Raw genomic sequence first — 108,554 nt, 5'->3', positions numbered from 1 at the left:
CCAACAGCGATGTGGGGCAAAAAGGAACGCGCTATACCGTCAACGACGGCAGCGTGAACAACTGGACCCTGCAGGTGGCTGCCAACTACGGCAAGCCCCTTGCGGCCGCCTCTGCGGGTGGCAAGAGCTATGCCGTAGGCAATGCCCGCGTGAAGATCAAGCCCGACGCGGCAGGCAACGCCAGCACCCCCACCATCACCGAGCAGATCGACACCTTTTTGGCCAGTGGCAGCTTTGGCGCCAGTGACGTGGTGTTTCTGAGCGGCGGCATCAGCGACGTGATTGCCGGCATGGCCGCCGTGCAGGCCGGCACCCAGACCGAGGCCGCCATGGTGGCCGCAGCCCGCCAGGCGGGTGAAGACATGGCCGCGCAGGTGCGACGCCTGGTCGCCGCAGGCGCCAAATATGTGGTCGTTACGGGAACCTACGACCTGAGCAAGACCCCCTGGGCCAAGACCATTGGCCGTGAAGCCCTGTTGGCCGATGCGAGCAGCCGCTTCAACGACGGCCTGCTCGTGGGCATCGTGGACCTGGGTGCCAACGCGCTGTATGTGGACCTGGCCTATTACGTGAACCTGTACACCGGCGTGCCCGCCAACTACGGTTTCAACAACGCCACCACGGCCGTGTGCACCTCGGTGGATGCCACCAACGGCATCGGCATCGGCGCAGGACAGGTCAACTCTGCCCTGTGCACCGCCTCCACGCTGCTGCCGGGCGCCAGCCAGACCTCCTACGTGTTTGCCGACCCGGTGTACCTCACGCCCTCGGCGCAACGCCAGTTCGGCACCTACGCCTACGACCGCCTGCGCGCCCGCTGGTAAGGGGCTGCTGACTCGCCCCAGCCGCCGCGGAGCCTGCTGCTGTGCTGGGGCAGCGGCCCACAAAAAAAGCCGACCCTTGGGTCGGCTTTTTGCTGTGCGGCTTGCCGTGGCAAGCCAGCTGGCTTACTTGACCATGTCGAACACAGCGCGCGCCTGGGCGTGGCAGAACGGGGGTTCGTAGGTGCCGTGGTAGGCGCCGTAGTAGGTGGCAAACGCGGCCGATGCGGGGTCGGTGGGGGCCTGGCCACCCGGGCCAAAGGTGGCCTGGATGGCGGCATCGACGTCGACCGAGGTCACGTTGGTCAGGCCCCGGCTGTCGAAGTCGGCCTTCATCACGCGCTGGTGAATGGCTGGCGGCACTGTGGGGTCACCCGCGCCGCCGCACAGCAGCACGCGGGCCTTGGGGCTCCAGCCCAGCAGGTCGTTCTTCTTGGCCGCCAGGTACAGCGGGTGGGTGGTGCTGGTCTGCGAGCCCGTGATGAAGGCGGACTGGAACAGCGCGTCGCGCGCCTGGTTGGGCGTGCCTGCGGGCAGGGTGCCCGAGGTGAGCAGCGTGGTGTAGGTCATCGTGGGGTTGGGCAGCAGGTTTTCGATGTAGCCCGAGTACGGTGCCTTGAAGACCTGCTTGACGTCCGTGTAAACGTCGCCATAGACCTTCTGCCAGGCCGTCACCAGATACGGCACGAAGAACTGCACCCCGGCAATCGCATCCGGAATGCGCAGCGAGCCCGACAGGTTGTACGGGCCCGCCAGGTGGGCACCAGCAACCACATTGAATTCGCTGCCGTAGTCGCGTTCCGCAGCGCGGTGCGCGGCCATCGACGAGTGCCCGCCCTGCGAGTAGCCCGTGAACATGACCTTGCCCGACAGATTGGCCCCCACGGTGCCAGCTGCGTTGCGTGCGGCACGCACCGAGTCGATGACCGTGGTGGCTTCCGAATCGGCATGCAGGTAGGGGTGGTAGCTGTAGCCCGACTTGGCAAAGCCCAGGTAGTCGGTGGCCACCACCGCATAACCCTGGGCGGCGTACATGGCGGCGAGCAGGAAGGTTTCGCTGTCCTGCGGGTTGGCCAGGGTGCGGGGCTTTTGCACATCGGTGCCCTTGGCGTAGGCAATCAGCGGTGCGGCCGTGCTGCAGCTGCCAGCGGGCACCAGCATCACGCCCGAGGCGTTGGTGTTCTCTCCGGCCTTGGCGCCGACGGTGGCGTAGTTGAGCGCCACCACCTTGACATCACACTTCGCCTTGCCCGTGATGGCCTGCAGGCCGCTGCTGGAGGTGCCTGCGTCGATCTGTGCGGCCGTCAGCGTGGTCATCACGGCAGGGGGGTCGATCAGCGAGCCACGGTCTGGATCGTCAGAGCCACCGCAGGCGACAAGCAGCACCGCAGCAGCGGCAACACAGGTAAGGCGGAAATACTTCATGGATGGATACCTCAGGTCAAGAAACAACGACGCATCGTGCGCGCACCTGCACTGCACCATCCATAGGGGATAACGCGGACCGAACCAGCGGGCAGACGCCTAGGTGACAGCAGCCCGCCAGCAGCGGCCGCTCAACGATGGCCGCGCGCCCCGTAGACCAGCTTCATCCCCAGGATCGTCCCCGCCAGTGCGAGCGTGATGGCGTTGGCCACCACGATGGGCCACGCCGCCAGGACGACGCCATACACCAGCCACAGCGCCACCCCCGCCGTGAACACGCTGTACATGCCCAGAGAGATGCCCCGGACATCGCGGGTGCGGAAGGTGTGCAGGGCCTGCGGAACGAAGCTGCAGGTGGTCAGGAAGGCGGCAACGTAGCCGATCAGCTCGGTGGTGGACATGAAGGGAGGCGGGTGACTGCGCGGCGGATGGCTGCGCGAGTGCGCATTATTCACTGGTCGCGCGCGGTCCAGTCGATCAGGCTGTCGAGCACGGGCCGTGCAGCGCCGGCATTGGCATGGTTGACCACGGCCACCAGCACATACCGCCGCCCGCTGGCCGCGTGCACGTAACCGGCCAAGGCCATCACATCGCGGAGGCTGCCCGTCTTGAGGTGGGCCGTGCCCGCACGGCTCTGGCTGCGGCGCAGCGTGCCGTCCACCCCAGAGATGGGCAGCGACGCCACCAGCTCCGGCATCACGGGCGATACCCAGGCCACCTGCAGCATGCGCGCCAGTGCCTGGGCGGTGATGCGCGCATCGCGGCTGAGCCCCGCGCCGTTGTCTGCCAACGGCAGCTCTGCGTCCCCCATGCGCGATCCCCACCACTGGCGCAGTGCCTCGCGGGCGCCGTCGAAGGTGGCCACGCCGTTTTTCTGCAATGCCAGCGTCAGGAACACCTGCTGCGCCATGACGTTGTTGCTGTACTTGTTCACGTCACGCACCACCTCGGACAGCGCGGGCGATGTGACGGTGAAGGCAGGCTTTAGGCCAGGCGGCACCTTGCCATCGCGCACGCTGCCCGTGAGCTTGCCGCCCAGTTCGCGCCACATGCCCTCCACGGCCTTCGCCGCAAAGCCGCGCGGGTCGGCGGCGGCCACGGGCCACACCCGCTCCCCGCAGGACGCGGGGTACACGCCCTGAAAGCCCACCTTGGCCGGGTCGGCCAGCTCCGCCCGCAAGGCACCACGCCAGTCGCCACACTCGGTGCCCGGCGCGCCCAGCGCTACGGTGGCCTGGCGCGCCACGCCCGCCAGGGGTGGGTCGTACTGAATGCGCGCCAGGCCTGCGGCGGCATCCGGCACAAAGGTCATCACCGACGATTTGTAGTTGAGCAGCAGCGCGTCGGGCGCGGCGTTGTAGGGGCGCAGGGGCTCGCCATCAAATCGCGCTGGATCGTGGTCGGGCACCTCAAAGGCGGTGCGGTCGAGCACGATGTCGCCCACGATGACCTGGATGCCCTGGCCCTGCAGGCGGCGCATCAGCAGCCACAGGCGCTCCATGACCAGCTTGGGGTCTCCCTGGCCCTGGATGTAGACGTTGCCCCGCAGGCTGCCGTCCTGCACCGTGCCCTGCAGATAGACCGGGGTGTTCCACACATAGGCGGGGCCCAGTTGCTCCAGCGCGGCGTAAGTAGTCACCAGCTTCATCACCGATGCCGGGTTCACCGGCAACTGCGCACGGTGCGCCAGGCGCGCAGGCGAAGTCTTGCCGCCCTGGGCATCCACCACCATCACCGACAGGGCCTCGCGCGGTAACCTGGCGCGGGCCAGGGCGGCTTCGATCTCGGGCGGCAGCGGGGTGGCGGGCGCCGCCGCCTGGGCCTGGGCCGTGTCAACAGCCCCCACCAGAGCCAACCAGGCCACAACAACACCCAGGGCGCCACGCAGCGCAGCGCGGCGCCAAAAAACAGGAAGCAAAAGCATGGAGCGAGTCTATCGCCCGGCAGGAAACCCACCTGGGCCGCGCCGGCCCCCAGACCCGCTGCAAGCGCCGCCGCCCCCACCCACCGATAATCCCCCGATGCGTTTTTCTCCTCGTGCCATCGGCCTGCTGGCAGCAGTCGTGACGGTCACCATCTGGACGGGTTTCATCGTCATTGCCCGCGCCTCGGCCCAGCGCACGCTCACCCCGTTCGACATTGCGCTGCTGCGCATCGTGGGCGCCAGCCTGGTCCTGCTGCCCTGGGGCTGGTGGATGGTGCGGCAGCGCACCACAGCACTGGGCTCTGCGGCCCCGCCCTCCAGCCTGGCAGGTATCTCGCCCCTGCCGCTGCGCACCACGGTGCTGCTGGGCAGCTTTGGCGGTCTGCTCTACGCCATGCTGGCCTATGCGGGGTTCTTCCACGCGCCCGCCACCCATGCGGCGGTGCTCATGCCGGGCAGCCTGCCGCTGTGGACGGCGCTGCTCGCCGCCGTGCTGCTGCGCGACCACATCACCCCGCTGCGCGCGGCGGGCCTGGCGCTGATCGTGGCAGGCGACCTGCTGGTGGGCGGGCGCAGCCTGCTGGCAGCGTTTTCGGGCGGTGATGTGTGGAAGGGCGACGTGCTGTTCATGCTGGCCGCCTCCTGCTGGGCCACCTACAGCGTGCTGGCCCGGCGCCACGCCGTGGACGCCGTGCAGGCCACCATCGCCATCACCGCGTTTGCCTGCCTGGTCTATGTTCCCAGCTATGCCCTGCTGATTGCGCTGGGAACCGTCACCAGCCATCTGGCCATTGCGCCGTGGAGCGAGATCGTCTTTCACATGGCGTTCCAAGGTGGCGGGTCGGTGGTGATCTCGGGCATTGGCTTCACCCGCATGATCCAGCACTATGGCCCTGTGCGCTCCACCATGATCACGGCCCTGGTGCCCGGCCTCTCGGCCATCGGCGCGGTGATTTTTCTGGACGAGCCGATGTACTGGAACCTCGTCGCCGGCCTGCTGCTGGTGACTGCCGGTATCCTGCTGGGCGTGCTGCGCAGGAGCCAGGCGCCTGCGGTCACCCCGCCCACGCCCGTGCCTGGCCCTACCGTCCCCTGACCTCCTTTGCCGCGCAACCCCACTGGCCCCATGAATCTGCTTGCTTTCGACACCAGCACCGACACCCTTTCCATTGCCGTCCAGCACGGGGATGCCGTGTGGCAGCACACGGGCCCCGGGGGCGCACAAGCGTCGGCCACCCTGATCCCGACGGTGCGCAACCTGATGGCGCAGGCCGGCCTGTCGTTCGACACGCTGGAGGCCATTGTGTTTGGCCGGGGCCCAGGCTCCTTCACCGGCCTGCGCACCGCCTGCGCCGTGGCCCAGGGGCTGGCGTTTGGCGCGCGCGGGGGCCAGGGTGTGCCGGTGCTGCCCGTGGACACCCTGCTGGCCGTGGCCGAGGAAGCGCGCCACGCGCACGGCTGCACGCAGGTGGTGGCGGTGCTGGACGCGCGCATGGACGAGGTCTACCACGCGCGCTGCGAATGGGTCGCTGCCGAGGGCCGCTGGCACACCGAGGCCGACTTTGGCCTCGGCGCACCGGAATCCGTGCTTGCCCCCGCAGGGTGGACGGTGGCGGGCAATGCGCGCACGCCCTATGGCGACCGGCTGGCGCCCATGGCCGCCCACGTGGCCGCGCTGCCCACAGCCACGGCGCTGCTGCGCCTGGCACCGGCCTTGCTGGCAGCGGGCGAAGGTGTGCCGGCCAGCGATGCGCTGCCGCGCTACATCCGCGATAAAGTGGCACAAACCACCGCCGAGCGGGCTGCGCTGCGCGCCGCCCAGGCGGTGCCCGCTCCTCTGTGAATCCTTTCTGCCAGACCCCATGAGCGCCCTGCCCACCCCGTCTGCCGGCGCGCCCGAGGCGCGCTTTGAAGCCCTCACGCTCGCGCGGCTGGATGCCGTGCTGGCGGTGGAACAGCGCGCCTATTCGCACCCATGGACACGCGGCAATTTCACCGATGCCATGGCCTCGGGCTACCAGGCACAGGTGCTGATGGCGGACGAACACCTGCTCGGCTACTTCGTGGCCATGATGGGGGTGGACGAGGTGCACCTGCTCAACATCACCGTCACCCCCGAGTTCCAGCGCCAGGGCTGGGCGCGGGTGCTGCTGGACGCGCTGGCCCTGTGGTCACGCGGGCGCGGCGCCCAGTGGCTGTGGCTGGAGGTGCGCGTGAGCAACCTGCGCGCCCAGCACATCTACCAGACACACGGGTTCCGACGCGTGGGCGAACGCAAGCGCTACTACCCCGCGGACCTAGGCCAGCGCGAAGATGCCGTGGTCATGAGCCTGGCACTGTGAGCAACACCTTCAACCGGCCCTTTTTTCCATGAGCCTTCACCTCGATGCGCGGCAGCGCGCCATGCTGCAAGAAATGGGCGTCACCGTGTGGGTGCAGCCGGAGGCACCCGTAGCCCGCACCACAGCCGGGGCCCCCGCCGTCGCCGTAGCGGCGCCCGCCCCTGCCGCCCGCATGGCGCCCCCCACCGCCCCGGCACCCGCAGTGGCCAGCCCTCCTGCTGCGCGAGCGCCCCAGCCAGCGGCCCCGCGAGCACCCGCACCGGCACCTGCGGTAGAGAACGCAGGCGCAGCACCGGCCATCCCCAGCTTGCGGCTGCATGCGCCCCAGGTGCTTTACCCCAGCGCCGACCCATCGCAGACCCCGGCCGGGCTGGGTGGAGGCTGGTTGATCGTGACCGAGAGCCTGACGCCGGGCGAGCCGCTGGGTGGCGACGCAGGCCGGCTGCTGGACAACATGCTGCGCGCCATGCAGCTGCACAAGCACCCCCGTGTTTTCCTTGCGGCGCTGGAGCGCACTGCAGCCGGCGCAGAGACCGGTGGCGACAGCAACATCCCCGCCGCGCTGGCCGACGCCGTGGCTGAGTTACAACCCGCCCTGGTCCTGGTGCTGGGCCATGTGGCGGCGCGGGCGGCGCTGGGGCGCACCGAGCCGCTGGGCCGCCTGCGCGCGGGCCCGCACCAGCTGGCGGAATGCCCAGCCGTGGTGACCTACGACCCCGCGTTTCTCTTGCGCTCGCAAGACGTCAAGGCCGCCGCCTGGGCCGACCTGTGCCGGGCGCTGGCCATCGTGCGCCAGGCTTCGCCCGGCTGACCGCTGAGGGCGCGGGCATTTGCAACGACTCCACTGCAGCCGCAGTGCCATAATCCGCCGCCTGTCCATTTTTTTACGGAGAAAGCTCCTTGGAAACCTACCCGAGTTGGTAGCTTTCAGCTCCCCGGCCTGCCGCTGTGGGGTTGAAAGCACCCGATCCCCCACACCGCAGATGCCATACAACAAGGGAGTGAGCCCATGCTCAACATCTTCACGCTCGCCAATGGCCGGCTGTTCCAGGAAGAAATTGAATCGCTGGAAGAGCTGACCAAGTTCCAGCCGATCTGGGTGGACCTGGAAGCCCCCACGCTCGAAGAAAAACGCTGGATCAAGCAGCACTACGGCCTGTCCATCCCCGAGGATGCGATGGACGAGGACATCGAGGAATCCGCCCGCTTCTACGAAGAAGACAACGGCGAGCTGCACATCCGCAGCGACTTCTTGATTGACGACGACGAAGACCCCCGCTCGGTGCGCGTGGCCTTCATCCTGAACCAGCACAACGCCAACCTCAAGAGCCGGGGCGTGCTGTTTTCCATCCACGACGAAGACGTGCCGGTGTTCCGCCTGCTGCGCATGCGCGCACGCCGCGCGCCGGGCCTCATCGAGGACGCCAAGGAAGTTCTGCTCAAGCTGTTCGATGCCGACGCCGAGTATTCGGCCGACACGCTCGAAAACATCTACGACGAGCTGGAGAAAGTCAGCAAGCAAGTGCTGGCCGGCGACGTGACCGACGCCCTTGCTGGCGAGGTGCTGGGCGCCATTGCCCGCCAGGAAGACTTGAACGGCCGCATCCGCCGCAACGTGATGGACACCCGCCGCGCGGTGAGCTTCATGATGCGCAGCAAGATGCTCAACTCCGAGCAGTTCGAGGAAGCCCGCCAGATCCTGCGCGACATCGAGTCGCTGGACAACCACACGGCGTTCCTGTTCGACAAGATCAACTTCTTGATGGACGCCACGGTCGGTTTCATCAACATCAACCAGAACAAGATCATCAAGATCTTCTCGGTGGCCAGCGTGGCGCTGCTGCCGCCCACGCTGATCGCCAGCGTGTACGGCATGAACTTCAAGTTCATGCCCGAGCTGGACTGGTCGCTGGGCTATCCCTATGCGCTTGCGCTGATGGTGGCCAGTGCGCTCGGGCCCATGTGGTATTTCCGCAAGCGCGGCTGGTTGAAATAGCCCCCCTGTGGCGCTGCGCGCCTTCCCCCCCGAGGGGGGACGCCTCCAGCGGCCCGGCAGAGCCGGTTCCGCGGTGGCGCTGGTATTTGGGGCGCGCCGGTTTCACGGCGCGGGGGCGAACTTTGTCGCCCCTGAAGCTCTTGCTGATTCTTTGAATCCACGCCCTGCCCGTTCGGGCTGAACCTGTCGAAACCGAAGCGAAGCTGGTGATCGGTTCGTCGTTTATCTCAACGCAAAATATGAGTCAAATTGACCTCTAGCGCTTATCCATCAAGCGCTAGTAGCTATTAATTTCATAGTTTCTGCATGAGGGCAAGCACCATGTGCTCGGCATAGCGGCTGGCCACGGTCTGCACGAAGAGGGGGAAGTCCACGTGCGCGGTGTCGTCGGCGCGGTCGGAGATGGTGCGCACAGCGGCGAAGGGGATGCCGTAGTCGTGACACACCTGGGCGACGGCGGCGCCTTCCATTTCTACGGCCAGCACATTGTGGCCAGCGTCGTGCAACGTGGTGCGCAGACGGTGGGCTTCATCGGCGGCAGAAACAAAGCGGTCCCCGCTGGCAACCAGGCCGTGGTGCGCGCGGTGCAGGGCATCTTCCGATGTACTCTGCGGCACATACTCCAAGCCAAATTGGCCTCTAGCGCTTGATACACAAGCGTGAGCAGCTTCCAAAAGCGTAGCAGACAATGCCGCATCACAGACCAGGCGGCTGCGTGCGTAGCCCGGCACTTCCCAGCGGGGGAACAGGGGAGAGGCGTCCATGTCGTGTTGGAGGTAGTCCTGCGCCACCACCACATCGCCCACATTCACGCCATCGCCCACACCGCCCGCAACCCCGGTGAAGACGATGCGCGCCACGCCGAACCGCTCAATGAGTGCCGTGGCCGTGGTGGCCGCGGCCACCTTGCCGATACCCGACAGCGCCAACACCACCGGACGGCCCTGCAGATCACCCAGCCAGAAAGCCCGGCCTGCGTGCATCACCCGCTGAGGGTGCAAGAGGTGATCAACCAGCGAGCTTTGCTCTTCGGGCAAGGCGCTGAGGATGGCGGTGGTCATGGGTTCTCCCTGAAAAACAAAGGCGGCCGAGGCCGCCTGGATTGTCAAGCGGGGCACGTGGCCCCACGGGTCACTTCTTGTCCCGAAGTTCGCGGCGCAGGATCTTGCCCACGGGGGTCTTGGGCAGCTCGGTGCGGAACTCGATGACCTTGGGCTGCTTGTAGCCCGTGAGTTCAGCGCGGCAGAACTCCTTGACCTGCGCTTCGGTGAGCGCGGGGTCTTTCTTGACGATCACGAGCTTGACGGCTTCGCCAGTCTTCTCGTCGGGCACGCCCACCACGGCGCATTCGAGCACGCCGGGGCAGTTGGCCACGACCTCTTCCACCTCATTGGGGTAGACGTTGAAGCCGCTGACCAGCACCATGTCCTTCTTGCGGTCCACGATCTTGAAGAAGCCGCGCTCGTCCATGACACCGATGTCGCCGGACTTGAAGAAGCCGTCGTCGGTCATGACCTTGGCGGTTTCATCGGGGCGCTGCCAGTACCCGGCCATCACCTGCGGGCCCTTGATCGCGATCTCGCCGGGCTGGCCGAGGGTGGTCACTTCCTTGCCGTCGTCGTCGATCAGCTTCATCAGGGTGCCAGGGAGCGGCACGCCAATGGTGCCCGTGAACTCCTTGGCGGTCACGGGGTTGCAGCTGACCGAGGGGCTGGTCTCCGACAGGCCGTAACCTTCGCAGATGGGGCAACCGGTCTTCTCCAGCCACAGTTTGGCCACGGCGCCCTGCACGGCCATGCCCCCGCCTACCGAGACCTTGAGGTTCTTCCAGTTGACGGTATTGAAATCGGGGTGGTTGGCCAGGCCGTTGAACAGCGTGTTCACGGCCGGGAAGCTGTGGAAGGTGTGCTTGGACAGTTCCTTGAGCACGGCAGGCAGGTCGCGCGGGTTGGGGATCAGGATGGTCTTGCCGCCCGTGCGCATGCTCAGCATCATGTTCACGGTGAACGCAAAGATGTGGTACAGCGGCAGCGCGCAGATGCTGGTCTGCTGCTCGCCTGCGGGCACCTTCTTCATCACGGGGTCGTTCCACGCCTCGGACTGCAGCACGTTGGCGATCACGTTGCGGTGCAGCAGCACGGCGCCCTTGCTCACACCCGTGGTGCCGCCGGTGTATTGCAGCAGCGCGATGTCGTCGGGCTTGATGTCGGGCTTCTTGAGCGTGCCGCGCGTGCCCTGGGCCACCGCGTCATTGAAGCGCACGGCACCCGGCAGGTTGTAGGCGGGCACCATCTTCTTGACGTTGCGCACCACATAGTTGACGAGCGCGCCCTTGAGCAGGCCCAACTGGTCGCCCATGGCGCACAGCACCACGTGCTTGACGGGCGTGTTCGCAATGCAGCTTTGCAGCGTGGTGGCGAAGTTTTCGATGATGACGATGGCCTTGGCACCCGAGTCCTTGAGCTGATGCTCCAGTTCGCGCGGCGTGTACAGCGGGTTCACATTGACCACCACAAAACCTGCGCGCAGGATGGCAGCCACCGTGACGGGATACTGCGGCACGTTGGGCATCATGATGGCCACACGGTCGCCCTTGACCAGGCCCAGGCCCTGCAGGTAGGCCGCAAACGCACTGCTCAGGGAGTCGGTCTGGGCATAGGTCACTTCCTTGCCCATGAAGCTGTAGGCCACGCGGCCAGCGTACTTGGTGAACGCCTCGTCCATGAGGGCCACGAGCGACGGATATTGCGTGGTGTCGATGTCTGCGGGGACGCCTTGCGGATAGGCTGTCAGCCAGGGGCGATGGGTCATTGTTGTCTCCTGATAAGTTTTATTGAGGTCGTGAAAACCGTGCTGCGCCTAACAGCACGGTCGTGCTTTTTTCGCGGTGGAATTATGCCCGTCACCCCTTGAGCGCGGAAAGAACTTCGTCGAGCATTTTCTTGGCGTCGCCAAACAGCATGCGATTGTTGTCCTTGTAGAACAGAGGGTTGTCCACCCCCGCATAGCCCGACGCCATGGAGCGCTTCATCACGATCGAGGTCTTGGCCTTCCACACTTCGAGCACCGGCATGCCGGCGATGGGGCTGGACGGATCGTCCAGCGCGCTCGGGTTCACGATGTCGTTGGCGCCGATGACCATGGCCACGTCGGCATTCGGGAAGTCCTCGTTGATCTCGTCCATCTCCATCACGATGTCGTAGGGCACCTTGGCCTCGGCCAGCAGCACGTTCATGTGGCCGGGCATGCGGCCTGCCACGGGGTGGATGGCAAAGCGCACCTCCACGCCCTTCTCGCGCAGGGTCTTGGTGATCTCGTACACCGTGTGCTGGGCCTGGGCCACAGCCATGCCGTAGCCGGGCACGATGATCACACTCTTGGCGTCGCGCAGCAGCTCGGCCGTCTCGGCGGAGCTGACGGGTACGGCCTCGCCCTGCGGCTCGGTTGCCTCGCCTTTTTTGGCGGGAGTTCCAGCGCCCGAGCCAAAGCCGCCCGCGATCACGCTGATGAAGTTGCGGTTCATCGCGTTGCACATGATGTAGGACAGGATGGCGCCCGAGGAGCCCACGAGCGCGCCCGTGACGATGAGCAGGTCGTTGGACAGCATGAAGCCCGTGGCCGCCGCCGCCCAACCCGAGTAGCTGTTGAGCATGGACACCACCACCGGCATGTCGGCGCCACCAATGGCCATCACCATGTGAATGCCGAACAGCAATGCGATCGCCGTCATCACCATCAGCGGCACCATGCCCTGCTCGATGGTTTCGGCGCGCAAAAACTCGCGGCCAAACCAGATCACGATCAGCAGCGCAGCCAGGTTCATCCAGTGGCGGCCGGGCAGCAACAGCGGCTTGCCACCGATCTTGCCGTTGAGCTTGCCAAAGGCGATCAGTGATCCGCTGAACGTGATGGCGCCGATCAGGATGCCGACATAGATCTCCACCTCGTGGATGATCTTCTCCGCGCCTTGCAGCTGGATCGAGGTATCCACATAGCTGGCAAACCCCACCAGGCAGGCCGCAAGACCCACCAGACTGTGCATGAGCGCGACCAGCTCCGGCATCTGCGTCATCTTGACGACCTTGGCCGCATACAGGCCAATACCGCCGCCAATGACCAGTGCACCGACGATCCAGGCCACCCCTGCGGGGCTGACGCGCGGGCCGAACACCGTGGCCAGCACGGCCAGCGCCATGCCGACCATGCCGAACAGGTTGCCCCGGCGCGAGGTTTCGGGGTTGGAGAGCCCGCCCAGGCTCAGGATGAACAAAATGGCCGCGCCCAGGTAGGCCACGGTAGCGAGACTTTGGGACATGTTCTGTGCTCCTCGTTGTTCTTGTCGTTATCGGATTACTTGCGGAACATGGCGAGCATGCGGCGCGTGACCGCAAAGCCACCGAACATGTTGACGGCCGTGAGCACCAGGGCGGCAAAGGCAAGCCACAGGATGAGCCCATCAGGGCGCCCATTGATGCCCGCATCGGGCGGCGCAATCTGCACCAGCGCGCCGATGGCGATGATGCTGGAGATGGCGTTGGTCACGCTCATCAGCGGCGTGTGCAGCGCGGGCGTGACGTTCCACACCACCATGTAGCCGATGAAACAGGCCAGCACGAACACCGTGAAGTGCCCCAGGAAGGCCACAGGCGCATAGGCACCAATGGCCCAGAACAACACGGCCAGCACGGCAAAAACAATGGTCAGCGTCTTGGCGGACATGGGGGCACCAGGGCCATGGCTGGATTTCTTGGCGGCCACGGGTGCCGCCGCAGCCTTGGGTGCCGGTGCAGGGGCCTGCTTGAGCGGTGGCGCAGGCCAGGTGATGGCACCATCCTTGACCACGGTAAGGCCCCGGATCGCGTCATCCTCCATATTGACCACGGCCACGCCGTCCTTGGCCTTGCACAGCTCTTCTGTCAAGCGCAGCAGGTTGGTGGAATACAGGGTGGACGACTGCTTGGCCAAACGCGAAGCCAGGTCGGTGTAGCCGACGATGGTCACACCATGGCGCACCACGGCCTGGCCGGGCACCGTCAGCTCACAGTTGCCGCCTTGCTCGGCAGCCATGTCCACGATCACGCTGCCGGGCTTCATGCTCTGCACCATCTCGGCCGTGATGAGCTTGGGCGCGGGCTTGCCGGGGATCAGCGCGGTGGTGATGATGATGTCGGCGTCTTTCGCCTGCTCCGCGTACATCTTGCGCTGCGCGGCCTGGAAGCCCTCACTCATGACCTTGGCGTACCCGCCGCCGCCCGAGCCTTCTTCCTCGTAGTCCACCTTGACGAACTCACCGCCCAGCGACTTGACCTGGTCGGCCACCTCGGCACGTGTGTCGTTGGCGCGCACGATGGCGCCCAGATTGGCCGCCGTGCCAATGGCCGCAAGACCCGCCACGCCAGCACCTGCAATGAACACCTTGGCGGGCGGCACCTTGCCCGCCGCCGTGATCTGGCCGTTGAAGAAGCGGCCAAAGGCGTTGGCCGCCTCGATGACGGCGCGGTAGCCGCTGACGCCTGCGGTGGAGGTGAGCGCGTCCATCTTCTGCGCGCGGGAGAGCGTACGTGGCAGGCAGTCGATGGCGAGCACCGTCGCCTTGCGGGCCGACAGCTGCTGCATCAGTTCGGGGTTCTGGGCGGGCCAGATGAAGTCGATGAGCGTCGTGCCCTCGCGCATCAGCGCCACTTCGTCGCTGCTGGGCGGGCGCACCTTGAAGACGATATCGGATGCAGCCCACAGCGCGGCAGCGTCGCCCACGATCTGAGCCCCGGCGGCGCGGTAGGCGTCATCGCTGAAATTGGCGCCATCCCCAGCCCCCGACTCCACCGTGACCGCGAAGCCCAGCTTGATCAGCTTTTCCACCACATCGGGCACGGTGGCCACGCGCTTTTCACCGGGGAAGGTCTCCCTGGGCACGCCGATACGCTGCGGCTGCGGGACGGGGGTTGTCTGCATTAGAGGTCTCCTCGAGTTTCGTAATCGTTATGCAAGGCCGCCAGGCAGGGAAAAACTGGCGAGCTAGGGCCTGGATGTGGGCGTGGAGAACGGGAAAGGCGGAATGGCCAGGTGGCCGTCCACCATGCCGGCGCTCAGGCGCACAGCCTGGGCCAGGTCATAGGCCCACTGCTGGAAGGGCAGACCTGCGACCAGGAACTCTTCGTTGTTGCGCGGCCGGACGCTGATCAGCCGCTGGTCCACCAGGGCATCCACCGCCACCCAGACACCCGCTTCGGTGACGTAGCGGTAGCTCACATGCGCATAGGGGGTGCTCAGCGCGATCTGGCGGCTGGCCATCCATTGGCCCAGATCGGGTCGGTTCTTTTCAAGCCACTTGGGGCTGCTCGCCCAAAGCTTGAAGCGCAGGCAGTCGGCGCGCACGGGGCTGCCATCCGCGGGATCTTTGACCACGACGTCCTGTTGCGGCGGGCAGTACCCCACCCCTTGCGGAGACCCGCGCAGATCGCCGGTGCGGTTGGTCTGCACGCGCACCGCAGCCAGCCATTCGCCTTGTGCACCCCGCAGCGCCACCGCACGCGTCTGGAGCGGGGTACGGCCTGCGGGGCTGGATGTGGCTTCTTCGGAGGTTCCCAGGTCCTGCCAAGCCCCCGGCGGCAACACCAGACGGGCGCGACCCACGGGATATTCGGACTTGGGAGGAACGGTCAGGGGCGCGCACGCCACCGTGAACACCGTCACAGCCAACACAGGCAAGAGAGGCAACAGCCGCCGGAACTTTGAAATTGTCAGAGTCATAGAGAAAGGTTCATACGAATTCGCCTTCAATCATCCCACGGCACCCGAGTCCGTCCATCGACGGCTTCTGCCATGCAACAACCAGCTCGGTGTAGCTGGTGAGAAATGTGTTGAAAGCGCCCTGGTATCGGACACTTCTTGCGGCGCTGCCGGTGGGCAAGCTGACCGCGAGCTTACATGAAGAAGATCTTGTCGCTGTCACCTTTGTCTGCTGTAGAGGGAACTCCCCAGTCTCTGCATGCAGACAGGCAAAAAAAAGCCTGGCAGCACAACGCAGCCAGGCTGGGCAGCGGCCCCTCAGGGCCTCATGCCAACGATCAGTTCACCACTTGGGCCAGCGTACCTGCAGCGTACTGGGCGGCCACAACCTGGAGGCTCAGGCCCTTGATCTTGCTGCCCTGGCCTTCGCAGCCGAACTCCAGGTAACGCTGCTTGCAGACCTGCTTGGCAGCTTCGCGGGCAGGCTTGAGCCATTCGCGGGCGTCGAACTTGTCGGGGTTCTCAGCCAGGAACTTGCGCACCGCGCCGGTCATGGCCAGGCGGATGTCGGTGTCGATGTTGATCTTGCGCACGCCGTGCTTGATGGCTTCCTGGATTTCCTCGACTGGCACGCCGTAGGTTTCCTTCATCTTGCCGCCGTACTGGTTGATGATGGCCAGCAACTCGGCGGGCACCGACGAGGAGCCATGCATTACCAGGTGGGTGTTGGGGATGCGCTGGTGGATTTCCTTGACGCGGCTGATGGCCAGGATGTCGCCCGTGGGCTTGCGGCTGAACTTGTAGGCGCCGTGGCTGGTGCCGATGGCAATGGCCAGGGCGTCCAGTTGCGTGGCCTTGACGAACACGGCGGCTTCTTCAGGGTCGGTCAGCATCTGGCTGTGGTCGAGCTTGCCTTCAGCGCCAATACCGTCTTCTTCACCGGCTTCGCCGGTTTCCAGGTTGCCCAGGCAGCCCAGTTCGCCTTCGACCGTGACGCCCACCTTGTGCGCCATGTCCACCACCTTGCGGGTCACTTCCACGTTGTACTCGAAGGAGGAAGGCGTCTTGCCGTCTTCCATCAGCGAGCCGTCCATCATCACCGAGCCAAAGCCCAGGTCGATGGCGCCCTGGCAGACCTTGGGCGAAGTGCCGTGGTCCTGGTGCATGACGAGCGGAATGTGCGGGAAGGCCTCGACCGCTGCCTGGATGAGGTGCTTGATGAAGGGCTCACCCGCATATTTGCGGGCACCGGCGCTGGCCTGCAGGATGACCGGGGCGCCCACTTCGTCGGCGGCGGCCATGACGGCCTGGACCTGCTCCAGGTTGTTGACGTTGAAGGCAGGGATGCCATAGCTGTTGGCAGCGGCATGGTCGAGCAGTTCGCGCATCGAAACGAGGGGCATGGTCGTAGGGTCCGTTGAGGGTTGGGGAAGGCGCTGTAAGCCGGGCTTGGCGGTGGTAACCGCTTGGTAACTCGCAATTTTAACCGGGGGGCGTGACCGCCGAAGGGGGCAAATCCAACCGAAAACAGGTGGTAAAGGGCGGGGCGGCAGGCGCTGGCCCGAAATAGCCACCATGAATGTCTGCGACCCGCCGCAGGATCTCGTGGCCCAGATGCAGGCTGTCCGAGGGGTTTCTCGGCCGCGGAGCGACAGACGCATCGCCCTGGCGCCGCGCGCCGTCGTCGCACACCTGCAGCCATGCACCCGCCCCGTCAGAAGCACCTACCTGCACGGCGATGTGCGTGCCGTCTGGTGTGTGTTTGAGCGCGTTCTCCACCAGATTGCGCGCCGCGATGTCCAGCAGCAGCGCATGCCCAGACACCCACAGCGCCGGTGGCGCCGACAGTGCGATGTCGTTGCCCCGCTGCCAGGCCGCCTGGGCATAGTCAGCACACACCTGGCGCGCCACCGCGCACAAATCCACCGGCGCCTTGGCCTCATGCAGTTCGGCCCGGCTCGCGCGCGCCAGGGCCAGCAGCTGGTTGAGCACATGCCCTGCACGCAGGGCATCCTGGCCAATGCGGGCGATGGCCTGCGCCCGGGCGGCCGCATCCAGCTCGCCGCCCAAAGCACTGGCCTGCAGCGCAATGGAGGACAGGGGCGTGCGCAATTCGTGCGCGACTTCATTGGCCAGCCGGCGCTCGCGCACCATCGCCGCCTGCTGGCGGTCCAGCAGGGTGTTGATCGATGCGACCACGGACTCGAACTCGTTCCAGGCATGGCGTGACGCCAGGCGCTGGGTGCTGGCGGGGTCGAGCGCCGCCACGTCGGCCGACAGGGCATACAGCGGGCGCAGACCGCGCCACAGCGCAAGCCCGAGGGCCAGGGACACCACGGGCAGCAACCACAGGCCAGGCTCGATCATCTGCTCGGCAATGTCCTGGGCCAGCTCGTCGCGCTCGCGCAGCTCCAGCAGCACCATGATCTTGTGCGTGCGTGCCGCGTCCCACTGGGAAAAACTGCGCCACACCACACCCTTCGCCCCCAGCGCCATGTTGGCGAACCCCTCGGCGGCGCTGAAAGCAGGAACGGGCGCCGTACCGCTGTGATGGAGCAGACGCCCCTGCGCATCCCACTGGACGACGCTGAGCGATTGCTGGTAGTCGTGCGACTTGAGCCAGGGTGTGGCGACCCTCTGGGTGACGTGGGGCCCCTCGGCAGCCTCGTTCGCACGCAGGTTCAGCAACAGGGCGGCCACGCTGGCCAGGTGCCCGTCGGTCAGCTCGTCCGCCTCGTGCACCCCCGTCTGGTAGCCCATGAACACAAAACTGCCCCACACCAGCACCAGCGCGCCCAGGGACCACAGCAGCAGCTGCCGGGTCAGCGACGGCCTGCGCGCAGTCCCCCGGGGCGTTGCGGCAGCAGCGCTCATGCGGCCGCCTCCTGGGGCATGAAGTAGCCCACACCGCGCATGGTCTGGATACATGCGCTGCCCAGCTTGCGCCGCAGGTGGTGGATGTGAACCTCCACCGCATTGCTCTCGATGGCCGCATCCCAGCTGTACAGGCGCTCTTCGATCTGCTGGCGCGAGAGCACCCGCCCCCGCGCCTCCAGCAGCACCAGCAGCACCGAAAACTCTCGGGGCGACATCTCCACCAGCTTGCCGCCTTGGTGCACGGTGCGCGCCGCAGGGTCCATCTCGATATCGCCATAGCGGATGGTGGGCGAGGCGCGCCCGGCGGCCCGGCGCAGCAGGGCGCGCAAGCGCGCATCCAGCTCGTCCATGTCAAAAGGCTTGGCCAGGTAGTCATCCGCCCCCTGGTCCAGCCCCGCAATGCGCTGGTGAACCTGGTCACGGGCGGTCACGATGAGCACAGGGGTGGAGGGATCGGGCAAAACCTGCGCAGAAGCCGCTCCCCCCGGCGCCGGGCTGAGGCGCAACCGCCGCAGCAGATCGCCGCCATCACCGTCGGCCAGCCCCAGATCGAGCAGCACGGCATCAAAGCGCTCCGCGCGCAACGCCCCCCAGGCACTGGCCACGCCATCACACACATCCACCGCATAGCCACGTTGCTGCAGGTTCGTGCGCAGGCCTGCGGCAATGCCGGCATCGTCTTCGACAACGAGTATTCGCATGCAGCGATTGTCGCCGGGCGCGGCCACCTGCGCAGGGTCATTAAGGCGGCGTTAAGTGGCGCGCCCTATGGTCGGTGGAATGCTGTCCACGCCTTCCTCGCCCCGCCGCTTCGACCACGACCACCGTACCTTGCTCCTGTGGACCCTGGGCATCCTGATCGCCATCGTGGCGTGGGACGCTGGCGGGCAAGACATCCCCCTGGCCCGCGCATTTGGCTCGGCCAACGGGTTCCCACTGCGAGAACAATGGTTCTTCGTGCAGGTACTCCACGAAGGCGCACGCCGCCTGGGATGGCTGCTGGTGCTGCTGCTGGCACTGGGCGTGTGGTGGCCCTGGGGGGTGCTGCGGCGCCTGGACATGGGGGAGCGCCTGCAGATGGCCATCAGTGCCTTGCTGGCGCTGGCGGCCGTGAGCGTGGGCAAGAACCTGAGCACCACCAGCTGCCCCTGGGACCTGGCGGAGTTCGGCGGTGTGGCGCGGTATGCCTCCCACTGGGCGCTGGGCGTGGTCGATGGCGGCGGTGGGCGGTGCTTTCCGGCGGGCCATGCCTCGGCGGGTTTTGCCTTCGTGGGGGGCTACTTCGCTCTGCGCCACAAGGCACCGGCTGCCGCGCGCTGGTGGCTGGCTGCGGCGGTGCTGGCGGGCTTGGTGCTGGGTGGAGCCCAACAGGTGCGGGGCGCGCACTTCATGAGCCACACGCTGTGGACGGGCTGGCTCTGCTGGACGGTGGGCTGGCTGTGCGACCTGGGAGCGTTGGCACTGCGCCCACGCCTGGCGGCGTTGTCTCTCGCCAACGACCCGCCACACGCGGCCAGCTAACGACTCAGAACCTGGCTATTCAGCTCGCCACGCAGATCTTCAGCATGTTGGTCCCGCCGGGCGCACCCATGGGTTCGCCGCAGGTGATGGCATAGACATCGCCCTTTTGCACGATGTTGCGGTTCTTGAGGTGGCGCTCGGCCTGCTCAAGGGCCGTATCGCGGTCAGCACTGGTGTCCATGAGCAGGGGGCGCACGTTGCGGTACATGGCCATCTTGCGCTGCGTGGTCACCTTGGGCGTGAGCGCATAGATGGGGATGCGGATGCTGTGGCGGCTCATCCACAGCGCCGTGGCACCGCTGTCGGTCATGGCCACGATGGCCTTGGCGCCCAGGTGGTGGGCGGTGAACAGTGCGCCCATGGCAATGGACTGGTCGATGCGGCCAAAGGTCTGGCCGGTGAAGTCCGCGTCCAAGTGATGGTCTTCCGCCGCCTCGGCCGCTGCGCAGATGGTGGCCATTTCTTCCACGGTTTCGAGCGGGTAGCGGCCTGCGGCCGTCTCGGCGCTCAGCATCACGGCGTCGGTGCCATCCAGCACCGCATTGGCCACGTCACTCACCTCGGCGCGCGTGGGCACGGGGTTGGTGATCATGCTTTCCATCATCTGCGTGGCGGTGATGACGACCTTGTCCAGCTCACGCGCCATGCGGATCATCTTCTTTTGCAGCGCGGGCACGGCCGCATTGCCCACTTCCACCGCCAAGTCGCCGCGCGCCACCATGATCCCGTCGCTCACGCGCAGGATGGCTTCGAGGTGCGGGATGGCCTCGGCCCGCTCGATCTTTGCGATCAGGCCCGGCTTGTGGCGGTACTCGGACGCGGCCACGTTGCACAGCTGGCGCGCCATTTCCATGTCGGTCGCGTTCTTGGGAAAGCTCACTGCCACATAGTCGGCCTGAAAGCTCATCGCCGTGCGGATGTCCTCCATGTCCTTGGCCGTGAGGGCCGGTGCCGTGAGGCCCCCGCCCTTCTTGTTGATGCCCTTGTTGTTGGACAGCTCGCCGCCCACCTTGACGGTGGTGTGCACTTCCTCGCCGCGCACCGCATCCACCGTGAGCACGATCAGCCCGTCATTGAGCAGCAGCAGGTCGCCCGCCTTCACGTCGCGTGGCAGCTCCTTGTAGTCGAGCCCCACACCTTCGATGTCGCCCAGTTCGGTGCGCGATGCATCCAGCACAAACTTGGCGCCCGACTCCAGCTGCACCTTGCCCTCGGCAAACTTGCCCACGCGGATCTTGGGGCCCTGCAGGTCGGCCATGATGGCCACCTCGCGGCCCGCGCGCTGGGCAGCGGCACGCACGGTGGCGGCGCGGTCGATATGGTCCTGCGCCTTGCCGTGGCTGAAGTTCAGCCGCACCACGTTCACCCCCGCTCGGATCATGGCCTCCAGCAGTGCCGGGTCGCTGGAGGCGGGGCCCAGGGTGGCAACAATCTTGGTGGCGCGGCGGGTAGGCATGGGTTTGTCTCTTTCTCTCGTTTGTCTGGTGGATGTAATCGAGTTTCAATTCTCACACGAAGCGGTTACAGGCGAGTTACCCCTTGCATCCGCTCTGCGGTCCAAAAGCCCCATCAGAGCAACGGGGATGACAACAGATGCGCCAGCACATGCGCCAGGATCGCCGCCTCCAACCCATGGCGCGCGTAGAGCCAGCCTGCCACCAGGCCAAAGGCCGTGTTGCCCACCAGCACAAACACCACGACGGGCACCGTCAATGCGCCCGCCAGCGCCTGCGCGGCAGGCAGATGCCCCAGCGCAAACAGCAGCGCACTGAGCAGCACCGCGCCAGCCACCAGCCCCTTGCCCGGCTGGCCCTGTCCGCGCTGCACCACGCGCCAGCCCAGCCACAGCAGCAGGGTCATCACGCCCCAGCGCACCAGCAGCTCTTCGGTAATGCCGCCATACAGCAGCTTGACCACCAGCGGCATGGCGCTGGCAGGGTCCGACAGCTGGAGCGCTGCGGGCGCCACCTGGGACAGCACCCACAACCACGCGGCACCCACCACACCGCCCACGATGCCAGGCAGGGACTGGACACGCAGCGCGGGGCCGATGGGCTGGCCGACCAGCCAGGAAGACACCACGGGCGCCCGCAGGCCCACGCGGGGCGCCAGCCACACGCCCACCGCCACAGCCAGCGCCAACAGCACGGCCGTCTGCAGCCCGCTGAGCAGCACCACCGCCCAGAGCGGCAACGGCAGCAGCGCCTCGTTGGCCTTCAACGGTGGCAGCAGCGCCCACACTACCGCCACCACGCCGGGCATGCCCAGCAACCACAGCGTGCCGCCCAGTCGCCACTTCGCGGGTTGCCCCGGGGCACCCGCCGATTCCGCCAACAGAGCGTTGTCCACTGCCATGGGTTTGCCCACGCTCAGGCGCGCATCAGCGCTTCGATCTCGTCGGCCTTCACGGGCACGCCACGCGTGATCAGCTCGCAGCCCGTGCCCGTGACGATGGCATCGTCTTCAATGCGGATGCCGATGTTGTGAAACTGCTCGGGCACGCCCTCGGCGGGGCGCACATAGATGCCGGGCTCGATGGTCAGAACCATGCCCGGGCGCAGCACACGGCTGGGGCGGTTGGTGATGGTCTCGCCCGAGAGCGGGTCCTTGCGCTCGCTCACCTGGCCGACTTCGCCGGGCTCCACGTAGCTGCCGCAGTCGTGCACATCCATGCCCAGCCAGTGGCTGGTGCGGTGCATGTAGAACTGGAAGTACGCGCGCTTGTCGATCACGTCCTGCGCCGACCCCACCTTGTTCTTGTCAAGCAAGCCCAGGTCCAGCATGCCCTGCGCCAGCACAGCCACCGTTGCGTCGTGCGGGTCGTTGAAGCGGGCACCCGCCTTGGTGGCAGCCACGGCCGCATCCTGGCTGGCCAGCACCAGGTCGTACAGCGCACGCTGGGGGCCCGTGAATTTTCCGTTGGCGGGGAAGGTCCGCGTGATGTCGCTGGCGTAGCTGTCCAGCTCGCAGCCCGCGTCGATCAGCACCAGCTCGCCATCGCGCACCGGGGCCGCATCGGCGCGGTAGTGCAGCACGCAGGCGTTCGCGCCCGCCGCGACGATGGAGCTGTAGGCCGGGTACTGCGAGCCTGCCTCGCGAAACGCGTGCAGCAGCTCGGCGTCGAGGTGGTATTCGCGCACATCCTCCCCGGCGCGCAGCATGCGGGCCGAGCGCTGCATGGCGCGGATGTGGGCCTGCGCGCTGATGCTGCTTGCGCGACGCATGATGTCCTGCTCATGCGCGTCCTTGAACAGGCGCATCTCGTCGAGCAGCGTGCACAGGTCGTTCTGTTCTGCGGGGCAGATGGCGCCATAGCGCACACGGCCGCGCACCACGTTGAGCCAGCCCTCCACCCGCGCCGCCAAGCCGCTGTGCGTGGCAAACGGGTACCAGACGCAGCCCGTGTTTTCGAGCAGGCGCGGCAGCTTGCTGTCCAGCTCAGCCATCGAATGTGCCGCGTCCACTCCCAACGCAGCGGGCGCGGCGGCCGGGCCCAGGCGGTAGCCATCCCAGATCTCGCGCTCCAGGTCCTTGGGCTGGCAAAACAGCGTGCTGCGGCCGTCGTGGGCCAGCACCAGGCACGCGCCGGGCTCGGTGAAGCCGGTCAGGTAGTAGAAGTAGCTGTCGTGGCGGAACAGAAAGTCGCTGTCCCGATTGCGCGGGCGCTCCAGCGCCGTAGGAATGATGGCGATACCCCCGGGGCCCAGCTGGGCAGCCAGGTGCGCGCGGCGCTGGGCGTAGACAGAGGCAGGCACGGTGGTGTTCATGGCGCGTTGGAAGAAAAGGAGTTGAGTTCGGCCAGCCGCTCGGGCGTGCCCACATCGGTCCAGCGGCCGGTGTAGAGCTGCGCACTGACGCGGCCATTGTCCATTGCACGGCGAAGCAGCGGCGCCAGCGGGGCTTTGATGCCGCTGGGGTTTCCGGGCGGAATGTCGCACCACGGCGCTGCAAACAGCTCGGCGCGCAACAGGGCGATGGTGCTGTAGGTGTAGCGTGGCGCGGGGTCGTCGGCGGGCAGGTTGAGCGCCAGCCCGTCTACCGACAAGCCAAAGTCGCCACGCGGGTTGTGCGCCGGATTGGGCACCAGCCACAGGTGGGCCATGTGGTGGCTCGCTTCAAAGGCCGCCACGGCGGCGCTGTCGAACACGAAGTCGGGGGCAAACACATCACCTGCCGCCAGCCAGAACACGGGCCCCAGCTGGGGCAGCGCGCGCGCGATGCCACCAGCGGTTTCCAGCGCACCGCCAAAGTCCACGCCTTCACGCGAGTATGAAATTGATAGCTGTTTGCGCTTATCCATCAAGCGCTGAAGGCCGAAAACACCTAGAAAATGGTCGCTGATCTGCGCCCCCAGCCACGCGGTGTTGATCACCACCCGCTCCACACCCGCCTCCTGCAGCGCCGCCAAGTGCCACTGCAGCAGTGGCTGGCCCTGCACCGGCAGCAGAGGCTTGGGGGTGGTGTCGGTCAACGGGCGCATGCGCTCGCCACGGCCGGCGGCCAGCAGCAACGCGGGTACCTGGTGATGGGAGGCGGCACTAGAACTCATGCCGCCACCTCGTTCACAGCACCCCGCTGCAGCGCGTGGCGCTCCACCGTGGTGGGGTCGAACAGGGCCAGCAGCGCGTCCATCAGCGCCCGCGCCTTGCCCGAATGGTCGGCGCCAAAGTTGCACACATACACATCCAGCGTCACCGCGCGCTGCTCGGGCCAGGTGTGCACGCACAGGTGGGATTCTGCTAGCAAAACAGTAGCGGTCACCCCTCCAGGGCCATGCGCCGTGGCCGGAAATTCATGAAATAACTGCCCCACGGGCTGCAGCCCGGCGGCGTGCACCGCATCGGTACAGGCGCGGCCCAGGGCGGCGGCGTCCAGCAGCCAGGCAGGGGCACAGCGGCAGCCATGGAGATCGGCGGTGAGGTGCAGTCCTTGCATGGCCCGCACTGTAGTGCATTGCCACCGGGCTTCCGGCTTGCAGCCTGCGAATTCAGGTGGGCGAAAGCCGCCCCGGTAAAATGCCGGGTTTCCCCCGAATCACCCACCCTGAACCCTCCCCCCATGGCCAACACCCAGCAATCCCAACAGATGGCAAATGCGATCCGCGCATTGGCCATGGACGCCGTTCAACAAGCCAACTCCGGCCACCCCGGCGCCCCCATGGGCATGGCCGACATGGCCGTGGCGCTGTGGAGCCGCCACCTCAAGCACAACCCTACCAACCCCCAGTGGTTTGACCGCGACCGGTTTGTGCTGTCCAACGGCCACGGCTCGATGCTGCTGTACGCGCTGCTGCACCTCACGGGCTACGACCTGCCGATTGGCGAGCTGAAGAACTTCCGCCAGCTGCACAGCAAGACGCCCGGCCACCCCGAAGTGGGCTACACCGCTGGCGTCGAGACCACCACCGGCCCCCTGGGCCAGGGCATCACCAATGCCGTGGGCTTTGCGCTGGCCGAAAAGCTGCTGGCCGCCGAGTTCAACCGCGAAGGCCATGCCGTGGTGGACCACCACACCTACGCCTTCCTGGGCGACGGCTGCCTGATGGAAGGTATCAGCCACGAAGCCGTGTCTCTGGCAGGCGCCTGGAAGCTCAACAAGCTGATCGCCCTGTACGACGACAACGGCATCAGCATCGATGGCCAGGTCGCTCCCTGGTTTGCCGACAACACCCCCCTGCGTTTTGTGGCCAGCGGCTGGAACGTGATCGGCCCCATCGACGGCCACGATGCTGACAAGGTGGCCGCAGCCATCGAAGAAGCCAAGAAGCAGACCGAGCGCCCCACCCTGATCGTGTGCAAGACGCACATCGGCAAGGGCAGCCCCAACCGCGCCAACACCGCCAAGGCCCACGGCGAACCGCTCGGCGCCGAAGAAATCGCGCTGACCCGCGAAGCCCTGGGCTGGGCCAGCGAACCCTTCGTGATCCCCGAAGACGTGTACGCCAGCTGGGACTGCAAGGCCAACGGCCAAGCTTTTGAGGCCGCCTGGAACGAGCGTTTTACCGCCTACACCGCCGCCTTCCCCGAGCTGGCTGCCGAGCTGACGCGCCGCATGAACGGCGACCTGCCCGCCAACTTTGCCCAGGTGGCCGTGGACACCGTGGTGGCCGCCCATACCAAGGGCGAAACCGTGGCCAGCCGCAAGGCCAGCCAGCTGGCGCTGGAAGCCTTCACCGCAGCCCTGCCCGAACTGCTGGGTGGCAGCGCCGACCTGACCGGCTCCAACCTCACCAACACCAAGAGCACGCCCAACCTGCGCTTTGACATGCAGGGCAACGTGGTCAAGACCGAAGCCGCGAATGGCGACAAGGTCGGTGGCCGCCACATCAACTACGGTGTGCGCGAATTCGGCATGGCCGCCATCATGAACGGCGTGGCGTTGCACGGTGGCTTCATCCCCTACGGCGGCACCTTCCTCACGTTCAGCGACTACAGCCGCAACGCCATCCGCATGGCCGCGCTGATGAAGCAGCGCGTGATCCACGTGTTCACGCACGACTCCATTGGTCTCGGTGAAGACGGCCCCACGCACCAGTCCATCGAGCACGTGGCCAGCCTGCGCCTGATTCCCAACCTCGACGTCTGGCGCCCCGGTGACACGGCCGAAACCGCCGTGGCCTGGAGCGTGGCCCTCTCCAACCGCAACAAGCCCACCGTGCTGGCCCTGTCGCGCCAGAACCTCCCCTACGCGCCCAAGCGCGACCTGGGCGACATCTCGCGCGGCGCCTATGTGCTGTCAGAACCCTCCGACGTGGGCATCAAGAAGAAGCCCGTGGCCGTGATCATTGCCACCGGGTCTGAAGTGCAGCTGGCCCTGAAGGCCCAGCGCCTGCTGGCCGACAAGAAGATCGGCGTGCGCGTGGTCTCCATGCCCAGCACCACCACCTTCGACCGCGAAGACGCCAAGTACAAGAGCAGCGTGCTGCCCGCCGGCGTGCCCCGCGTGGCCGTGGAAATGGGCGTGACCGACGGCTGGTGGAAATACGGCTGCGCCGCCGTGGTGGGCATCGACACCTACGGTGAATCGGCCCCCGCGCCTGTGCTGTTCAAGCACTTCGGTTTCACCGAAGAAAACGTGGCCGATGCGGTGCTGGTCGCCATCGGCGCGGCCCGCCTGAAGCCCGCCAAGAAGGCCCGCTAAAACTTCTCCTGCCCGCTGTGCCCCGCTGCCAGCGGGCGCGCGGCGGCAGATTCCCGATTTCGACTTTGCAACTTTGAAGAGGCTCCCTATGACGATCAAGATTGGTATCAACGGCTTCGGCCGCATCGGCCGCAACGTGCTGCGCTCGGCCATCCAGAACTTCAGCGACATCGAAGTCGTGGGCATCAACGACCTGCTGGAGCCCGAGTACCTCGCGTACATGCTGCAGTACGACTCGGTGCATGGCCGCTTCAAGGGCGAAGTCTCGGTCGAGGGCAACACCCTGGTCGTCAACGGCAAGAAGATCCGCCTGACGCAAGAGCGCGACCCCGCCAACCTGAAGTGGAACGAAGTCGGCGCCGACGTGGTGATCGAATCCACCGGCCTGTTCCTGGACAAGGTCACCGCGCAGAAGCACCTGGACGCTGGTGCCAAGAAGGTCATCCTGTCGGCCCCCTCCAAGGACGACACCCCCATGTTCGTGTTCGGCGTGAACCACGACACCTACGCGGGCCAAGCCATCATCTCCAACGCATCGTGCACCACCAACTGCCTGGCTCCCGTGGCCAAGGTGCTGAACGACAAGTGGGGCATCAAGCGCGGCCTGATGACCACCGTGCACGCCGCCACCGCCACGCAAAAGACCGTGGACGGCCCTTCGAACAAGGACTGGCGCGGCGGCCGTGGCATTCTGGAAAACATCATTCCCTCCAGCACTGGCGCTGCCAAGGCCGTGGGCGTGGTGATCCCTGCGCTGAACAAGAAGCTGACCGGCATGTCCTTCCGCGTACCCACCTCCGACGTGTCGGTGGTGGACCTGACGGTGGAACTGGACAAGGCTGCCACCTACGATGAAATCAAGGCCGAGATGAAGGCCCAGTCCGAAGGCGCCCTGAAGGGCGTTCTGGGCTACACCGAAGACAAGGTGGTGGCCACCGACTTCCGTGGCGACACCCGCACCTCGATCTTTGATGCCGACGCTGGCATTGCCCTGGACGGCACCTTCGTGAAGGTCGTGAGCTGGTACGACAACGAATGGGGCTACTCGAACAAGTGCCTGGAAATGGTGCGCGTGGTATCCAAGTAAGTACGACTTGCGCAAAAGGGGATCAGGCGCCATGCTTGTCCCCAGAACGCAACGGCGGACTCAGGCCTGTTTGCGCAGGTCTTGAAAAGTTTTCCCTTTGAAGATGAAGAAGCGCTAGTAGCAACTACCCTGTTCAAGCCGGTCGCCTGCCAAGGCCACCGGCTTTTTTTTTGCCCGCCCTCCGCGCATAGCAGGTACGGAGCACCTGGCATTCAACGGTCACCACCCCCAAGAGCTGCCGCTGCTGAGGCCGCCACAGCCAGCGGCGCAGGCCCCGGCACCTGCCCTGGAGCACTTGCGATGTGCACCGTGCGGGTGGGGAAAGCAAACTCCACGCCCATGGCCTTGAACTCGCGCAGCAGCCCGAGGTTGATGGACTGCTGCAGGTCCATGTACACGTTGAAGGCCGGGTCTTCGACGATATAGACCACCTCGTAGTCGAGCGAACTGGCGCCAAACGCCTTGAAATGCGCGCGGTCAAAACGCAGCTGCGGCTGGGCTTCGATGAGCTTGCGCACCACACCCGGAATGGCCTCAGCCTGCTCGGGGGTGGTGTCATAGGCCACGCCAAACGTGAACACGATGCGCCGCCGCTCCAGCATGCGAAAGTTGCTGATGGTCTGCTTGAGCAGGTCGGTGTTGGACATCACGATCTGCTCGCCCTGCAGGCTGCGGATGCGTGTGGTCTTGAGACCAATCACCTGCACCGTGCCCGACACATTGCCCACCACGATGAAGTCGCCCACCTCAAACGGCTTGTCCACCGCGATGGCGAGCGAGGCAAACAGGTCTCCCAAGATGTTTTGCACCGCCAGCGCCACCGCAATGCCGCCCACGCCCAGGCTGGCGATGAAGGCCGTGATGTTCACGCCCACATTCGACAAGATGGCCAGCAGCACCACGCTCCACAACAGCGTGCGCAGCCCCCAGGACATCAGCGTGGCCGAGGCACTGACCTGCGTCATGCCACTGGACGAGTGCCGCTCCACATAGCGGCGCACACCAATGCCAATGGCACGCATGCCCCACAGGCCCATCTGCAGCGCCACGGCCACAAACCACAGCTGGCTCAGGCGGCTCTCCCAGCGGCCGGGCAGGTCCAGCAGGCTCGCGCCCACGAGCAGAGCCACCACCAGCATCAGCGTGCGGCTGGTGCCTTCCAGCACATCCACCATGGTCTGCGCCATGCCGCTGTGCGACTGCGTGGCCCACACCTTGGCGCGGCGGGTCAGCAGGTGCAGCACCACAAGGATGGCTGCATAGGTGGCCGTGGTGGCTGCCAGGGCCACGCACAGGCTCCACAACGGCACGCCGGCAAAGGTGGTCTCCTGGACCCAGGTCATAAAGGTGGATGGCTGCATGCGGGGACTCTCCTCTTCGTGGTGCAGTGACGGGATGGGGCGCGCGGGGGCGGGGCTGATACACGGGGTCACCCGTGACCTCGGCCATGCAGGGCGCTTCAGCCCCGCAATGGAGCGCTGAGGTGCGCAACGTCCTTGATCGAGACCCCGTGGAAGTCAGAGTTCCGCAGTTGATCAGACAACGGCCAATGCGCCGCTGGTCTGCCCCGTTTGCAAGTGTTCGTAAGACATGCCCCACAGCAATACAGAGGCAGGGCCTACGCCCCGGTGCCGCGCGGGCCCCAACAATGCATCAACACCAGAACACCGCTGGCTGCCCGCCCGAAATCTCGGTGCGGCACATCCCACAACCTCCACAGGAGTCCACCACACCATGCATTCATCCGCACTGATCCGCACCGCCACAGCGGCACTCGCACTGGGCGCACTGGCCGCCTGTTCCTCCACCCCCGCACCCACCGAGCAAATGGCCGTGAGCCGCACCACCGTGAACCGCGTTGCGGCTGCCCCGGCTGTGGCCACCAGCGCCCCCGTGCAGTTGCAACAAGCGCGCGAGAAGCTCATGCAGGCCGAAAAAGCCATGGCTGAAAAGGACTATGTGGCCGCGCGCCGCCTGGCCGCTGAGGCCGAGGTAGATGCCCGCGTGGCCGAAACCCGCGCCGACGCCGCCAGCAATGCCGCCAACCTGACGCAAGTGCAAGACGGCATCCGAGCGCTGCAAGAAGAAATCAACCGCCGATCGCCGCGCTAGGCCAGCGCCAGACGTTGAAGCCCTAGCGCCCAACCTGGCTTCGACTCACGCCCAACACCGTTGAGGCCCCGCGATTGACCTCCCCCCATTTCAAGGAACACCTGACCATGCATCGCTTTTTTCACCGAACCACCGCCCTGTGCACCAGCCTGATTGCCGTAGGCCTTTTGGCCGCCTGCGCCAGCACCACCCCATCGCCCGCGCTGGAAGAGGCCCGTACCGCAGTGAGCACCGCTGCAGGAGACCCGGCCGTCAACCAGTACGCGCAGCTCGAACTGAAGCAAGCCACCGACGCACTCGCCAAGGCCGACCGCGTGTGGGCCGATGACCGCGACACGTCCGAGACCAACCACTTGGCATACATCGCCCGCCAACGCGCCGAGATCGCCACCAACGCGGCCCGCGCGCGCCAGCTCGATGCCAACATCCAGCAAGCGGGCAGCGAAGCCGACCGCATCCGCCTGCAGGCCCGCACCCAAGAGGCTGACGCAGCCCGCCTGCGCGCCCAGCAAGCCCAACAACAGGCGATGAGCGCCGAGCAACGTGCAGCCCAACAGCAGGCCCAGGCCACGGCCGCCATGGCCCAGGCCAACGCCGCACAAGACCGTGTGCGCGCCCTCGAAGCACAACTGCGCGACCTCGAGGCCCAGCAAACCGAACGCGGCCTGCTGGTCACTCTGGGCGATGTGCTGTTTGCCTTCAACAAGGCCGAGCTCTCCGCCCAGGCCGGCCCGCGCCTGGACAAGCTGGCAAACTTCCTCAAACAGTTCCCGGACCGCAAACTGCTGATCGAGGGCTACACCGACAGCGTGGGTAGCGACAGCTACAACCAGGACCTGTCAGACCGCCGCGCCCAAGCCGTGCGCGACGCGCTGGTGCAGCGCGGCGTGGACACCAGCCGCATCACCGCACGCGGCTACGGCAAGGCCCACCCCGTGGCCGACAACGCATCGCCCGAAGGCCGTGCGATGAATCGCCGCGTGGAGATCGTGATCGCCGATGACAAGGGCAACCTGCGCGGGAGATAGAGTACACCCCCCTGAGGCGCTGCGCGGCGGCCGCTGGCTTGAGCCACGCCGGTTTCTGCGGCCTATATCAATAAACGCTTCAAAGACCGCGCCGCTTACGCCGCGCGGTCTTCAAACGTTTCGGTATCCACTTCGCGCGCGCTCTGGGCGTTGTAGCGATTGCCCACCACCGTGCGCTCATTGATCAGCGCGCCCAGACGCTCCATGGTGGCAGCATCCAGTCGCACGTTCACGGCACCCAGGTCGTCGTGCAGATGCTCCACGTTCGTGGTTCCTGGGATGGGGATGATGTGCTCACCTTGGTGCAGCAGCCACGCCAGGGCCAGCTGGGCGGGCGTGCAGCCCACATCGAGTGCAATCGCCTGGTAGCCATCGAGCAGCTTCAGGTTGGCCGCATACGCCTCGGGTGCAAAACGCGGCATGGCACGGCGAATGTCCTTGGCGTCCAGCGTGCTCACATCGGTCAAGCCGCCACACAAGAAACCCCGTGCCACCGGGCTGAACGCCACAAAGGCCACGCCCAATTCTCGGCAGGCGTCCAGCACGGCAATCTCGGGGTTGCGCGTCCACAGCGAATACTCGGTCTGCATCGCCGTGATCGGGAACTCGGCATGCGCGCGGCGCAGCGTGGCAGCAGACACCTCGGAGAGACCCACAGTGCGAATGTGCCCCCGCCGCACCAGCTCGCCCAGTGCGCCCACGCTTTCCTCAATCGGCACGCTCTTGTCCCAGCGGTGCAGGTAATACAGGTCGATCACATCGGTCTGCAGGCGGCGCAGGCTGTCTTCGCAGGTCTTTCGCAGCGTATCGGGCCGCCCGTCGATCACGCGCACCAGCTTGCCGTCACCCGCCACATCCACGCCCTGCATGCCGCATTTGCTTGCCAGCGTGAAGCGGCTGCGGTGCTGCTTCAACACACGGCCCACCAGGTTTTCGTTGGCTCCAAAGCCATAGAGCGTGGCCGTGTCGAACAGCGTCACGCCCGCATCAAGTGCAGCCAGCAGCACGCGCTCGCCCTGCTCGGCAGACACCGGCGCGCCATAGGCGTGCGACAGGTTCATGCAGCCCAGGCCGATGGCCGAGACGGAGAAAGGTCCAAGGTTTCTTTGTTGCATGCCGCGAGCTTACGGCAAGCGCAGCAACCCAGCGGGTGGCTCGGGCTTGGGTGCGGGGCCTAAGATTTTGCGGCCGATGGCCGCTTGGCCCACAGCTCAATGCGCTCACCCGCAGCGCAGGCGGCCACCAACTCCGCAAACCGTGCCTCGCGGGTCGCATCGCGCTTGGCGGATGCGACCCAGTGCAGCATGCTCTTGCGATAGCTGGGTGGCGTGGACTCCTGAAAGAACCGCCACGCGGCCTTGTTGCGCTGGAAGGCGCGCTGCAGCGACGCCGGCAGCTCGACCACTGCCGCCTGCTCGTGGGAATAGATGGCCGACTTGTGCGCCTTGCGGTGGGCAAAGGCCGCGAGCCCCGCGGGCGTCATGCGGCCCGCCGCCTGCAACTGCTCCACCTTGGCGATGTTGACAGCGCTCCAGATGGACGACGGCTTGCGCGGGGTGAAGCGGATCGAATACGTGTGCTCGTCAATGCGCCGCCGGATGCCATCGATCCAGCCAAAGCACAGGGCTTCGTCCACCGACTCCGACCAGCCCATGCTGGGGCGGCCCGAACCCACCTTGTGAAAGCCCACCAGCAACTCCGGCGCGCTGTCTGCATGGCGCTCCAGCCACTGGCGGAACGCCTTCGGGGTGGCAAAGACGGTGGGGGAGGTCTGGGAGGCCATGGTGCTGCGAACGTCTTTTTGTGAAGGCGGGCGGCTGGCAATTGCTGTTGTGCGGGTGCGTCGGCTAGGCCACCACGCCTTCGTGCGCCAGCTCGGCGCATGGCCCCAGGGGCAACACGCACAGTGCCACGCCGTCGAGCGTGAGCACCAAACCCAGTTGCCCGCCTACCTGCACCACACCACCCGCCTTGGCCCGTGGGCGTCGGGCTTGGTGCTGCAACGGGAGCACGGCATGCACCGCACCATGTATGGCCAATGCACTGACCGGCGGCTGGCGCAGCAGGGCCCACAGGCCCTGTGCGTCCCGCGATTGCAGCGACTGCAGGTACAGGCGCAGCACCGCAGGGTCGGCGTCCTTGGATTCATCGCGCCCATCACCACGGCGGGCCTCCTCTTCGGCCCGCCGCAGGCGTTGCAACGCGCGGCGCAATTGCTGGCGGCTGGCCGCTTCCGTCCGGCCGGTAGCCTGCGCCAGCTCGGCGTGGCTGGCATCGAACGCCGCATGCAGCAGCACCGCAGCCCCCTCCAGGGGCGTCACACACGCCGCCAGCCGCCGCAGCGCGAGCGTGGCTTGCTGCGCCAGCGCGGCATCGGCCTCTGCCGAAGGCGCGACCGAAACGAGGGCATCCCCTTGCGCTGCCTGGATGGTCTCTGCCGCCCACTGCGCCATCCACTGACGGCGACGCAGTCGATCAATGGCCAGGTTGCGCACTACCGTCAGCAGCCACGCCTGGGCCGCATTGAGCGCTGGGGCGTTGGCCTCCAGCGCACGCACATAGGCGTCCTGCACGGCGTCCTCGGCCTCGGCCGGGCCCAGCAGGCGCGTAGCGGCACGCAGCAAGGTGCTGCGGCTGGCGTTCACCAGCGCCATCAGGTGTTCATCGTTCTGCATCGGGGCATGGTGCCACAGGCTGACGCAGGCCCCACATCGGCAGACAATGGCTCGCAGGCTGTTGTCACTACCTCCATCGCATGGATTGGCGGCGTTCAACAGACCGCAGCGCGAGGGGGCGGCCGGTCAACTTTCCCGGCGCCTTGCCGATAACCAGGGATGCAAATTGCCAGCACCACCTCCACCACCGGCCCGGTCTCTTCGTCCAATGGCAGCAGCGACATCGCCAAGCTGCAAAAGCAGCTGCGCGAGTTGACCGAGCAGCTCAAGGGCGTGGCGAGCTCCGACATGGATGCCAAGGCCAAGCAACAGAAGGCCAAGTTGCTGCAGGCCCAGATCCAGATGGTGCAAGCCCAGATCACGGCGATACAGCGTGCGCAACAGCAAGAGCAGCAACGGGCCCAGGCAGCGAAGGCCGAAGGCGCTGCGGCCAGTGCCGCGCAGCAGCAGAAGGCCCCATCGGCAAAGAATCCACCTGTTGGGCTGGGCAACAACGTCGATACCTACGCCTGACAAGAATAACTTTCTGACGGGGCGCTCCCAGCCTGCAAGACCCCACACCCGGCATGCACCAGCGCCGCATTCGCCTGCGGCGTCCGCGACAAGCTCCGCCCGCCATTGCATGGACAATCTCGGCATGTCTGGCGCATCTTCTACTTCACACCCCTCTTCCGTCCGTCCCGTGCTGATCGCCGGTGGCGGCATCGGTGGCATGGCCACGGCCCTCACCCTGCACCAGATCGGCGTGCCCTGCATCGTCTTTGAATCGGTGCCCGAGCTGCAACCGCTGGGCGTGGGCATCAACCTGCAGCCCAATGCCGTGCGAGAGCTGCACGACCTGGGGTTTGGCAACGACATGCTGGACACCATTGGCCTGCAGGCGCGCGAATGGGCCCTGGTGGGCCGCAACGGGAACGAGGTGTACGCCGAGCCACGCGGGCTGGAGGCGGGCTACCACTGGCCGCAGTATTCGGTGCACCGGGGGCAGCTGCAGATGATGCTGTTCAACGCCGTGCGAGAACGCCTGGGCGACGACGCCGTGCAGCTGGGGCAGCGGGTGGCGGGCTACCGGCAGGATGCGAATGGTGTCACCGCCATCGTCGAGACACGCGACGGAGAGAAGCGTGAAGTGACGGGATCGCTGCTGATTGCGGCCGATGGCCTGCACTCGGCCGTGCGGGCGCAGATGCACCCCACGCAGCCGCCCATCCAGTGGGGCGGTGCCATCATGTGGCGCGGCACCACGCCGGGGGTACCTGTGCGAACGGGCGCTTCGTTTGTGGGCGTGGGCTCGCTGCGGCACCGTGTGGTGTTCTACCCCATCACACCGCCCGACCCGGCCACAGGGCTGGCCACCATCAACTGGATCGCCGAGATCACGGTGGACAACCAGGGCGGCTGGCAGCAAGGCGACTGGAACCGGCGCGTGGCGCTGGAGGAATTCGCTCACCACTTTGATGGCTGGAACTACAGCTGGCTCGACGTGCCCGCCATGCTGCGCGGCGCCAAGGACATTTTTGAGTACCCCATGATCGACCGCGACCCCGTGCCCACCTGGGTAGACGGCCGCGTGGCGCTGCTGGGCGACGCGGCGCATGTGATGTACCCCGTGGGCTCCAACGGTGCCAGCCAGGCCATCGTGGATGCGCGCGTGCTGGGCGCGCAGTTCATCGCGCATGGCGTGGGCCCGCAGGCGCTGCGTGCCTATGACGACCAGCTGTGCAAGGACATCTCGGCGCTGGTGCTGCGCAACCGGGGCTCCGGCCCCTTTGGCCTGTTGGGGCTGGTGGACGAGCGCTGCGGCGGGGTGTTCGACCACATCGACGACGTGCTGCCGCGCGAGGAGCGCGAGGGCTTCATGGCCCGCTACAAGGCGGCGGCGGGGTTTGCGATAGAGACGCTGAATGCGGCGCCGCCCACCATTGCGCCGGGGCAGCGCGTGGCCGCAGGCTGAGGGGTGTCACGCCCGGCGTGTCTCGTTCGTCATGGCAGTCCTGTCACTCTTTTCAAGGACCTGCCCCCATGGACACGCCAGACACCAACACCCCACCTGCCACCCCAGGCTCCGAGCCACGCACGTCGTACCTGGAAGAAAAGGCCTTCAAGGCCCGCACCCTGCTGGTCTTCGGCACCATCACCGACACCCTGGCCGCCGATGTGGCGCGGCGGCTGATTGCGCTGGATGCCGAGAGCGCCGAGCCCATCGACATGCTGGTGAGCTCGCCCGGCGGGCACCTGGAGTCGGGCGACACGATTCACGACCTGGTGCGCTTCATCAGCGCGCCGGTCAACATGATCGGCACGGGCTGGGTGGGCAGCGCCGCCACCCACCTGTACCTGGCCGCGCCGCGCGAGCGGCGGTTCGGCCTACCCAACACACGTTTTCTGATCCACCAGCCCAGCGGTGGCGCAGGCGGTCCGGCCAGTGACATTGCCATCCAGGCGCGCGAGATGGTGAAAGCACGTGAGCGTATCGCGGGCACCATTGCCCGCCAGACCGGCAAGCCGCTGGAAGTGGTGCTGGCAGACATCGAGCGCGACCGCTGGATGTCTGCCGAGGAGGCGGTGGATTACGGCCTGGTCTCGCGCATCATCGAACACAAGACGGCATTGAAGGGGTGACGCCGCAGGCCCCATACACTATCAAATGCATAGCTGCTAGCGCTTGATGGACAGGCGCCAGCAGCCATTTGGCTTGAAATCAGCCTGCGTTGAGCTGCAGCTCCAGGTTGTGCAGCACCTGGTAGCAAGGCAGCACCTGCGCCACGCTGGCGTTGGGCTCGCGGCCTTCCTGGATGGCGGCGAAGAACTCGCGGTCCTGCAGCTCGATGCCGTTCATGCTCACATCGACCTTGCTCACGTCGATCTTCTCTTCCTTGCCGTTCACCAGGTCGTCGTAGCGGGCGATGTAGGTGGCCGTGTCGCCGATGTAGCGGAAGAAGGTGCCCAGCGGGCCGTCGTTGTTGAACGAGAGCGACAGCGTGCAGATGGCGCCGTTGGCAGCCTGGAGCTGGATGCTCATGTCCATGGCAATGCCCAGGTCCTTGTGGATGGGGCCCTGGATGGCGTTGGCCTTCACGATGGGGCTGCCGGCCTGGTAGGCGAACAGGTCCACGGTGTGGGCAGCGTGGTGCCACAGCAGGTGGTCCGTCCAGCTGCGGGGCTGGCCCAGGGCGTTCATGTTGGTACGGCGGAAGAAGTAGGTCTGCACATCCATCTGCTGGATGTTGAACTCGCCGGCCGTGATCTTCTTGTGCACGTACTGGTGGCTGGGGTTGAAGCGGCGGGTGTGGCCACACATGGCCACCAGGCCGATCTGCTTTTGCAGGGCAACAACCTTCTCACCATCGGCCAGGATGTCGCACAGCGGAATCTCGACCTGCACGTGTTTGCCCGCTTCCAGGCAGGCAATGGACTGGCTGGCGTGCATTTGCGTGGGTGTGCACAAAATGACGGCGTCCACCTCCTTGATGGCCAGGCTGTCGGCCAGGTCAGTGGTGACATGCTTGATGCCGTACTTGTCGGCCACTTCCTGGGTCTTGGCGAGGTCGCGGCTGATGAGGGAGACGACTTCGACGCCGTCAATATTCTTGATGCCGTCCAGGTGCTTGATGCCGAAGGCGCCGGCGCCTGCGAGTGCGACTTTGATGGTCATGGTGTGTGTCCTTTTACGTGTTCTCAAGAATCAAGTGGCCCACGGCGGTGTTGGACGCGGGCACATGGTAGAAGCGGTGCGCCAGCTTCGGCGGCTTGCCACCGGCCACGTCGGCCATCGCGCCACGCGCGATGAGCCACATCACCAGCTCGATGCCCTCGCTGCCCGCTTCACGCACGTAGTCGATGTGCGGAATGCTGGCGGCGGCCTCGGGGTCATTGATGAGCTTGTCGAGGAAGGCGTTGTCAAACTCTTTGTTGATGAGGCCTGCGCGCGGCCCCTGCAGCTGGTGGCTCATGCCACCCGTGCCCCAGATGTGCACGTTCAGGTCTTCGTCATAGCTCTCCACGGCCTTGCGGATGGCCTGGCCCAGGTTGTAGCAGCGGCGGCCGCTGGGCACGGGGTACTGCACCACGTTGACGGCGAACGGGATCACCGGGCAGGGCCAGGCGCCCTTCACGGGGTCTTGTTCGCCAAACATCAGCGACAGGGGCACGGTCAAGCCGTGGTCCACGGCCATCTTGTTGACGATGGTGAGGTCAAAGTCCTGCTGGATGACCGACTGTGCAATGTGTGCGGCGAGGTCGGGGTGGCCGACCACTTTGGGCACGGGGCGCGGGCCAAAGCCCTCGTCGGCCACTTCGTAATCGGCTGCGGTGCCGATGGCGAACGTGGGGATCAGGTCCAGGCTGAAGGCCGTGGCGTGGTCGTTGTAGACCAGGAAGATCACGTCGGGCTTGTGGTCCTTGATCCATTGCTTGCCAAAGTCATAGCCCGCGAACACGGGCTTCCAGTAGTCCTCGTGGGTCTTGCCCAGGTCCATAGCCGCGCCAATGGCTGGCACATGCGATGTGAACACGGAGGCGGTGATTTTGGCCATCGTCAAATTCCTTTCTTGCCCGCGCTGCCTTGCGGCTGGCGGTGGGCCTGAGCGTCGCCATCTTCGCCCACGTAGCGGTTGCCTTCGGCGCTGCGGCCGCCGTTGATCATCATGTTGCGGTATTCCTCTTCGGTCATGCCGGTCATGCTGCCCGCCATCTGCTGAAAGCTCTTGCCGTCGGTGGAGCCGATCTTGGCCAGGAAGTAGATGTTGCCGCCCAGGCGAATGCACCAGTTCAGGTCGCGCGCCAGCACGGCCTGCTTCTGCTCTTCGGTCATCGCCCATTCGTCCAGGTAGGCGCGTTCGTTGGCCTTGAAGCGGACGCGGTTCTCGGCCTTCATCAGGCTCATGCAGAACTGGTTGAGCCAGTAGCCTTTGCGGCTTTGCTCCGCATCAAAGATGGTCGTGCCGGGCACGTCGAGGTAGGGTTTATCGAGAGACATGGTGTCAGTCCTCCACGGTGACTTCTTCGGGCCAGTACAGGCGCATGGGGTTGTCCACCAGCAGCTTCTTTTGCAACTCCGGTGTCGTTGCGATGTGCGGGATGAAGTCCACCAGCAGGCCATCATCGGGCATGTGGTCCTTGAGGTTGGGGTGGGGCCAGTCGGTGCCCCAGAGCACACGGTCGGGGAACTCTTCCACCACGCGGCGGGCGAAGGGGATCACGTCGGTGTAGGCGTTCTGCTCGCCATTCAGGGCCTTGGGGCCGGTCACAGAGAGGCGCTCGGGGCAGCTCACCTTGCTCCACACATTGGGGTGCTGGCGCATGAACTTCAGGAACAGCTCGAACTCCGGTCCATCCACGGGCTTGCTCACATCGGGGCGGCCCATGTGGTCCACCACCACGGTGGTGGGCAGGGCGGTGAAGAAGTCCCACAGCTCGGGCAGGTCCACCGCCTCGAAGTAGATCACCACATGCCAGCCCAGTTGGTGGATGCGCGCGGCAATCTCCATCAGCTCGTCCTTGGGCGTGAAGTCCACCAGGCGCTTGACGAAGTTGAAGCGCACGCCGCGCACACCGGCGTCGTGCATGGCATGCAGTTCTTCGTCAGTGACCGAGCGCTTGACGGTGGCCACGCCACGCGCTTTGCCGCCCGAGTGCACCAGTGCATCCACCATCGCGCGGTTGTCCGCGCCGTGGCAGGTGGCCTGCACCACCACGTTGCGCGCAAAACTCAGGTGGTCGCGCAGCGCGTAAAGCTGGTGCTTGCTGGCATCGCAGGGCGTGTACTTGCGCTCGGGGGCGTAGGGGAACTCGGCCCCGGGGCCGAACACGTGGCAATGCGCGTCCACCGCACCGGCAGGCACCTGGAACCGGGGTTTGCTCGGACCCGCGTACCAGTCGAGCCAGCCAGGGGTTTTTGTGAATTCGCTCATGCGCGTACTCCTTGGTTTCTTGCAGGCTCGCAGATCAATCGAGCGACACGTTGGCCTTGCGGATCACGTCGCCAAAACGCTGGCTCTCGTCCTTGACGAACTGGTTGAACTGCGCGCGTGTGGTGGGGAACTGCTCGTAGCCAAAGGTCTTGAACTTCTCGGCCACTTCGGGGCCGGTCAGGGCCTGTTCGATGTCTTTGCGGATCTTGTCGGCCACGGCGGCGGGCAGGCCGGGTGGCACGGCAATGGCATTCCAGCCCGTGACGGCAAAGTCCTTGGGGCCACCCGATTCGGCCACGGTGGGCACGTCGGGGAACTCGGCCGAGCGCTGGGGTCCGGCAAACGCGAGCAGGCGCAGCTTGCCAGCGCGGTACAGCGGGCCTGCGGTGGCGGCGCTACCCAGTGCAAAGTCGATCTCGCCGGTGGAGACCGAGGTGTAGAGCTGCGTGGTCTCCTTGAAGATCACGTGCTCCATCTGCGTGCCGGTGGCCGATTCGAACAGCTCCGAGCCCAGGTGCACCGGGTTGCCCACCGACCAGCTGCCGTAGTTGAGCTTGCCAGGTCGCGCCTTGGCGTCGGCCACGATATCGGCCACGGTCTTGTACTTGCTGCCCGTGCCCACGGTGAAGAAGAAGTGCGTCTTGAACAGCGGGAGCAGCGTGTCGAAGTCCTTGGCGGGGTCGTAGGGCAGCTTCTTGAACAGGCTGGGGTAAGCGGCCAGGTGCACGTTGTCCAGGATGAGCAGGTCGTGACCATCCTTGGCGCCGCGTTTCCAGGCGTCGATGGCGATGAAGCCGTTGCCGCCGGGGCGGTTTTCCACGATCACGCCCGTGCCCCAGGTGCGCGAGAGCTTGTCGGCCACCAGGCGGGCCACGCCGTCGGGGCCGCCGCCCACGGGGAAGGGGCTGATGATGCGCACCTGCTTGGTGGGGAACTGCTGCGCGGCAGCGAATTGCGGCGCCAAAGCTGCGGCCGCGGCCACGCCCAATGCCAGGGACAACGTGCGGCGGAGACGGAAAGAGGGAGACACAGAGAACGTCATGGAATACAGAACAGAAGAAAAACGATAGCTATAAAATTAATAGCTACTAGCGCTTATTGAATAAGCGCTAGAGGCCAAAAAGACTTGAGACCGGGGTTCAGTCGATGTACCTGAGGCCTGCCTTCTCCAGGCCGGGGCGCATGTTGTACATATCCAGGCCCAGCACGCCGCTGGCCAGCTTGGCGCGCTTCTCGCCTTCAAAGCTTTCGCGCTTTTGCGCGGCGGCCAGGGTGTCGGCCGCGCGGGCGGCAGGCACACACACCACGCCGTCGTCGTCGGCCACGATCACGTCGCCCGGCGTGACCAGCGCACCGGCGCACACCACGGGGATGTTGACCGAGCCCAGCGTGGCCTTGATGGTGCCCTTGCTGCTGATCGCCTTGCTCCACACGGGGAAGTTCATTGCCTGCAGCGTCTTCACGTCGCGCACACCGGCGTCGATGATGAGCGCGCGGGCGCCACGGGCCTGGAAGCTGGTGGCCAACAGGTCGCCAAAATAGCCGTCGGTGCACTCCGAGGTGACGGCCGCCACCACGATATCGCCGGGCTGGATCTGCTCGGCCGCCACATGCATCATCCAGTTGTCGCCGGGCTGCAGCAGCACGGTGACGGCTGTGCCGCTGACCTGCTGGCCGCCGTAGATGGGGCGCATATAGGGCTTGAGCAGGCCCACGCGGCCCATGGCCTCGTGCACGGTAGCCGAGCCCAGGGCGGCCAGGCCGTCAGCGGCTGCGCGGTCAGCGCGGGTGATGTTGCGGTAGACAACGCCAAGTTCAAACATGTCAGAGCCCCTTTGCCTTCAGGCGTGAATCGAGTCGGGAGAACACGCGGCGCGTGTTGGCTTCGTAGATCTGGTGCTTGTCGTCGGCGCTCAGGATGGTGGACGCCTCGATGTAGCGCTTGGTGTCGTCGTAGTAGTTGCCGGTGGTGGGGTCAATGCCCCGCACCGCGCCGATCATCTCGCTGGCAAACAGCACGTTCTTCACCGGGATCACGGTGTTGAGCAGGTCGATGCCGGGCTGGTGGTACACGCAGGTGTCGAAGTACACGTTGTTCATCAGGTGCTTGTCCAGCAGCGGCTTTTTCATCTCCTGCGCTAGGCCACGGAAGCGGCCCCAGTGGTAGGGCACCGCGCCGCCGCCGTGCGGGATCAGGAACTTGAGCGTGGGGAAGTCCTTGAACAGATCGCCCTGGATGAGCTGCATGAAGGCCGTGGTGTCAGCGTTCAGGTAGTGCGCGCCCGTGGTGTGAAAGCACGCGTTGCAGCTCGTGCTCACGTGGATCATGGCGGGCAGGTCGTACTCCACCATCTTTTCGTAGATGGGGTACCAGTGCTTATCGGTCAGCGGGGGGCTGGTCCAGTGGCCGCCCGAGGGGTCGGGGTTCAGGTTGATGCCCACCGCGCCGTATTCGTGCACGCACTTTTCCAGCTCGGGGATGCAGGTCGCAGGATCGACGCCAGGGCTTTGCGGCAGCATGGCCACGGGCACGAAGTGGTCGGGGAACAGCGTGGAGACCCGATAGCACAGCTCGTTGCAGATGGCGGCCCAGGTGCTGGACACATTGAAGTCGCCGATGTGGTGGGCCATGAAGCTGGCGCGCGGGCTGAACAGCGTGATGTCACTGCCGCGCTCTTTCATCAGCTTGAGCTGGTTGGTCTCGATGGACTCGCGCAGTTCGTCGTCGCTGATCTTGAGGTCTGCCACTTTGGGCATGGCCGATGGGTCTTTGATGCCGGCGATCTGCGCATTGCGCCAGTTCTCCAGCGCCTTGGGGGCCGTGGTGTAGTGGCCGTGGCAGTCGATGATGAGGCTCATGGTTGGTACTCCTGGAAGGTGTTCTTGTGATCGGTCAGGCGGGCTCCATGCCCTGCTTGCGTTTGGCTTCGGCAGCGGCTGGGGAGGCCAGGTAGGCCAGCAAGGCACGCGCGGCATCCACCTGCTGTGAATGCGCGCCAACGCCCGCTGAAAACGTGGTGGTGATCTGGATGGCGGGTGGCAGCGGGCCCACGATCTGGATGCCCGGCACGTGCAGCAGCTCGCTCAACTGTTGAAAGCCCAGCGCCACCTCGCCCTTGGCCACCAGCGAGCCCACCGGCACCCCAGGGGGCGCCTGCACCATGCGCGGTGCGATCTGTTCGGCAATGCCCCAGCGCTCGAACAGCTTGGCGAGTGCCACGCCGCTGGGGCCTGTGGACAGGCTGATGCTGGGCGCGGCCAGCACGGCCTGGCGCACTGCTTCTTCGGTGCGGATGTCGGGCAACGGTGCGCCTGCAGGCACGGCCACGGCCACGCCGGAGTGCACCCAGTCCACCTTGCTGCCGGGCAGCAGGTGACCCGCAGCCAAAAGCTTGTCGATGGCATCGGAGGCAAGGATGACAACGTCGAACGCCTCACCGGCCGCCACACGCTTGGCCGCGTCCACGCCGCCCACCGATTCGATGGCGGCCTGCGTGCCCGATTGCTGCGCAAACCCGGCCCCCAGCTCGGCCAGCACCTGGCGCGTGGCCATCGACGAAATGCCGCGAATTTCTAGGGGGGTCATGCTATGTCTCCTGCCGGGCTGCGGGTGGCCCACGCGTTGCGTGCGCTGGGGTTCCATGGCGCTGATTGTGGTCAGCGCAGGGCCAAACAAGAAGGCGGCACCGGCACTACCAGATATATCATTCCGCGATCGTTGACTTGGAGCTATTCAAATAGCAGAGAGCATTCCCCATGGACCTCAAGCAGATCGAATACTTTGTGCGCGTGGCCGAGCTGGGTAGCTTTACCCGGGCTTCGGTGGTGCTGGACATTGCCCAGCCCGCCCTGAGCCGCCAGGTGCGCCTGCTGGAGGTGGAGCTGCGCCAGAACCTGCTGGTGCGCAATGGCCGGGGTGCCACGCCCACCGAGGCGGGCAAGCTGCTGCTGGAGCATGGGCGGGGCATCCTGCACCAGGTGGAGCGTGCGCGCGAAGAGCTGGGCCGCGTGCGCGGCGCCCTCGCCGGGCGTGTGGCCATTGGCCTGCCGCCCAGCATTGCCAAGGTGCTGACCGTGCCGCTGACCCGCGCCTTCCGCGTGAAGCTGCCCGATGCGGCCCTGGCGATCAGCGAAGGGCTGTCGGTGGCCATGCGCGAGTCGTTGACCACAGGGCTGCTCGACATTGCGCTGCTCTACAACACGCCCCCTGCGCCGGGCATCGAGATCACCGCGCTGCTGGAGGAAGACCTGTTCCTGGTGCAGCGCCGCGCCGTGGGCCAGAGCGAGGCGGAGGCCGATGCCCTGGCCCGCACGCCCCTGCCGCTGGACGAGCTGCCCCGCTTTCCGCTGGTGATCCCCACGCGCCCCAACTCGATCCGCATGCTCGTGGAATCGGAACTGGCCGCGCGCGGCAAACGCCCCCAGATCAGCCTGGAGATCGACGGTGTGGCCGCCATCCTGGACTTGGTGGCCGATGGCGCGGGCTGCGCGGTGCTGCCCATGAATGCGGTCACCACGTCGGGCAAGCCCGAGGTGTTCATTACGCGGCCGATTCTGGGTGCGAGCATGGATGGCGAGGACAGCGCAAGGCTGCGCAGCAAGCTCTTCTTGGCCGTGAGTTCGCAGCGCCCGGCAACGCTCACGCAGCAGGCGATGGCGGAGCTGATTCGCAGCACCTTGCAAGCGTTGTACAGGAGCCCCCCCTGAGGCGCTGCGCGCCCCGGTGCAGCCGCCCGAGGTGGCAGCTCTTCGCGAACGTCCAAGCCTGTGCAAGCAGGCTTGGAGCAGAGGCCCATCAAAGGGACCGAGGCGTCAGCCCCCGGCTGCAGGTGATGACAAACTTTCTAACAACCGATCCGCATAGTCCTGCCAGCGCGCGTCCTGGGGCAGACCTTGAAAGATGCCTTCGCGCGCCAGGTCGGCCACCCACTGCTGCTTGTCGGCGATGGCTGATGCCATCAGCGGCGCCATGCCTGCTTCACCCACGGTGCGGGCCGACTCGCGCATCTCTTCGGCGCGGCGCTGGCCGTGCTGCACCACGCGGCTGAAGAAGTAGCTTCCCTGCTTTTGCCAGTCGATGGACGGAAAGGTCTCAGCCAAGGTGGGCAGCACATGGTCTTCCACACCGTAGTGGCGGGCCGTTGCATAGCTCTCCATCACCAGCGCCTCCAGCCCCTTGATCATGACGCTGCGGCACATCTTGATGGCACTGGCCACGCCCAGCTGGTCGCTGACCGGCTTGGCGTCCATGCCCCACCCGTGCAACACAGGCGCCAGCGTGGCGGCGTGGGGGCCTCCGAGCAGCATGGGCACGGCGATGCCATAGGGCGGCACCGACGTCATCACCCCCGCCTCGACGTACCGGGCGCCACGCGCATGGATCAACGCGGCGGCCTGCTGCTTGGTGCCGGGGGATGCGGAATTGAGGTCCAGAAAGAACGCGCCAGGCGCAATGTGCAGCGCCACCGCCTCGGCCACCGCCAGCGTGTTGCTGGCCGTCACGGCCGACACGATGAGCTGGCGCCCGGCGCACAGGGCCGCAACGCTGTCGGCCGCAACCGCGCCCGCCACCTGTGCGTGGGCGAGCGGCTCGGGGCCCTTCGCAGGGTCGATGAACTTCAGGTCCCATACCGCCAGATCGCTCACACCGGCGTTGCGCAGGCCCGCTGCAAAGATGCGGCCCACCTCGCCGTAGCCGACGATACCCAGGCGGTCCACGCGGTCCACAGGGGGCAAGACTGGGTTCTCTTCGGTCTGCATGGTGCTATCAGGTTTCATTGCTTGGGGATGCCCGCGCGCTCCATCACGGCGCGCCAGCGGTCGATGTCGGTTTTGAGCAGGGCAGCGGCCTGCTCGGGTGTGGAGGTGCGGGGCTCGACGTTGAGCGCGCGCAGCTGCTGCTGCACAGCGGGTGTCGCCACAGTGGCCACCACCTCGCGCTGCAGCCGGTCCACCACCGCGCGCGGTGTGCGCGAGGGCACGGCCAGCGCGTTCCATGAAGCGGCCACAAAACCCTTCACGCCCAGCTCCACCGCCGTGGGCGCATCGGGCAACACCACAGAGCGCTGCTCGCCCGTGACCGCCAGCACACGCAACGCCCCGGCGCGCACCTGCGGCAAGGTGGAGCCCAGAATCTCCACGCCCACATCCACCTGCCGACCCCGCAACGCGGTGATGAGTGCGGGCGTGCCGTTGAACGGCACCACCTGCGCATCAATGGCCGCGCTGCTTTTGAACAGCTCGGCCGCCAGGTGCTGGGTGCTCCCGATGTTGATGCTGCCGATATTGAGTTGGCCTGGATGGGCCCGCGCATGCGCCTGCAGCTGGGCCAGCGTGCGGTGGGGCGAATCGGCAGGTACCAGCACCGCGATATCGAAGAAACCCAGCGTGCTGACCGGAGCGAAGTCGGCCAGCGTGTCGTAGGGCAGCGACTTGAAAAGGCTTGCGGATACCGCCGTGCCGTTGGACAGCAGGAACAGCGTATGCCCGTCGGGCTCCGCGCGTGCGACCGCATCGGCAGCCGCCACACCCCCGGCGCCGGGGCGGTTGTCGATGACCACGGGCGGCCCCAGCCGCGCGGCCAGCCCGGTTGCCACGGCGCGTGCAGTGAGGTCACCCACGCCGCCCGCCGCAAAGGGCACCACGATGCGCAGCGCCTTGGTTGGAAATGCGGGCTGCGCACGCAGCACGGTGCAGGGGGTGAGGCCCAGCGCGAGGAGTGCTGCCCGGCGATCCATCAGCCGACGAACTGCACCAGCCACAAAGAGATGGGCGGAAACACCAGCAGCAGCGTGGTCCGCACCACATCGCTGGCGAGGAAAGGCATTACGCCCTTGTAGCTCTCAGCGATGGGTACGTCTTTCGCAAGGCCATTGACCACGTACACATTCAGGCCCACGGGCGGCGCAAGCAAGCCAAACCCCACCGTCATGAGCACCATGATGCCAAACCAGATGGCTGTGTGCTCCTGCGACATGCCGAAGTCCAGGCCCATGATCACCGGGAAGAAAATGGGGATGGTCAACAAGATCATGGACAACTCGTCCATCACCGCACCCAGCACCACGTAAAAGAGCAGGATGCCGGCCACCACCATATAGGGCGAAACGTTCCAGCCCTGGATCAGGCCCGCCAGCTGACCAGGCACCTGCGTCAATGCGAGCGCCGTGTTCATCATGTCGGCGCCAATGAAGATCATGAAGATCATGGCGCTGGCAGACGCGGTGGACAGGAAACACTGCTTGATTTTCTCCAGTGTCAGTTCGCGCTTGAGCAGCGCCGCAAGGAAGGTGCAGGCCACGCCTACCCCCGCGCCCTCGGTGGGTGTGAACAGGCCGCCATAGATGCCGCCAAACACCACCAGGAACACGATGGCAATGGGCAGCACTCCCAGCAGGGCCTGCAAGGACATCTTGGGAAGATCGACGGTGTGGTCCGGCGCATGGCCGGGGCGGATGCGCACGTAGATCGCAATCGCGATCATGTAGCCCAGCATGGCGATGATGCCGGGGATGGTGGCCGCAGCAAACAGCTTGGCGATGTTCTGCTCGGTCAGGATGGCGTAGATCACAAGAGGCACCGAGGGCGGGATCAGAATGCCCAGCGTGCCTCCCGCCGCCAGCGTGCCGGTGGCCAGGCGGCCGGAGTAGCCGTGCCGCTTCATCTCGGGCAGCGCCACCGACGTGATGGTGGCTGCGGTGGCAATGGACGAGCCGCAAATGGCGCCAAAGGCCGCACTCGCCGCCACCGCTGCCATGGCCAGCCCGCCCTTGAAGCGCGCCATGAGCACGCTGGCAAACTGGAACAGCGCCTTGGAGATGCCTCCCTGCGTGGCGAAGTTGCCCATGAGGATGAACAGGGGGATCACCGACAGGTCATAACTCGCAAACCGCGCAAAGGCCAGGCCGTTGAGGTTGTTGAGAAACGGCGGTAGCCCTACCTGGTAGAGGTAGCCAAAGGCACCAGCGCCAAACATCGCCGCCGCAATGGGCACACGCACCACCATGAGCGCAAGCATCACACCAAAAATCGAAAGAGCGAGGGCCAGCGGGCTCATGCGGCATCCTCTTCTTCAATTTCAATGTGCGCCGGGCCGAAGGCCTGCACCAGGGCAATCACCCCCGTCAGCAACAGGGGCGGCACCATGGCAGCGTACGTGATCCATTCAGGAAACCCAAGCATCATGGTGGTGGTCATGGAGTTGCGGGCACTGAGCCCACCCGTGGCCGTGCGCCAGGCCAGCACGAGGAACATAGCCGATAGCAGCAGTGCGCCGAAGCGGTCCAGCCGGGCATTCACGGCCGAGGAGGCCCGGGCGGTGAAAAAGTCCACGATGATGTTCTGGCGGCGCAACTGGCACCAGGGCATGAACAGCGCGATCGCGGCCCCTGCGGCCACGGCCGTGAGTTCGTAGTCGCCTAGGACAGTCCAGCCCGTGGTGTTGCGGCCCACAATGCTTGCACAGGTGACCAGCGTCACCCCCGTGAGAATGACCCCGGCCAGCACCGCGCAAGCCTGGGCGAGAAACGATAGGAACTTCAAGGCAGGGTCCTGTCAAAAAATCAAACCGATCCATTCCGGTACCCACCAGAGCGGATCGGCATGGAGCAGCGCAACCGGGTGCGCCTGGCGACACCGCCGAGGTTATCGGCTGTGCTTTTCGATCAGGGCCCGCGCCTCAGCAGCAAGCTTGGCACCGTCGATGCCCTTGCCCTTCACCTCGTTGATCCAGTCGGTTTCCACACTGGCAGCCGTGCGGCGCCAGCGCTGCGTCTCGGCCAGATCCAGGGCAACGATGTTGTTCTTGGCGCGCTCGGCAATCTGGCGGCCCACCTTGTCGCCCTCGTCCATGGCGCGGCCAAACATGGCGGCGGTCTCGATGCCGGAGTTCTTGTCGATCACGGCCTTGAGGTCGGGGGGCAGCTTGTCGTAGCTGGCCTTGTTCATCGAGAACGCAAAGGTCTGCGTGTACAGCCCTTCCTTGCCCGCAAAGGTGGTGTGGTTGCGCACCAGCTCGGTCACCTTGAGCGACGGCGTCACTTCCCACGGGATGGTGGTGCCGTCGATGGTGCCCTTGCTCAGCGCATCGGTCACCGCAGGCACGGGCATGCCCACGGGCGTGGCGCCCAGCTTGGTGAGCATGTTGTTGATGATGCGCGAGCCCCCGCGCACCTTCATGCCGCGCAGGCTTTCCAGGCCGGTGACCGGCGCCTTGGTATGGAACAGGCCGGGGCCATGCGTGTGCACGGCGATCAGCTTGACGTCCTTGAACTCATCGGCCGCGAACTTCTCGACGTATTCCTGGATGGCGCGCGAAGACGCTTCAGCGCTGCCGCTCATGAAGGGCAGCTCGAACACTTCCGTCTTGGGGAAGCGGCCCGGGGTGTAGCCCAGCACCGTCCAGGTGAAGTCCACCACGCCGTCGCGCGCCTGGTCAAACAGCTGTGGCGGCGCACCGCCCAGCTGCATGGCGTGGAACAGTTGCACCTTGATCTTGCCGCCCGACTCGGCCTCGACCTTCTGGGCCCAGGGCACCAGGGCCTTGGCCGGGATGGTGGCCTGGGGTGGGAGCATCTGGTGCAGCCGCAAGGTCACGGTCTGCGCCATGGCACTGCCAGCCACAGTTGCCAGGGCCGCCGCCCCCAGGGCCGTCAATGCGGCGCGTCGCTTGAAGAAGTTCATTTTTTGTCTCCGGTCTCGATTTATCTGCACATCTGCGAGGCCACACCCCAGGGCCGCAGAGAACCTGCGGCATGGAGCGGGACACTGTCCCGCCCCCACTGTGCATGCAGTCGCATCCACATGCCAGTTCTATGACGGACTTTCAGCTATGCCGTAACGTTATGAAACCGGTGAAACCCGCAGACCCTGCAACCCTCGCGCTTGGTGGGTTGTCCGTCACCCCCGCCGAATGAGCGTGAGGGCGGGCATGTCGGCATGCACCTGCCCACCGGCCTGGCCCGACAAGGCTGCACGCAGGTTGCGCTGCGCGAGGCGCGAGTGCTCGCGCATGATCGCCTCGGCCCGCGCGCCCTCATGGTGCTCGATGGCGTCCAGCAGCTGGCTATGCTGGTCTTGGGCCACCACCAGCAAGTCGCGCGCCTGCGGCGAATGGGTCTGCACCATCACAAAGGCCGAGGGCGACGCAAACGGCAAGCCCTTGACCCGCTCCAGCTCCCGCGCCACCACATCGCTGCCCACCATGCGGCCCAGCAGCAGGTGAAAACGTGCGTTCAGCTCCACATAGCGCGAGAAACCCACGTCGTCCAGCGTGGAAGGGGCCAAGGTGGTGTCGATGGCATCCAGGCAGGCATGGGCGTCGGCCAGCACGGCGGCATCCACCCCGCGCTCGGCCGCCAGGCGCGCGGCCAGCCCTTCCAGCGTGCCGCGCAGCGCAATGGCGTCGGCCACATCGGTTTCGGAAAAGGTGCGCACGGCGTACCCGCCCCCTGGCAGCAGCTGCAGCAGGCCCTCTTGCTCCAGCCGCATGAGCGCGGCGCGGATGGGCGTGCGCGACACCCCCAGCTTCTCGACGATGGCCAGCTCGGCAATGCGCGCACCGCCCGGCAACTCGCCCGCCAGGATCATTTCACGCAGGCGCAGCTGCGCCTTCACCGACTGCGAAGCGCCACCTTCGGCAGCGTCGCCCGGAGTGGAATCCGCGAGGAGGGGCTCAGAGAGGTTCATGTGGAGTGTGCGGAGAGGTGATCAGAAAAAACCATGCACCCAAGGCTTGGGTCAGCCCGGCAGCCCATTAATGTATACAAACAAAAACTAACCCAACTAAAAAAATTCAAAAATAGCTTCAAAAACAATGGCATATGCGATATGCCCATTCGCAATAGCTGCTTTTCAGCGATTGAATGTATACATCGGACGGCCTTTTTTGCACAATCCGCTTCACAACACCAAAGCGCTGAAGGCGGCCTGCGGGCCAGGCCAACAACATCCCACCACCCCACGGAGAGAGACAAGCATGTTTCCCAAAAACGCCTGGTACGTAGCCTGCACCCCTGACGAGATCGCCGACAAGCCCCTGGGCCGCACCATCTGCGGCGAGAAGATCGTCTTCTACCGCCCCGCGCCCGACCAGGTCGCCGCGCTGGACGACTTCTGCCCCCACCGGGGCGCACCACTGTCGCTGGGCACGGTGTGCGAAGGCCACCTGCAATGCGGCTACCACGGCCTCAGGGTGGAATGCACGGGCAAGTCGGTGTCCATGCCCGGCCAGCGCGTGCAAGGGTTCCCCAAGGCGCGCAGCTTTCCGGTGGTGGAGCGCTACGGCTTCATCTGGGTGTGGCCCGGCGACGCGGCGCAGGCCGACCCCGCCACCATCCACCACCTGCCCTGGGCCAACAACCCCGAATGGGCCTATGGCGGCGGGCTGTACCACATTGCCTGCGACTACCGCCTGATGATCGACAACCTGATGGACCTGACGCACGAGACCTACGTGCACTCCACCAGCATCGGCCAGAAGGAAATCGACGAGGTGCCCTGCAAGACCCGCGTGGAGGGCGACGAGGTGATCACCAGCCGCTTCATGGAAGGCATCGAAGCGCCGCCCTTCTGGAAGATGGCGCTGCGCATGAACGGCCTGCCCGACGACCAGCCGGTGGACCGCTGGCAGATCTGCCACTTCACACCACCCAGCCATGTGCTGATCGAGGTGGGCGTGGCGCTGGCGGGCAACGGCGGCTATGACGCCCCGGCGGACAAGAAGGCATCGAGCATCGTGGTGGACTTCATCACGCCCGAGACCGAGACTTCGATCCACTACTTCTGGGGCATGGCGCGCAACTTCAAGCCGCAAGACCCCTCGCTCACCACGCAGATCCGCGAGGGCCAGGGCAACATCTTTGCCGAAGACCAGGACATGCTGGAACAGCAGCAGCAGAACCTGCTGCGTTACCCCGACCGCAAGCTGCTCATGCTGAACATCGACGCAGGCGGGGTGCAGTCGCGCAAGATCCTGGACCGCATCATCGCGGCCGAGCAGGCCGCCGCTGCACCCCAGGCGGTGGCCGCATGACCGCGCAGGAAACGATCCAGGTCCGCGTCGTCAAAAAGCAGGCCGAGGCCGAAGGCATTGCCAGCTTCGAGCTGGCGCGCGTGGACGGCGCCGCGCTGCCACCGTTCAGCGCGGGTTCGCACATCGATGTGCATCTGCCCGGAGGTGTGACGCGGCAGTATTCGCTGTGCAACGCCTCGCACGAATCGCACCGCTACCGCATTGCCGTGCTGCGCGATCCGGCGTCGCGTGGCGGCTCGGTCGCCATGCACGACAGCGTGCACCAGGGCGATGTGATCACCATCAGCACACCCCGCAACCACTTTGCGCTGCACCCCGCGCAGCGCACGGTGCTGCTGGCCGGTGGCATTGGCGTCACGCCGCTGCTGTGCATGGCCGACCGGCTGGCGCGCACGGGCGCCGACTTTGCGCTGCACTACTGCACACGCTCTGCCGAACGCACGGCGTTTGCTGCCGAAATTGCCGCATCGGCCATGGCACCGCGTGTGCATTTCCATTTCGATGCGGGCCCGGCCGAACAGAAGCTGGACATTGCCGCCGTGCTGGCCGCGCCCGGGCCCGACAAGCGCCTGTATGTATGTGGACCGGCAGGCTTCATCGACCATGTGGCGAACAGTGCCAAGGCCCTGGGCTGGGCGCAGGACCACATCCACCTCGAATACTTTGGCGCCCCTGCGCAGGACACCTCGGGCGATCAGGGCTTTGACGTGCGCATTGCCAGCACGGGCAAGGTCTATGCGATTGCGCCCGACGTGTCGGTGGTGGAAGCCCTGCGCAAGGAGGGCATCGACATCCTGACCTCGTGCGAGCAGGGCGTGTGTGGCACCTGCCTCACGCGCGTGCTGGAGGGCGAGGTGGACCACCGCGACATGTACCTGACGGACGAAGAAAAGGCAGCCAACGAACAGTTCATGCCCTGCTGCTCGCGCGCGCGCAGCAAGCTGCTCGTGTTGGATTTGTGAAGTTGAACACCCCCTGAGTCGCCTGGGGCGCCTTCCCCCTGAAGGGGGACGACGCCCTCGCTGCGGGGCGGCCCTTGCCAGGCGTCCCCCGCGTGGGGCTCGCGAGGGTTTGGCTGAAAACTCCTGAATTGATAGCTGCTAGCGCTTATCCATCAAGCGCTAGCAGCCGATTTCACTCAAAACTCACTCTTCCACGGCCGTGCGGATCGTGTCGCGGCCGTGCCGGTCTTTGACGCGGCCCAGGTCGGTGTCGAGCGCGCGGGCCAGTTTGTCCACAGCGCCGATGAAGGCGTTGGCCATCTTGTCGGCTTCGTCGGTCACAGTGACCGGCTGGCGGCCGGTCACGCGGGCCTCGATGCGGCAGCGTTTGTCATTGGCGCCGGACTTGCCCGCATCCAGATCTGACAGAAACACCTCCAGCCGCGTGATGTGGTCCTGAAAGCGCGTGAGGCGGCTCTTGGACTCGTCCGTGATCCATTGCGCGAGCGACTCGCCGCCGTGGATGTGGTCGTCAGTGTTGACTTGTACTTGCATCAGAGTTCCTTTCAGATGACGTTGCTCAGGGGTCCATGATGGCACCGCAGGCCTTGACCCCGGTAAACACATGTCAAAACATCCTCAGTACCTGTTCATGGTCTTTTCGGGGATCGCATTGGAGTGCCATCGGGAGGAGTGGATGCTTCAGGTGCGCCGCATGGGCTCGTGCCCATGCAAGCAACCGGGGCGCCAAAGCTCCGAGTTCATCGGCCCGATTTCACTCCAACCCTTCGGGCAAGTGCCTTGTGCGACCCCGAAAAGACCTTGAACAGGCTACTACAACTTGTCCAGCGCCACGGCGGGCGACCAGTCGCTGCCAACGGGCAAGGCGCGCGCCTCTGCCACGCGCTGCTGCAGGCGCAGCGCCGCCGCATCCCCAGGCACGCGTGCCAGCACCTGCGCCAGATAGCCGCTGGCACCGTCCCAATCGCGCGCGTGGAAGGCATTAAGCGCGGCCAGGCTGGCATCCCGCACAGCGGCATCGTCACACGGTGTGAACACACGCACGGGCTCGGTTTTGCCCTTCACGACCACATCATCGAGCGCGCGCAGAGCCACCGAAGAAGGCAGCTGCGCGGCGGTGGCAGCAGAGAGCAGGATGCCGGTGCCAAAGGCCTTGTTGGCGCCCTCCAGCCGTGCGGCCAGGTTCACCGCATCGCCAATCGCGGTGTACGAAAAGCGCTGCTCCGACCCCACATTGCCCACCACCACCCGCCCCGTGTGCAGGCCAATGCGCATGTGGATGGGCGGCAGGCCCCGCGCACGCAGGTCGGCCACCAGCACCTGCATGGCCTGCTGCATGGAGATGGCCGCAGTCACCGCGTGCTCGGCGTGCTGCGGGTCGTCGAGCGGCGCCCCCCAAAAGGCCATCACCGCGTCGCCGATGAACTTGTCCACCGTGCCACCCGTGGCGTGCACGATGGGCGTCATGGCGTTGAAATACGCGGTGAGCACTTCCACCGTCTGCTCGGCACTGAGCTGCTCGGACAGCGTGGTGAAGTTGGCCAGGTCGGTGAACATGAGCGTGACCTCGCGCGCCTCTCCGCCCAGGCGCATCAGCTCGGGCTGCGCAATGAGGCGCGAGACCACGGCGGGCGGCACATACTGCGCAAACATCGCCCGCGTCTGGCGCGCGCGCCGGCGCACAAAGGCATAACCCGCCAGCGCCGCTGCACCATAGACCGCCAATGCCGCCGCCGCAGGCAGCAAGGGCGGCCACCACAGCTGAAAGCGCCCGAACAGCCACCACGAGGCTCCCGCTATCGCCGCCACCAGCGCCGCCGCCAGCGCTGCGGCGCCCGCCGGGTGCAGCCTGCGGTTGCCCCATAGCAGCAAGGGGACCAGCAGCGCTACGAGGGCCAGCGTCCAGCCTTCGGGCACGCTGCGCAGCCCGCCGCCGGTGAGGTAGTTGTCCACCAGCGTGGCCTGCAGTTCCACACCGGGAAACAGGCGCTCGCCCCCTGCGGTGCCAAACGGTGAATTGAACAGGTCGGCCTGCGACCGCGACAACTCGGTCGCGGTGCGCGCCGAGCGCCCCACCAGCACGATCTTGTTCTTGAAGAAGCCCGCAGGCAGCAGGCCCGGCTCCAGCGCCTGGTAGTAAGAGCGCGTGTCAAACGTGCCGCGCGGGCCCCGGTAGCCGATCCAGTCGAAGTGGCGCAGCACCGGCAGCTTGCCGCGCGCCTCGGCCGCGCGCTGGGCCAGCCGCAGGGCAAAACCCTCGCGCGCCACGGGCACACGGCGCACCACAAAGTCATCGTCGGGCTCCACCCCGGCATCGCCCGCATCGGCTCCGGCGTCCAGAAACCGCTGCAGTGGCATCACGTCCAGCCACAGCGCAGCGTTGCTGCTGTCGATCTTTTCACGGGTGGCGGCCAGCACCACGGGGCCGGTCTCTGCGATGGCCTGCGCCAGTGCGGCATCTTCGGTTTCGGTTGATGGGTCGGCGAACACGATGTCCAGGCCCACAGCGGCGGCACCCTCGTCGTGCAAACGCTTCAAAAGCGCTGCATGCACGCTGCGCGGGAAGGGCCAGGTGTGTTGCAGCTCTTGAAACGTGGGTTCGTCAATCGCCAGGATCACCACGGGCAGCGCCGTGCGCTGCGGCGCAGTCCAGGCCGTGAGCACGTCGAAGGTCTTGAACTCCAGCGCGTGCCAGGTGCGGCTGAACGTGGCCGCCCCCACCAGCAGCAGCGCCAGCGCGCAGGCTGCCAGCGCGTAGACCTGTTGCTGGCGCCGGACCGCTGGTGATGCGGAATCAGAAGCGGTAGCGCGCGTCCAGAACATACCGGGTCTTTCTGCGGTCTGACTTCGGCGCCCACAGGTTCAATGCGGCCACGCCCACCACCCAGTGTTTGTCCTGCGATTCCCAGAAACCCATCAGGTCCAGGCCCCAGCCGGGCGCCATGCGCGTGAGGTTTTCCTTGTCTTCAAAACGCTCCGACCGGTACACCGCACGGCCGCTGACATAAAACCGCTGCGGGCTGACCCAGGTGGCGCCCAGCACTGCGGTGTGGCGCGGAATGTAGGGGATGCGCCCTGTCGGCCCTTCCGTGTCGTAGATATGGCTTTCGCTGCCCTGGTAGAGGTACTTGGCGTAGCCCGACCAGCGCCGGTTGAACATATGGTTGACACCGGCACCCAGTGTCTTGAGGGTGCCAGCGTCGAAGCTGGGCGTGTCTTCCAGCAGATCGGTGGTGGAGAGGTTGACCAGCTGGACGTTGCGCATTTCTTCCAGGAACGGCAGGCTGGGGGTGCGCAGGTCTACGCCCACGGTACCGGGGTTGCGCACACGCAGATGGTCTGCACGCAGGCTCAGGAACGTATTGGCTCCCAGTTCCATGCCCAGTTGCGCCACGGTGCGCTTGTGGCGGCCACCAGCTTCCACCAGCCGGTCTTCCACGGGAATGCCTGCCGTTTCCACGCTGGTAAGGGTGGAAACGCTGAGTGGCCGCAGCCAGTCCTGGTAGGCCATGCGCAGGGTGGTGCCTGCGGCGGGTTGCCACACCATGCCTACGCGGGGGGTGACGACGCGCTCCATCTCAGCGCGGCGCGCTTCCACCTCACTAAATCGGTCCAGCCCCACCAGGTAGCTTTGCGTCAGGCCATCCACGCGGTGGCGTATCTGCTGCAGCCCCAGCGCGGCATCCAGGTTCAGCGCCGGGTCCAGCCGCTGCGTCGTCGCCAGGGTAAGGCCCGTGTAGCGCCGATCCACATGGTTGTAGCCGCCTACCAGCAGGTAATCACGATAGGGCCCCTCACCGGGAATGTCGGCGCCCACCACGGCCTCGCCACCGATCAGGTTGTTCTGGCGCTCGCGCACATGCTCCAGCGCTACGCTCCAGCGGCTTCCGGGCGCTGTGTCTACCGTATGGCGCAGCTGCAGGTCGTTGATCTGCTTCTTCGGTTCGCTGCTCACACCCATCAGGCTTACAAAGGGTGGCTCCAGGTACAGGGTCGGATAGCGCAGCAGCAGGATGTTTTCCACGCTGCGGCCGAGCTTGATCCAAGTCTGTTCGGTCGGGCCCCAGCGGTAGGACATGCCCACGGCGCCCTGGGTACTGGTGTTGTCCATCGCCGTCTCGAACAGGTTCTGGCTGCGCAAACGCATGTCGAACTGGTTGACATAGGCAAACAGGTTGATGCGCTCGGTAGGCTGCATGCCAGCCCCCACCGTGACTGCCCGCGCGCGCACGTCGCCATAGCCACCGCGCACGGCAGGCGCATCGTTGACCTGGAGGTCAAACGGGAACTCGCTGGCGTTGGCTGACTGCGCCTTGAAGAACCACGACACGGGCACACGGCTGTTGTCCATGCCGTTGAGCGTGACCGCAGGGGCTCGCATGCGGTACTGGTCGCGGTCCAGCGTCACCCCCACCGCCCCATGCGCCCCGGGTTGCTGCAGCAGCGACGAATACCGCTGGCTCGCCCCAAACGCCATCGGGTCTGTGAGGAAACCCTGGAACAGCGCCGAGTTCTTGTTGAACTCGCCCGCATACCGGTCTGCCAGGAACAGGTGGCTTCCGCCCCAGTACGGATAGAAGCTCTGCTGCGCCAGTTCCAGCGCCCAGTCTTCCATGCCAAAGAAGGCCATGGAGGCACCCAGGTTGGCGCTGCCTTTCTGGTCGTTGGCGACCTGGTTGAGCGACTTGAGGTAGGGCATGCGTTGCACCGCTGCGCGCGCAGCCTCCACCGCTTCGCCGGGCTGGAACAGGTCGGTGTGGATCTGTGCCAGCAGCATGTAGGGCACGGGGTCCTTGTCGTCCAGGCTGCTGGCCTGGCGCAGCGTGGCCAGCGCATCCTGGTGGCGGCCCAATTGGTAGTACGCCACGGCCGTCCAGGTCTTGGCGCGGGCGTAGCGGGGCTCCATGACGCCCGCGCGCAAAAAGGCATCCAGCGCGGCCTGCGGGTCGCCCTGCTTGAGGTGCAGCAGCCCCTGGCCGGTGAGTGCCACGTAGTCCGCCGGGTTGTCGCCCAAAGCGGTGGCAAAGGCTTGGCCCGCCTCGGTGAACTGGTTGGTGAAGGTTTCCAGCGTGCCCAGCTCGCCCCAGGCGCCTGGGCTTTGGGGCGACAGTGCCAGCGCCTGCTGCAGATTGGCGCGGGCGGGGCGGGCGTCTTCGCGTTCGGTGTGGGCACTGCCCAGGCCCTGCCAGCCCCGGGCGTCTTGCGGAGCGAGCTGCGTGGCCTCGGTGTACGCACTCAGTGTGCCGGGGGCATCGCCCCGGCGGCGGGCCAATTCAGCCCGCACCATCGCAAGCTCTGCATGCGCCGTGCCCTGTGCCGGAGCCAGCGTGGCGGTGGCCTCGTCCACGCGGTCGCTCAGCAGTTGCACCCGGGCCAGCTGGGCCACCAGGGCCGGGTGCGCGGGCCAGCGCTGCAGGGCGGTGCGCAGCGTGGTGGCCGCGGCGGCGGCGTCGCCTTCCATGAGCAACACATCCGACTGCATGAGCCAGACCGGCAACGGGGCGGCCGGTGTGGCCGCCTGGCGGGCCAGCTGTTCGCGCGCAGCGAGGACATCGCCCGCCTGCAGTGCGATGGCGGTTTCCATCACGGCCACCCAAGGTGCGGAGGCGCCGCTGTTTGCTTTCGCCTGTGCTAGCGCGGCGCGCGCGGCGGGTACATCGCGGGCCACCAGCGCGGTGCGCACGGGAGCCAGCGCTTCGGGCACGGGTTCAGCAGAAAGGTGCGGCAGCGGGTCGGCGCGCAGGGCGTTCACCCACTGGATGCGGTCGCGCGGCTGGCTCAGCACCAGCTTGACCGGGGCCTTGCCCACCTCGGCATAGGCAGCCTCGTTGGCGCCCACCGACACCTGCCCCTGGGCATTGGAGAACTCCACCGTGCCCGACAGCACGGTCAGCAAGGTGCGGCCGTCGTCCTCCACGCTGATGTCCCAGTCGGTGCCCCGGATCGCCGCCGTGGCCGCCGGGGTTTCCAGGTTCAGCCGCGAGCCGTCGGCGCGGCGCGTCTGCGTCCAGGCCCGGCCCGCGTTGAGCAGCAGCGTGGTCACCGGCTGGGCGGGTGTGGCCACGCCCTTGACCTGCAGCACCGTGTTCTGGTGCAGGCGCAGCTGGGTGTCGTCGGCAAACAGCAGGGCCATCCGCGCGGCTTGCCGGGTGCGCACGAAATCGCCCGTGGCGAGGGCCTGGGCCGGGCGAGCGGGCTGCCAGTCGGCTGCAGCTGCGGCACGCTGGTCGCCCGTGCCCTGCAGGCTGACGATCTCGGCGGCAGCACCTGCGGGCACAGCGGCCTGGGACAGCAGCGGCCAGGCCAGGGCGGTCAACGTGGCCAACGCCGTGAGCGCGGGCAGGCAATGCTTCTTGTGGGACATGTCGTGGGCTTTCGGGGAAGGCTGGAGGGGCACCACCTGGCGCAGCCTCCCTGGCGCCCGGCGAGCAGAAATTATGGCCAGCCCACCGCCCCAACCGGCCTCTTGCGAGACACCGCACGGTTGCATTTTCATGAAGAAAGCCACATTTCGTAGCACTGCTTTACCGGCGGCAGGCCTCGCGCAGCCCTGCACGGCCCCTTCCTACAGACGTGGCGCGGGGGCGGTGCTACAAATTGGTAACCCAAGATTGCATTGATCACACGCCCCGCGCGTGTTCCCTGGAGCCCACCACCCATGCCCGCCGCACCCCGCCTCAAGATTGGCCTGTCCGCCTGCTTTCAACACGCCGACCCCGCCCGCCCGTTGTTCACCGGCAAGACGCTGCAGTACGTCGAGCAGTCCATCGCCCACTGGCTCATGTCGGCCGGTGCCATGGTGGTGATGGTGCCCTGCCCCACGGGCGAGACGGCACGCGGTGACGTGACGCTGGACCACTACGCCGAATGGCTGGACGGCATCGTGATGCACGGTGGCGCCGACGTGTGGCCGGGCAACTATGGCGAGGAGCCCCTGCGCGAAGAGTGGGTGGGCGACCGCGTGCGCGACCTGTACGACCTGGCCGTGGTGAAGGCCTTTGCCCAGGTGGGCAAGCCCATCTTTGGCGTGTGCCGGGGCCTGCAGCTCATCAACGTGGCCTTTGGCGGCGCGCTGTACCAGGACATCGAGACCCAGCACCCTGGCGCACAGCAGCACCGCAACGCCACCACCTACGACCAGCACTTCCACGACATCCAGATCCTGCCGGACTCGCACCTGGCCACGCTGTACCCCAACATGCCACGCGCTCGGGTCAACAGCATTCACCACCAGGGCATCAAGCGAGTGGCGCCCGAGTTTGTGGTCGAGGCCCTGAGCGAGCCCGACGGCGTGCCCGAGGCGATTCGCCTCAAGCCCGCGCCGGGGCGCGGCTACATCGCCGCCACGCAATGGCACCCGGAGTTCCACAAGCAGGGTTCAGACACGCTGGACGACACGGCCATCCTGAATGACTTTCTGGCGGCGTGCGAACAGGCCAAGGCCCACCCACGGCCGGTGCTGCGCCCCGCGCCTTCGTTGCGGGAACGGGCGGCGCGACGGCTGCGCAAGGCGCTGTCACGGCAGCGCGACTGACCCTGCGGGTCAGACTCCTTCCACAGGCAACACAGCGGCCAAGACATCTTGCAGCTGCGCCCGCAGCCAGCGGTGTGCCGCGTCTTGCTGGTAGCGCACATGCCAGATCAGGTACATGGGCAGACTGGGGCAGGCCACGGGCACCGGCACACCCGCCAGCGCGGCCAACGCGGTACGCCCCATCAGCGACGGCGCTGTAGTGAGCAGCGAGGTGCCCCGCACAAACGCGGGCAGCGCGGCAAAGCCGGGCACGCGCACCACCAGGCGGCGGCGCACGCCACGTGCTTCCAGTTGCCGTTCCAGTTCCAGCCCCCGGTGCGCCTCGTAAGCCACCGTGGCGTGGTCCGCCGCCAGGTACTCCGCCTCTGAGGCCGGAGCGCTGCGCACGGCCGGGTCATAGAACACGCGGTATTGGTCTTCAAACAGACGCTTTTGCACGATGTCGGTGCCCTCGGGCGGGCGGGGACTGATGACCAGTTGGCACGCGTCCGAGCGCAGCAGCTCGGCACTGGGCGCGCCGCTGGGCACGATGCGCAGCGTGACGCCCGGTGCGGCAGTGCGCAGGCGCGCGGCCAGCGCGGGCAAAAGCAGGTCGCGCTGAAAGTCGTTGGCGGCGATGGTCAGCTCGGTCTGCCAGGCGCTCGGGTCAAACTCGGCCCCTTGGGCAAACCGCTGCATCTGGTGCAGCATGTCACGCGCGGGCTGGGCCAGGGCCTCGGCCCGGGCGGTGGGCACGATGCCGCGCCCGCGCTTCACAAACAGCGGGTCGCCGGTAATGGCGCGCAGCTTGTCGAGCAGGTGGCTCACGGCCGACTGGGTGACACCCAGGCGCTCGGCCGCCGCCGTGATGCTGCCCGTCTCCAGCACCGCCAGCAGCAGCTTCAGCAGGTGCCCGTCCAGCTGTGATCCATCGAATTTGCTCATGCATTCGATGATCTTGGACCCCTTCATCTTTGGCAATGCCGTCGCGACACTGCGGGCTGACTTACATCAAGCCCCGGAGACTTCCATGCCTTCCCGCAACCCCCCGATCCCCGGCACCACGCCGTTCGATGGCGACCAGGCCCGCAAGGGCTATGCGCTGAACAAGATGTGCTTTTCGTTCAACGACGAGGCCAACCGCAAGGCCTTTCTCGCAGACGAAGAGGCGTACATGAAGCAATACGGCCTGAACGAACAGCAGGCCGCCGCCATCCGCGCCAAGAACGTGCTGCAGCTGATTGCCGCAGGCGGCAACGCCTACTACCTGGCCAAGTTCGCGGGCATTTTCAAGCTGGACATGCAGGACATCGGCGCGCAGCAGACGGGCATGACCAAAGACGCATTCAAGGCCATGCTCGTGGCCGCAGGCAAATAAGGAGACAAACCCATGGCACAACTCATCGGCGGCCTCGGCACCTCGCACATCCCGGCCATTGGCAACGCCATCCACAAGGGCCTGCAAAACGATCCGTACTGGAAGCCCTTCTTCGACGGCTTTCCGCCCATCCGCCAATGGCTGGGCGAGAAGAAGCCCGACGTGGTGGTGATGTTCTACAACGACCACGGCCTGAACTTCTTCCTCGACAAGATGCCCACCTTTGCCGTGGGTGCGGCGGCGCAATACAACAACGCCGACGAAGGCTGGGGCATACCCACGCTGCCGCCCTTCCCGGGCGAGGTGGACCTGTCGTGGCACCTCATCAACACGCTGATCGACCAGGAGTTTGACGTGACCACCTGCCAGGAGATGCTGGTGGACCACGCCTGCACGCTGCCGCTCAAGCTCTTCTGGCCCGAGGGCGATTGCCCCGTGACGGTGGTGCCGGTGTGCATCAACACCGTGCAGTTCCCGCTGCCATCGGCCAAGCGCTGCTACGCGCTGGGCAAGGCAGTGGGCCAGGCGATCAGCAGCTGGGACAGCAACAAGAAGGTGGCGGTGATCGCCTCGGGCGGGCTCAGCCACCAGCTCGACGGCGAGCGCGCGGGCTTCATCAACAAGGCGTTTGACCTGCAGTTCATCGAGAGCCTGACCACCAACCCCGAATGGGCCACGCAGTTCAGCGTGCACGAGCTGGTGGAAAAGACCGGCACCCAGGGCGTGGAATTGCTGATGTGGGTGGCCATGCGGGGCGCCTTGGCCACTGCGAGTGCGGGAGTGCGCCGGGTACACAGCAACTATCACATCCCCATTTCGAACACGGCCACGGCGGTGATGGCCCTCGAAACGGTGTAATCCAGCAATTTTCAGCTGATTTTGGCTGCAAGCGCATGATTTTCATAAGTTTGCAGCTATCAAATCAGGAGCATATTGCCGCTATCGCTTGACCCCAGGCTGGCGTCAGACAATCAAAATACTGTAAATTCATCCAGTGAATTTACAGTCCAAACTCGCCATCCTGGCCGACGCCGCCAAGTACGACGCCTCGTGTGCATCGAGCGGTGCTGCGCCGCGGAACTCGGTGGGCGGGCGGGGCATGGGCTCTACCGAAGGCATGGGCATCTGCCACAGCTACGCGCCGGACGGGCGCTGCATCTCGCTGCTCAAGATTCTGCTCACCAACTTCTGCCAGTACGACTGCCTGTACTGCGTGAACCGCTTGACCAGCAACGTGCCCCGCGCGCGCTTCACGGTCGATGAGGTGGTGCAGCTCACGCTCGATTTCTACCGCCGCAATTGCATCGAGGGGCTGTTCCTGTCCAGCGGCATCATCCAGAGCCCGGACTACACCATGGAGCAGGTGGTGGAGGTGGCCCGCGTGCTGCGCGAAGAGCACGACTTTCGCGGCTACATCCATCTGAAGACCATTCCCGATGCAGCGCCGGAGCTGATGGAGCGCGCAGGCCGCTATGCGGACCGCCTGTCCATCAACATCGAGCTGCCCACGGCCGAAGGCCTCACGGCCCTGGCGCCAGAAAAAGACAGCGCCGCCATCGACCGCTCCATGGCCCGCATGGCGGTGCACATTGGCGAATCGCGTGCGGCCCGCAAGGAGCAAGCCGCGCAGACCATCGTGTCCATGCCGCAGTCGCGCACCACACTCCGCGCCAGCGTGCCGCACTTTGCGCCCGGCGGGCAGAGCACGCAGATGATCGTGGGGGCGGATACGACCAACGACCGCACCATCCTCGCCACCAGCGCGCGGCTGTACGGCGTGCACCGGCTGCGGCGCGTGTACTACTCGGCCTTCAGCCCCATCCCCGACGCGGCCCGCGCCCTGCCACTGGCCGCGCCACCCACGGTGCGCGAGCACCGGCTGTACCAGGCCGACTGGCTGATGCGCTTTTACGGTTTCACCCACGACGAGATCGTGCCGCCCAGCCAAGGCAACCCAGGCAGCCAGGCCGGCATGCTGGCGCTGGACATGGACCCCAAGCTGGCCTGGGCGCTGGCGCACCGCGAGCGTTTTCCGGTCAACCTCAACACCGCCCCGCGCGAACTGCTGCTGCGCGTGCCCGGCTTTGGCGTGCAGACGGTGGACCGCCTGCTGGCCGCGCGCCGCGTGCGGCGCCTGCGCCATGCGGACCTGGCGCGGCTGCACGTGCCGCTGAAGAAAGTGCTGCCCTTTGTGGAGGCGGCCGACTACCGCCCCGGCCGTGCGCTGGACGCTGCCGACCTCGCCGCGCAGTTGACGCCGCCGCCGGTGCAGCGCAGCCTGTTCTGAGCCGGAGCGACCCGCATGCAGCGCCACACCATCACGCTGGACCACGCCACCGACTGGCAAGGTTTCCGCACGGCTGCACGCGCCCTGGTGCAAGCCAACGTGCCCCCGCAGGCGGTGGACTGGCGCTGCCAGGCGGATGCCGCTGAAGACCTGTTCGCGCCCGAGCCTGCTGCCAGCCACACCTTGCCCAGCCCAGCCCCCGATGCGCCCACGCTGCGCGTGCCCCCCGACTTTGTGCACCTGTGTGAGCAGCTCATCCTGCACAGCGACCCGGGCCGCTTTGCGCTGATGTACCGCCTGCTGTGGCGCATGGCGCAGGGCGGCCATGAAGCCGACAGCGCGCGGCACGACCCGCTGGACGCCGACCGCATGTTGGCCCACCACATGGTCCGCAGCGTGCGGCGGGACATCCACAAGATGCACGCCTTTGTGCGCTTCCGGCCCGTGGTGGAACCCGACGGCCAGACCCTGCACATGGCCTGGTTCGAGCCCGACCACTACATCACCGTGGCCAACGCGGGCTTCTTCATCCGCCGCTTCACGCAGATGCGCTGGGCCATCCTCACGCCCGACGCCAGCGTGCGCTGGGACGGCCAGCAGCTGCACACCGGCCCCGGGGCGCAGCGCAGCGACGCGCCGCCGCCCGATGCGGGCGAGGCACTGTGGCTCACCTACTACCGCCACATCTTCAACCCCGCGCGGCTCAAGCTGGCCATGATGAAAAAGGAGATGCCCACGCGCTACTGGCACAACCTGCCCGAGGCGGCTCTCATCACCGAGCTGGCGCAGACGGCGCACGAGCGCAGCGGGCAGATGGTGGAAGCCGAAGCCACAGTGCCGCGCAGGCGGATCGCGGAGACACCGACCCGGGCGCGGCGCGCGGGGGGCGCACCGCTCAGCCCAGCGCCGCCTCACGCATCACCCGGAACTGGGGGGCCGATACCGGCGGTGTCCAGCGCCACGGCAGCACCAGCGGCCGCCACAGGGCGCGCAGCACTGTGAGGCGCAGCACACGCTGTGCACCGGGCCAGGGCGCACGCGCTGCGCTGTCCCACAGCACCTCGGCCTGCGCGGCAATGTGCAGCAAGCCGCCCTCTTCATAGTCCACCACCAGCAAGCCTGCCAGCGGGTGCAGGGCGAGGTTGCCCAGGGTGTTGAAGAACTGGTTGCCAGGGTAGTCCGGCAGGCTCAGCACCACGCCGGCCTCCGTGTGCGCCACCTGCACAAAGCATGGCTCGCCGCCTCGGTGTGATACATCCACGCCTTCGCTGTGCCCGGCACCAGGGCGTGGCGCCGAGGCACTGGCAATGAACAGGGTGTCGGCACGCTGCACGCGCGCGATGGCGGCGGTGTCCAGTCCGGCGCCCAGCCACTGCACCGGGCCCGGAGCGGCCAGCGCACCGCGCAGGCCTGGCTGCCTCGCCTGGATGTATTTGGGGCAGTTGCCAAAGCTCTGCACCACCTGCACGTCCAGGCCGTTATCGCCAAACGCTGCCACCCGCCCGTTCATGCGGTTGCGCCGCCGCGTGTGCGGCTCCAGCCCCAACACGCCCACGGCCGCGCCTGGCGACAGGTGTGGGAGCACCGGGTCCTGGGAATCCGGCGCGGTCGCGATCTCCATGCGCTGCGCATCGGGGGTGTGCACAAACCCGGGCGGTCCGGCAAGCATCGTGGCCCACGGCTGGCCTTCTTCATCCAGCGTCCCCAGCAGCAGGGTGGGCAGCTTTTCAAACAGCTCGCGGTGCTGGTCGGGCATGTGATCACGCAGCACCATCGCACCCACGGCCGCCATGCGCTCGCGCACGCCCACGCGCGCCTGCAGGGCCTGCTCACCGGGGTGGAATGCCTCGGGCGGCACCGGCACCACAACCGATGCAGCGGGCACGGTGGCTGTCATGCCGCCACCTGCTCGGCAGCGGGCAGCTGGTCGGCCAGCACCGGATAGCCCGGCAAGGCCTGCATGCGCGCCACCCAGGCCGCAATGCGCGGGTAGGCATCCAGCGGCAGCCCCGCCAGGTGGGCCTGCGAGGTGTAGCTGACCATGGCCACATCGGCCAGGCTGGGCGCAGCGCCCCCGAGCAACCAGGCACGCCCCTGCAGTTCGTCCTCCATGAAGGCGAGCAGGCGCTTGCCGGTGGCCTGCGCCACCTCGTTCACGGCACGGCCCGTCAACGTCGCAAAGCGCGGCCCCCCGATGCCCGGCGCCAGAAAGCCCGCCGCCAGGCTGAACCAGCGCTGCAACTGCGCCTGCCCCACGGCGTCTTGTGGCAGCCAGACGCTGCCGGGGGCGTAGCGCTGCACCAGGTACACCAGGATGCCGTTGCTGTCGCACAGCACCTGGCCTGCATCTACCAGCACGGGCACCTGGCCCAGCGGGTTGAGCGCCAGAAACTCCGCACGCTGGTGTTCGCCGCGCAGCAGATTCACATCAATCAGTTCATAGGGCAAGCCGAGCAGGGACAGCATCAGCTCCACGCGATGGCAATGGCCCGAGATGGGCATGCGGTACAGCTGGAGCGGGGTGGTAGGGAGCATAGCGAGGCCTCGTCGGGGGTGAGTGAAAAGATGGCTCGACGATAGCTATTGCAAAATGCGATGTGAATAACCAATCACCGCTTTTCATAATTGCGGCATCCGCAATAATGGCTCGCATGGACTACCTCGACACCTTGCGCTGTTTTGTGACCGTGGCCGATGCGGGCGGCTTTGCCGTGGCAGGCCGTTGGCTGGGCTGCTCCGCCACGGCCGTCACGCGCGCCATTGCGGCGCTGGAGGCGCGGCTGGGTGTGCTGCTGTTCCAGCGCAGTACGCGTTTGGTGCGGCTCACCGAAGCGGGCGAGCGCTTTTTGCAAGACTGCCGCCCCATCCTGAACGACCTGCACGAGGCCGAGCAGGCAGCCAGCGGCGCACAGGCCGAGGCCCAGGGGCTGCTGTCCATCACCGCACCGCAGATGTTCGGCATCCAGCACGTGGCGCCCATCGTGCAGGGCTTTTTGCACGCCCAGCCGCGTGTGCAGGTGCGCACGCTGTTCGTCAACCGGCTGGTGCATTTGCTTGATGAAGGCATGGACGTGGCCATCCGCATCGCGCACCTGCCTGACTCCGGCCTCACTGCGGTGCAGGTGGGCGCGCTGCGCCGCCTGGTGGTGGCGTCACCCGCCTACCTGGCGCAACACGGCGAGCCCCGGCACCCCGACGAGCTTGCCGCGCACCGCGCCATCGGCTTCTCATTCGATGCGCGGGCCGTGGCGCCCTGGAAGTTCAAGGACGGCGCCACGGGCCAGCCGCAGTTTGCGTGGATCAGCAACAGCAACGAGGTGGACATCGCCGCGGCCGAAGCAGGCCTGGGCCTCACGCGCTGCCTGGCCTACCAGGCCGCCGCCAGCCTGCGCGCGGGGCGGCTGCGCATCGTGCTGGCCGAGCACGAACTGCCGCCCGTGCCCGTGCACATCGTCTACCCCGCCGGGCGGCGGGCGCCGGCCAAGGTGCGCGCGTTTGTGGAGTTTGCGCGCGAGCGGCTGGCGGCAGAGCCGGTGCTGCGCGGGCGTGGGCTGGTGCGCGGCGGTGCGCAGTGACGGGCCATACTTCGAGTATTTTTGGCCTCTAGCGCCTATCTATCAAGCGCTGGTAGCTATCAATTTTGAAGTTTTTGCGGGGCGACGTTGTTCGACTGGGATGGGACCGTCGCCCGCTCTTTCAGCATGACACGGAACACGCCGCCCGGAGCGGCGGCCGCATCTGGAATACTTGCGCCCTGTGGACACGAGATGTGCGAACGCGCCCGTCACTCACCCATCCAGCGGCCATCCGCTGGAACCCAGCGAACGCAATGACCCGCCGCCCGCCATCCAAGAACGAAAGAAACGAGACAGCACCATGAGCATCTTCGACCGGCTTCTGGGCAGTGTGCGCAAACCGACGGGGAAGCCCGAAGCCCCCCCCTTGCCACCAGCGGCACCCGTGGAACGCCGCCAGCGCAAACGTGTCAACGCCCGCAAGGGCACCACGGTGCTGATCATTGACGACTCGCCGACTGTTGTGGCCGTGCTGCGCAAGGCACTTCGATCTGCAGGCTATGACACCCGCGAGGCGCTCGACGCCGAGCAGGGCCTCGCCCTGATCGCAGAGGAAGCGCCCGAACTGATCTTCCTCGACATCATCCTGCCGGGCATGAACGGGTTCAACGCGCTGCGCGCGATCCGCAAATTGCCCGCTTCGCAGCACATCCCCGTGATCATGATCAGCGGCAACGAGCATGCCACCGAGCAGTTCTACGCCAACCGCATCGGTGCAGACGACTTCATGAAGAAGCCGTTCTCGCGCCACGAGATCTTTGCCCGCATCGAGGCGCTGCTCGATGAGCAGTTCGTCCCCCGGCGCAAGGTGGACGCCGCGCCAACGTCCCCGCCCACTGCGGCCGCTCCAGCCACGCCCACCGCGCCCTGACATGCAGGCCGATCGCGCCGCTTTCTTAGCCGCGATCACATGAACAGCCCTCCAGGGTCTCAAGCTGCAGGTGGTGCACAGACGCGCAGCGCCGCCGCCGTGGCCTGCAGGATCTCGTCCGAAAAGTCCGGATCGTCCACCGCACGCGCCAGCACCATGGCGCCGACCATGCTCGCGTAGTCGGCCAGCGCGCGCTGGCGTTTGGCCGCCTTGGTGCGGCCGGGCATCAGCGTAGCCAGGGCGTCCACCTGTTTTTGCACCCCATCGGTCACGGCCTGCCGCACGACGGGGCCCTGGCGCGCGGCGTCGCTGCCCAGCGCGGCCAGCAGGCAGCCGTGGCCGGGCGCGTCGCGATGTCGGGCTGACAGGTAGGCAGATTCCACCGCTCCCAGCGGGTCTTTCCCGTTGTGTGCAGCGTCGCGCGCCAGCGCAGCCCAAGCGGTGTGCAGCTTGCCCAGCGCGCGTTCGGTGGCCTGCGCCATGAGGTCGTCCTTGGATGCAAAGTGGCCATAGAAGCCACCGTGCGTAAGCCCCGCGCTCTTCATGAGGTCGGCCACGCCAATGCCATCGAAACCTTTCTCACGGAACAGCTGCGCGGCCGTGTCAAGGATGCGCTCGCGGTTTTCTGCCATCTGTTCCTTGCTGACTTTCATCGCATTCCCCTTGTTTGCTGCGCTGTCTGAAATCATCCGCTTGACATTTTAAATGATGGTCGTCATATAATTTAAACATGATGATCATCATGTAAAACATCTTTCGCCTTTTTCTGTTTTCTTCAGGAGCCTTTCATGTCCACTGCTGCATCCCATTCATCCCGCACCTCTATGCCCTCCCTGGGCACGGCTGTTGTCACCGGCGCATCGTCCGGCATAGGAGCGGTGTATGCCGACCGCCTGGCCCGGCGCGGCTATGACCTGGTGCTGGTGGCCCGCGACGCTGCACGCCTGACGGCACTGGCCGAGCGCCTGGCCCGCGAGACCGGCGTGCACACCGAGGTGCTGCAGGCCGACCTGACCAACCCCGCCGACCGGGCCCGCGTGGAGCAGCGCCTGCAGTCGGACGCCAGCATCACCTTGCTGCTCAACAACGCAGGCATGGCCGTGAGCGGCACGTTCCTCGAGTCCGACATCGATGCGGTGGAACGCATGATTGCGCTCAATGTGGTGGCGCCCACGCGGCTTGCAGCGGCCGTGGCCAAGGGGTTTGCAGCACGCAAGGCGGGCACGCTGATCAACATCGCATCGGTGCTGGCGCTGGTGCCCGAGATGTTCAGCGGCACCTATAGCGGCACCAAGGCCTATGTGCTCAACCTCTCCAAGTCACTGCAGGCCGAACTGGGCAGCCACGGCGTGCGCGTGCAGGCTGTGCTGCCGGGCGCTACACGCACGGAGATCTGGGACCGCGCGGGCACACCCATCGCCCACCTGCCGCAAGAGATGCTGATGGATGTGGACACCATGGTGGACGCCGCGCTGGCAGGCCTGGACCAGGGTGAAGAGGTGACCATCCCGTCGCTAGAAGCCGTGCATGAATGGACCGCACTGGAAGACGCCCGCCGCGCGCTGGGCCCCTTCCTGTCGCTGCGCGACCCGGCACGCCGCTACCTGGCCGCCGCTGTCGCCTAACCCGCAACCCACCGCACCAAACGTCACCCCCGAAAGGCATTGCCATGAAAGCCCTGATCACCGCCTATGCCCGCTCGCCCTTTCACTTTGCGCGCAAGGGCGCGCTGGCCGGCATGCGCCCCGACACCCTGGCCGCACAGGTGGTCTCCGGCCTGCTGAAGCGCACCGGCATTGACCCCGCCACACTCGAAGACGTGATTGCAGGCTGCGCCTACCCCGAGGCGGCGCAGGGCAACAACATCGCGCGCATCGTGTCGCTGCTCGCGGGCCTGCCGCAGGAGCTGGGCGGCATGACGGTCAACCGCTTCTGCGGCTCGTCCATGTCAGCCATCCACATCGCCGCCGCGCAGATCGAGGCGGGCCTGGGCGAGGCATACCTGTGCATCGGCGTCGAGTCGATGACCATGGTGCCGCAGGGCGGCTTCAACTTCTCGCCCCACCCCGCGCTGTACGAACACAGCGACGCCTACATAAGCATGGGCGAGACGGCCGAGAACGTGGCGCAACGATACGCGGTGACGCGCGCCGACCAGGAGGCGCTGGCCGTGGCATCGCACCGCAAGGCGGCCGCCGCGCGCGATGCAGGCCGCCTGCAGGCCGAGATCGTGCCGATCACGCCGGCATCCGGCGACATGGTGGCGCAGGACGGATGCATCCGCCCTGGCACCACGCCCGAGGCCCTGGCCGCGCTGCGCCCTGCGTTCAGGGACGATGGCGTGGTCACCGCAGGCACCTCTTCGCCACTGACCGACGGCGCCGTGGCCGTGCTGGTCACCACCGAGGCGTATGCCACCCGCCACGGCCTGGCGCCCCTGGCCCGCATCCTGGCTATGGCGACTGCGGGCGTAGACCCCGCCTACATGGGCATGGGCCCGGTGCCCGCTACGCGCAAGGCACTCGCGCGCGCAGGCATTGCAGCGCAAGATCTGGATGTGGTGGAAATCAACGAAGCGTTTGGATCACAGGCCCTGGCCTGCATCCGCGAACTGGGCCTGCGCGAGGACGCGATCAACCTGGACGGTGGCGGCCTGGCCATCGGCCATCCGCTGGGCGCCACAGGTGCGCGCATCACCGGCAAGGCGGCGGCGCTGCTGCAGCGGGAGAAGGGCCGCTATGCGCTGGCAACGCAGTGCATAGGCGGCGGGCAGGGGATTGCGACGGTGCTGGGGGCCGTGTAGCAATCTGTCGTGATCAGTGCTGGTGTCCGTGCACCCCGTGCACATGCCGGTGTGCAATTTCTTCAGCACTGGCAGCGCGCACTTCGGTGACCTTGCAGCTGAACTTCAGCGCCTGCCCGGCCAGCGGGTGGTTGCCGTCCAGGTGCACTTCGGGGCCCTTGATCTTGACGACGTTGAACAGGGCGGGCTGGCCGTCAGTGCCCATGCCCTGCAGCTGGCCGCCCACCTTCACGCCCGGGGGGAACTCGGTCTTGGGGATGGTGCGCACCAGGCTTTCGTCGCGGGCGCCGAAGGCGTCTTCCACGGCCAGGTCCAGCGCGGTGGTGAAGCCGACGGCCTGGCCTTCGAGGGCGGCTTCGACCTTGGGGAAGATGTTTTCATAGCCGCCGTGCAGGTATGACAGGCTGCCCGCGTCCAGCGGCTTGCCCTGCGGTGTAGTGACCTTGTACGTGATGGTGACGGCGGTGTCTTTGGTGATGGTGGTGGCCATGGTGGTATCTGCTTGCGCTAAAAGCGTGCATTGTCCACGAGGCGCCCGGTGGCCGCCGGGCACCTCGGGGGCGGGGCGCGCCGCCCCGGCTTACGCGCCAGCCGTCGCCTCTGCCGGCCGCTCTTCTTCCGCCTGCCCCGGATACCGCGCAAACCGCCGTGCCTCGGTGCCATGCACCGGGTCCTGCTGGGCCCAAGGCCACCCGCCGAACTGGGTGCGGCGGTAGTCGTTCATGGCCTGCATGATCTCCGCCTGCGTGTTCATCACAAACGGGCCGTACTGCGCCACGGGCTCGCCAATGGGGCGGCCCTGCAGCACCAGGCATTCGACGGCGGTGGTACCGGTGTTGGTCAGGGTCCAGTCCTCGGTGGCCCGCACCTGCAGCGCGGCGTGGCGGTCCACGTCTTGCGGGCCGACGCGCAGGCTGTCGCCCACAAAGAAGTACAGCATGCGCTGCGTGGTCTCACCCTTCGCCGCAGGCAGTGTCCATTCAGCACCGGGCTCCAGGTGCAGCGTCCAGATGGCGACGTCGCCTTCGGGCTGGGAGGCCCAGGATTCGGGCGGCGGCGACAGCGGATCGGGCGCGCCGGGCAGCGCACCGGCCACCACTGTCACCGTGGTGGCGCGGCCTGCAGCGTCGTGGTGCACCAGGCGCGGGATGCGCTCGTTCCATAGCATGGTGAAGTGCGGCGCCACCATCTTGTTCTTGGCAGGAAGGTTCAGCCAGATCTGAAAGAGTTCGAGCGGGTTGGGCTCGGTGGCGTCGAGCAGCGGGAACATCTCCGAATGCACGATGCCCTTGCCGGCGGTGACCCACTGCACATCGCCACCGCCAAAACGCGCGGCTGCGCCCAGCGAATCGGAATGGTCGATGAGGCCCTTGCGCACCAGCGTCACCGTCTCAAAACCCCGGTGCGGGTGGCCCGGAAAGCCCGGCACGGTGTCGCCGTGGTACATGCTCCAGCCGTCCTTGCCGCTGAAGTCGCTGCCGATCTGGCGGTCTTCAATCGGCACGGCGGGGCCGAACGCTGCGTTGCCTGCCGGGTAGGCATCGTCGTGGTGGGCGCAGAAAAGAAACGGGTCGAGCGTGGGCCACTGCGGACCGAGCAGCTGGGCGCGCACGATGGGCACCAGAGCGGTGCTTGCTGCAGCAGGTGTGGGCGACGACATACGGGGGCTCCTCATGTTGTGCACCGCCACGATCGGGCGGTATGCCTGTGGAATATGGAGCCTATGGTGCCTGAGCAGAAGTGCTGTGGGTGGAACAGTGCGATGCGGCGGGCAGGACAGTGGGGGCTTTGCACCGCGTGCTCTTACAGAACACATAGGGATGACCTGCATAACTCCCTGCGGTCTGTGATAGCGCAGCCTCGGGCGGGTTGTGCAGAACATCCCTGGCCAAATCCGGCCCTGGCGCTTGTCCACCAAGCACCGATTGCTATCAGTTTCGACGGCTGGTCAAGCCTTCACCTCCACCACCTGCTCGAAGCCGCCGAAGATCATGCGTTTGCCATCAAAGGGCATGGGAGGGTTGCCGGGTTGGGACGGGTCCATGCGCGGGTCTTCCATCATCTTCTTCATGCCCGCGTCGCGCGTGGCTTTGTCGGGCCATTCGACCCACGAAAAGGCCACCGTCTCCTCGGCCGTGGCCTGGACCGCGCGGCGGAAATCGGTGACTTTGCCGTCGGGGACGTCGTCGCCCCAACCTTCGATCACACGGATCGCGCCCAGCTCGATGAACATCGCGTCGAAATGGCGCGCGTGCTCAATGAACTTCTGCTTGTTGGCGGTGGGGACCGCGATCACGAAACCATCGATGTAGGACATAGCTTGACTCCTGTGAGGTTGACCAAGGGATGCGCCCGCCTGTGGGCGCCACGTATTCGTTCGGCGGACGCGGACCGGGGCCCGCCCCCATCACTTGCGCCGGTACGTTGCCTGCATCATCTGCGACCAGCTGCCATCCGGCTGCAGCCCGAACGATGTCAAGGTGCGTTCGTTTGCGCTCACCAGCGTGATCACGTCGCGGTAGCGGGCGGTCTTGCCGTCGTCCTTGAAGCTCGGGCCTTCGGTCTCCAGGGTCAGCACCTTCTGGTCGGCATCGAGCGTGCCTTCGTACACGAACATGTGGGTCATCATCGAGCCCACCCAGGTGCCGCGAAACACGCTCTTCTCGGCGTCGTAGCCCAGCGTCATCAGCATGTGGGCTTCGCCCCCGCCGGGCATGGTGCCCGTGCCTTCGCACAGCACCCACAGGTCGCCCAGGGCGCGCACATGCTCGGAGCCGGTGGATTGCTCTTGAGCGGGGGCGCCGGACTCGCCGGGTGGAGCGTCGCAGTTGGCGTCGCTGGTCCAGTCGCCAATCAGCTGCTGCAGCCAGCGGTGCATGGCGTGGGGTTCGGCATTCATCATTTCGGTCTCCTTGGTGGTTGGGGTTTGGCAATTCAGTCAGCTTGGGGGGTCGATCCCGTCAATCACGGTCTGGCGCCCCGAGCGGAAAGTAGTGGCGGTAGGGGCGGCCGCCCTCCACGGCTTGCGCAAATGAGGGTCGCGCCAGCAGTCGCGCGCGGTAGGCGCGCAGCAGGGGGTAGCTGGCGGCAATGGGGTGCGTCCAATCGGCATAGAACAGCGCGGGCGCCGCTGCGCAGTCGGCCATCGTGAAGCCGTCGCCCGCAGCCCAGGTGCGGCGGGCCCATTCGCCTTCCAGCCATGCATAGGCCTTCTCCAGCTTGTCAGCGGCCCAGGCCACGCCGTCAACGCGCTTGGCGGGGTCGCCAGTCAACGCAGCGTTCACCGCGTGCTGGACGGGCGCCATCACGTGCAGGTCAAAGAACCGGTCCATGAACCGCACCTGCAACGCCGCTGCAGGGTCGGCCGGTATCAGCTGCACAGGCCCCGGGTGGGCCATCTGCAGGTGCTCGATCACGATGCTGCTCTCCACCACCGTGTGATCGCCATCCACCAGAAGCGGAAACTTTGCCAACGGCCAGCGGCGCAGCCATTCGGGCGCATGGTTGCCCGGCGCAGCGGGGTCGAGATTGCGCAATTCAAAGGGAGTCCCGTTTTCATACAGCGCAGTCAGCACCTTCTGGGTGTACGACGAGAAAGGGTGTCCATAGAGGGCAAGCATGGCCGTACCTGTGTTGGGGCTCTGGTGCGCTTCGCTCATTCGGGCGCCACCACCATCCACGGCACGCCGAAGCGGTCGGCCACCATGCCGAAGGCCTGCGAGAAGAAGGTCTTGGCCAGCGGCATCTGCACCTGGCCACCGTCGGCCAGCGCATTGAACAGGCGCTGGGCCTCCGCTTCGCTCGCGGGGCTCAGCGCCAGCGAGATGCCCTGGAAGCTGGCCTTGCCCGACCCCATGCCGTCCGATGCCATCAGCGTCGTCTCGCCCACGGTGAATTCGGCGTGCATGACCATCTCGGGCGTGGGGCCTGGGCCGCTGCCGTCTGCGCAACCCTGTCCTGCTGCGGGCTCGGGGTTGTCCTTGTAGCGCATGAGGGTGCCGACCTTGGCGCCCAGGGCGCTGCGGTAGAAGTCCAGCGCTTCCTCGCAACGGCCTTCAAACATCAGGTAGGACTCGACTTTCATGGGGTCTCCTTGCAAACCAGGCCGTTCATCGCATGAAGGCCTGGGAGGGTCATAAAAAAGAAAGTGTCCACCTAATTGTGAACACCGTCCACAAACAATAGCAAAGATAATGGACAGTGTCCACATCCAAGTCCGCCATGCCCGTAACCAATCGCAACGCCCCCGCCGCTAGCACTGCCAAGACTGCCAGCGCAGGCCCCGCCCCGCGCGCCACCTACCGCCATGGCGACCTGCGGCGCGCGCTGCTGGACGCCGGTGTCGAGCTGGCCCGACAGGGTGGCCCCGACGCTGTGGTGCTGCGCGAGGCCACACGCCGCGCGGGGGTGGCGCCCAACGCGGCCTATCGCCACTTTGCCAACCGCGACGATTTGCTGGCCGCCGTGCGCGCCGCCGCCGTGGCCGCTGCCGCGCACTTCATGGAGGCCGAACTGGCCCAGGTACCCTCCACCGGCACCCGCACCGAACAGGCCCACGCCAAGGTGCGCGCCGTGGGCGCAGGCTACATGCGGTTTGCGCATGCCGAAACGGGCCTGTTCCGCACCGCGTTCGGAGGCCGCTTCACCGTGCAGACCTATCCCGACCCGACCATGGGCGGCGCTACGGGCCTCAATCCTTTTCAGCACCTGAGCGCCGCGCTGGATGACCTGGTCACCGCTGGCGCTCTGCCACCCGAGCGCCGCCCCGGCGCGGAGTACCTGGCATGGTCCACCGTGCACGGTATGGCGCTGCTCAGCATCGACGGGCCACTGCGCGGCACGCCGCAGCCCCTGCTGGACGGGCTGGGGCAGCGGCTGCTGGACATGGTGGAGCGGGGGATCTAAGAGCGGCTCACAAAACTCAGCGCAGCGGCCCTGGCTAGGCGTTCCGTCGCAGGCAGTACAAGCGGTACGACAAGACGGAACAACGACGCCAGGGGAGTTTTGTGAGCCGCTCTAAACCCGCGCCGGATGGCAGGTGCAATGCCCACGTCGCCACAGGCCCGCCAAGTGCGCCCCCTGCACAGCCTGGCGCCACGCCCACTGCGCGTACACCGTCGTGCGGGTGCCAAAAAACCCGCTCAGCAACACGCTGGGGGTGTGGTTCACCACTTCATGCCACCAGCGCGCGGGCACATAGAGCACGTCCCCGGGCTCCAGATCCACCACCCAGGCGTCGCCTGCAACAACACCTCGGTCCACCACGGCATCAGCATTCAGTGAAGCCAGGGCCGCCCAGCGGTCATGCTTGGCGGCAACGGCACCCAGCCGCTCCACCGCCCCGGGGCGCAGCAGATAAAAGCGCTTGCGCCCCACCAATTGCACGGCAAGGTTGTCGAGGTAGTCGTGGTGCAAGCCCGTTCTGGCCCCTGCGGGGCCGATCCAGGTCTGGGCATCGTGCAGTGCCCCCGGCGGAAACAGCTCCTGCGGACGCACATCGGCGCGCAGCGTGGGAAAGGCACCCAGAAGGTTGAACTCCTTGAGGTACAGCGGCGCTTCGCCTGCGGTGGCGGGGCCTTGCAGGGACTGGAGATAAGCGCCCAGAGTGGAAGGCTGGAACACGGTGGCGCCCAGCTCGCGGTTGCCCTGCACCAGCCGCACGGGCAGGTCGGGGGCCAGCGCCCCCAGGCGCTCCCAGGTCCACTTCGCCACGGCAGGCCAATGGGCCGCGCGCTGGCGCAACACACAGGGCTCGCGGCGGCCGACGGCCTCGGCCACGGAAGCTACCTGCGCGCCCAACGGCTCCCACGCGCTTTCATGGTCTGCCATCACAGCACCCTGGCCATGCAGCGTTGCATCCCCCGCAACCAGGGCAGCGGCACATGGCGCCACAGCGGCGCCAGGGACGACAACGGGATGCGCCCCCGCACCACCACCCCGTAGTCCAGCGACGCGGCATGCGGAAAGTAGTCTGGCTTGCAGGCCACGATGGTCTTGAAGCCCTTTTGCCAGTAGTAGCGCAGCTGCGGGTCTTGCGGCATGCCCCGGCGGGTGGCGTAGACGTACGACTCCACCGGGGCATGGGTCTCGCTCCTGCGCCAGCGGGCCAGGCCCGGCACGGGCGAGCCCAGGTAAATCTGGCGCCAGCCAGCCTTCAGCGCACGCGGCCAGAAGAACGCAAAGATCGCCTCCACCCCTTGCGGGCTGACGCTGCTCAGACTGATGCCAAACAGGTCACGGCTGGGCTGTGCCCCGTCCTGGCTTCCAACCTCCGCGCAATCGGCCCAGGTGCGGGCGCTTTGCAACTGTGCCGCTGAAATGGGCTTGAGGAACAGCGAGGCCAGCGCCTCGCCCGTGCGCGGGCAGAACGCCCCCATGCACAGCTGCGGGTGGGCCGCGATGCGGTGCGCCATGGCCTGCGCGCTGGCGGCCTGGTCGTCGCTCCACTTCCGGTGCTCCAGCACCAGCAGGCGGGGAATGTCGTGGGCCTGCAGTGGGCGCACTTCGATGCGGGTCTTCTCTGCGTTTTGACCCGCGTGCGGCGCTGGCACCAGGCGGTGCAGCGGCAGCCCGTAGCCCAGCCACCCCATCGCCATGCGGGCCAGGCCCATGCCCTGCCGCAGCACAAACTCCGCCGCAGACCGGGCACCACCACCCCAGGTCAACCGGCCCTGCGCGCGATCGGTCTGAAAGAAGTCCCAGGTGTGGCGCGCCACATCGCCCAGCAATATCAAGGACGCCAGCACATACAGCCCCAAACGGCGCCCATAGCCCACCTGGCCCACCTCATTGAGAAGGCGCAGCGCCACGCCATGGTGCGCCACCTCTTCTTCGCAGTGCCAGCGCCACAGGCTGGACTGGCGGGACGCGTTGTGAACCAGCCAGCCCTCACCGCGCAGTGCCTGGCGCGAGATCAGCGCTGTCAGGTATTCCAGCGCCGCCGCCAGGGCCAGGCGCTCCTTCCAGGCCAGGGCCTGCTCCAGGCCCTGCACGGCGCGCTCGATGCGCGCCTCCAGGGCCACGGCGTTGTAGCCCTGGGCCGCCAACTGCGCGTTGTACAAGCGGTGCGCGCGCTGGTGGGCGCGCTCCTCGCGCACGAACTGGGCCACCTCTTCCTGCAAAGGTGCCCCTTCGGGCAGGCGCGTGGCAGCGTCTTCCATCGCCCGGATCACAAACTGCTCCCCCGAGGGCAGCAGCAGCGAAAACGCATTGAACAAATACGAACGAAAGGGGGTCTGGTTCCAGAACCGCTCGGACGCCCCCGACACCACCATCACTGTTTGCATCACCGCAGGCCATTGTTAAAGCCTGTCGAAGGTAGTGGGGGTACGTGTCGCGCATGTGACACCTCCAACACCACCCAACCGGCAGGGCGGCTGCAGTGGCAGGGCACGGTCTGCATTGAAGTGCCTGCTCAGTTTCAGAAGATTTTTAGGCCCTAGCGCTTATCTACATTGCGCAAACAGCTACAACTTTAATAGCAATTCCCTACAACCCATATCACGGCAATCCATACAGGCGCGCCGTGGCCACCACCCGCTCCATGAGCGCGCGGCGCAACGCCACAGGCTGCAGCACCTCCACCTGCGGAGACAGCCGCATGAGTTGCCCACAGGCGTGTTCCACCGACTCAATGGGAATGGTCACGGCCACGCGCCCGTCCTTGCGGCGGGGCGGCGGGGCCGCAGCCACCGCGCGGGCCACGGCGCTGCTGAGCGCGCGCAGGCCCTTGAGCCCGGCCGGTGTGGCCAGCAACGCCGCCTCGCCGGTGTGGATCCCTGCTTCAAAACGCTGGATCGACTGCGCCCAATAGCTGGCCAGGTCAAACCGCGCCGGGCGGCGCACGGGTGTGGCCAGCGCCGTGGCAGCCCGGATGTTCGACACGCGGTAGGTGCGCGGTCCGCCTTCTGTCGTACCGGCAGGCCCTGCCACCAGGTACCAGACACCCGCCTTGAGCACCAGCCCCAGCGGGCTCACCGTACGCTCCACCGTGTCGGCCCAGCTCTCGTAGCGCATCGCGATCTGGTGACCGCTCCACACCGCAGCGGCCACGGTGGGCAGGTGGGGCGTGGGGTCGCTCTCGCGGTACCAGTCCACCGGGTCCAAATGCAGGCGGGTGCTCACGCGCTGGGCGTCTTCGCGCCACGAAGCGGGCAGCGACGACAAAAGCTTCAGCCGCGCGCCCTCCACATCGCCGCCCAGCCCCAGGTCCTGCGCGGGCCCGGGCAGGCCGCTCAAGAACACGGCCTGCGCCTCGGAAGGCGTGAGCCCGGTGAGCGTGGTCTTCCAGCCTGGCAGCAGCGCAAAGCCACCGTTGCGCCCACGCTCGGCATAGATGGGCACACCGGCCGCGCTGAGCTGGTCCACATCGCGGTACAGCGTGCGCACCGAGACCTCCAGCGCCTCGGCCAGCGCCTGCGCACTCATGCGGCCCTGGGTTTCGAGCAGCATCTGAAGGGACAACAGGCGGCTGGCGCGCATGGGCAGGCAGGTTGTGCGGGTAACTGGGGGGTACTAGGGTGAAGGCGAAAGATAGCGCAAATACCTGCCATAGGTTGGCAGGTATTGCGGCGCAGACTCCGATCATGAGCTTGTCTTACCCCCACGAACCCGGAGCCCGCATGCCCACCGCCGACCACCACCCCATCGTCGAACTGCGCCAATACACCCTGCACCCAGGGCAGCGCGACGCACTGATCGACCTCTTCGACCGCGAGTTCGTTGAAACACAGGAGGCCCATGGCATGCGCGTGCTGGGCCAGTTCCGCGACCTCGATCAGCCCGACCTGTTTGTCTGGCTGCGCGGCTTTGCCGACATGGACGCACGCCGCCGCGCGCTCGAAGCCTTCTACGGCGGCCCCGTGTGGGCGGCGCACCGCGCTGCCGCCAACGCCACCATGATCGACTCTGACAACGTGCTGCTGCTGCGCCCCGCGTGGCCCGGGGCGGCGTCCACGTTGCCGCAACACGCCCGGCCCGCGCCGGGCGCCACAGGCACTGCGGCGGGTGTGCTGGACGCCACGGTGTTCTATCTGCACGAGCCCGCCACCCCGGCCTTGCTGGACTATTGCCGCCACCGCATGGTCCCCGTGCTGCAGCGCGGCGGTGCGCGCCAGGTGGCGTGGTACAGCACCGAAGCCAGCCCCAACACCTTTCCCCGCCTGCCGGTGCGCGCGGGCGAGCATGTGCTGCCGGTGCGCGCGGGCGAGCATGTGCTGCTGGGGCTGGCGCTGTTTGGCGATGCAGCGGCGCTGCAGTCCTTTACCAACAGCGGCGCCTGGGCGCGGGACATAGCCCCGGGCCTTGCCCCCTGGCTGGCCCGGGCGCCCGAGACGCACCGGCTGCAGCCCACGGCGCGCTCGGCGTTGCATGCCTGATCGGAAAGGAGAAGAGCCCATGTCCACACCCGCCTCCCTGCTGCTGTACGGTGCCGCAGGTTCCGGCCATTCGTACAAGGTTCGGTCGCTGCTTTTACTGACAGCCACCCCGCACCGCTACCAGCCCATTGCGCTCGATACGCCCCGGGCCGAGCGCCCCGCGGACTTTGTGGCAGCCAGCCACTTCGGTGAAGTGCCGGTCCTCGTCGATGGCGGCAGCGCCTATTGCCAATCCAATGCCATCCTGCTCCATCTGGCGCAGCGCACCCGCGCCTTCTGCGGCGCTGCGGCGGAAGGGAGCGCCATCCTGGAATGGCTTTTCTGGGAGACGAACCGCATTGGCTTCAGCGTGCCCAACCTGCGCTTTGCAATGCGCTGGGCGCCACAGCCTGGCGAGGTTCTGACCTACCTGCGCGCACGCGCCATCGCAGACTTGGCCACGCTGAACGAAACACTCGCAAGCTCGGAGTTCCTGGTGCCTTCCGGCCCCAGCATCGCAGACCTCGCCTGCTCGGCCTATCTCTTCTGGCTGCCCGAAGCGGGCCTCGCCGCCGAAGACTTCCCCCATGTGTCGCGCTGGCTGGACTCCCTGCGCGCGCTGCCCGGCTGGGTTCATCCCGACGAGGCCATGGCGTCGCCCTGATCCTTCTCCCCTCACGCAACCCCATCACCGAACACCATGCAAGACACCACCACAACCCCGGCCACCGGCCACCACGCCGCCCGCGACTTCGACTTCCTCATGGGCTCCTGGCACATCCACAACACGCGCCTGGTGCACCGGCTTCAAGGCTGCAACGAGTGGGAGGTGTTCGACGCTACCGGCACCGCACGCCCGCTGCCCGGCGGCATCGGCAACTACGACGACTTCATCCCCGCCACCTGGAAGCCCGGCTTTGTGGGCATGGCGCTGCGCGTGTTCAGCCCTGAGGCACAGCGCTGGAGCATCTACTGGCTCGACAACACCACCGGCGGCGTGGACCCGGCCACTGGCCTGCTGCATCCGCCCGTGGTGGGCGGGTTTCGCGATGGCGTGGGCATCTTCGAAGGCCAGGAGAACTTCGAGGGCCGCCCCGTGCACGTGCGCTTCGAGTGGTCGCAGATGCACACCGGCGCACCGCGCTGGCAGCAGGCTTTTTCGGACGACGGTGGGGCCACCTGGGAAGTCAACTGGGTGATGGAGTTTGCGCGGCCGGTGTGAGGCCCTGCACACCATTGCAGGGGTGGCCGGCTGGCAGGGCATCCGCCATTCCATCCAACCACACCATCGCCACCGATTGAGAGCAAAAATAGCATCCAGCGCTTATCCTATAAGCACTAACAGCTATTAAATCAGGAGCTTTTATCCAGCAGACAGCGCCTGGGCGTCCTCACGCTCCTGCACCGGGAAATCCGTGGACGCCGCCACGGCCCGCCACTGCGCGGTTTCTTGCGCGACGAAGGCGTGCGTGTCGGCAATGGTCTGAAGCGTGTCCGTGCCCAGCGGCAGACGCAGCGGCGGCGTGGGGCTGGCTACCAGCTTCATCACGGCCTGGGCCAGGCGCACGGGGTCGCCAGGCTGGTTCAGGTTGATGCGGCGCGCAGCCTCGCGCACGGCGCCCGCGCTGGCGGCGTAGTCGTCCAGCACACGTGGCGCCACGGCCAGCGAGGCACCATCAAGGAACTCGGTGCGGAAGTACCCGGGCTGCACCGCCGTGGCACGGATGCCCAGCGGGGCCAGTTCGGCGTGCAGCGCCTCGGTCAGGCCTTCCACCGCGAACTTGGTGGCGCAGTACACGCCAAAACCGGCACTGGAGCGCACGCCACCCAGCGACGAGATGTTGATCACGTGCCCTGCGCGGCGCGCGCGCATGGCGGGCAGCACGGCCCGGGTCACATGCAGCAGGCCGAACACGTTGGTGTCGAACAGTCGCAGCACTTCGTCGGCGGTGGATTCCTCGACAGCGCCCAGCAGGCCGTAGCCCGCGTTGTTGACCAGCACGTCGATGCGGCCAAAGCGCTCCAGCGCGGCGCCCACTGCGTGGCGGGCCTGGGCTTCGTCGGTCACGTCGAGCGCCACCGGCAACAGTGCGTCGCTGGGGCCCAGGCGCCTTTCAATCGACGCGGCATCGCGGGCCGTGGCGACCACGGCGTCGCCCTGGGCGAGCGCAGCCTCGGCAATGCGGGCGCCAATGCCGCGCGAGGCGCCGGTAATCATCCAGACGCGGGGGAAGGAGGAAGGGAGAGCAGTCGAAGCCGTCATGGCGGAAGTCCTTGAAAGGGATTGAAAGCGGGGTTCTGGCAAACGCAGCACGCTGAGATGCAAAGGCGCGGCCATGGAGGTGAACTGTAGGCAGACCATTGCCATCGCACTAGACCATAATTGCTGACTTCATTCACAAGTGAAACTTGTCAATACCTCGGAACGGACACCATGGCCATCAATGAACTGCGTGCCATTGCCACGTTTGCCAAAGCCGCCGAACTGGGCAGCCTGCGGCAGGCGGCCTCGGCCCAGGGCATCACCCCGCAGGCCGCCAGCCTGGCGCTGGGGCAGCTCGAATCGCACCTGGGCGTGCGGCTGTTCCACCGCACCACGCGCAGCCTGAGCCTGACCGAGGAGGGGCGCCAGTTTCTGGAGGCCGCGCAGCCGGGCCTCTCGACCCTGCAGCGGGCGGTGCACGGCGCGCGGCGCGGGCGCGAGGAGATTGCGGGGCCGCTGCGCATCGTGGCACCACGCTCCATCATGCTGGAGGTGGTCTGGCCCGTGCTCGACGTGTTCTGCCGCCGCCACCCGCTGGTGGAGCCCGATGTGCAGCTGGACGACCGCATCGGCAACTGGGTGGAGGACCGGGTGGACGTGGGTTTCCGCTCGGGCTACCCGCCCGAGGGCGGGGTGATTGCGCGGCGCCTGATGGCGCTACAGCTGGTGGTGTGCGCCACGCCGGACTACCTGGCCCGCCATGGCACACCCACCCGCATCGAAGACCTGGCGCAGCACCGCTGCAGCGGGTTTCGCCACCCCACCACCGGCAAGCCCATGCCGTGGGAGTTTCAGGTGGGCGATGACATCGTGGCCCATGCCATACCGCCAGCGTTCTGCGTCAACGACATCGAGCTGGAAGCGCGCGCCGTGCTGGGCGGCCACGCCATCGGCCAGCTTGTCGGCGTGACGGCGGCGCCACTGGTGCGCAGCGGACAACTGGTGCCCGTGCTGACCGAATTCGTGCCCCAGCACCTGGGCCTGTACGTGTACTACGGCAGCCGGGCGGCGGAGCCGGCCCGCGCGCGCGCCTTCATCGATCTGGCGGTGGAGATGCTGGCCGACAACCCGGCGTTCGGACTGAGCGTGCAGGAGCTGCGGGCCCCGGCTCCAAAGCCCCGGCGACGCAAAGCCTCGGCCACCTGAACGGGCGCAGGCCGCCGATGGCTGCCGTGCGCGCCCGCCGCGTTGGCGCACAACGCTTTCGCCCGGGAAAGGGGCGATTGCGGGTCATTTGGCAAACAGTCCGTTGCGGAGAAGGGTATTTATCGGTGTGGTCGCACGCCCTACAGTGACTTGACTGCCCGAGAGGGCGGAAGCAACGCACCGGATTCACCCATGACCACCTTCTCTGCCACGGTCCAGACGCACATCAAGGCCTCCCCGGCACTGGCGTTCCAGCACATCGCGCCCATTGACCCGCGCGCCCTGTTCACCGGCTACGGGCCTTTGCCCGCAGTGATCGGCACGCGCGACCAGACGGGCGCCTGGGACACGCCGGGGCAGACGCGCACCGTGGCGCTGTCCGACGGCAGCGTGGCCGAAGAAAGGCTCAAGCACTACCACCCGGCGCAGTACTTCAGCTACACCGTCAGCGGCTTCACCGGGGCACTGCGCTGGCTGGCCACCGGGGCCAATGGGGCCTGGTGGTTTGACCCGCAGGCGGGTGGCACGCAGACCACGGTGCGCTGGCGCCACGCGTTTCATCCCCGCTCCAAATGGGCCGCGCCGGTGCTCTGGCTGCTGGCCAACGTGCTGTGGCGCGGCTACATGCGCAAGGCACTGCGGCTGGCCAAGATGCAGATCGAGACCCCACTGCGTGCGCCCGGAGGCCCAGCGATTTCAGCCTGAGGCGGCCCTCATCCAAGCCGACGGCGGCCCACCACGGCTCAGTTGCTTTTGGCTTCGAAGAATGGCGTGCCCTGAATGGCCGACGGGCTGACGGTAAACGTTCTCAGGGGCTCCAGGGGCGGGGTCTCGCCTTGCTTCGGCGCAGGGCGCGGGGCGCCAGGATTCAGCGCGGGGGCTATGCAACCCGTGCGCACCGTTTGCACCACTTCAGGGTCCAGCGCCCGGCGTCTGCCCAGGCGGCTGCCCGACAGAAACAGCATGTCTCCTTTCAGCTCGGCCCGCTGGCTCATCAGCGGCAAGGCCTGCAGCGGATCAAACCCCACACGCACTGAATTGGCACCGTCCAGCCGGTACTGCACCACCTTCACGACCGCTGGCTTTCCCGGGGCTTCCTCCACCACGTCGCCCAGGTAAAAGTAGCGCACGGCCTCTGCAGGCAGTGGGGGCAGCGGATAGTTTTCAGACCAGCTGCTGTGGTCCGGGCCAAACAGCGGGCGCAGCGTGGCCGGGGCCTTGTCATCCGCCGACACCGCAAACACCGGCGCGCGGGCACTGGACAGCGTGGGGCCGTGGAAGTCGAACTCCACCATGGCGCCCAGCGCTGCCACCTTGCGGGCGTATGCCGGGAACAAGGTCTGGTCCTGCCGCACCTGCTGCAGCCGGACTCCGCTGCCTTCCGCCTTCCAGCGGCCCGCCATCAGCATGTCCAGCACCCCACCCGTCACCGCAAAACAAAAGGTGTTGTCGTCCAGCAGCGCCAGTTGCGTGATGGTGTCCACGGAACGCCCCCGGTATTCGCCCACATAGCCCGACTCGGCGGGCGTGGCTGCGTGCAGGGAGACGCTGACCATCAGCGCGGTCAACGCTGCTGCAGGGGCGCAGGCATTGCGCAAAGTGCGGAGGGTGAGGTTCACAAAAGGGTCCCAGGTGGAAGGGTGGGCCACTATATCGCCCTGGGCGCAACCCGCGCGCGCAACGCCACCCACCAGCACAAAGCCCAAAGAGCCCCGAGCTACCTTGGCTCAGGCAGCAAACCCGCCATCGATGAGCAGGCTGGCCCCGGTCACCATCCCCGACTCCGGCCCCGCCAGATAGGCCACCATGCCCGCGATCTCGTCGGGGTGGGCATGGCGGCCGAGCGCCATCATGCCGTGCATGTTGCTGGCCAACGGGCCATCGGCGGGGTTCATGTCGGTGTTGACCGGGCCGGGTTGCACGTTGTTCACCGTGATGCCACGCGGTCCCAGGTCGCGCGCCAGCCCCTTGGTGAGGCCCACGATGGCGGCCTTGCTCATGCCATAGACGCTGAAGCCTGCCCATGGCACACGGTCGGAATTGGTGCTGCCGATGGTGATGACGCGGCCATAGGCACCGCCCTGGCCCATGTGGCGCACGGCAGCCTGCGTGGCCACAAACACCGCGCGCACGTTCACGTTGAGCGTGTGGTCGAAATCGGCGAGGGCAAAGCTGTCGATCTCGCCCGCCACCGCCACGCCGGCGTTGTTGACGAGGATGTCGAGGCGGCCCAGCGTGCGCGCGGCCGTGTCGATGGCTTGCGTGAGGGCGGCGGCGTCTGCACTGTCGGCACGCAGCGCCAGGGCCTTGCCTCCGGCAGCTTCAATAACCGCCACCAGCGTCTGCGCGGGGGCCTCGGAGCTGCTGTAGGTGAAGGCCACGGCCGCTCCGTCGCGCGCCAGGCGCTGGACGATGGCGGCGCCGATGCCACGCGCGCCGCCGGTGACAAAGGCCACCTTGCCCGCCAACAGGCGTGACGCGCTGGCAGGCAGCGTGGTGGGGGCGGATGTATCGGGCACAGAAGACATGGTGTTTTCCTAAAAAATCAGATGGTTGAAAGGTTCTTCACGGAACCAGGAACACCTGCAGTTTCAGAAAAACATTGCTTTGCGGGTAGCCATGAATGGGCTGGATCTATTTCAACCTACAGTTGAAAATGCAAACCATGCAACCCCTGAGCCACCTCGAATCGTTCGTCAAATCCGCCGAGTGCGGCAGCTTCTCGGCCGCCGCGCGGCTCATGGGCCTGACGCCTGCCGCCGTGAGCAAGAACGTGGCGCGTCTGGAAGCAGGCCTGGGCGTGCGGCTGTTCCAGCGCAGCACGCGGCGCCTCACGCTCACCGAAGGCGGGCAGCGCCTGCTGGCGCAGATCAGCCCGCCGCTGAACGCGCTGGCCGATGCGGTGGACCACGCGGCCGAGGCCGAGCAGCAGCCTGCGGGCACGCTCAAGGTGAGCATGGGCCTGGCGTTTGGCCGTGCCTACATCGTGCCGCTGCTCACCGAGTTTTTGCAGCGCTACCCGGCCATCCAGCCCGACTGGCGCTTTGAGAACCGCCAGGTGGATCTGATCGGCGAGGGCTTTGACGCCGGCATTGGCGGCGGCCTGAACCTGAACCCCGACATGGTGGCGCGCACGCTGGGGCCGATCCACCTGGTGGTGGTGGCCGCCCCCGCGCTGCTGCAGGGCCGCAAGGCGCCGCGCCACCCGGCAGACCTGGCGCAGTGGGACGGCATTGCGCGCCGCGCCATCCGCACGGGGCGCGTGCCGGTGACCACGCTGCGCAACAAGGCGGGCGACGCTGCAGCGGCGGTGTTCCGCCCCCGCATCGTGTTCGACGACCCCGAGGCCATGTGCCAGGCCGCGCTGATGGGCCTGGGCCTGGCCGTGCTGCCCATGCCGTTTGCGCAGCCCTGGCTGGCGCGCGGCGACCTGGTGCGGGTGCTGCCGGGCTGGTGGGCGGATGCAGGGCCGACATCGCTGTACTACCCCAGCAAAAAGCTGCTGCCAGCGCGCACGCGGGTGTTTGTGGATTTTGTGGTGGAGCAGTTCGCGCTGCGCGGGTTTGCGCAGCGGGTGCGGGGCGATTGAGCGCAAGCCCCTGCGCGAGAAAGACCTGCGCAACCTGCGCCACCCTCGGCCCAGCCCTGGTGGGAGAGGGCGGGGAGAGGGAGAACAAGCGCGGCGCCCCCGAAGCCCCGTCTCCCCCACCCGCTCCCACGAGGGGAAAGGGAGTTAACCCCGGCGCTGCGGCGATGGAAGGCGGCCGTGCCCAGCGGGCGTCATGGCTGCTTGCCCACAAACGCCACGGTGAGTCCCTTGGCCGTCACCGTGATGGGCCCGGGCTGCAGCCCCAAGCCGTCGAACATGGCCGTGTCCTGCGGGCGCAGCTGGTGCAAGGTGACTTCGCGCAGGGATTGTTCGGCCAGCACGGGGGCATAGGCATTGATCAATTCGGTGACGGCCGGTTTGAGCGTGGGGAAATCCAGCCGCCCCAGCCGGATCTGGTGGGCGCGCAGCGTGCGGTCACTGGCTTCATAGCGCAACGCAAACTCCACATCGAACGTGCCCGCGTGGCTGCGCCGCAGCGCAGCGCCCGCCGCGTCCACCGCCATGACGGCGCCCAGGCGATTGACCTCAGGCAGCAGGCGCAGGCGCGGGGGTTGCAGGGTGAGATCGAACAGGCCTTGCACCGGCACACTGCGCGGGAACTTCGTGGCCACCATCTCCTGCAGCTGCGCGAGCGGCACGGTGTAGCTGGGCTGGGCCCACGCGGCACGCCCTGCCAGCAGCAAAGCGGCGCTGCCCAGGGCCAGGCCGCTGCCGGTGGTTCTCAGAAATCGTCTGCGGTGCAGCATGAGGCTATCTCCTTGATAGGCCTGTGTGACACGCACTAGATGAAAAGGTGCCCCATTTGTGGGCCATGGCTGTGTATCCATTCGCACAGCCCTGCAAGCCGTTCGCAGCCATGGGTTGGAACCAAAAATGACCGCTGGCGCTTATCCAACAAGCGCGGACCTCTCTCCATGGAGATGCGATTGCTTATCGCCCCACCACCGACCAGCCTGCCTTCTGGTTGCCCTTGTCGTTCTCATACTCCCACGCCGTGCCGCAGCGGTCGCACACATAGCGGGTGATGGTGACGGAGCCCGTCTCGCGGTCTTCCTTGCGGTTGCCGCGCTGCACCAGCTCGGCGTGGCCCGGCGCCTTGCGCCAGTTGCGCTGGATGCCCTGGCAGGGCTCGCACAGCGCCATGGGTTTGAGTTCGTTCTGTCGGGCCAGGTCTTTGGTCATGGGGTGTCAGCCGTCGTGGGCCGGTGTGGGTGGGTTTGTCTGCTGCGGGGCGGCTACTGTAAGGCACCTGCGGGTGCAAAGACACAGCCTGGTGGCTGAATCACATGGCAAATTGGCATCTAGCGCTTGATAGGCAAGCGTAACCAGCTATCAAATCAGGAGTTGCCTTAGCCCATCACCAGCGCCTTGGCCATGCGCGCGTTGTGCAGCACCACACCCGCGCGCTCCACCTGCTGGCGCGCTTCCACCGCGAAGCCCTGGGCGGCAAAAAAAGGCTCGGCCGTCAGGCTCACATGGGCGTTCAAGCGGGTGATCCCGCGCTGCGCCGCCTGCGCGTGGAGGTGTGCCATCAGCGCCCGGGCCACGCCCTGGCCTGCAAACGCCGGGGCCACAAAAAACATGTCGATGGTGCCGCTGGCCTGCAGATCGGCAAACCCAGCTATCGCCCCGCCGTCTATTGCTTGCGCGATGAAGGGCTGGTTGGCCCGCATGCGCTCGGCCCACTGGGCAGCGTCATGGTGCAGCGGCGCCCAGGCGGCGAGTTGTTCGGCGGTGTAGTCCTTGCAAGCAAGGCCATGCACCGAGGCATGAAAAACGGCGCGCAACGCGGGTTCGTCGCCAGGGCAGAAGTTGCGGATGTGGAAGGAAGGCATGGCGAGCGAACTGCAGAGAAAAAGGGGCGCGATGGTGCCACAGCGCAGCGCGGTGAAGAAATCTCAGCCCGCCGCCATGCGCAGCCTGCGCGCTGCATCTTCGTCGCGCGCGTCGTCGATCTCGCGCAGCACAGCCTGCATGTCCACATCGGCATGCGTGGGCGCATAGATGCCGGTGAGCGGCGTCTCGTTGCTCAGCAGCCCGCTCTGGTACAGGCTCCAGATCTCGGGGCCGTATTGGGTGGTGCGCAGCTCGGGGGCAAACTGGCCGAAGAAGTCGCGCAGGTTGGCCACGTCGCGCAGCAGCATGCGCTGGGCGTGGTTGTTGCCCGCAGCGTCCACGGCCTGGGGCAGGTCGATGATGACGGGGCCATCGTGGCCGGCTTCTCCACCTTCTGCGCCCGGCAGGTGGGCCAGCAGGATGTTGAACTCCGACAAGTCACCATGCACCACGCCCGCACACAGCATGCGCACCACCTCGGCCACCAGCGTGGCGTGGTGGGTGCGCGCGTCTTCGGGGGTAAAGCTCACATCGTTCAGGCGCGGGGCGGCGTCACCGTGGGCGTCGGTCACCAGCTCCATCAGCAGCACGCCGTCATGAAAGTTGTAGGGCTGCGGCACGCGCACGCCGGCAGCGGCCAGGCGGTAGAGCGCATCGACCTCGGCGCTTTGCCAGGCGGCCTCTTGCTCTTGCCGGCCAAACTTGCTGCCCTTGGCCATGGCGCGGGCCGAGCGTGAGTTCTTGACCTTGCGGTTTTCGGTGTAGTCCACCGCCTGCCGAAAGCTGCGGTTGTTGGCCTCTTTGTAGATCTTGGCGCAGCGCGTTTCATCACCACAGCGCACCACATAGACCATGGCCTCCTTGCCGCTCATGAGCTGCCGGACCACGGTGTCGATCAGGCCTTCCTCAATGAGGGACTGCAGGCGGGGGGGAGCTTTCATCGGGTCAGTGCGGTAGAGGGGGAATGGTCCATTGTCGTTGCAAGGCCACAAGAGCACGGCGTGCCCAGGGCCTTGAACGACAATCCGACGGCTTTTCAGTGTGATGACGGGCCGCCCCTGGGCACGCCGCCGTTCCACCGCCTTCTCTTTTTCTTGCGCCGTACCAGGCGCTGCCGCCCGGAGACACCCCCCATGCCCTTCGCCATTGCGCTCCCCGCCACCGCCCCGCGCGCTGCCGTGTTGGCGGGGCTTCTGATCGGGGGCGTTGCGGTTTCGCAGCCTGCGGCGGCTGCCGGGTTCCGCCAGGGTGCCTATGCGGACTCCTTGGGCAGCACCGCCGTGGTGTGCGTGACAGCGCAGCACATGGCCAGCCTGACGGCCCCCGCCTGGAAGAGCGCCATGCAGCAGCGCGGCATGGACTGCACGGTCAGCGAGTCTGACCAACCCATGCCCGGCCATGAGACCTGGAAGGCCCGCTGCGTCGCCCCTGCCCAGGCCGCAGGCGCCAGCGCCGCGCACCTGTACCAGTTCACCGTGCACGCCGATGGCGAGCAGCTTGTCATCGACAGCGGCATGCAGACCTCGGCGGGCCGGCAGATGATGAAGAAGGCCTTTTTCGGCACCTACCAGGGGGCGTGCGCGCCCGGCACCCCACCCCTGGACGTGTGGGCCTACCTGGATGGCACGCACAGCATGGGGACACCTGCGCAGGCCGATGCACGCAAGGCGGTCGCCATCGACCTGATCCGCTGCGGCAATGTGTTCAACGGCCTGTCGCTCAGCGTGGCAAAAGCCCGGCAAGAAGGCATGCGCGCCGCTGCGGCGGCCATGCTGGAAGCAGCGGTGGAACTGCACCCGGGCGAGGGCGACTTCCACATCGACGCGCTCAAGAAATCAGCGCCCGAGGTGTCGGCCGAACTGGTTGGTACGTCGGCAGAAAAGAAGTTTGCGCTGTACCAGACCTGCAGCCCGTATCTGGAACCAGACGGCATCACCAAGGCGGTACAAAGCCGCGTGGCAGCGGGTGCCACCCCACGCTAGTGGGGTGTTGCACGCTATCCGGCACGTGGAACGGCGATTCGTTCGCAACAGCAGCACCTCGGTTCAGCCACCTCACGGTGCCCACAAACACCAACGCCCCGCACCACGCACAGTGGTGTCGGGGCGCTGCTTGGGGCTAGGAGTCTGCGCTTATTTGTCCAGCTCGGCGGCCAGCATGTCCCAGCTGGGGTACGAGCTTTCATCGAGAGTGATCGCACCCTTGCCTGTGGCAAACTTGAAAGCGGTGGTGCCGGTGCGGGCAAATTCCAGGGTCTTGAGTTGGCACACTGCGGCCTTGGAAGGGGCATCGTTGCAGTAGCGCGGGGCGTTGTCCACGATGGTGCCGGCCGCGTAGCGCACCTGGCGCAGGTGATCCACGGTCTGAAAGCTGTCCTGTTTCACATCCATCTTCACATCGCAGCCGCACGATTGCTTGAGGGTGCTGGCGGCGGTTTTCAGCGCGGGGGCCACCTCGGCAGCAAAAAAGTCGCGCTCGGCCTTGCCGGCATGGGCCAGCGATGCGACAGCCAGGCTGAGGGTTGCGACGAGCAACAGGGGGGTCTTGTTTTTCATGGTTCTCCAACGGGTTGGCTTTGGGTGTGCAGGCCCCTGCCCCTCCCGGACAGACGGGCCGCGCCAGAGGTGGTGGCGCCAGCGCCGAATTTTGCGGGGGGCCAGGTGCAGCGCTTGTAACAACGCGGTAACAGCGCATGCTTTTTGGGCAACAGGTCATGCACGCACGCGGCCCGGCAGTCCGAGGGGCGATGGCTCAGAGGCTGAGAGTTTTTTTGCCGAGCCCGAAAGGCACGCGAAAACGCCTCGGATCTAGGCGCAAAGCACAGCCATAGCTCGGGCTATGGCGAGCATTCGCAACGACGAGCCGGGGCGTTTCGGCGTGCAAGGCGGGCATGGATAAAAGACTCTCAGACTCTCAGCCGCGGCCCTGCGCCAGAAGCCGGAGCCGTGCGTGCGCCGCCCCGTTCACGTCCGGCGGCAGCTGGTGCTTGGCCTGCAGGTAGTGGTGGGTGAACACGTCCAGGTACGCCTCCAGCGCCTGTGCGGCCTGCAGCTCGCCCGCCAGCTCCAGGCACAGCGCGCCCACCTCGGAGGTGCAGAAATGGTCCGTGCGCGTGGAGCGGCGCAGGTGGTAGCGTGAGAGCTGCTCGGGCTGCAGGCTCAGCACGGGCAGGCGGTCCAGGTACGGGCTCTTGCGGAACATCTTGCGCGCCTCGGGCCAGGTGGCATCGAGCAGGATGAACAGCGGGCGCTTGCCCGTCGGCTCGGTGCTGCCCACCTGGGTGACCACGCGCCCGGGCTCCACAAACTCACCCGGAAACACCACATACGGCTGCCACTGGGGGTCGGCCAACAGCGCCAGCAGGTCGGGGTGCACCTCGGTGCGCGCCCAGCCAAACGCGTAGGTGTCGGCCACCACATCGGCAATCAGCCAGCCGGTGTTGCTGGGCTTGAGCGGTTCGATGTCGGCCATCAGCAGGCACATGCCCGCGCGCGTGGGCAGCACGGGGCGCAGTGCGCAGATGCAGTGGCTGGGCACCAGGCGGCAGCCCGTGCAGCGCTCGCCCTTGGGGCCGCCCCGGGCCAGGAAGGGCTTGGCGCTGCGGGCCAGGCGCTCGGTGCGCAGGCGCGATACCGCATGGGGCGGGTGCGGCACCGCCTGCGGCTGGGGCGGCGGCACAGGGGTCGCCGTCACTGCCCGCCCGCCTGCTCCAGCGCAAACAGCGGCAGCTCGGCCCGGCGGCTGAGCCACACGCCGCCACCCAGCTCGATGGCGCCTTCGCGCAGGCCGCGCCGGTACAGCTCGGCACGGTGGCGGAACACGCGGTTGTCGGTGATCTCTTCGTCGATGATGTCGCTCTCAAAATCCTCGCGCGACACAGCCTCGACATACAGCGCGCCTTGTGTCAGACGGCCCAGGTTGAGCAGCGCGGCCTTCAAATCCGGCGGGCTCAGGTAGGGCAGTACGCCCTGGCAGATGACCAGGTCATACGGCGCATCGGCCGCATAGTCCACCACCGAGCCCTGCTGCCAGCCAAAGCGCTCGCACAGGTAGGGGCTGAACTCCACGCCCTGGTAGCTGGCCTGCGGAAAATGCTGCGCCACGATGCCCTTCCACAGCCCGATGCCGCAACCCACATCCAGGACGCGGTTCACCGGCACGCGCAGGTACTTGAGGTAGCTGCACACGAAGGTGCCCAGGCGCTCCATGTGCGCCGGGTCCACCACGCTGGTCTTTTTGTCGAAGTAAAAGCGCTGGTAGTAGGCCTCGTCAAAAGTGGTGGCGCTGGCGGATTTCAATGGCGGGTCCTTGTGTCTTTTGGTGGGATGCGCACCACCCATGGTGCGACCGTGCGAAGCGTCCAAGTATCCACCACGTGTTCTCACACACCATCCCAAAGGCACGCTGGGTTAGTCTGTCGCCATGGATTCGCTGATCTCCGCCGCCGCCCGCGCGCTGGCCGCAGGCGACGCCCTGGCCGCCCTTCAGCGCGTGGCCCTGCGCGACGACCCCCCGGCCCTGGCCCTGCGCGGCATTGCCATGGCCCAGCTGGGCGAGCACCCGCGCGCCCGCGATCTGCTGCGCCGCGCCGCACGCGGCTTTGGCGCGCACGAGCCCGTGGCCCGCGCCCGCTGCGTGGTGGCCGAGGCTGAGGTGGCCCTGGCCCAACGCGACCTGGGCGGGCGAGCGCAGGCGCTGATGTCGGCAGGGGCTACGCTGCAGGCCCACGGTGACATCGCCAATGCGCTGCAGGCACGGTTGGTGGCAGCGCGCACGCTGATCCTGCTGGGCAAGCTGGACGAAGCATCGGCTGCACTGGCAGGCACTCCCACCACCGACGCCACAACGCGACTGCCCCCTTCCCTTGTCGCGGTGGCCGAACTTGCCGCCGCAGAGCTGGCCCTGCGGTCACTGCACATCGGCGCAGCACGCACCGCCCTGCAACGCGCGCAACAGGCTGCCGCCCAATCCGGCGTGCCCGCGCTGCTGACCGAGGTGGCGCAGGCCCATGCGTTGCTCGAACAGCCCGCTGCGCGCTGCCTTGCGAATGGCGCCGAGCACACGCTGCGGCTGGACGACGTGGCCGCGCTGCTGGCGTCCCCCACGCTGTGGGTCGTGGACGCCTGTCGCCACGGCGTGCGCGCGGGCGAGGTGTGGCACCCGCTGGCACGCCGCCCTGTGCTGTTTGCGCTGGTGCGCGCGCTGGCTACCGCGTGGCCGGGCGGCGTGGACCGCGAAGCCTTGATCGCCAACGTGTTCCGCACCCGCCACCCCGACGAAACCCACCGCGCCCGCCTGCGGGTGGAAATCGGCCGCCTGCGCGCCCTCATCGCGCCGCTGGCCGGGGTGGAGGCCACGCCGCGCGGCTTTGTGCTCCAGCCCCACGGCGGACGCACTGTGGCCGTGCTGGCGCCGCCGGTGGAGGGCGAGCAGGGCGCGCTGGTGGCGCTGCTGGCCGACGGCGCAGCATGGTCCACATCCGCCCTGGCGCTGGCCCTGGGCGACAGCCAGCGCACCGTGCAACGCGCACTGGCTGAACTGGAAGCTACCGGCCGCGTGCGCGCCATCGGCCAGGCCCGCGCACGCCGCTGGCTGGCCGCGCCCCTGGTGGGATTCACGACGATCTTGTTACTCCCCACCGCGCAGCCGATTGCCTAAAGTGGCTTCACCGCCCAACGCACAGCGCCCTTGCCGTGCACCGGGTACCTACCCTCAGGAGCTACCGAGATGACCACAGCCACCCCTACCGCCACCCACGACACCGCCTGCAGCAGCGACATGGCGGGCACCCCGCCGTCCACCAAACACCTGCCCATTGCGGCCCGCCAGCCCGCCGAGGTCGTGCGCGAATACGGCCCCTTTGGCGGCGCCAGCACCATCCACGGCGTGACGCACGATGGCCAGCGGGTGTGGGCCGCCACGGGCGAACACCTGGTGGGTTTTGACCCGGCCAGCGGCGCCACCACCCGCACGCTCAACGTGGTGTGCGACGCAGGCACGGCGTTTGACGGCACGCACCTGTACCAGATCGCTGAATCACGCATCGACAAGATCGACCCCGCCACGGGCCAGGTAGTGGCCACCATCCCCGCACCGGGCGGCGGCAACGATTCAGGCCTGACCTGGGCCGAAGGCAGCCTGTGGGTAGGCCAGTACCGTGACCGCAAGATCCACCAGATCGACCCGTCCACGGGTGCGATCCGCCGCACCATCGAATCCAACCGGTTTGTGACCGGTGTGACCTGGGTGGACGGCGAGCTGTGGCACGGCACCTGGGAGGGCGAAGAAAGCACCCTGCGCCACATCGACCCCACGAGCGGCGCCGTGCTGCAGCAGCTCGATATGCCGCAAGGCGTGGGTGTGAGCGGGCTCGAATCGGATGGGGCCGGGCTGTTCTACTGCGGTGGTGGCGGCAGCGGCAAGGTGCGCGCCGTGCGTCGGCCCGGCGCACACACGCCCGCTTGAAGATCAGAAAACCGATGCGCTGAGCCGGTCGGCCCGGCCGTCACGCCGCTGGCTTGGGTGGGCGGTGCAACGCGCAGATCTTGTTGCCGTCCGGGTCGCGCAGGTACGCCAGGTAGAGCTTGCCGCCAGGGCCTTCGCGGTAGCCCGGTGGGTCTTCGCAGGTGGTGCCACCGTTGGCCACACCGGCCGCGTGGAAAGCATCGGCCTGCTCGGGCGACTGCATGGCAAAGCCGATGGTGCCGCCATTGGCAAAGGTGGCGGGCTCGCCATTGATGGGGGTGCTGATGCAGAAGGTGCCGGTGGGGCCCCGGTAGAAATACCGGTTCTTGTTGGCGACACCCGGGGGCACACCGATGGTGCCGAGCAGCGCGTCGTAGAACTTCCGGGACACCTCCAGATCGTTCACACCGACCATCACATGACTGAACATAGCTTCTTGTCTCCGTAGTGCCCCCCGGGGGGCAGTGGTTGATAGGCCCGGGGATGTTACCGGCCCTGCACCCACCCGGCGCGCACGCTGGCGACACGGCCACACACGGCAGTCTGGTTTCAGATCAAAATGCCATCTACCGCTTATCCAACAAGCGCCACCAGCTATGAAATCATGAGCAACCCCGGCCCACTACATTCGCCCCGAGTCCCCCACATCGCCCCCGTCCCCCTCGACAAGGCCTACCGCCTGCTCAACCACGGCCCCACGGTGCTGGTGTCGGCAGAGCATGCGGGCCGGCACAACGTGATGGCTGCATCGTGGGCCTGTGCGCTGGACTTTGCACCGCCCAAGGTGACGGTGGTGCTCGACAAAGCGACACGCACGCGCGAGCTGGTGGAAGCCAGTGGCGAGTTCGCATTGCAGTTGCCCACCCTGCCCATGGCGGCGATGACCGTAGCCCTTGGCACCGACAGCGCCAAGACCCACCCCCACAAACTGCAGCAACACGGCGTGGAGCTGTTCCACGCCCCTGGCCATGCCACCCCGCTGGTACAGGGCTGCGCCGCCTGGCTGCTGTGCCGCGTCATCCCCGAGCCCCACAACCAGCAGACCTACGACCTGTTTATCGGCGAAGTAGTGGCCGCCTGGGCGGACGAGCGCGTGTTCCGCCACGGGCACTGGGAGTTCGACACCGCGCCCGATGCGCTGCGTACGCTGCACTACGTGGCGGGTGGGCAGTTTTATGCGACGGGGGCGTCGGTGACGGTGTAGCCCCGGGGCCCGTGTCTGTGCCCGGAGGAGCATTCAGGCCTTGACCCCCAGCTTGGCCAGCAAGGACTCTGCGCGGTAGTTCGGTTCCGCCACCCCATCCAGCAGAAACACCGTGGATTGCGCGTGCTGCGCACGCAGTGGAATCAGCTCGGCATAGGCTGGCGATTCGTACCAGGCACGCGCCTGCGCCATGGCCGGGAAGCTGATGATGATGCAGTTCCCATCGAACACGCCTTCCTTGACCTCTGCCCGGGTGCCATGCACGAGGAAGGCCCCGCCATAAGGCGTGAGGGTCGCGTCGATGCGCTGCAGGTAGGTGACGATATCGGGGCCGAATTGCAGATTGCTCAACAGGCCAACGGCATAGGCAGACATATCTGGGGCTCCTTTCTGGTCTCTCAGTGAGTTGGTTGGCTGCGGTTTCGGTGTGTATGCACAGACGCAGCGCGCGTCTTCAATGCCGCTTTACGCTGGCAACCGACCCGCAAGGACCACTGTAGAAAAAGGCGCTCCGCTTGGCGATTACCTCAGAGGTCAAGGTTTGGCGCCGCAATGCTCTTGCATCACTCCCCGTCCAAAAGCCCCACCTGCTTGAGCTCTGCAAACTTGGCCGCCATCGTCGGGTTGCCGCGGGTCAGCTTCTTGATCGTGAGGTCTTCGGCCTTGTCGTTGGCCAGGCGCAAATTGTTGGCCGACTTGTGCAGCGCCTCCTTGGTCTTCTCCAGGTCCTTGATGGCCTCGTCAATGCGCCGCACGGCCTCCTCAAACCCGTCTGACGCCAGGCGCCAGTTGCGCCCAAACGCGCCCTTGAACTCCTCCAGCTGCGATTCGAACTTGGTGATGTCCAGGTTCTGTGCCTTCACCAGCGCCAGCTCCGACTTGTACTGCAGCGACTTCATCGCAGCGTTGCGCAGCAGCGTGATGATGGGGATGAAGAACTGCGGCCGCACCACGTACATCTTGGGGTAGCGGTAGAACATGTCCACGATGCCGGTGTTGTACAGCTCGCTTTCGGGCTCCAGCAGCGACACCAGCACCGCATACTCGCAGCCCTTTTCAGTGCGGTCCTTGTCCAGCTCTTTCAAGAAGTCTTCGTTGCGCTTCTTCGTGGCCGTCTCGTCGCTCTCGTTCTTCATCTCGAACATGATCGAAACGATCTCGTTGCCCGCCTCGTCCGCATCGCGAAAGATGTAGTCGCCCTTGCTGCCGCTGCGCGCGTCGTTGTCCTTCTCAAAGTACGCGCGGGGAAACGCCGTGGCGCGGATGCGGTTGAACTCCGTCTCGCAGTGCTGCTCCAGCGTCTCGCCCACCATCTTGGTCGACAGGCGCGCCTTCATGTCCCGCAGCCGCGCAATCTCGCCGTCGCGGTCGCGCAGCTGCAGGGCGAACTGCTCCTTGATGGCGGCCTCCTCCAGCTGCTTTTTCACCACCACCAGGTTCAGGTCGTTCTTGAGCTCGTCGCGCTCCCGCGCCACCACCGTGACTGCCTCGGTCACCGCCAGCCTGCGCACCACCTCGCCTGCTTCCAGCTGCGATTTCAGCTGCTGAATCTCCGCGTCCTTTTGGGCAGCCACACCTTGCAGCTCCTGCGCCAGCCGCGCTTGTGCCAACTGGTCCGCTGCCTGCTGCGCCTGCCGCGCACGCTCCAGCTCATTGGCCAGCGCATCGCGCTGCTTTTCTACCGCGCTCAGGGCGTGCGCCACCGCCAGGTCGCGCTCCACCGCGCCCGCATCCAACTGCGCCTTCAGGGCTTGGATCTGTGCATCCTTGGCGGCTGCCGCCTTCTGCAGCTCATTGGCCACCTGGGCCTGCGCCAGCGCCACCGCATTGCGCTTGTCCTGCTCGGCCAGCTCCAGCCGCTCGTGCAACTGCGCATGGAAATCTGCGTCGCGCACCTGCTTGAGGATATCTGCGTAGCCGGTCTCGTCCACCTTGAAGGCCTTGTTGCAGTGGGGGCAGATGATGTCGTGCATGGCGGTCACCGTGGTCTTGTTTGGTTGGGTGGGGAGCATAGCGGGCAGGAGCGTGAGCGGATTCATGCTGCATCAGCCGCAGGTCTGCGGCGGCAGTTCCTGCATCGCGCCCATCTTGCCGATCACCAGCTCCATGAAGGCAGACACCGCCAAGGGCAGGTAGCGCCGGCTGGGGTACACCATGTGCACGCCGTGGCCCTGCCGGTGGTACTGCGGGAGCACGGGCACCAGCAGGCCAGCGCGCAGATCGCGCTGGGTTAGCGTGGAGGGCAGCAGTGCAATGCCCAGGCCCGCCAGCGCGGCCTTGCGCAAAGCCTGCGCCGTGTTACCGCTGAAGCGGCCCGCCACCTGCACCTCGGCCGGCGCGCCATCCGGCCCCGTCACGCGCCAGGTGGCCTTGCCGCTGGGGTGGCTGAACACCAGGCAGTCGTGGTCTGCCAGGTCTTGCAGCGTGTCCGGCACGCCCTGGCGGGCCACGTAGGCCGGGCTGGCCACCAGGCCATCGTTGCCCGCATCCAGCACCTTGCGCGCAAAGAGGCTTGAGTCCTCCAGGATGCCGCCCCGAAGGGCCACATCAATCCGGTCTGCAATCAGGTCGGCGCGCCCGTCGCTCAGTACAAAGTCCACCCGCACCTTGGGGTGCGCTGTCAGAAACTCGGTTAGCCACTCCATCGCAAAGAAATCAAAAAAATCGGCCGGTGCCGCCACCCGCACCAGGCCACTGGGCTCCTGGTTCACCGCCAGCAACTCCTCGCCCGCATCCATCAGCCCCTCTACCGCGCCGCTACAGCGCTCCAGAAACACCTGGCCCGCGCTGGTAAGCGTGAGATGGCGGGTAGAGCGCTGCATCAGCCGGGTGCCCAGCTGCGCTTCCAGCTGCTGCACCCGGCGGCTCAGGGTGTTGGGCGGCACGCCCAGGCGGCGCGCGGCCTCGGCAAAGCTGCCACAGCGCACCACCTGCACAAAGATGGCCACGTCGTTCAAATCCAGCATGGTAGTGCTCATTCATTCAATTAATGGACGAGTTCAATCATATTGCACCATCTAGTCAATCAATCGATGAATTTTTAAGCTACAGGCATCAGTTCAACACCTCCAAGGTTCTCTTGATGTCTGCACCCGCCACAGCCCCCCGCGCCATCGCCCACCGCACCCGTGGCACCGCGCACGGCCCCATCACCCGTCTCATGAGCCCCGGGGACCTGGGCCAGGTGCTCAAGCCCTTCATCTTTTTGGACCTGGTCCACTTTCAGCCGGGTGCCGCGCAGCAGGGCTTTGGCATGCACCCCCACTCGGGGATCGCCACCGTCACGTTCTTGTCGGAAGGCGATGTTCGCTACGAAGACAGCACCGGCCAAGCGGGCCTGCTGCCTGCGGGCGGTGTGGAATGGATGCGGGCGGGCAACGGCGTATGGCACACCGGCGCCCCCGTGGGCGACACACCGGGCCGGGGCTTTCAGCTGTGGGTGGCCCTGCCCGCCGCGCTGGAAAACGCCCCCGCCCACAGCCAGTACCTCGCCCCTGAGCTGGTGCCACAGGTCGGCCCGGTGCGTGTGCTGCTGGGCGAGTACGGCGCAGCGCACAGCCCGGTGGCGGCGCCCGAGGGCATGACCTATCTGGCCGTGCAGTTGGCCCAAGGTGCGCGCTGGACCTACACCCCGCCCCCCGGCCACACCGTGGCATGGGCAGCAGTGGCCACCGGCGCGCTGACGGCAGGCGAAGCCATTGACGCTGGCGAGCTGGTGGCGTTTGAGCCCAGCAGCCAGGGCATCGACTTTGTGGCCACCCAGGCCACCAGCTTTGTGCTGGGCTCTGCCGTGCCGCACCCGCACGACCTTGTCATGGGCCGCTACTCGGTGCACACCAGCCCGGCCGCACTGGCACAGGGCGCCACAGAAATCCGGCGCATTGCCACGCAACTGCGCCAGGCCGGGCGGCTCGGGTAGTCGTCTAGCCCTTCCATCACGCTTTCTCACCTCACCCGTTCCACCTCACGTCAACCCACTTCATTTCAACAAGGAAAACATCATGAACATCGGCATCATCGGTTCTGGCGCTCTCGGCTCCAACGTGGCCCGCGCATTGGCCAACAAGGGCCTGTCGGCCACCCTCTCCACCCGGCGCGGTCCGGAATCATTGGCCGCGCTGGTGGCCGAACTGGGCCCCACCATCAAGGCGGGCACTGTGGCAGAAGCTGCCGCCGCAGACATCGTGCTCATCGCCGTGCGCTGGGAAGACCTGGGCCAGGCCCTGGGCCCCCTGCCCGCCTGGAACGGCCGCATCGTCATCGACGGCACCAACCCCGTGGCGTTTCTGGACCCCAACTCGCCCGACGCCCAAGACCCCACCAACCCGCTGGCGGCCTACGGCATCAAGGCCATCGACCTGGGCGGGCGCTCGTCCAGCGAAGTGTTCAGCGAATTCGTGCCGGGCGCCCGCGTGGTCAAGGCGTTCAACCACCTGGACGTGAACGTGCTGGCGCAGCCCCAAGTGTCTGGCGGCCAGCGCGCCATGTTCTATGCGGGCGACGATGCCGCCGCCAAGGCCGAAGTGCGCAAGGTGCTGGAAGCCATCGGCTACTTTCCGGTGGACCTGGGCACGCTGGCGGTGGGCGGGCGCTTGTCGGAGCTGCCGTTTGGCGCGTTGTCGAGCACGCAGTTCATCAAGATCTGAGAGGGGTGCCTGCCCAGGCACTTTCAGGGCCCCAGGTGCACCTTGTCTAGCCCAAGGCACCTGGGGTCTAGGCATTTATTGCAAGCGCTGGTCACCGCTGAATTGGTATCCATGGAAGAGGTGCCCGGGGCAGACTCCCTCAGCCCCGCGGGTGTGGCGCCATGAGACTCGGGTTGTGGATGGCTGGATGACAACACGCTGGAGGTGGCGCTGACCGCGATGGACACTAAATACCAGCGGGAAAATGGTCGGGATCATCGGCCATGTGGATGCGTTGACGGAGCGGCGTCATGCGCAGATCAGGGTTAAATTGCACCGCATGCGTACCACCCCTGTTTCTGCACACATCGCCGCCCCCGCCTCCCTCATCGATTCCCCCCAAGCCGCCTGGCGCCTGCTGACCACTCTGGGCCTGGTCGTGCTGGGCAACAGCAGCATGTATGTGGTGTCGGTAGTGCTGCCCGCCGTGCAGGCCGAGTTCGGCGTAGGCCGCGCGGACGCATCGCTGCCCTACACGCTGATGATGGTGTGCCTGGGCCTGGGCGGGCTGTGGACGGGGCGCATGGCGGACCGCCATGGGCTGATGCCGGTGCTGTGCGTGGGGGCGGTGGCGGTGTGTGGCGGCTTTGTGTGGGCGGGGCTGTCGGGCAGCATCTGGGGGTTTGGGCTGGCGCATGGGTTGATGGGGCTGGTGGGCAGCTCGGCCACGTTTGCGCCGTTGATGGCCGACACGGCGCTGTGGTGGAACAAGCGGCGGGGCATTGCGGTGGCTATTTGCGCCAGCGGCAACTACATTGCCGGTGCGCTGTGGCCGCCCATCGTGCAGCACGGCATCGAAGCCATTGGTTGGCGCCAGACCTATGTGCTGATGGGGCTGGTGTGTGGCGCGGGCATGCTGCTGCTGGCGCTGCGCATGCGCCAGCGGGCGCCGATGGTGCTAATGGATGCTGCGGCCGTGGTGCCTGCGTCGTCGTCACCTTCGGCAGGGGGTGCTGCACTGGGTGCTGCTGCTTCACCAGCGACTGCGTCCGCACCTTTGGTTCCCTTGGCACTGGACCGCAGCCGCCCGTTTGGCTTGCGCCCGGTGCACGCGCAGTTGCTGCTGTGCGTGGCGGGCGTGGCGTGCTGTGTGGCCATGGCCATGCCGCAGGTGCACATCGTGGCCTATTGCACCGACCTGGGTTTTGGCGCCGCGCGCGGGGCCGAGATGCTGTCGCTGATGCTGGCGTGCGGCATTGTCAGCCGCCTGGTGTCGGGCGTGATCTGCGACCGCATTGGCGGGGTGCGCACGCTGCTGCTGGGGTCGGCGCTGCAGGGGGTGGGGCTGATGCTGTTTTTGCCGTTTGACGGGCTGGTGCCGCTGTATGTGATCTCGGCGATGTTCGGGCTGTTCCAGGGCGGCATCGTGCCCGCGTACGCCATCATCATCCGCGAGTATTTCGCGCCGCAAGAGGTTGGCGCCCGGGTGGGCGCGGTGATCATGGCCACGCTGATCGGCATGGCGCTGGGGGGCTGGATGTCGGGCTGGATTTTTGACGTGACAGGCAGCTACCAGGCGGCGTTCATCAACGGCATGGGGTGGAACCTGCTGAACCTGTCGATCATGGGCTGGCTGTACTGGCGGGTGCGGCGCCTGGGTGCGACTGGGGGACGGATGCAGCCCAGTGCGGGGTGAGTGTGGCGGGCGTTAGTGTGGTGTTGCACGCTTGACGGCACATTGAAAACCGATGGATTTTTGGTCAGGGCAAGGCGCAAACCACAGCGATACCCGTAGGTATCGCGCGGATTTGCAACGCAACCCTGGCCGAAAAGACGCGGTTTTAAGTGCCGGATAGCGTGCAACACCGCACTAGGGGCTCGCTGGCCCTGCGCCGCCTTCATTTCGTTGAGAATTTTGATCAAATAGGCCTCTAGCGCTTGGTAGTCAAGCGCCAGCAGCTATTGATTTATAAGCAATTGAGCGCTGCAGCATTCGCTCAACAGGCCCCGGCAGGTGCAACCCGATTTTTTTATCGGCCTGCACCTGCCGGGGCCCCACGGGACCGCAGTAGCAGCTGCGGTCCCTGAGCAGGTCGTCGTTGCCTTCGACCCTGTGTTCGGGCTGCTCAGCAAGGCGCTTCTCACCAGGCTGCATGCCTTCATCCCGAAGGTATGCGCCCGGTGCTAGTAGCAACCCTGTCTGTCGCCTTTGCTGTCAGCCTCTCCTCCCTGTTCCCGCCCTTGTGTGCATTTGTTACTTGACTGTAGGGGGTGAGGGAGCGCGGCACAACCTGCGAAAGTTGGTAGGTACGGCGGGTTGTGCGGGGCGAGGGTTCGGCAAAAAGAACCCGCCAACATGGCTCTATCGCCTTGCTGTATTGCATTGGCAGCTTCTGCTTTGATAGCAAACGGAATTTGCACGGCACAAACCCACGCACAGGGTGCCGCGCGATTCTTCGGGGTCTTGGTGCGAATTGGCTACACCGCCGCCTGCAGATAGCGCCCCGCCAGCTCTGTCTGCGCAGCGGCGTCCACGCCCAGCACGTCCACCAGATACGGCTGCAGGCCGCCGAACTCGGTGTCTACCTTGTGCAGGGCGGCGTCCAGAAATTCTTCTTGCACGCGCCACAGCACGGCCAGCACTTCCTCGGGCGCGTGGCTGCCCATGCCCGGCGGGCGCTGGTAGAGGGTGTTGGTGAGCAGGTAGTCGTGCATGACCACGTCGCGCGGCACACCCAGGGTGAGCAGGATGAGGGCGGCGGCGAAGCCGGTGCGGTCTTTGCCAGCGGTGCAGTGGAAGACGGTGGGGGTGTCGCTGGCCAGCAGCAGCTTGAACAGTTCGGCAAAGCGCGGGGCGTTGTCGTGCACAAAGCCGCGGTAGGTGTCTTGCATGAGCCCCACGGCGTCTTGCGCGGTGAGCTGGCGGCCGGTGCGCTGCAGGTCGAGCGCGCGCTGCACCACGGTGGGCTCGATGGCGAGCGGGTGGTAGGCGATGCCGGGCAGCGCGTAGGCGTAGGCGGCGCTTTCGGCCTGGCCGCGAAAGTCCACCGCGCGGGCCACGCCCAGCTGGGCCAGCAGGGCCTGGTCCTCGGGGGTCAGGGCGGCGAGGTGGTCCGAGCGAAAGATGCGCCGCCACTTCACGGGCCGCCCGCCCTGGCCGGTGTAGCCGCCCAGGTCCCGAAAGTTGGTGGCGCCGGCGAGGGGGAGGGATCGGGTGGGGGCTTGCTCTTGCTGCATGGTGCGTGCGGGGAGTGTGGTGGGTGGGGGTATTGAAGCAACAAGGATAGTCGGGCGGTGCGGCAGGCGCATGTCGCACGGGTGGCTGGAGAAATGCATGGGGCGCGACCGTGTGCAGAATCCGGGCATGCAGCGTTTTGTGCCCGTGCCCTCTGATTTGCAGCCCTGGCTGATGGCGGGGGTGGTGGTCGACGCCCCGGCGGAGCTGGCGCAGTCGCATTTTCCGGCGATGGTGTCGAGCATGCTGGTGGTGCGGCTGGCCGGGCAGGTGTGTTGCCAAGGAGCGCTGGTGCCGCCAGCGGCCTGGATCAGCGCCAGCACCACGGCCACGGTGTACGAACACGGTGGGCCGGTGCGGGCCGTGGGGCTGGTGCTGCAGCCTGAAGCCGCGGCGGCGCTGTTTGCCAGCGCACGCGGTTTGGTGAACACGCTGCGGCCGCTGGCAGAACTGGTGGGCCCTGGATGGACCGAGGTGGAGCACGGCGTGCATGCTGCGCGGGATGATGGCGCGCGGATCGCGGTGCTGTGCCAGTTCGTCCGGCAGCAGGTCGCACCGCCGTCACCGTGTGAAGCACGGCGACTGCAAGCCCTGGCCCTCTTGCAGGCGGCCCACGACGATGCCCCAGGCGCGGATCAGCACATGGGCCTGAGCCAGCGGCAGTTTGAACGACGCTTTGTGGCGCACTGGGGCATGGCGCCCAAGCAGTTTCAGGTGATTGCGCGGCTGAACAGCACGCTGGGCAACGCCCTCGCCACGCCCGGCAGCCCGGTGGTGGACCTGGCGGCCGACCAGGGCTACTACGACCAGTCGCACATGGCGCGCGATGTGCGCAGGCTGGCGGGCCACCCGCTGCAGGCCCTGGTGCAGGGCACGCGCAGCCCGCTGACCGCACACTGGCCCTTGCAGATTGGGGCACAGACCCTACCGAATCAGCCTGCCCCACCCTTGGAGCCCACGCGCAAGCGATGAGCCAGGTACAGCGGCATCACACACGCGAGGCCAATGCCAAAGCAGGCCGCGATGTAAGCCCAGCGCCACGCGCCCAGGCTGCGGTCTGCCGCCACCCAGGCGGAGAACGCCACGGCGGCCAGGTACACGTCGCAGGTGATGCCGGTGGTCAATGCATTGGCAAAGGCATCGCGCCAGAAAACGTCGGGCATCACGCTGCCGCCCGCCAAAAAATACACGGTGTTGAAGTACCAAGGGACGGCCAGACCCAGAAGGGCCAGCAGAAGAAAAAATGCGCGCAGGCGGGTGTGGTTTTGCATCGGTGCATGCGGCCCTCGAAAGAGAAAGAGAGAGGCCTTGGGTAGTGAATCAACGCACCGATTGAATCCGCGCAGCCCCCTGGCGGGCTAGGAAAAAAACGACATGCCTTGCACCGGCGGACGAGCCGCTGCACGCCATCTTCATGAACTTACTGCGCGCGCGGCAGCGATGTCACAGCGCCATCCACCGGCAGCTCCTGCGTGCCCTTGGGGCAGGACTGGTCGGTGTAGGTCGTGCGGCCGTCCTTCACGCACTTGCGCGGCTGCGGGGCCACGGGCTCAGACGCTCCACTGTTCGCAGAGCGGGCTTGTGCGGCAGGCTGCTGCTTGCCGGGCGGCAAGGTGTCGGGGCCGGGGCGGGTGATCTTCTTCCAGGCCTGCTCGGTCCACGGCCCGGCGTGGGGCAGCCACTGGTCGGCCGTCCACCATGCGGCGGCTGCGGCGGCCAGCAGCAGTGCGGCCAGAATGGACCAGAGGGTGCGTTCGCGGGTGCTGCGCATGGGGTGGGCCTGTGGTGTGGTGGGTGACCACCAAGCTTAAAACATCACGACGCCCACCCGACCACGCGGTATCACGGCTGCTTGCCTTTGGCCGCAGGGCGCCCGTAGCGCGCCGTGAGCGTGGCCTTGCCCAGGCTGTTGGCGTTGATCATGTAGCCGGCCAGCGCGGCGGTGGCGTCGGCAGGCAAGTCCAGGCGCGGCACCTTGAGCGCGTGCACGGTGAAGATGTAGCGGTGCGGCGCATCGCCTTCGGGCGGGCAGGCCCCGCCCCAGGCGGCCACGCCGTAGTCGATGCGCACATGGCTGGCGCCTGCGGGCAGCTTGGCGCCGCCGGCAGCACCCGCGTCGGGCCGCAGCTCGGTGGCGCTGGCGGGGATGTTGACCACTGACCAGTGCCACCAGCCCGAGCCTGTGGGGGCATCGGGGTCGTAGGCGGTGACGGCGAAGCTTTGGGTGCCTGCGGGTGCACCGCTCCAGCGCAGGGCGGGTGATTGGTTGTCGCCCGCACAGCCAAAGCCCTTGAACTCGAAGCGCTGGGGCAGTGTGCTGCCTTCGACAATGTCGGGGCTGCTGAGCGTGAAGGCGTGGGCGGCAGGGGCCAAGCCGATGGTGGCGAGTGCCGCGATGGCGGCGCCAACGCGAAGGGGGCGTGAAAGTGGGTGGGTCATCTGAAAAGCTCCTTGCAGTAGCGGTGTGAGACAAGGGCTTGATGGTGCTGCGCGCCGCGCCTTCGCATTGGCCCGGCGGCGTCAATGGCTGTGCGCTGCGCGTCAGCCGCAGCAATCAGGGCCGCAGCTGCGAAGGCGGAAAGCCGAAACGTTCGCGGAAGGCCGCGCTGAAGCGGCTGTGCGATTCATAGCCGCAGCGGGCCGCAATCTCGGACACCTGCAGCGCGGAGCTTTGCAGCAGCACCAGCGCCGTCTCCAGCCGCACATCGCGCAGGCACTGGCTCACGGTCTCGCCCTCTTGCGCCAGGCGGCGCTGCAGGGTGCTGGCGCTGGTGGCAAAGGCGGCGGCGATGCGCTCCACCGTCCAGTCGGCCTGCGGGCTGGGGCCGACCAGGCGGCGCACGCGTTCAGCCCAGCCCAGCTCGCCCGGCGGGGCGAAGACGATGCCCGCCTCGGCCAGCATCAGCAGCACTTCGAGCGCGCGGTGTTCGCGCAGTGCCTGCGAGCTGGCATCGCTCTCCAGCGCGGCCACGGCACGCGTGAAACTGTCTTCAAAGGTGGCGTCGGCCGCCAGGCCTGCGCAGCCCTGCACTGGCGGGACGGCTGCAAACTGGCCAAACTGGCGGTGGAACTGCTCCACCAGCTCGGGCGCAAAACACAGGAGCCGCGCCACATAGCGGCCTTGGGGCGCCGGGTCGTTCACCACCTCCCACTGCGCGCCACGCGGCAGCACAAACACCCGCCCGCGGGGGTAGCGGTGGCCGCCGCCGGGCGTGACCAGGTGCTTGGTGCCCGAAACCACCCAGCCCACCGAATCCATGCGCACGGTGACGGTGTGGATGCGGTGGTGGACCGTGGTGGCAATCTGCAAGGACAGTGCGGGTTCGCCCATCGTTCTTTCCCCTGGGGCTCAAGCGCCATCATCTGCGCAGCGCTGTGCCGGATGATGGCAGGCTTCACCCGACAGCAGCACAAGCACCGTCAGCGTGTGCGCTCTTTCGTCACGCCGACATCGATGTCGCCAAACACGGTCACGCCGCTAGCACCCTGAGGCTGCTGCTGGCTGGCAGGGTCGCTGGAGCGCGCAGAGCCTGCGGTGCTGCTGCAACCACCCAGCGCACCGGCAACCGCCAAAGCCGCCAGCGCGGTGCGCCAGAAGCCCTGTGCGAACCGTGCGGGCGATGCGGCGTGTTCCGTGTGGAGCGGCTGCATCATTCGCCGCCCAGGTGGTTGCCCAGGATGCCCGCAAGCTCGAACATGCCCGCGCTGTCCTTGCCAAACACGGCGCGCAGCTTGTCGTCGGCGACGATGGTGCGCTTGTCCTTGGGGTCTTGCAGGTTGTGGGCCTTGATGTATTCCCACATCT

General features: G+C 66.7%; 112 protein-coding genes (2 of these 112 running past the window's edge). 41 read left to right on the top strand and 71 right to left on the bottom strand.

Annotated features, from left to right (window positions below; genetic code table 11):
* Positions 1–824: the 3' portion of an SGNH/GDSL hydrolase family protein gene (locus tag C8C93_RS21840; RefSeq protein WP_055395451.1), read on the top strand. The gene continues 130 nt to the left of window position 1, outside the view; the window shows 824 of its 954 coding nt (coding positions 131–954); its start codon lies off the left edge, out of view; it ends in the stop codon at positions 822–824.
* Positions 825–947: 123 nt separating this feature from the next.
* Here C8C93_RS21840 and C8C93_RS21835 read toward each other — a convergent pair whose 3' ends face one another.
* From C8C93_RS21835 to dacB, 3 genes are all read right to left on the bottom strand, one after another.
* Positions 948–2,246: a lipase family protein gene (locus C8C93_RS21835; RefSeq protein ID WP_121421483.1), complete on the bottom strand. Its 1,299-nt coding sequence runs from the start codon at positions 2,244–2,246 to the stop codon at positions 948–950.
* Positions 2,247–2,377: 131 nt separating this feature from the next.
* Positions 2,378–2,647, bottom strand: a complete 270-nt coding sequence (locus C8C93_RS21830; RefSeq protein ID WP_055395455.1) for a SemiSWEET transporter — start codon at positions 2,645–2,647, stop codon at positions 2,378–2,380.
* A gap of 50 nt (positions 2,648–2,697) precedes the next feature.
* On the bottom strand, positions 2,698–4,170 hold the full coding sequence (dacB, locus tag C8C93_RS21825) for a D-alanyl-D-alanine carboxypeptidase/D-alanyl-D-alanine-endopeptidase (protein WP_121508281.1): 1,473 nt from the start codon (positions 4,168–4,170) through the stop codon (positions 2,698–2,700).
* 97 nt (positions 4,171–4,267) lie between these two features.
* On the opposite strand from dacB, the gene C8C93_RS21820 reads away from it, so the two are divergent.
* The 5 genes from C8C93_RS21820 to corA all read left to right on the top strand — a co-directional run bounded on the left by C8C93_RS21820 (position 4,268) and on the right by corA (position 8,508).
* The gene (locus C8C93_RS21820) at positions 4,268–5,266 is read left to right on the top strand and encodes a DMT family transporter (RefSeq protein ID WP_121421485.1); all 999 of its coding nucleotides are present in this window, start codon (positions 4,268–4,270) and stop codon (positions 5,264–5,266) included.
* Positions 5,267–5,296: 30 nt separating this feature from the next.
* A complete protein-coding gene (gene tsaB / locus C8C93_RS21815) occupies positions 5,297–6,013 on the top strand; it encodes a tRNA (adenosine(37)-N6)-threonylcarbamoyltransferase complex dimerization subunit type 1 TsaB (protein ID WP_121508280.1) in 717 nt (238 codons plus the stop codon).
* A gap of 19 nt (positions 6,014–6,032) precedes the next feature.
* Positions 6,033–6,512 carry a ribosomal protein S18-alanine N-acetyltransferase gene (rimI, locus tag C8C93_RS21810; protein WP_121421487.1) on the top strand — a complete coding sequence of 160 codons (480 nt, stop codon included), beginning with the start codon at positions 6,033–6,035 and terminating at the stop codon, positions 6,510–6,512.
* Positions 6,513–6,540: 28 nt separating this feature from the next.
* A complete protein-coding gene (locus tag C8C93_RS21805) occupies positions 6,541–7,323 on the top strand; it encodes a uracil-DNA glycosylase family protein (protein WP_199727061.1) in 783 nt (260 codons plus the stop codon).
* Between the two features lie 198 nt (positions 7,324–7,521).
* Positions 7,522–8,508 carry a magnesium/cobalt transporter CorA gene (gene corA / locus C8C93_RS21800; RefSeq protein ID WP_055398450.1) on the top strand — a complete coding sequence of 329 codons (987 nt, stop codon included), beginning with the start codon at positions 7,522–7,524 and terminating at the stop codon, positions 8,506–8,508.
* A 293-nt stretch (positions 8,509–8,801) separates the two neighbouring features.
* Here corA and C8C93_RS21795 read toward each other — a convergent pair whose 3' ends face one another.
* From C8C93_RS21795 to C8C93_RS21760, 8 genes are all read right to left on the bottom strand, one after another.
* On the bottom strand, positions 8,802–9,569 hold the full coding sequence (locus C8C93_RS21795; protein ID WP_121421488.1) for a 5'-methylthioadenosine/adenosylhomocysteine nucleosidase: 768 nt from the start codon (positions 9,567–9,569) through the stop codon (positions 8,802–8,804).
* Positions 9,570–9,639: 70 nt separating this feature from the next.
* On the bottom strand, positions 9,640–11,319 hold the full coding sequence (locus C8C93_RS21790) for a long-chain-fatty-acid--CoA ligase (RefSeq protein ID WP_121421489.1): 1,680 nt from the start codon (positions 11,317–11,319) through the stop codon (positions 9,640–9,642).
* 91 nt (positions 11,320–11,410) lie between these two features.
* Positions 11,411–12,823, bottom strand: coding sequence for a Re/Si-specific NAD(P)(+) transhydrogenase subunit beta (pntB, locus tag C8C93_RS21785; protein ID WP_055398453.1), 1,413 nt, complete (start codon positions 12,821–12,823; stop codon positions 11,411–11,413).
* A 35-nt stretch (positions 12,824–12,858) separates the two neighbouring features.
* A complete protein-coding gene (locus C8C93_RS21780) occupies positions 12,859–14,460 on the bottom strand; it encodes a Re/Si-specific NAD(P)(+) transhydrogenase subunit alpha (RefSeq protein WP_121508279.1) in 1,602 nt (533 codons plus the stop codon).
* Between the two features lie 63 nt (positions 14,461–14,523).
* Positions 14,524–15,258 (bottom strand): hypothetical protein, encoded by a 735-nt coding sequence (locus C8C93_RS21775; protein ID WP_121508278.1) that lies wholly within the window; start codon positions 15,256–15,258, stop codon positions 14,524–14,526.
* Between the two features lie 317 nt (positions 15,259–15,575).
* On the bottom strand, positions 15,576–16,640 hold the full coding sequence (gene fba, locus C8C93_RS21770) for a class II fructose-bisphosphate aldolase (protein ID WP_055398457.1): 1,065 nt from the start codon (positions 16,638–16,640) through the stop codon (positions 15,576–15,578).
* Between the two features lie 79 nt (positions 16,641–16,719).
* Complete coding sequence (locus C8C93_RS21765) at positions 16,720–18,111, bottom strand: histidine kinase dimerization/phospho-acceptor domain-containing protein (RefSeq protein ID WP_121508277.1); 1,392 nt, start codon at positions 18,109–18,111, stop codon at positions 16,720–16,722.
* Positions 18,108–18,815, bottom strand: coding sequence for a response regulator transcription factor (locus C8C93_RS21760; RefSeq protein ID WP_055398497.1), 708 nt, complete (start codon positions 18,813–18,815; stop codon positions 18,108–18,110). Before C8C93_RS21760 ends, C8C93_RS21765 begins: the two co-directional genes overlap by 4 nt.
* Before the next feature lie 79 nt (positions 18,816–18,894).
* Here C8C93_RS21760 and C8C93_RS21755 point away from each other — a divergent pair, with 79 nt between their 5' ends.
* Positions 18,895–19,635, top strand: a complete 741-nt coding sequence (locus tag C8C93_RS21755) for a phosphatase PAP2 family protein (protein ID WP_121508276.1) — start codon at positions 18,895–18,897, stop codon at positions 19,633–19,635.
* 19 nt (positions 19,636–19,654) lie between these two features.
* Here C8C93_RS21755 and pyk read toward each other — a convergent pair whose 3' ends face one another.
* The 5 genes from pyk to C8C93_RS21730 all read right to left on the bottom strand — a co-directional run bounded on the left by pyk (position 19,655) and on the right by C8C93_RS21730 (position 24,570).
* Positions 19,655–21,091 carry a pyruvate kinase gene (pyk, locus tag C8C93_RS21750; protein ID WP_055398460.1) on the bottom strand — a complete coding sequence of 479 codons (1,437 nt, stop codon included), beginning with the start codon at positions 21,089–21,091 and terminating at the stop codon, positions 19,655–19,657.
* Between the two features lie 113 nt (positions 21,092–21,204).
* Entirely contained in the window at positions 21,205–21,990 is a 786-nt protein-coding gene (locus C8C93_RS21745) for a CPBP family intramembrane glutamic endopeptidase (RefSeq protein ID WP_121508932.1), read from the bottom strand.
* A gap of 14 nt (positions 21,991–22,004) precedes the next feature.
* Positions 22,005–23,402: an aminopeptidase P N-terminal domain-containing protein gene (locus tag C8C93_RS21740; RefSeq protein WP_121508275.1), complete on the bottom strand. Its 1,398-nt coding sequence runs from the start codon at positions 23,400–23,402 to the stop codon at positions 22,005–22,007.
* Positions 23,399–24,184, bottom strand: coding sequence for a nucleotidyltransferase family protein (locus C8C93_RS21735; RefSeq protein WP_121508274.1), 786 nt, complete (start codon positions 24,182–24,184; stop codon positions 23,399–23,401). The genes C8C93_RS21740 and C8C93_RS21735 overlap by 4 nt, the downstream gene beginning before the upstream one ends.
* Complete coding sequence (locus C8C93_RS21730; protein WP_057271400.1) at positions 24,181–24,570, bottom strand: S-adenosylmethionine decarboxylase family protein; 390 nt, start codon at positions 24,568–24,570, stop codon at positions 24,181–24,183. Before C8C93_RS21730 ends, C8C93_RS21735 begins: the two co-directional genes overlap by 4 nt.
* A 123-nt stretch (positions 24,571–24,693) precedes the next feature.
* Between C8C93_RS21730 and tkt the strand changes: the two genes are divergently transcribed.
* Together tkt and gap are read left to right on the top strand one after the other, a co-directional pair.
* Positions 24,694–26,775, top strand: coding sequence for a transketolase (gene tkt / locus C8C93_RS21725; protein WP_121508273.1), 2,082 nt, complete (start codon positions 24,694–24,696; stop codon positions 26,773–26,775).
* Between the two features lie 88 nt (positions 26,776–26,863).
* On the top strand, positions 26,864–27,862 hold the full coding sequence (gene gap, locus C8C93_RS21720; protein ID WP_121421498.1) for a type I glyceraldehyde-3-phosphate dehydrogenase: 999 nt from the start codon (positions 26,864–26,866) through the stop codon (positions 27,860–27,862).
* 212 nt (positions 27,863–28,074) lie between these two features.
* On the opposite strand, the gene C8C93_RS21715 is transcribed toward gap, so the two are convergent.
* Positions 28,075–29,223, bottom strand: coding sequence for a mechanosensitive ion channel family protein (locus C8C93_RS21715; protein WP_121508272.1), 1,149 nt, complete (start codon positions 29,221–29,223; stop codon positions 28,075–28,077).
* Between the two features lie 373 nt (positions 29,224–29,596).
* Here C8C93_RS21715 and C8C93_RS21710 point away from each other — a divergent pair, with 373 nt between their 5' ends.
* Positions 29,597–29,974: a DUF4398 domain-containing protein gene (locus C8C93_RS21710; RefSeq protein ID WP_055398468.1), complete on the top strand. Its 378-nt coding sequence runs from the start codon at positions 29,597–29,599 to the stop codon at positions 29,972–29,974.
* A 107-nt stretch (positions 29,975–30,081) separates the two neighbouring features.
* The gene (locus C8C93_RS21705) at positions 30,082–31,002 is read left to right on the top strand and encodes an OmpA family protein (RefSeq protein ID WP_121508931.1); all 921 of its coding nucleotides are present in this window, start codon (positions 30,082–30,084) and stop codon (positions 31,000–31,002) included.
* Positions 31,003–31,097: 95 nt separating this feature from the next.
* On the opposite strand, the gene C8C93_RS21700 is transcribed toward C8C93_RS21705, so the two are convergent.
* The 3 genes from C8C93_RS21700 to C8C93_RS21690 all read right to left on the bottom strand — a co-directional run bounded on the left by C8C93_RS21700 (position 31,098) and on the right by C8C93_RS21690 (position 33,677).
* Positions 31,098–32,117, bottom strand: coding sequence for an aldo/keto reductase (locus tag C8C93_RS21700; protein WP_121508271.1), 1,020 nt, complete (start codon positions 32,115–32,117; stop codon positions 31,098–31,100).
* A gap of 59 nt (positions 32,118–32,176) precedes the next feature.
* Entirely contained in the window at positions 32,177–32,785 is a 609-nt protein-coding gene (locus tag C8C93_RS21695; protein ID WP_121508270.1) for a YdeI family protein, read from the bottom strand.
* A 64-nt stretch (positions 32,786–32,849) separates the two neighbouring features.
* Positions 32,850–33,677, bottom strand: a complete 828-nt coding sequence (locus tag C8C93_RS21690; protein ID WP_121508269.1) for a sigma-70 family RNA polymerase sigma factor — start codon at positions 33,675–33,677, stop codon at positions 32,850–32,852.
* 159 nt (positions 33,678–33,836) lie between these two features.
* Between C8C93_RS21690 and C8C93_RS21685 the strand changes: the two genes are divergently transcribed.
* The 3 genes from C8C93_RS21685 to C8C93_RS21675 all read left to right on the top strand — a co-directional run bounded on the left by C8C93_RS21685 (position 33,837) and on the right by C8C93_RS21675 (position 36,299).
* Complete coding sequence (locus tag C8C93_RS21685; RefSeq protein WP_121508268.1) at positions 33,837–34,190, top strand: FlxA-like family protein; 354 nt, start codon at positions 33,837–33,839, stop codon at positions 34,188–34,190.
* Between the two features lie 124 nt (positions 34,191–34,314).
* On the top strand, positions 34,315–35,631 hold the full coding sequence (locus tag C8C93_RS21680) for a flavin-dependent oxidoreductase (protein WP_121508267.1): 1,317 nt from the start codon (positions 34,315–34,317) through the stop codon (positions 35,629–35,631).
* Positions 35,632–35,699: 68 nt separating this feature from the next.
* The gene (locus tag C8C93_RS21675) at positions 35,700–36,299 is read left to right on the top strand and encodes an ATP-dependent Clp protease proteolytic subunit (RefSeq protein ID WP_121508266.1); all 600 of its coding nucleotides are present in this window, start codon (positions 35,700–35,702) and stop codon (positions 36,297–36,299) included.
* A gap of 79 nt (positions 36,300–36,378) precedes the next feature.
* On the opposite strand, the gene C8C93_RS21670 is transcribed toward C8C93_RS21675, so the two are convergent.
* The 8 genes from C8C93_RS21670 to C8C93_RS21635 all read right to left on the bottom strand — a co-directional run bounded on the left by C8C93_RS21670 (position 36,379) and on the right by C8C93_RS21635 (position 43,175).
* The gene (locus tag C8C93_RS21670; RefSeq protein WP_121508265.1) at positions 36,379–37,332 is read right to left on the bottom strand and encodes a Gfo/Idh/MocA family oxidoreductase; all 954 of its coding nucleotides are present in this window, start codon (positions 37,330–37,332) and stop codon (positions 36,379–36,381) included.
* Between the two features lie 13 nt (positions 37,333–37,345).
* Positions 37,346–38,212, bottom strand: a complete 867-nt coding sequence (locus tag C8C93_RS21665) for a class III extradiol dioxygenase subunit beta (protein WP_121508264.1) — start codon at positions 38,210–38,212, stop codon at positions 37,346–37,348.
* A gap of 2 nt (positions 38,213–38,214) precedes the next feature.
* Positions 38,215–38,655 carry a protocatechuate 4,5-dioxygenase subunit alpha gene (gene ligA / locus C8C93_RS21660; protein ID WP_055398479.1) on the bottom strand — a complete coding sequence of 147 codons (441 nt, stop codon included), beginning with the start codon at positions 38,653–38,655 and terminating at the stop codon, positions 38,215–38,217.
* Between the two features lie 4 nt (positions 38,656–38,659).
* On the bottom strand, positions 38,660–39,589 hold the full coding sequence (locus C8C93_RS21655; protein WP_121508263.1) for an amidohydrolase family protein: 930 nt from the start codon (positions 39,587–39,589) through the stop codon (positions 38,660–38,662).
* Between the two features lie 34 nt (positions 39,590–39,623).
* Positions 39,624–40,631, bottom strand: a complete 1,008-nt coding sequence (locus C8C93_RS21650; protein ID WP_121421511.1) for a tripartite tricarboxylate transporter substrate binding protein — start codon at positions 40,629–40,631, stop codon at positions 39,624–39,626.
* A gap of 97 nt (positions 40,632–40,728) precedes the next feature.
* Positions 40,729–41,412: a 4-carboxy-4-hydroxy-2-oxoadipate aldolase/oxaloacetate decarboxylase gene (gene ligK, locus C8C93_RS21645; RefSeq protein WP_121508262.1), complete on the bottom strand. Its 684-nt coding sequence runs from the start codon at positions 41,410–41,412 to the stop codon at positions 40,729–40,731.
* 1 nt (position 41,413) lies between these two features.
* Positions 41,414–42,448, bottom strand: a complete 1,035-nt coding sequence (locus C8C93_RS21640) for an amidohydrolase family protein (RefSeq protein WP_121508261.1) — start codon at positions 42,446–42,448, stop codon at positions 41,414–41,416.
* Positions 42,449–42,482: 34 nt separating this feature from the next.
* On the bottom strand, positions 42,483–43,175 hold the full coding sequence (locus C8C93_RS21635) for a substrate-binding domain-containing protein (protein ID WP_121508260.1): 693 nt from the start codon (positions 43,173–43,175) through the stop codon (positions 42,483–42,485).
* Positions 43,176–43,345: 170 nt separating this feature from the next.
* Here C8C93_RS21635 and C8C93_RS21630 point away from each other — a divergent pair, with 170 nt between their 5' ends.
* Positions 43,346–44,296 carry a LysR substrate-binding domain-containing protein gene (locus tag C8C93_RS21630; RefSeq protein ID WP_121508259.1) on the top strand — a complete coding sequence of 317 codons (951 nt, stop codon included), beginning with the start codon at positions 43,346–43,348 and terminating at the stop codon, positions 44,294–44,296.
* A gap of 105 nt (positions 44,297–44,401) precedes the next feature.
* Here C8C93_RS21630 and C8C93_RS21625 read toward each other — a convergent pair whose 3' ends face one another.
* The 6 genes from C8C93_RS21625 to C8C93_RS21600 all read right to left on the bottom strand — a co-directional run bounded on the left by C8C93_RS21625 (position 44,402) and on the right by C8C93_RS21600 (position 50,275).
* The gene (locus C8C93_RS21625; protein WP_233559611.1) at positions 44,402–45,349 is read right to left on the bottom strand and encodes an NAD(P)-dependent oxidoreductase; all 948 of its coding nucleotides are present in this window, start codon (positions 45,347–45,349) and stop codon (positions 44,402–44,404) included.
* 14 nt (positions 45,350–45,363) lie between these two features.
* Entirely contained in the window at positions 45,364–46,326 is a 963-nt protein-coding gene (locus tag C8C93_RS21620; protein ID WP_121508257.1) for a tripartite tricarboxylate transporter substrate binding protein, read from the bottom strand.
* The gene (locus C8C93_RS21615; RefSeq protein WP_055398487.1) at positions 46,326–47,645 is read right to left on the bottom strand and encodes a TRAP transporter large permease; all 1,320 of its coding nucleotides are present in this window, start codon (positions 47,643–47,645) and stop codon (positions 46,326–46,328) included. The genes C8C93_RS21620 and C8C93_RS21615 overlap by 1 nt, the downstream gene beginning before the upstream one ends.
* Entirely contained in the window at positions 47,642–48,130 is a 489-nt protein-coding gene (locus tag C8C93_RS21610) for a TRAP transporter small permease (protein ID WP_121421517.1), read from the bottom strand. The genes C8C93_RS21615 and C8C93_RS21610 overlap by 4 nt, the downstream gene beginning before the upstream one ends.
* A 102-nt stretch (positions 48,131–48,232) precedes the next feature.
* Entirely contained in the window at positions 48,233–49,270 is a 1,038-nt protein-coding gene (locus C8C93_RS21605) for a TRAP transporter substrate-binding protein (RefSeq protein ID WP_121508256.1), read from the bottom strand.
* A 216-nt stretch (positions 49,271–49,486) separates the two neighbouring features.
* Complete coding sequence (locus C8C93_RS21600) at positions 49,487–50,275, bottom strand: GntR family transcriptional regulator (protein WP_121508255.1); 789 nt, start codon at positions 50,273–50,275, stop codon at positions 49,487–49,489.
* Between the two features lie 289 nt (positions 50,276–50,564).
* On the opposite strand from C8C93_RS21600, the gene C8C93_RS21595 reads away from it, so the two are divergent.
* Positions 50,565–51,620, top strand: a complete 1,056-nt coding sequence (locus C8C93_RS21595; RefSeq protein ID WP_121508254.1) for an aromatic ring-hydroxylating dioxygenase subunit alpha — start codon at positions 50,565–50,567, stop codon at positions 51,618–51,620.
* Positions 51,617–52,582 carry a PDR/VanB family oxidoreductase gene (locus tag C8C93_RS21590; protein WP_121508253.1) on the top strand — a complete coding sequence of 322 codons (966 nt, stop codon included), beginning with the start codon at positions 51,617–51,619 and terminating at the stop codon, positions 52,580–52,582. The genes C8C93_RS21595 and C8C93_RS21590 overlap by 4 nt, the downstream gene beginning before the upstream one ends.
* Positions 52,583–52,765: 183 nt before the next feature.
* On the opposite strand, the gene C8C93_RS21585 is transcribed toward C8C93_RS21590, so the two are convergent.
* From C8C93_RS21585 to C8C93_RS21575, 3 genes are all read right to left on the bottom strand, one after another.
* Positions 52,766–53,116 carry an HPF/RaiA family ribosome-associated protein gene (locus C8C93_RS21585; RefSeq protein ID WP_055398493.1) on the bottom strand — a complete coding sequence of 117 codons (351 nt, stop codon included), beginning with the start codon at positions 53,114–53,116 and terminating at the stop codon, positions 52,766–52,768.
* 279 nt (positions 53,117–53,395) lie between these two features.
* Entirely contained in the window at positions 53,396–55,405 is a 2,010-nt protein-coding gene (locus C8C93_RS21580) for an adenylate/guanylate cyclase domain-containing protein (protein WP_121508252.1), read from the bottom strand.
* The gene (locus C8C93_RS21575) at positions 55,377–58,946 is read right to left on the bottom strand and encodes a TonB-dependent receptor domain-containing protein (protein ID WP_121508251.1); all 3,570 of its coding nucleotides are present in this window, start codon (positions 58,944–58,946) and stop codon (positions 55,377–55,379) included. Before C8C93_RS21575 ends, C8C93_RS21580 begins: the two co-directional genes overlap by 29 nt.
* 294 nt (positions 58,947–59,240) lie before the next feature.
* Between C8C93_RS21575 and C8C93_RS21570 the strand changes: the two genes are divergently transcribed.
* Entirely contained in the window at positions 59,241–60,116 is an 876-nt protein-coding gene (locus tag C8C93_RS21570; RefSeq protein WP_121508250.1) for a gamma-glutamyl-gamma-aminobutyrate hydrolase family protein, read from the top strand.
* A gap of 9 nt (positions 60,117–60,125) precedes the next feature.
* Here the strand turns inward: C8C93_RS21570 and C8C93_RS21565 are convergent, their stop codons facing one another.
* On the bottom strand, positions 60,126–61,049 hold the full coding sequence (locus tag C8C93_RS21565) for a LysR family transcriptional regulator (protein ID WP_121508930.1): 924 nt from the start codon (positions 61,047–61,049) through the stop codon (positions 60,126–60,128).
* A 76-nt stretch (positions 61,050–61,125) separates the two neighbouring features.
* Between C8C93_RS21565 and C8C93_RS21560 the strand changes: the two genes are divergently transcribed.
* The 4 genes from C8C93_RS21560 to C8C93_RS21545 all read left to right on the top strand — a co-directional run bounded on the left by C8C93_RS21560 (position 61,126) and on the right by C8C93_RS21545 (position 64,762).
* Entirely contained in the window at positions 61,126–61,473 is a 348-nt protein-coding gene (locus tag C8C93_RS21560; RefSeq protein ID WP_121508249.1) for a protocatechuate 4,5-dioxygenase subunit alpha, read from the top strand.
* A gap of 12 nt (positions 61,474–61,485) precedes the next feature.
* Entirely contained in the window at positions 61,486–62,331 is an 846-nt protein-coding gene (locus C8C93_RS21555; RefSeq protein ID WP_121508248.1) for a class III extradiol dioxygenase family protein, read from the top strand.
* A gap of 136 nt (positions 62,332–62,467) precedes the next feature.
* Complete coding sequence (locus tag C8C93_RS21550) at positions 62,468–63,760, top strand: putative DNA modification/repair radical SAM protein (protein WP_121508247.1); 1,293 nt, start codon at positions 62,468–62,470, stop codon at positions 63,758–63,760.
* 15 nt (positions 63,761–63,775) lie between these two features.
* Complete coding sequence (locus C8C93_RS21545) at positions 63,776–64,762, top strand: TIGR03915 family putative DNA repair protein (RefSeq protein ID WP_233559535.1); 987 nt, start codon at positions 63,776–63,778, stop codon at positions 64,760–64,762.
* Here the strand turns inward: C8C93_RS21545 and C8C93_RS21540 are convergent.
* Positions 64,656–65,657: a pyridoxamine 5'-phosphate oxidase family protein gene (locus C8C93_RS21540; RefSeq protein ID WP_121508246.1), complete on the bottom strand. Its 1,002-nt coding sequence runs from the start codon at positions 65,655–65,657 to the stop codon at positions 64,656–64,658. The genes C8C93_RS21545 and C8C93_RS21540 overlap by 107 nt on opposite strands.
* Positions 65,654–66,295 carry a glutathione S-transferase family protein gene (locus tag C8C93_RS21535; RefSeq protein WP_121508245.1) on the bottom strand — a complete coding sequence of 214 codons (642 nt, stop codon included), beginning with the start codon at positions 66,293–66,295 and terminating at the stop codon, positions 65,654–65,656. The genes C8C93_RS21540 and C8C93_RS21535 overlap by 4 nt, the downstream gene beginning before the upstream one ends.
* Positions 66,296–66,411: 116 nt before the next feature.
* On the opposite strand from C8C93_RS21535, the gene C8C93_RS21530 reads away from it, so the two are divergent.
* Both C8C93_RS21530 and C8C93_RS21525 read left to right on the top strand, forming a co-directional pair.
* A complete protein-coding gene (locus C8C93_RS21530) occupies positions 66,412–67,335 on the top strand; it encodes a LysR family transcriptional regulator (protein ID WP_121508244.1) in 924 nt (307 codons plus the stop codon).
* Positions 67,336–67,636: 301 nt separating this feature from the next.
* Positions 67,637–68,206, top strand: coding sequence for a PleD family two-component system response regulator (locus C8C93_RS21525; RefSeq protein ID WP_121508243.1), 570 nt, complete (start codon positions 67,637–67,639; stop codon positions 68,204–68,206).
* A 59-nt stretch (positions 68,207–68,265) separates the two neighbouring features.
* Here the strand turns inward: C8C93_RS21525 and C8C93_RS21520 are convergent, their stop codons facing one another.
* Positions 68,266–68,859, bottom strand: a complete 594-nt coding sequence (locus C8C93_RS21520) for a TetR/AcrR family transcriptional regulator (RefSeq protein WP_121508242.1) — start codon at positions 68,857–68,859, stop codon at positions 68,266–68,268.
* Positions 68,860–68,994: 135 nt separating this feature from the next.
* On the opposite strand from C8C93_RS21520, the gene C8C93_RS21515 reads away from it, so the two are divergent.
* Both C8C93_RS21515 and C8C93_RS21510 read left to right on the top strand, forming a co-directional pair.
* Positions 68,995–69,831 (top strand): SDR family oxidoreductase, encoded by an 837-nt coding sequence (locus C8C93_RS21515; RefSeq protein ID WP_121508241.1) that lies wholly within the window; start codon positions 68,995–68,997, stop codon positions 69,829–69,831.
* 44 nt (positions 69,832–69,875) lie between these two features.
* A complete protein-coding gene (locus tag C8C93_RS21510; protein WP_121508240.1) occupies positions 69,876–71,009 on the top strand; it encodes a thiolase family protein in 1,134 nt (377 codons plus the stop codon).
* A 13-nt stretch (positions 71,010–71,022) separates the two neighbouring features.
* Here the strand turns inward: C8C93_RS21510 and C8C93_RS21505 are convergent, their stop codons facing one another.
* The 6 genes from C8C93_RS21505 to C8C93_RS21480 all read right to left on the bottom strand — a co-directional run bounded on the left by C8C93_RS21505 (position 71,023) and on the right by C8C93_RS21480 (position 75,093).
* Complete coding sequence (locus tag C8C93_RS21505; protein WP_121508239.1) at positions 71,023–71,499, bottom strand: peptidylprolyl isomerase; 477 nt, start codon at positions 71,497–71,499, stop codon at positions 71,023–71,025.
* A 90-nt stretch (positions 71,500–71,589) separates the two neighbouring features.
* Positions 71,590–72,669, bottom strand: a complete 1,080-nt coding sequence (locus C8C93_RS21500; protein WP_121508238.1) for a pirin family protein — start codon at positions 72,667–72,669, stop codon at positions 71,590–71,592.
* A gap of 288 nt (positions 72,670–72,957) precedes the next feature.
* On the bottom strand, positions 72,958–73,326 hold the full coding sequence (locus C8C93_RS21495; protein ID WP_055397674.1) for a DUF1428 domain-containing protein: 369 nt from the start codon (positions 73,324–73,326) through the stop codon (positions 72,958–72,960).
* Between the two features lie 90 nt (positions 73,327–73,416).
* Positions 73,417–73,911: a DUF1579 domain-containing protein gene (locus C8C93_RS21490; protein ID WP_121508237.1), complete on the bottom strand. Its 495-nt coding sequence runs from the start codon at positions 73,909–73,911 to the stop codon at positions 73,417–73,419.
* Positions 73,912–73,969: 58 nt separating this feature from the next.
* Positions 73,970–74,629 (bottom strand): glutathione S-transferase family protein, encoded by a 660-nt coding sequence (locus C8C93_RS21485; RefSeq protein ID WP_121508929.1) that lies wholly within the window; start codon positions 74,627–74,629, stop codon positions 73,970–73,972.
* A 35-nt stretch (positions 74,630–74,664) separates the two neighbouring features.
* Positions 74,665–75,093 (bottom strand): VOC family protein, encoded by a 429-nt coding sequence (locus C8C93_RS21480; RefSeq protein ID WP_121508236.1) that lies wholly within the window; start codon positions 75,091–75,093, stop codon positions 74,665–74,667.
* Between the two features lie 137 nt (positions 75,094–75,230).
* Between C8C93_RS21480 and C8C93_RS21475 the strand changes: the two genes are divergently transcribed.
* Positions 75,231–75,914 (top strand): TetR/AcrR family transcriptional regulator, encoded by a 684-nt coding sequence (locus C8C93_RS21475; RefSeq protein ID WP_121508235.1) that lies wholly within the window; start codon positions 75,231–75,233, stop codon positions 75,912–75,914.
* A gap of 111 nt (positions 75,915–76,025) precedes the next feature.
* Here the strand turns inward: C8C93_RS21475 and C8C93_RS21470 are convergent, their stop codons facing one another.
* From C8C93_RS21470 to C8C93_RS21460, 3 genes are all read right to left on the bottom strand, one after another.
* Positions 76,026–76,838 (bottom strand): cupin-like domain-containing protein, encoded by an 813-nt coding sequence (locus C8C93_RS21470; protein ID WP_121508234.1) that lies wholly within the window; start codon positions 76,836–76,838, stop codon positions 76,026–76,028.
* Positions 76,838–78,295 carry a metal-dependent hydrolase gene (locus tag C8C93_RS21465; protein WP_121508233.1) on the bottom strand — a complete coding sequence of 486 codons (1,458 nt, stop codon included), beginning with the start codon at positions 78,293–78,295 and terminating at the stop codon, positions 76,838–76,840. The genes C8C93_RS21470 and C8C93_RS21465 overlap by 1 nt, the downstream gene beginning before the upstream one ends.
* A gap of 214 nt (positions 78,296–78,509) precedes the next feature.
* A complete protein-coding gene (locus C8C93_RS21460) occupies positions 78,510–79,490 on the bottom strand; it encodes a YafY family protein (RefSeq protein WP_121508232.1) in 981 nt (326 codons plus the stop codon).
* Between the two features lie 104 nt (positions 79,491–79,594).
* Here C8C93_RS21460 and C8C93_RS21455 point away from each other — a divergent pair, with 104 nt between their 5' ends.
* Genes C8C93_RS21455 through C8C93_RS21445 form a run of 3 tightly spaced genes read left to right on the top strand, consistent with a single transcriptional unit; the run spans position 79,595 to position 81,587 of the window.
* On the top strand, positions 79,595–80,386 hold the full coding sequence (locus C8C93_RS21455) for an NIPSNAP family protein (protein WP_233559534.1): 792 nt from the start codon (positions 79,595–79,597) through the stop codon (positions 80,384–80,386).
* A gap of 19 nt (positions 80,387–80,405) precedes the next feature.
* Positions 80,406–81,029, top strand: a complete 624-nt coding sequence (locus tag C8C93_RS21450; protein ID WP_121508230.1) for a glutathione S-transferase family protein — start codon at positions 80,406–80,408, stop codon at positions 81,027–81,029.
* Between the two features lie 36 nt (positions 81,030–81,065).
* Complete coding sequence (locus tag C8C93_RS21445; RefSeq protein ID WP_121508229.1) at positions 81,066–81,587, top strand: hypothetical protein; 522 nt, start codon at positions 81,066–81,068, stop codon at positions 81,585–81,587.
* Between the two features lie 141 nt (positions 81,588–81,728).
* Here the strand turns inward: C8C93_RS21445 and C8C93_RS21440 are convergent, their stop codons facing one another.
* Complete coding sequence (locus tag C8C93_RS21440; protein ID WP_121508228.1) at positions 81,729–82,628, bottom strand: oxidoreductase; 900 nt, start codon at positions 82,626–82,628, stop codon at positions 81,729–81,731.
* A 171-nt stretch (positions 82,629–82,799) separates the two neighbouring features.
* On the opposite strand from C8C93_RS21440, the gene C8C93_RS21435 reads away from it, so the two are divergent.
* Together C8C93_RS21435 and C8C93_RS21430 are read left to right on the top strand one after the other, a co-directional pair.
* Positions 82,800–83,774: a LysR family transcriptional regulator gene (locus tag C8C93_RS21435; RefSeq protein WP_121508227.1), complete on the top strand. Its 975-nt coding sequence runs from the start codon at positions 82,800–82,802 to the stop codon at positions 83,772–83,774.
* Positions 83,775–83,966: 192 nt separating this feature from the next.
* On the top strand, positions 83,967–84,479 hold the full coding sequence (locus tag C8C93_RS21430; protein ID WP_055401106.1) for an SRPBCC family protein: 513 nt from the start codon (positions 83,967–83,969) through the stop codon (positions 84,477–84,479).
* 38 nt (positions 84,480–84,517) lie between these two features.
* Here the strand turns inward: C8C93_RS21430 and C8C93_RS21425 are convergent, their stop codons facing one another.
* Together C8C93_RS21425 and C8C93_RS21420 are read right to left on the bottom strand one after the other, a co-directional pair.
* Positions 84,518–85,393 (bottom strand): hypothetical protein, encoded by an 876-nt coding sequence (locus C8C93_RS21425; protein WP_233559533.1) that lies wholly within the window; start codon positions 85,391–85,393, stop codon positions 84,518–84,520.
* Positions 85,394–85,501: 108 nt separating this feature from the next.
* Positions 85,502–86,302: an SDR family oxidoreductase gene (locus C8C93_RS21420; RefSeq protein ID WP_055401108.1), complete on the bottom strand. Its 801-nt coding sequence runs from the start codon at positions 86,300–86,302 to the stop codon at positions 85,502–85,504.
* Between the two features lie 137 nt (positions 86,303–86,439).
* Here C8C93_RS21420 and C8C93_RS21415 point away from each other — a divergent pair, with 137 nt between their 5' ends.
* Positions 86,440–87,363, top strand: coding sequence for a LysR family transcriptional regulator (locus C8C93_RS21415; protein ID WP_121508927.1), 924 nt, complete (start codon positions 86,440–86,442; stop codon positions 87,361–87,363).
* 191 nt (positions 87,364–87,554) lie between these two features.
* Here C8C93_RS21415 and C8C93_RS21410 read toward each other — a convergent pair whose 3' ends face one another.
* From C8C93_RS21410 to C8C93_RS21395, 4 genes are all read right to left on the bottom strand, one after another.
* A complete protein-coding gene (locus C8C93_RS21410) occupies positions 87,555–88,130 on the bottom strand; it encodes a DUF1439 domain-containing protein (RefSeq protein ID WP_121508226.1) in 576 nt (191 codons plus the stop codon).
* Positions 88,131–88,314: 184 nt separating this feature from the next.
* Positions 88,315–88,566: a hypothetical protein gene (locus C8C93_RS21405; protein WP_055401112.1), complete on the bottom strand. Its 252-nt coding sequence runs from the start codon at positions 88,564–88,566 to the stop codon at positions 88,315–88,317.
* A 167-nt stretch (positions 88,567–88,733) separates the two neighbouring features.
* On the bottom strand, positions 88,734–89,219 hold the full coding sequence (locus tag C8C93_RS21400) for a GNAT family N-acetyltransferase (protein ID WP_121508225.1): 486 nt from the start codon (positions 89,217–89,219) through the stop codon (positions 88,734–88,736).
* 63 nt (positions 89,220–89,282) lie between these two features.
* The gene (locus C8C93_RS21395) at positions 89,283–90,161 is read right to left on the bottom strand and encodes a PA4780 family RIO1-like protein kinase (RefSeq protein WP_121508224.1); all 879 of its coding nucleotides are present in this window, start codon (positions 90,159–90,161) and stop codon (positions 89,283–89,285) included.
* Between the two features lie 192 nt (positions 90,162–90,353).
* On the opposite strand from C8C93_RS21395, the gene C8C93_RS21390 reads away from it, so the two are divergent.
* Entirely contained in the window at positions 90,354–91,202 is an 849-nt protein-coding gene (locus tag C8C93_RS21390) for a hypothetical protein (RefSeq protein ID WP_121508223.1), read from the top strand.
* A 150-nt stretch (positions 91,203–91,352) separates the two neighbouring features.
* Here C8C93_RS21390 and C8C93_RS21385 read toward each other — a convergent pair whose 3' ends face one another.
* The 3 genes from C8C93_RS21385 to C8C93_RS21375 all read right to left on the bottom strand — a co-directional run bounded on the left by C8C93_RS21385 (position 91,353) and on the right by C8C93_RS21375 (position 93,518).
* A complete protein-coding gene (locus C8C93_RS21385; RefSeq protein WP_121508222.1) occupies positions 91,353–91,775 on the bottom strand; it encodes a hypothetical protein in 423 nt (140 codons plus the stop codon).
* A 358-nt stretch (positions 91,776–92,133) separates the two neighbouring features.
* On the bottom strand, positions 92,134–92,913 hold the full coding sequence (locus C8C93_RS21380) for a tRNA-uridine aminocarboxypropyltransferase (RefSeq protein ID WP_233559532.1): 780 nt from the start codon (positions 92,911–92,913) through the stop codon (positions 92,134–92,136).
* Entirely contained in the window at positions 92,910–93,518 is a 609-nt protein-coding gene (locus tag C8C93_RS21375; RefSeq protein WP_121508221.1) for a class I SAM-dependent methyltransferase, read from the bottom strand. The genes C8C93_RS21380 and C8C93_RS21375 overlap by 4 nt, the downstream gene beginning before the upstream one ends.
* A 124-nt stretch (positions 93,519–93,642) precedes the next feature.
* Between C8C93_RS21375 and C8C93_RS21370 the strand changes: the two genes are divergently transcribed.
* Together C8C93_RS21370 and C8C93_RS21365 are read left to right on the top strand one after the other, a co-directional pair.
* The gene (locus C8C93_RS21370) at positions 93,643–94,878 is read left to right on the top strand and encodes a helix-turn-helix domain-containing protein (RefSeq protein ID WP_121508220.1); all 1,236 of its coding nucleotides are present in this window, start codon (positions 93,643–93,645) and stop codon (positions 94,876–94,878) included.
* A 120-nt stretch (positions 94,879–94,998) separates the two neighbouring features.
* Positions 94,999–95,685, top strand: a complete 687-nt coding sequence (locus C8C93_RS21365; protein WP_121508925.1) for a hypothetical protein — start codon at positions 94,999–95,001, stop codon at positions 95,683–95,685.
* Positions 95,686–95,725: 40 nt separating this feature from the next.
* Here C8C93_RS21365 and C8C93_RS21360 read toward each other — a convergent pair whose 3' ends face one another.
* Positions 95,726–96,115, bottom strand: coding sequence for a VOC family protein (locus C8C93_RS21360; protein WP_055401124.1), 390 nt, complete (start codon positions 96,113–96,115; stop codon positions 95,726–95,728).
* 174 nt (positions 96,116–96,289) lie between these two features.
* Here C8C93_RS21360 and C8C93_RS21355 point away from each other — a divergent pair, with 174 nt between their 5' ends.
* Positions 96,290–96,889, top strand: a complete 600-nt coding sequence (locus C8C93_RS21355; RefSeq protein WP_121508219.1) for a flavin reductase family protein — start codon at positions 96,290–96,292, stop codon at positions 96,887–96,889.
* Positions 96,890–96,922: 33 nt separating this feature from the next.
* On the opposite strand, the gene C8C93_RS21350 is transcribed toward C8C93_RS21355, so the two are convergent.
* From C8C93_RS21350 to C8C93_RS21340, 3 genes are all read right to left on the bottom strand, one after another.
* Entirely contained in the window at positions 96,923–97,264 is a 342-nt protein-coding gene (locus C8C93_RS21350) for a DUF1330 domain-containing protein (RefSeq protein ID WP_121508218.1), read from the bottom strand.
* 188 nt (positions 97,265–97,452) lie between these two features.
* Positions 97,453–98,862, bottom strand: a complete 1,410-nt coding sequence (locus tag C8C93_RS21345; RefSeq protein WP_121508924.1) for a DUF2130 domain-containing protein — start codon at positions 98,860–98,862, stop codon at positions 97,453–97,455.
* 72 nt (positions 98,863–98,934) lie between these two features.
* Positions 98,935–99,855, bottom strand: coding sequence for a LysR family transcriptional regulator (locus tag C8C93_RS21340; protein ID WP_121508923.1), 921 nt, complete (start codon positions 99,853–99,855; stop codon positions 98,935–98,937).
* A gap of 116 nt (positions 99,856–99,971) precedes the next feature.
* Between C8C93_RS21340 and C8C93_RS21335 the strand changes: the two genes are divergently transcribed.
* The 3 genes from C8C93_RS21335 to C8C93_RS21325 all read left to right on the top strand — a co-directional run bounded on the left by C8C93_RS21335 (position 99,972) and on the right by C8C93_RS21325 (position 103,210).
* Positions 99,972–100,808, top strand: coding sequence for a pirin family protein (locus C8C93_RS21335; protein ID WP_121508217.1), 837 nt, complete (start codon positions 99,972–99,974; stop codon positions 100,806–100,808).
* A gap of 82 nt (positions 100,809–100,890) precedes the next feature.
* Complete coding sequence (locus C8C93_RS21330) at positions 100,891–101,535, top strand: NADPH-dependent F420 reductase (RefSeq protein ID WP_121508216.1); 645 nt, start codon at positions 100,891–100,893, stop codon at positions 101,533–101,535.
* A gap of 319 nt (positions 101,536–101,854) precedes the next feature.
* The gene (locus C8C93_RS21325) at positions 101,855–103,210 is read left to right on the top strand and encodes an MFS transporter (RefSeq protein WP_121508215.1); all 1,356 of its coding nucleotides are present in this window, start codon (positions 101,855–101,857) and stop codon (positions 103,208–103,210) included.
* Positions 103,211–103,992: 782 nt separating this feature from the next.
* Here C8C93_RS21325 and C8C93_RS21320 read toward each other — a convergent pair.
* Positions 103,993–104,751, bottom strand: coding sequence for a tyrosine-protein phosphatase (locus C8C93_RS21320; RefSeq protein WP_121508214.1), 759 nt, complete (start codon positions 104,749–104,751; stop codon positions 103,993–103,995).
* A gap of 97 nt (positions 104,752–104,848) precedes the next feature.
* Here C8C93_RS21320 and C8C93_RS21315 point away from each other — a divergent pair, with 97 nt between their 5' ends.
* Positions 104,849–105,721 carry a helix-turn-helix domain-containing protein gene (locus C8C93_RS21315; protein ID WP_233559531.1) on the top strand — a complete coding sequence of 291 codons (873 nt, stop codon included), beginning with the start codon at positions 104,849–104,851 and terminating at the stop codon, positions 105,719–105,721.
* On the opposite strand, the gene C8C93_RS21310 is transcribed toward C8C93_RS21315, so the two are convergent.
* The 6 genes from C8C93_RS21310 to C8C93_RS21285 all read right to left on the bottom strand — a co-directional run.
* On the bottom strand, positions 105,682–106,020 hold the full coding sequence (locus tag C8C93_RS21310; RefSeq protein WP_121508212.1) for a DUF2834 domain-containing protein: 339 nt from the start codon (positions 106,018–106,020) through the stop codon (positions 105,682–105,684). The genes C8C93_RS21315 and C8C93_RS21310 overlap by 40 nt on opposite strands.
* Before the next feature lie 149 nt (positions 106,021–106,169).
* Complete coding sequence (locus C8C93_RS21305) at positions 106,170–106,520, bottom strand: DUF4124 domain-containing protein (RefSeq protein WP_121508211.1); 351 nt, start codon at positions 106,518–106,520, stop codon at positions 106,170–106,172.
* A 71-nt stretch (positions 106,521–106,591) separates the two neighbouring features.
* Positions 106,592–107,188: a YbhB/YbcL family Raf kinase inhibitor-like protein gene (locus tag C8C93_RS21300; RefSeq protein ID WP_233559530.1), complete on the bottom strand. Its 597-nt coding sequence runs from the start codon at positions 107,186–107,188 to the stop codon at positions 106,592–106,594.
* Between the two features lie 115 nt (positions 107,189–107,303).
* Complete coding sequence (locus C8C93_RS21295; protein ID WP_121508210.1) at positions 107,304–108,080, bottom strand: helix-turn-helix transcriptional regulator; 777 nt, start codon at positions 108,078–108,080, stop codon at positions 107,304–107,306.
* Positions 108,081–108,169: 89 nt separating this feature from the next.
* Positions 108,170–108,403, bottom strand: coding sequence for a hypothetical protein (locus tag C8C93_RS21290; protein ID WP_121508209.1), 234 nt, complete (start codon positions 108,401–108,403; stop codon positions 108,170–108,172).
* On the bottom strand, positions 108,400–108,554 hold the final stretch of the coding sequence (locus C8C93_RS21285) for a DNA topoisomerase III (RefSeq protein ID WP_121508208.1). The gene runs 2,770 nt beyond the window's last position; only the last 155 of its 2,925 coding nucleotides appear in the window; its start codon lies beyond the right edge, outside the window; its stop codon occupies positions 108,400–108,402. The genes C8C93_RS21290 and C8C93_RS21285 overlap by 4 nt, the downstream gene beginning before the upstream one ends.

The organism is Acidovorax sp. 93 (assembly GCF_003633835.1).
Classification (GTDB): domain Bacteria; phylum Pseudomonadota; class Gammaproteobacteria; order Burkholderiales; family Burkholderiaceae_C; genus Acidovorax; species Acidovorax facilis.
This window is presented reverse-complemented; position numbering and strand designations above follow the sequence as displayed.

What these genes read in the sequence shown, in the direction of transcription:
- C8C93_RS21465 (WP_121508233.1), bottom strand. Translation starts at nt 78,295, where the DNA reads ATGCAAACAGTGATGGTGGTGTCGGGGGCGTCCGAGCGGTTCTGGAAC.
- fba (WP_055398457.1), bottom strand. Translation starts at nt 16,640, where the DNA reads ATGCCCCTCGTTTCGATGCGCGAACTGCTCGACCATGCCGCTGCCAAC.
- C8C93_RS21690 (WP_121508269.1), bottom strand. Translation starts at nt 33,677, where the DNA reads ATGCAGAACGATGAACACCTGATGGCGCTGGTGAACGCCAGCCGCAGC.
- C8C93_RS21335 (WP_121508217.1), top strand. Translation starts at nt 99,972, where the DNA reads ATGTCTGCACCCGCCACAGCCCCCCGCGCCATCGCCCACCGCACCCGT.
- C8C93_RS21340 (WP_121508923.1), bottom strand. Translation starts at nt 99,855, where the DNA reads ATGCTGGATTTGAACGACGTGGCCATCTTTGTGCAGGTGGTGCGCTGT.
- C8C93_RS21345 (WP_121508924.1), bottom strand. Translation starts at nt 98,862, where the DNA reads ATGCACGACATCATCTGCCCCCACTGCAACAAGGCCTTCAAGGTGGAC.
- C8C93_RS21655 (WP_121508263.1), bottom strand. Translation starts at nt 39,589, where the DNA reads ATGAGCGAATTCACAAAAACCCCTGGCTGGCTCGACTGGTACGCGGGT.
- C8C93_RS21420 (WP_055401108.1), bottom strand. Translation starts at nt 86,302, where the DNA reads ATGTCTTCTGTGCCCGATACATCCGCCCCCACCACGCTGCCTGCCAGC.
- C8C93_RS21395 (WP_121508224.1), bottom strand. Translation starts at nt 90,161, where the DNA reads ATGAAAGCTCCCCCCCGCCTGCAGTCCCTCATTGAGGAAGGCCTGATC.
- C8C93_RS21680 (WP_121508267.1), top strand. Translation starts at nt 34,315, where the DNA reads ATGTCTGGCGCATCTTCTACTTCACACCCCTCTTCCGTCCGTCCCGTG.
- C8C93_RS21390 (WP_121508223.1), top strand. Translation starts at nt 90,354, where the DNA reads ATGCCCTTCGCCATTGCGCTCCCCGCCACCGCCCCGCGCGCTGCCGTG.
- C8C93_RS21745 (WP_121508932.1), bottom strand. Translation starts at nt 21,990, where the DNA reads ATGGCAGTGGACAACGCTCTGTTGGCGGAATCGGCGGGTGCCCCGGGG.
- C8C93_RS21385 (WP_121508222.1), bottom strand. Translation starts at nt 91,775, where the DNA reads ATGAAAAACAAGACCCCCCTGTTGCTCGTCGCAACCCTCAGCCTGGCT.
- C8C93_RS21450 (WP_121508230.1), top strand. Translation starts at nt 80,406, where the DNA reads ATGTCCACACCCGCCTCCCTGCTGCTGTACGGTGCCGCAGGTTCCGGC.
- C8C93_RS21535 (WP_121508245.1), bottom strand. Translation starts at nt 66,295, where the DNA reads ATGCTCCCTACCACCCCGCTCCAGCTGTACCGCATGCCCATCTCGGGC.
- C8C93_RS21700 (WP_121508271.1), bottom strand. Translation starts at nt 32,117, where the DNA reads ATGCAACAAAGAAACCTTGGACCTTTCTCCGTCTCGGCCATCGGCCTG.
- C8C93_RS21305 (WP_121508211.1), bottom strand. Translation starts at nt 106,520, where the DNA reads ATGCGCAGCACCCGCGAACGCACCCTCTGGTCCATTCTGGCCGCACTG.
- C8C93_RS21670 (WP_121508265.1), bottom strand. Translation starts at nt 37,332, where the DNA reads ATGACCATCAAAGTCGCACTCGCAGGCGCCGGCGCCTTCGGCATCAAG.
- tkt (WP_121508273.1), top strand. Translation starts at nt 24,694, where the DNA reads ATGGCCAACACCCAGCAATCCCAACAGATGGCAAATGCGATCCGCGCA.
- C8C93_RS21485 (WP_121508929.1), bottom strand. Translation starts at nt 74,629, where the DNA reads ATGCTTGCCCTCTATGGACACCCTTTCTCGTCGTACACCCAGAAGGTG.
- C8C93_RS21405 (WP_055401112.1), bottom strand. Translation starts at nt 88,566, where the DNA reads ATGACCAAAGACCTGGCCCGACAGAACGAACTCAAACCCATGGCGCTG.
- C8C93_RS21685 (WP_121508268.1), top strand. Translation starts at nt 33,837, where the DNA reads ATGCAAATTGCCAGCACCACCTCCACCACCGGCCCGGTCTCTTCGTCC.
- C8C93_RS21820 (WP_121421485.1), top strand. Translation starts at nt 4,268, where the DNA reads ATGCGTTTTTCTCCTCGTGCCATCGGCCTGCTGGCAGCAGTCGTGACG.
- C8C93_RS21460 (WP_121508232.1), bottom strand. Translation starts at nt 79,490, where the DNA reads ATGCGCGCCAGCCGCCTGTTGTCCCTTCAGATGCTGCTCGAAACCCAG.
- C8C93_RS21710 (WP_055398468.1), top strand. Translation starts at nt 29,597, where the DNA reads ATGCATTCATCCGCACTGATCCGCACCGCCACAGCGGCACTCGCACTG.
- corA (WP_055398450.1), top strand. Translation starts at nt 7,522, where the DNA reads ATGCTCAACATCTTCACGCTCGCCAATGGCCGGCTGTTCCAGGAAGAA.
- C8C93_RS21790 (WP_121421489.1), bottom strand. Translation starts at nt 11,319, where the DNA reads ATGACCCATCGCCCCTGGCTGACAGCCTATCCGCAAGGCGTCCCCGCA.
- C8C93_RS21575 (WP_121508251.1), bottom strand. Translation starts at nt 58,946, where the DNA reads ATGTCCCACAAGAAGCATTGCCTGCCCGCGCTCACGGCGTTGGCCACG.
- C8C93_RS21585 (WP_055398493.1), bottom strand. Translation starts at nt 53,116, where the DNA reads ATGCAAGTACAAGTCAACACTGACGACCACATCCACGGCGGCGAGTCG.
- C8C93_RS21515 (WP_121508241.1), top strand. Translation starts at nt 68,995, where the DNA reads ATGTCCACTGCTGCATCCCATTCATCCCGCACCTCTATGCCCTCCCTG.
- C8C93_RS21625 (WP_233559611.1), bottom strand. Translation starts at nt 45,349, where the DNA reads ATGCAGACCGAAGAGAACCCAGTCTTGCCCCCTGTGGACCGCGTGGAC.
- C8C93_RS21435 (WP_121508227.1), top strand. Translation starts at nt 82,800, where the DNA reads ATGGCCATCAATGAACTGCGTGCCATTGCCACGTTTGCCAAAGCCGCC.
- C8C93_RS21430 (WP_055401106.1), top strand. Translation starts at nt 83,967, where the DNA reads ATGACCACCTTCTCTGCCACGGTCCAGACGCACATCAAGGCCTCCCCG.
- C8C93_RS21615 (WP_055398487.1), bottom strand. Translation starts at nt 47,645, where the DNA reads ATGAGCCCGCTGGCCCTCGCTCTTTCGATTTTTGGTGTGATGCTTGCG.
- rimI (WP_121421487.1), top strand. Translation starts at nt 6,033, where the DNA reads ATGAGCGCCCTGCCCACCCCGTCTGCCGGCGCGCCCGAGGCGCGCTTT.
- C8C93_RS21530 (WP_121508244.1), top strand. Translation starts at nt 66,412, where the DNA reads ATGGACTACCTCGACACCTTGCGCTGTTTTGTGACCGTGGCCGATGCG.
- C8C93_RS21590 (WP_121508253.1), top strand. Translation starts at nt 51,617, where the DNA reads ATGACCGCGCAGGAAACGATCCAGGTCCGCGTCGTCAAAAAGCAGGCC.
- C8C93_RS21755 (WP_121508276.1), top strand. Translation starts at nt 18,895, where the DNA reads ATGCTGTCCACGCCTTCCTCGCCCCGCCGCTTCGACCACGACCACCGT.
- pyk (WP_055398460.1), bottom strand. Translation starts at nt 21,091, where the DNA reads ATGCCTACCCGCCGCGCCACCAAGATTGTTGCCACCCTGGGCCCCGCC.
- C8C93_RS21640 (WP_121508261.1), bottom strand. Translation starts at nt 42,448, where the DNA reads ATGAGCCTCATCATCGACTGCCACGGCCACTACACCACGGCCCCCAAG.
- C8C93_RS21595 (WP_121508254.1), top strand. Translation starts at nt 50,565, where the DNA reads ATGTTTCCCAAAAACGCCTGGTACGTAGCCTGCACCCCTGACGAGATC.
- C8C93_RS21620 (WP_121508257.1), bottom strand. Translation starts at nt 46,326, where the DNA reads ATGGATCGCCGGGCAGCACTCCTCGCGCTGGGCCTCACCCCCTGCACC.
- C8C93_RS21505 (WP_121508239.1), bottom strand. Translation starts at nt 71,499, where the DNA reads ATGGCCACCACCATCACCAAAGACACCGCCGTCACCATCACGTACAAG.
- C8C93_RS21735 (WP_121508274.1), bottom strand. Translation starts at nt 24,184, where the DNA reads ATGAGTTCTAGTGCCGCCTCCCATCACCAGGTACCCGCGTTGCTGCTG.
- pntB (WP_055398453.1), bottom strand. Translation starts at nt 12,823, where the DNA reads ATGTCCCAAAGTCTCGCTACCGTGGCCTACCTGGGCGCGGCCATTTTG.
- C8C93_RS21730 (WP_057271400.1), bottom strand. Translation starts at nt 24,570, where the DNA reads ATGCAAGGACTGCACCTCACCGCCGATCTCCATGGCTGCCGCTGTGCC.
- C8C93_RS21330 (WP_121508216.1), top strand. Translation starts at nt 100,891, where the DNA reads ATGAACATCGGCATCATCGGTTCTGGCGCTCTCGGCTCCAACGTGGCC.
- C8C93_RS21490 (WP_121508237.1), bottom strand. Translation starts at nt 73,911, where the DNA reads ATGATGAATGCCGAACCCCACGCCATGCACCGCTGGCTGCAGCAGCTG.
- C8C93_RS21415 (WP_121508927.1), top strand. Translation starts at nt 86,440, where the DNA reads ATGCAACCCCTGAGCCACCTCGAATCGTTCGTCAAATCCGCCGAGTGC.
- C8C93_RS21315 (WP_233559531.1), top strand. Translation starts at nt 104,849, where the DNA reads ATGGGGCGCGACCGTGTGCAGAATCCGGGCATGCAGCGTTTTGTGCCC.
- ligK (WP_121508262.1), bottom strand. Translation starts at nt 41,412, where the DNA reads ATGTTTGAACTTGGCGTTGTCTACCGCAACATCACCCGCGCTGACCGC.
- C8C93_RS21650 (WP_121421511.1), bottom strand. Translation starts at nt 40,631, where the DNA reads ATGACGTTCTCTGTGTCTCCCTCTTTCCGTCTCCGCCGCACGTTGTCC.
- C8C93_RS21545 (WP_233559535.1), top strand. Translation starts at nt 63,776, where the DNA reads ATGCAGCGCCACACCATCACGCTGGACCACGCCACCGACTGGCAAGGT.
- C8C93_RS21740 (WP_121508275.1), bottom strand. Translation starts at nt 23,402, where the DNA reads ATGAACACCACCGTGCCTGCCTCTGTCTACGCCCAGCGCCGCGCGCAC.
- C8C93_RS21520 (WP_121508242.1), bottom strand. Translation starts at nt 68,859, where the DNA reads ATGAAAGTCAGCAAGGAACAGATGGCAGAAAACCGCGAGCGCATCCTT.
- C8C93_RS21715 (WP_121508272.1), bottom strand. Translation starts at nt 29,223, where the DNA reads ATGCAGCCATCCACCTTTATGACCTGGGTCCAGGAGACCACCTTTGCC.
- C8C93_RS21600 (WP_121508255.1), bottom strand. Translation starts at nt 50,275, where the DNA reads ATGAACCTCTCTGAGCCCCTCCTCGCGGATTCCACTCCGGGCGACGCT.
- ligA (WP_055398479.1), bottom strand. Translation starts at nt 38,655, where the DNA reads ATGTCTCTCGATAAACCCTACCTCGACGTGCCCGGCACGACCATCTTT.
- C8C93_RS21510 (WP_121508240.1), top strand. Translation starts at nt 69,876, where the DNA reads ATGAAAGCCCTGATCACCGCCTATGCCCGCTCGCCCTTTCACTTTGCG.
- C8C93_RS21665 (WP_121508264.1), bottom strand. Translation starts at nt 38,212, where the DNA reads ATGGCCAAAATCACCGCCTCCGTGTTCACATCGCATGTGCCAGCCATT.
- C8C93_RS21635 (WP_121508260.1), bottom strand. Translation starts at nt 43,175, where the DNA reads ATGACCCCCCTAGAAATTCGCGGCATTTCGTCGATGGCCACGCGCCAG.
- C8C93_RS21775 (WP_121508278.1), bottom strand. Translation starts at nt 15,258, where the DNA reads ATGACTCTGACAATTTCAAAGTTCCGGCGGCTGTTGCCTCTCTTGCCT.
- C8C93_RS21705 (WP_121508931.1), top strand. Translation starts at nt 30,082, where the DNA reads ATGCATCGCTTTTTTCACCGAACCACCGCCCTGTGCACCAGCCTGATT.
- C8C93_RS21325 (WP_121508215.1), top strand. Translation starts at nt 101,855, where the DNA reads ATGCGTACCACCCCTGTTTCTGCACACATCGCCGCCCCCGCCTCCCTC.
- C8C93_RS21540 (WP_121508246.1), bottom strand. Translation starts at nt 65,657, where the DNA reads ATGACAGCCACCGTGCCCGCTGCATCGGTTGTGGTGCCGGTGCCGCCC.
- C8C93_RS21440 (WP_121508228.1), bottom strand. Translation starts at nt 82,628, where the DNA reads ATGACGGCTTCGACTGCTCTCCCTTCCTCCTTCCCCCGCGTCTGGATG.
- C8C93_RS21675 (WP_121508266.1), top strand. Translation starts at nt 35,700, where the DNA reads ATGGACACGCCAGACACCAACACCCCACCTGCCACCCCAGGCTCCGAG.
- C8C93_RS21760 (WP_055398497.1), bottom strand. Translation starts at nt 18,815, where the DNA reads ATGCGAATACTCGTTGTCGAAGACGATGCCGGCATTGCCGCAGGCCTG.
- C8C93_RS21765 (WP_121508277.1), bottom strand. Translation starts at nt 18,111, where the DNA reads ATGAGCGCTGCTGCCGCAACGCCCCGGGGGACTGCGCGCAGGCCGTCG.
- C8C93_RS21480 (WP_121508236.1), bottom strand. Translation starts at nt 75,093, where the DNA reads ATGAAAGTCGAGTCCTACCTGATGTTTGAAGGCCGTTGCGAGGAAGCG.
- C8C93_RS21470 (WP_121508234.1), bottom strand. Translation starts at nt 76,838, where the DNA reads ATGGCAGACCATGAAAGCGCGTGGGAGCCGTTGGGCGCGCAGGTAGCT.
- C8C93_RS21695 (WP_121508270.1), bottom strand. Translation starts at nt 32,785, where the DNA reads ATGGCCTCCCAGACCTCCCCCACCGTCTTTGCCACCCCGAAGGCGTTC.
- C8C93_RS21780 (WP_121508279.1), bottom strand. Translation starts at nt 14,460, where the DNA reads ATGCAGACAACCCCCGTCCCGCAGCCGCAGCGTATCGGCGTGCCCAGG.
- C8C93_RS21805 (WP_199727061.1), top strand. Translation starts at nt 6,541, where the DNA reads ATGAGCCTTCACCTCGATGCGCGGCAGCGCGCCATGCTGCAAGAAATG.
- C8C93_RS21580 (WP_121508252.1), bottom strand. Translation starts at nt 55,405, where the DNA reads ATGTTCTGGACGCGCGCTACCGCTTCTGATTCCGCATCACCAGCGGTC.
- C8C93_RS21300 (WP_233559530.1), bottom strand. Translation starts at nt 107,188, where the DNA reads ATGACCCACCCACTTTCACGCCCCCTTCGCGTTGGCGCCGCCATCGCG.
- C8C93_RS21320 (WP_121508214.1), bottom strand. Translation starts at nt 104,751, where the DNA reads ATGCAGCAAGAGCAAGCCCCCACCCGATCCCTCCCCCTCGCCGGCGCC.
- C8C93_RS21570 (WP_121508250.1), top strand. Translation starts at nt 59,241, where the DNA reads ATGCCCGCCGCACCCCGCCTCAAGATTGGCCTGTCCGCCTGCTTTCAA.
- C8C93_RS21295 (WP_121508210.1), bottom strand. Translation starts at nt 108,080, where the DNA reads ATGGGCGAACCCGCACTGTCCTTGCAGATTGCCACCACGGTCCACCAC.
- C8C93_RS21475 (WP_121508235.1), top strand. Translation starts at nt 75,231, where the DNA reads ATGCCCGTAACCAATCGCAACGCCCCCGCCGCTAGCACTGCCAAGACT.
- C8C93_RS21290 (WP_121508209.1), bottom strand. Translation starts at nt 108,403, where the DNA reads ATGATGCAGCCGCTCCACACGGAACACGCCGCATCGCCCGCACGGTTC.
- C8C93_RS21605 (WP_121508256.1), bottom strand. Translation starts at nt 49,270, where the DNA reads ATGAACTTCTTCAAGCGACGCGCCGCATTGACGGCCCTGGGGGCGGCG.
- C8C93_RS21360 (WP_055401124.1), bottom strand. Translation starts at nt 96,115, where the DNA reads ATGTTCAGTCATGTGATGGTCGGTGTGAACGATCTGGAGGTGTCCCGG.
- C8C93_RS21350 (WP_121508218.1), bottom strand. Translation starts at nt 97,264, where the DNA reads ATGTCTGCCTATGCCGTTGGCCTGTTGAGCAATCTGCAATTCGGCCCC.
- tsaB (WP_121508280.1), top strand. Translation starts at nt 5,297, where the DNA reads ATGAATCTGCTTGCTTTCGACACCAGCACCGACACCCTTTCCATTGCC.
- C8C93_RS21310 (WP_121508212.1), bottom strand. Translation starts at nt 106,020, where the DNA reads ATGCAAAACCACACCCGCCTGCGCGCATTTTTTCTTCTGCTGGCCCTT.
- C8C93_RS21795 (WP_121421488.1), bottom strand. Translation starts at nt 9,569, where the DNA reads ATGACCACCGCCATCCTCAGCGCCTTGCCCGAAGAGCAAAGCTCGCTG.
- C8C93_RS21355 (WP_121508219.1), top strand. Translation starts at nt 96,290, where the DNA reads ATGAGCAACCCCGGCCCACTACATTCGCCCCGAGTCCCCCACATCGCC.
- C8C93_RS21445 (WP_121508229.1), top strand. Translation starts at nt 81,066, where the DNA reads ATGCAAGACACCACCACAACCCCGGCCACCGGCCACCACGCCGCCCGC.
- C8C93_RS21410 (WP_121508226.1), bottom strand. Translation starts at nt 88,130, where the DNA reads ATGCTGCACCGCAGACGATTTCTGAGAACCACCGGCAGCGGCCTGGCC.
- dacB (WP_121508281.1), bottom strand. Translation starts at nt 4,170, where the DNA reads ATGCTTTTGCTTCCTGTTTTTTGGCGCCGCGCTGCGCTGCGTGGCGCC.
- gap (WP_121421498.1), top strand. Translation starts at nt 26,864, where the DNA reads ATGACGATCAAGATTGGTATCAACGGCTTCGGCCGCATCGGCCGCAAC.
- C8C93_RS21370 (WP_121508220.1), top strand. Translation starts at nt 93,643, where the DNA reads ATGGATTCGCTGATCTCCGCCGCCGCCCGCGCGCTGGCCGCAGGCGAC.
- C8C93_RS21400 (WP_121508225.1), bottom strand. Translation starts at nt 89,219, where the DNA reads ATGCCTTCCTTCCACATCCGCAACTTCTGCCCTGGCGACGAACCCGCG.
- C8C93_RS21630 (WP_121508259.1), top strand. Translation starts at nt 43,346, where the DNA reads ATGGACCTCAAGCAGATCGAATACTTTGTGCGCGTGGCCGAGCTGGGT.
- C8C93_RS21500 (WP_121508238.1), bottom strand. Translation starts at nt 72,669, where the DNA reads ATGTCGTCGCCCACACCTGCTGCAGCAAGCACCGCTCTGGTGCCCATC.
- C8C93_RS21525 (WP_121508243.1), top strand. Translation starts at nt 67,637, where the DNA reads ATGAGCATCTTCGACCGGCTTCTGGGCAGTGTGCGCAAACCGACGGGG.
- C8C93_RS21835 (WP_121421483.1), bottom strand. Translation starts at nt 2,246, where the DNA reads ATGAAGTATTTCCGCCTTACCTGTGTTGCCGCTGCTGCGGTGCTGCTT.
- C8C93_RS21495 (WP_055397674.1), bottom strand. Translation starts at nt 73,326, where the DNA reads ATGTCCTACATCGATGGTTTCGTGATCGCGGTCCCCACCGCCAACAAG.
- C8C93_RS21555 (WP_121508248.1), top strand. Translation starts at nt 61,486, where the DNA reads ATGGCACAACTCATCGGCGGCCTCGGCACCTCGCACATCCCGGCCATT.
- C8C93_RS21365 (WP_121508925.1), top strand. Translation starts at nt 94,999, where the DNA reads ATGGCGGGCACCCCGCCGTCCACCAAACACCTGCCCATTGCGGCCCGC.
- C8C93_RS21560 (WP_121508249.1), top strand. Translation starts at nt 61,126, where the DNA reads ATGCCTTCCCGCAACCCCCCGATCCCCGGCACCACGCCGTTCGATGGC.
- C8C93_RS21455 (WP_233559534.1), top strand. Translation starts at nt 79,595, where the DNA reads ATGAGCTTGTCTTACCCCCACGAACCCGGAGCCCGCATGCCCACCGCC.
- C8C93_RS21830 (WP_055395455.1), bottom strand. Translation starts at nt 2,647, where the DNA reads ATGTCCACCACCGAGCTGATCGGCTACGTTGCCGCCTTCCTGACCACC.